The 115,343-nt window shown below is 39.2% G+C and carries 127 protein-coding genes and 1 riboswitch (2 of these 128 only partly in view); of the genes, 106 read left to right on the forward strand and 21 right to left on the reverse strand.

What is annotated here, in order from left to right:
* The 5 genes from MKX47_RS05760 to MKX47_RS05780 form a co-directional block, all read right to left on the reverse strand.
* Window positions 1-478, reverse strand: partial view of a response regulator transcription factor gene (locus tag MKX47_RS05760; protein WP_340772115.1) — the 5' portion only. Its footprint begins 152 nt before the window's first position; the window shows 478 of its 630 coding nt (coding positions 1-478); the start codon lies at window positions 476-478; its stop codon lies off the left edge, out of view.
* Entirely contained in the window at window positions 471-1,496 is a 1,026-nt protein-coding gene (locus MKX47_RS05765; protein ID WP_340772116.1) for a sensor histidine kinase, read from the reverse strand. The genes MKX47_RS05760 and MKX47_RS05765 overlap by 8 nt, the downstream gene beginning before the upstream one ends.
* Window positions 1,493-2,167, reverse strand: a complete 675-nt coding sequence (liaF, locus tag MKX47_RS05770) for a cell wall-active antibiotics response protein LiaF (protein ID WP_340772117.1) — start codon at window positions 2,165-2,167, stop codon at window positions 1,493-1,495. The genes MKX47_RS05765 and liaF overlap by 4 nt, the downstream gene beginning before the upstream one ends.
* A 110-nt stretch (window positions 2,168-2,277) precedes the next feature.
* A complete protein-coding gene (locus tag MKX47_RS05775) occupies window positions 2,278-2,904 on the reverse strand; it encodes a PspA/IM30 family protein (RefSeq protein WP_340772118.1) in 627 nt (208 codons plus the stop codon).
* A 17-nt stretch (window positions 2,905-2,921) separates the two neighbouring features.
* A complete protein-coding gene (locus tag MKX47_RS05780; RefSeq protein ID WP_340772119.1) occupies window positions 2,922-3,269 on the reverse strand; it encodes a lmo0954 family membrane protein in 348 nt (115 codons plus the stop codon).
* 215 nt (window positions 3,270-3,484) lie between these two features.
* Here MKX47_RS05780 and MKX47_RS05785 point away from each other — a divergent pair, with 215 nt between their 5' ends.
* Window positions 3,485-3,703 (forward strand): YneF family protein, encoded by a 219-nt coding sequence (locus MKX47_RS05785; protein WP_340772120.1) that lies wholly within the window; start codon window positions 3,485-3,487, stop codon window positions 3,701-3,703.
* Window positions 3,704-3,841: 138 nt separating this feature from the next.
* On the forward strand, window positions 3,842-4,315 hold the full coding sequence (locus MKX47_RS05790) for an S-ribosylhomocysteine lyase (RefSeq protein WP_340772122.1): 474 nt from the start codon (window positions 3,842-3,844) through the stop codon (window positions 4,313-4,315).
* Between the two features lie 46 nt (window positions 4,316-4,361).
* Here the strand turns inward: MKX47_RS05790 and MKX47_RS05795 are convergent, their stop codons facing one another.
* Window positions 4,362-5,315, reverse strand: coding sequence for an alpha/beta hydrolase (locus MKX47_RS05795; RefSeq protein ID WP_340772123.1), 954 nt, complete (start codon window positions 5,313-5,315; stop codon window positions 4,362-4,364).
* A gap of 173 nt (window positions 5,316-5,488) precedes the next feature.
* Between MKX47_RS05795 and MKX47_RS05800 the strand changes: the two genes are divergently transcribed.
* Together MKX47_RS05800 and MKX47_RS05805 are read left to right on the forward strand one after the other, a co-directional pair.
* Window positions 5,489-6,670: an acetyl-CoA C-acetyltransferase gene (locus MKX47_RS05800; RefSeq protein WP_340772125.1), complete on the forward strand. Its 1,182-nt coding sequence runs from the start codon at window positions 5,489-5,491 to the stop codon at window positions 6,668-6,670.
* 21 nt (window positions 6,671-6,691) lie between these two features.
* Window positions 6,692-6,946, forward strand: coding sequence for a YqkE family protein (locus MKX47_RS05805; protein WP_340772127.1), 255 nt, complete (start codon window positions 6,692-6,694; stop codon window positions 6,944-6,946).
* A 161-nt stretch (window positions 6,947-7,107) separates the two neighbouring features.
* Here the strand turns inward: MKX47_RS05805 and MKX47_RS05810 are convergent, their stop codons facing one another.
* Together MKX47_RS05810 and MKX47_RS05815 are read right to left on the reverse strand one after the other, a co-directional pair.
* Entirely contained in the window at window positions 7,108-7,584 is a 477-nt protein-coding gene (locus MKX47_RS05810; protein ID WP_340772128.1) for a VanZ family protein, read from the reverse strand.
* Complete coding sequence (locus MKX47_RS05815) at window positions 7,581-8,471, reverse strand: aldo/keto reductase (protein ID WP_340772130.1); 891 nt, start codon at window positions 8,469-8,471, stop codon at window positions 7,581-7,583. Before MKX47_RS05815 ends, MKX47_RS05810 begins: the two co-directional genes overlap by 4 nt.
* 87 nt (window positions 8,472-8,558) lie before the next feature.
* On the opposite strand from MKX47_RS05815, the gene MKX47_RS05820 reads away from it, so the two are divergent.
* From MKX47_RS05820 to fur, 3 genes are all read left to right on the forward strand, one after another.
* Window positions 8,559-9,098 carry an NUDIX hydrolase gene (locus MKX47_RS05820; RefSeq protein WP_340772131.1) on the forward strand — a complete coding sequence of 180 codons (540 nt, stop codon included), beginning with the start codon at window positions 8,559-8,561 and terminating at the stop codon, window positions 9,096-9,098.
* A gap of 59 nt (window positions 9,099-9,157) precedes the next feature.
* Window positions 9,158-9,667, forward strand: a complete 510-nt coding sequence (locus tag MKX47_RS05825) for a hypothetical protein (protein WP_340772132.1) — start codon at window positions 9,158-9,160, stop codon at window positions 9,665-9,667.
* A gap of 65 nt (window positions 9,668-9,732) precedes the next feature.
* Window positions 9,733-10,200 (forward strand): ferric iron uptake transcriptional regulator, encoded by a 468-nt coding sequence (gene fur, locus MKX47_RS05830; RefSeq protein WP_340772134.1) that lies wholly within the window; start codon window positions 9,733-9,735, stop codon window positions 10,198-10,200.
* Between the two features lie 66 nt (window positions 10,201-10,266).
* Here the strand turns inward: fur and MKX47_RS05835 are convergent, their stop codons facing one another.
* The 3 genes from MKX47_RS05835 to MKX47_RS05845 form a co-directional block, all read right to left on the reverse strand.
* Window positions 10,267-10,608, reverse strand: a complete 342-nt coding sequence (locus MKX47_RS05835) for a general stress protein (protein ID WP_340772135.1) — start codon at window positions 10,606-10,608, stop codon at window positions 10,267-10,269.
* Window positions 10,609-10,937: 329 nt separating this feature from the next.
* Window positions 10,938-12,254: a hemolysin family protein gene (locus MKX47_RS05840; RefSeq protein WP_340772136.1), complete on the reverse strand. Its 1,317-nt coding sequence runs from the start codon at window positions 12,252-12,254 to the stop codon at window positions 10,938-10,940.
* A 36-nt stretch (window positions 12,255-12,290) separates the two neighbouring features.
* Window positions 12,291-12,686, reverse strand: coding sequence for a MerR family transcriptional regulator (locus MKX47_RS05845; RefSeq protein WP_340777726.1), 396 nt, complete (start codon window positions 12,684-12,686; stop codon window positions 12,291-12,293).
* Between the two features lie 187 nt (window positions 12,687-12,873).
* On the opposite strand from MKX47_RS05845, the gene xerD reads away from it, so the two are divergent.
* From xerD to MKX47_RS05895, 10 genes are all read left to right on the forward strand, one after another.
* The gene (xerD, locus tag MKX47_RS05850; RefSeq protein ID WP_340772137.1) at window positions 12,874-13,776 is read left to right on the forward strand and encodes a site-specific tyrosine recombinase XerD; all 903 of its coding nucleotides are present in this window, start codon (window positions 12,874-12,876) and stop codon (window positions 13,774-13,776) included.
* A 106-nt stretch (window positions 13,777-13,882) separates the two neighbouring features.
* Window positions 13,883-15,061, forward strand: coding sequence for a phosphopentomutase (gene deoB, locus MKX47_RS05855; protein WP_340772138.1), 1,179 nt, complete (start codon window positions 13,883-13,885; stop codon window positions 15,059-15,061).
* 13 nt (window positions 15,062-15,074) lie between these two features.
* Window positions 15,075-16,379, forward strand: a complete 1,305-nt coding sequence (locus MKX47_RS05860; protein WP_340772140.1) for a pyrimidine-nucleoside phosphorylase — start codon at window positions 15,075-15,077, stop codon at window positions 16,377-16,379.
* 171 nt (window positions 16,380-16,550) lie between these two features.
* Entirely contained in the window at window positions 16,551-18,308 is a 1,758-nt protein-coding gene (locus tag MKX47_RS05865; protein ID WP_340772141.1) for a SulP family inorganic anion transporter, read from the forward strand.
* A 275-nt stretch (window positions 18,309-18,583) separates the two neighbouring features.
* Window positions 18,584-18,946, forward strand: coding sequence for an STAS domain-containing protein (locus MKX47_RS05870; RefSeq protein ID WP_340772142.1), 363 nt, complete (start codon window positions 18,584-18,586; stop codon window positions 18,944-18,946).
* A complete protein-coding gene (gene spoIIAB / locus MKX47_RS05875; protein ID WP_340772143.1) occupies window positions 18,931-19,371 on the forward strand; it encodes an anti-sigma F factor in 441 nt (146 codons plus the stop codon). Before MKX47_RS05870 ends, spoIIAB begins: the two co-directional genes overlap by 16 nt.
* A gap of 12 nt (window positions 19,372-19,383) precedes the next feature.
* A complete protein-coding gene (locus MKX47_RS05880; protein ID WP_340772144.1) occupies window positions 19,384-20,154 on the forward strand; it encodes a SigF/SigG family RNA polymerase sporulation sigma factor in 771 nt (256 codons plus the stop codon).
* Between the two features lie 4 nt (window positions 20,155-20,158).
* Window positions 20,159-21,601 (forward strand): spore germination protein, encoded by a 1,443-nt coding sequence (locus tag MKX47_RS05885; RefSeq protein ID WP_340772145.1) that lies wholly within the window; start codon window positions 20,159-20,161, stop codon window positions 21,599-21,601.
* 102 nt (window positions 21,602-21,703) lie between these two features.
* On the forward strand, window positions 21,704-23,023 hold the full coding sequence (gene lysA, locus MKX47_RS05890; protein ID WP_340772146.1) for a diaminopimelate decarboxylase: 1,320 nt from the start codon (window positions 21,704-21,706) through the stop codon (window positions 23,021-23,023).
* Between the two features lie 216 nt (window positions 23,024-23,239).
* Entirely contained in the window at window positions 23,240-23,602 is a 363-nt protein-coding gene (locus tag MKX47_RS05895) for a GNAT family N-acetyltransferase (RefSeq protein ID WP_340772148.1), read from the forward strand.
* Between the two features lie 64 nt (window positions 23,603-23,666).
* Here MKX47_RS05895 and MKX47_RS05900 read toward each other — a convergent pair whose 3' ends face one another.
* Window positions 23,667-24,182: a DUF309 domain-containing protein gene (locus MKX47_RS05900; protein WP_340772149.1), complete on the reverse strand. Its 516-nt coding sequence runs from the start codon at window positions 24,180-24,182 to the stop codon at window positions 23,667-23,669.
* A gap of 168 nt (window positions 24,183-24,350) precedes the next feature.
* On the opposite strand from MKX47_RS05900, the gene MKX47_RS05905 reads away from it, so the two are divergent.
* The 13 genes from MKX47_RS05905 (at window position 24,351) to brnQ (ending at window position 38,042) form a co-directional block, all read left to right on the forward strand.
* A complete protein-coding gene (locus tag MKX47_RS05905) occupies window positions 24,351-25,133 on the forward strand; it encodes a segregation/condensation protein A (protein WP_340772151.1) in 783 nt (260 codons plus the stop codon).
* Complete coding sequence (gene scpB / locus MKX47_RS05910) at window positions 25,102-25,689, forward strand: SMC-Scp complex subunit ScpB (protein ID WP_340772152.1); 588 nt, start codon at window positions 25,102-25,104, stop codon at window positions 25,687-25,689. Before MKX47_RS05905 ends, scpB begins: the two co-directional genes overlap by 32 nt.
* A 12-nt stretch (window positions 25,690-25,701) precedes the next feature.
* Complete coding sequence (locus MKX47_RS05915) at window positions 25,702-26,682, forward strand: D-alanyl-D-alanine carboxypeptidase family protein (protein ID WP_340772153.1); 981 nt, start codon at window positions 25,702-25,704, stop codon at window positions 26,680-26,682.
* A gap of 149 nt (window positions 26,683-26,831) precedes the next feature.
* Entirely contained in the window at window positions 26,832-27,575 is a 744-nt protein-coding gene (locus MKX47_RS05920) for a pseudouridine synthase (protein WP_340772154.1), read from the forward strand.
* 106 nt (window positions 27,576-27,681) lie between these two features.
* Window positions 27,682-28,215, forward strand: coding sequence for a thiol-disulfide oxidoreductase ResA (resA, locus tag MKX47_RS05925; RefSeq protein ID WP_340772155.1), 534 nt, complete (start codon window positions 27,682-27,684; stop codon window positions 28,213-28,215).
* Between the two features lie 13 nt (window positions 28,216-28,228).
* Window positions 28,229-29,887 (forward strand): cytochrome c biogenesis protein ResB, encoded by a 1,659-nt coding sequence (locus MKX47_RS05930; protein WP_340772156.1) that lies wholly within the window; start codon window positions 28,229-28,231, stop codon window positions 29,885-29,887.
* Window positions 29,884-31,068 carry a c-type cytochrome biogenesis protein CcsB gene (ccsB, locus tag MKX47_RS05935; protein ID WP_340772157.1) on the forward strand — a complete coding sequence of 395 codons (1,185 nt, stop codon included), beginning with the start codon at window positions 29,884-29,886 and terminating at the stop codon, window positions 31,066-31,068. Before MKX47_RS05930 ends, ccsB begins: the two co-directional genes overlap by 4 nt.
* Before the next feature lie 121 nt (window positions 31,069-31,189).
* Window positions 31,190-31,906 carry a response regulator transcription factor gene (locus tag MKX47_RS05940; RefSeq protein WP_340772158.1) on the forward strand — a complete coding sequence of 239 codons (717 nt, stop codon included), beginning with the start codon at window positions 31,190-31,192 and terminating at the stop codon, window positions 31,904-31,906.
* A complete protein-coding gene (locus MKX47_RS05945; protein ID WP_340772159.1) occupies window positions 31,899-33,674 on the forward strand; it encodes an ATP-binding protein in 1,776 nt (591 codons plus the stop codon). Before MKX47_RS05940 ends, MKX47_RS05945 begins: the two co-directional genes overlap by 8 nt.
* A gap of 175 nt (window positions 33,675-33,849) precedes the next feature.
* Complete coding sequence (gene sigX, locus MKX47_RS05950) at window positions 33,850-34,383, forward strand: RNA polymerase sigma factor SigX (RefSeq protein ID WP_340772160.1); 534 nt, start codon at window positions 33,850-33,852, stop codon at window positions 34,381-34,383.
* Complete coding sequence (locus tag MKX47_RS05955) at window positions 34,380-35,378, forward strand: hypothetical protein (RefSeq protein WP_340772161.1); 999 nt, start codon at window positions 34,380-34,382, stop codon at window positions 35,376-35,378. The genes sigX and MKX47_RS05955 overlap by 4 nt, the downstream gene beginning before the upstream one ends.
* A gap of 110 nt (window positions 35,379-35,488) precedes the next feature.
* A riboswitch (FMN riboswitch) is annotated at window positions 35,489-35,665 on the forward strand.
* A 243-nt stretch (window positions 35,666-35,908) separates the two neighbouring features.
* Window positions 35,909-36,484, forward strand: a complete 576-nt coding sequence (locus tag MKX47_RS05960; protein WP_340772163.1) for an ECF transporter S component — start codon at window positions 35,909-35,911, stop codon at window positions 36,482-36,484.
* A gap of 223 nt (window positions 36,485-36,707) precedes the next feature.
* Window positions 36,708-38,042, forward strand: a complete 1,335-nt coding sequence (brnQ, locus tag MKX47_RS05965) for a branched-chain amino acid transport system II carrier protein (RefSeq protein ID WP_340772164.1) — start codon at window positions 36,708-36,710, stop codon at window positions 38,040-38,042.
* 48 nt (window positions 38,043-38,090) lie between these two features.
* Here the strand turns inward: brnQ and MKX47_RS05970 are convergent, their stop codons facing one another.
* Entirely contained in the window at window positions 38,091-38,948 is an 858-nt protein-coding gene (locus MKX47_RS05970) for a YitT family protein (protein WP_340772166.1), read from the reverse strand.
* A 282-nt stretch (window positions 38,949-39,230) separates the two neighbouring features.
* Here MKX47_RS05970 and MKX47_RS05975 point away from each other — a divergent pair, with 282 nt between their 5' ends.
* From MKX47_RS05975 to glnA, 3 genes are all read left to right on the forward strand, one after another.
* Window positions 39,231-40,475, forward strand: a complete 1,245-nt coding sequence (locus MKX47_RS05975; RefSeq protein WP_340772167.1) for an MFS transporter — start codon at window positions 39,231-39,233, stop codon at window positions 40,473-40,475.
* A 209-nt stretch (window positions 40,476-40,684) separates the two neighbouring features.
* Window positions 40,685-41,101 (forward strand): MerR family transcriptional regulator, encoded by a 417-nt coding sequence (locus MKX47_RS05980; RefSeq protein WP_340772168.1) that lies wholly within the window; start codon window positions 40,685-40,687, stop codon window positions 41,099-41,101.
* A 78-nt stretch (window positions 41,102-41,179) separates the two neighbouring features.
* On the forward strand, window positions 41,180-42,538 hold the full coding sequence (gene glnA, locus MKX47_RS05985; RefSeq protein WP_340772169.1) for a type I glutamate--ammonia ligase: 1,359 nt from the start codon (window positions 41,180-41,182) through the stop codon (window positions 42,536-42,538).
* A gap of 37 nt (window positions 42,539-42,575) precedes the next feature.
* Here glnA and MKX47_RS05990 read toward each other — a convergent pair whose 3' ends face one another.
* From MKX47_RS05990 to MKX47_RS06000, 3 genes are read right to left on the reverse strand one after another with little or no spacing between them, the layout of a single operon-like run.
* Window positions 42,576-45,401: an ATP-binding protein gene (locus MKX47_RS05990; RefSeq protein ID WP_340772171.1), complete on the reverse strand. Its 2,826-nt coding sequence runs from the start codon at window positions 45,399-45,401 to the stop codon at window positions 42,576-42,578.
* Window positions 45,394-45,756 carry a response regulator transcription factor gene (locus tag MKX47_RS05995; protein WP_340772173.1) on the reverse strand — a complete coding sequence of 121 codons (363 nt, stop codon included), beginning with the start codon at window positions 45,754-45,756 and terminating at the stop codon, window positions 45,394-45,396. The genes MKX47_RS05990 and MKX47_RS05995 overlap by 8 nt, the downstream gene beginning before the upstream one ends.
* 21 nt (window positions 45,757-45,777) lie before the next feature.
* Window positions 45,778-47,406, reverse strand: coding sequence for a GGDEF domain-containing response regulator (locus MKX47_RS06000; RefSeq protein ID WP_340772174.1), 1,629 nt, complete (start codon window positions 47,404-47,406; stop codon window positions 45,778-45,780).
* A 277-nt stretch (window positions 47,407-47,683) separates the two neighbouring features.
* On the opposite strand from MKX47_RS06000, the gene MKX47_RS06005 reads away from it, so the two are divergent.
* The 25 genes from MKX47_RS06005 to MKX47_RS06125 all read left to right on the forward strand — a co-directional run bounded on the left by MKX47_RS06005 (window position 47,684) and on the right by MKX47_RS06125 (window position 69,243).
* Window positions 47,684-49,267 carry a sensor histidine kinase gene (locus tag MKX47_RS06005; RefSeq protein ID WP_340772175.1) on the forward strand — a complete coding sequence of 528 codons (1,584 nt, stop codon included), beginning with the start codon at window positions 47,684-47,686 and terminating at the stop codon, window positions 49,265-49,267.
* 4 nt (window positions 49,268-49,271) lie between these two features.
* Window positions 49,272-49,961: a response regulator gene (locus MKX47_RS06010; protein WP_340772176.1), complete on the forward strand. Its 690-nt coding sequence runs from the start codon at window positions 49,272-49,274 to the stop codon at window positions 49,959-49,961.
* A 156-nt stretch (window positions 49,962-50,117) separates the two neighbouring features.
* Window positions 50,118-51,140 carry a Bug family tripartite tricarboxylate transporter substrate binding protein gene (locus tag MKX47_RS06015; protein ID WP_340772177.1) on the forward strand — a complete coding sequence of 341 codons (1,023 nt, stop codon included), beginning with the start codon at window positions 50,118-50,120 and terminating at the stop codon, window positions 51,138-51,140.
* A 55-nt stretch (window positions 51,141-51,195) separates the two neighbouring features.
* Window positions 51,196-51,660 carry a tripartite tricarboxylate transporter TctB family protein gene (locus tag MKX47_RS06020; protein ID WP_340772178.1) on the forward strand — a complete coding sequence of 155 codons (465 nt, stop codon included), beginning with the start codon at window positions 51,196-51,198 and terminating at the stop codon, window positions 51,658-51,660.
* Between the two features lie 16 nt (window positions 51,661-51,676).
* Complete coding sequence (locus tag MKX47_RS06025) at window positions 51,677-53,203, forward strand: tripartite tricarboxylate transporter permease (protein WP_340772179.1); 1,527 nt, start codon at window positions 51,677-51,679, stop codon at window positions 53,201-53,203.
* Between the two features lie 77 nt (window positions 53,204-53,280).
* Window positions 53,281-54,255 carry a quinone oxidoreductase family protein gene (locus tag MKX47_RS06030; RefSeq protein WP_340772181.1) on the forward strand — a complete coding sequence of 325 codons (975 nt, stop codon included), beginning with the start codon at window positions 53,281-53,283 and terminating at the stop codon, window positions 54,253-54,255.
* A 134-nt stretch (window positions 54,256-54,389) separates the two neighbouring features.
* Window positions 54,390-55,511 carry an ABC transporter gene (locus MKX47_RS06035; RefSeq protein ID WP_340772182.1) on the forward strand — a complete coding sequence of 374 codons (1,122 nt, stop codon included), beginning with the start codon at window positions 54,390-54,392 and terminating at the stop codon, window positions 55,509-55,511.
* 12 nt (window positions 55,512-55,523) lie between these two features.
* A complete protein-coding gene (locus MKX47_RS06040) occupies window positions 55,524-56,735 on the forward strand; it encodes an ABC transporter permease (protein ID WP_340772183.1) in 1,212 nt (403 codons plus the stop codon).
* 11 nt (window positions 56,736-56,746) lie between these two features.
* Window positions 56,747-57,658: an ABC transporter ATP-binding protein gene (locus MKX47_RS06045; protein WP_340772184.1), complete on the forward strand. Its 912-nt coding sequence runs from the start codon at window positions 56,747-56,749 to the stop codon at window positions 57,656-57,658.
* A 163-nt stretch (window positions 57,659-57,821) separates the two neighbouring features.
* Window positions 57,822-59,513, forward strand: coding sequence for an FAD-dependent oxidoreductase (locus MKX47_RS06050; RefSeq protein ID WP_340772186.1), 1,692 nt, complete (start codon window positions 57,822-57,824; stop codon window positions 59,511-59,513).
* Window positions 59,514-59,620: 107 nt separating this feature from the next.
* Window positions 59,621-59,881 carry a metal-sensitive transcriptional regulator gene (locus MKX47_RS06055; RefSeq protein WP_340772188.1) on the forward strand — a complete coding sequence of 87 codons (261 nt, stop codon included), beginning with the start codon at window positions 59,621-59,623 and terminating at the stop codon, window positions 59,879-59,881.
* 49 nt (window positions 59,882-59,930) lie between these two features.
* On the forward strand, window positions 59,931-60,407 hold the full coding sequence (locus tag MKX47_RS06060; protein ID WP_340772189.1) for a DsrE/DsrF/DrsH-like family protein: 477 nt from the start codon (window positions 59,931-59,933) through the stop codon (window positions 60,405-60,407).
* A gap of 10 nt (window positions 60,408-60,417) precedes the next feature.
* Window positions 60,418-60,759 carry a rhodanese-like domain-containing protein gene (locus tag MKX47_RS06065; protein WP_340772190.1) on the forward strand — a complete coding sequence of 114 codons (342 nt, stop codon included), beginning with the start codon at window positions 60,418-60,420 and terminating at the stop codon, window positions 60,757-60,759.
* A 74-nt stretch (window positions 60,760-60,833) separates the two neighbouring features.
* Complete coding sequence (locus tag MKX47_RS06070; RefSeq protein WP_340772191.1) at window positions 60,834-61,130, forward strand: rhodanese-like domain-containing protein; 297 nt, start codon at window positions 60,834-60,836, stop codon at window positions 61,128-61,130.
* A gap of 21 nt (window positions 61,131-61,151) precedes the next feature.
* A complete protein-coding gene (locus MKX47_RS06075) occupies window positions 61,152-61,712 on the forward strand; it encodes a sulfurtransferase TusA family protein (protein WP_340772192.1) in 561 nt (186 codons plus the stop codon).
* Window position 61,713: 1 nt separating this feature from the next.
* On the forward strand, window positions 61,714-62,109 hold the full coding sequence (locus tag MKX47_RS06080; RefSeq protein ID WP_340772193.1) for a DsrE/DsrF/DrsH-like family protein: 396 nt from the start codon (window positions 61,714-61,716) through the stop codon (window positions 62,107-62,109).
* A 115-nt stretch (window positions 62,110-62,224) separates the two neighbouring features.
* Window positions 62,225-63,352, forward strand: a complete 1,128-nt coding sequence (locus tag MKX47_RS06085) for an MBL fold metallo-hydrolase (protein ID WP_340772194.1) — start codon at window positions 62,225-62,227, stop codon at window positions 63,350-63,352.
* 227 nt (window positions 63,353-63,579) lie between these two features.
* Window positions 63,580-63,807, forward strand: coding sequence for a sulfurtransferase TusA family protein (locus tag MKX47_RS06090; RefSeq protein ID WP_340772195.1), 228 nt, complete (start codon window positions 63,580-63,582; stop codon window positions 63,805-63,807).
* A 77-nt stretch (window positions 63,808-63,884) separates the two neighbouring features.
* A complete protein-coding gene (locus tag MKX47_RS06095; protein WP_340772197.1) occupies window positions 63,885-64,670 on the forward strand; it encodes a sulfite exporter TauE/SafE family protein in 786 nt (261 codons plus the stop codon).
* Between the two features lie 119 nt (window positions 64,671-64,789).
* Window positions 64,790-65,452, forward strand: a complete 663-nt coding sequence (locus MKX47_RS06100; protein ID WP_340772199.1) for a nitrous oxide reductase accessory protein NosL — start codon at window positions 64,790-64,792, stop codon at window positions 65,450-65,452.
* 3 nt (window positions 65,453-65,455) lie between these two features.
* Entirely contained in the window at window positions 65,456-66,784 is a 1,329-nt protein-coding gene (locus tag MKX47_RS06105; RefSeq protein WP_340772200.1) for a right-handed parallel beta-helix repeat-containing protein, read from the forward strand.
* Complete coding sequence (locus MKX47_RS06110; protein ID WP_340772201.1) at window positions 66,781-67,236, forward strand: nitrous oxide reductase accessory protein NosL; 456 nt, start codon at window positions 66,781-66,783, stop codon at window positions 67,234-67,236. Before MKX47_RS06105 ends, MKX47_RS06110 begins: the two co-directional genes overlap by 4 nt.
* An 11-nt stretch (window positions 67,237-67,247) precedes the next feature.
* A complete protein-coding gene (locus tag MKX47_RS06115) occupies window positions 67,248-68,048 on the forward strand; it encodes an ABC transporter permease (protein ID WP_340772202.1) in 801 nt (266 codons plus the stop codon).
* On the forward strand, window positions 68,045-68,731 hold the full coding sequence (locus tag MKX47_RS06120; protein WP_340772203.1) for an ABC transporter ATP-binding protein: 687 nt from the start codon (window positions 68,045-68,047) through the stop codon (window positions 68,729-68,731). Before MKX47_RS06115 ends, MKX47_RS06120 begins: the two co-directional genes overlap by 4 nt.
* Window positions 68,728-69,243, forward strand: coding sequence for a TlpA family protein disulfide reductase (locus MKX47_RS06125; RefSeq protein WP_340772204.1), 516 nt, complete (start codon window positions 68,728-68,730; stop codon window positions 69,241-69,243). Before MKX47_RS06120 ends, MKX47_RS06125 begins: the two co-directional genes overlap by 4 nt.
* A 53-nt stretch (window positions 69,244-69,296) precedes the next feature.
* On the opposite strand, the gene MKX47_RS06130 is transcribed toward MKX47_RS06125, so the two are convergent.
* On the reverse strand, window positions 69,297-69,809 hold the full coding sequence (locus MKX47_RS06130) for a CarD family transcriptional regulator (protein WP_340772205.1): 513 nt from the start codon (window positions 69,807-69,809) through the stop codon (window positions 69,297-69,299).
* Window positions 69,810-69,964: 155 nt separating this feature from the next.
* Here MKX47_RS06130 and MKX47_RS06135 point away from each other — a divergent pair, with 155 nt between their 5' ends.
* The gene (locus MKX47_RS06135; protein ID WP_340772206.1) at window positions 69,965-70,378 is read left to right on the forward strand and encodes a MarR family winged helix-turn-helix transcriptional regulator; all 414 of its coding nucleotides are present in this window, start codon (window positions 69,965-69,967) and stop codon (window positions 70,376-70,378) included.
* A gap of 45 nt (window positions 70,379-70,423) precedes the next feature.
* On the opposite strand, the gene MKX47_RS06140 is transcribed toward MKX47_RS06135, so the two are convergent.
* From MKX47_RS06140 to MKX47_RS06150, 3 genes are all read right to left on the reverse strand, one after another.
* Window positions 70,424-71,122 (reverse strand): glycerophosphodiester phosphodiesterase, encoded by a 699-nt coding sequence (locus tag MKX47_RS06140; RefSeq protein WP_340772207.1) that lies wholly within the window; start codon window positions 71,120-71,122, stop codon window positions 70,424-70,426.
* Window positions 71,123-71,215: 93 nt separating this feature from the next.
* Window positions 71,216-71,983 (reverse strand): enoyl-ACP reductase FabI, encoded by a 768-nt coding sequence (locus MKX47_RS06145; protein ID WP_340772208.1) that lies wholly within the window; start codon window positions 71,981-71,983, stop codon window positions 71,216-71,218.
* Window positions 71,984-72,187: 204 nt separating this feature from the next.
* Window positions 72,188-72,436 (reverse strand): ferredoxin, encoded by a 249-nt coding sequence (locus tag MKX47_RS06150; protein WP_340772209.1) that lies wholly within the window; start codon window positions 72,434-72,436, stop codon window positions 72,188-72,190.
* A 102-nt stretch (window positions 72,437-72,538) separates the two neighbouring features.
* Between MKX47_RS06150 and MKX47_RS06155 the strand changes: the two genes are divergently transcribed.
* The 41 genes from MKX47_RS06155 to MKX47_RS06355 all read left to right on the forward strand — a co-directional run bounded on the left by MKX47_RS06155 (window position 72,539) and on the right by MKX47_RS06355 (window position 108,950).
* The gene (locus tag MKX47_RS06155; protein WP_340772211.1) at window positions 72,539-73,576 is read left to right on the forward strand and encodes a helix-turn-helix domain-containing protein; all 1,038 of its coding nucleotides are present in this window, start codon (window positions 72,539-72,541) and stop codon (window positions 73,574-73,576) included.
* On the forward strand, window positions 73,573-75,012 hold the full coding sequence (locus MKX47_RS06160) for a RecQ family ATP-dependent DNA helicase (RefSeq protein WP_340772213.1): 1,440 nt from the start codon (window positions 73,573-73,575) through the stop codon (window positions 75,010-75,012). The genes MKX47_RS06155 and MKX47_RS06160 overlap by 4 nt, the downstream gene beginning before the upstream one ends.
* 85 nt (window positions 75,013-75,097) lie before the next feature.
* Complete coding sequence (locus tag MKX47_RS06165) at window positions 75,098-75,793, forward strand: LysM peptidoglycan-binding domain-containing protein (protein WP_340772215.1); 696 nt, start codon at window positions 75,098-75,100, stop codon at window positions 75,791-75,793.
* A gap of 89 nt (window positions 75,794-75,882) precedes the next feature.
* Window positions 75,883-76,650, forward strand: coding sequence for a metallophosphoesterase (locus MKX47_RS06170; RefSeq protein WP_340772216.1), 768 nt, complete (start codon window positions 75,883-75,885; stop codon window positions 76,648-76,650).
* A 42-nt stretch (window positions 76,651-76,692) separates the two neighbouring features.
* Window positions 76,693-77,658, forward strand: coding sequence for a YpdA family putative bacillithiol disulfide reductase (locus tag MKX47_RS06175; protein WP_340772217.1), 966 nt, complete (start codon window positions 76,693-76,695; stop codon window positions 77,656-77,658).
* Between the two features lie 12 nt (window positions 77,659-77,670).
* Window positions 77,671-78,636, forward strand: a complete 966-nt coding sequence (locus tag MKX47_RS06180; protein ID WP_340772219.1) for an asparaginase — start codon at window positions 77,671-77,673, stop codon at window positions 78,634-78,636.
* A gap of 139 nt (window positions 78,637-78,775) precedes the next feature.
* A complete protein-coding gene (gene prsW, locus MKX47_RS06185; protein ID WP_340772221.1) occupies window positions 78,776-79,444 on the forward strand; it encodes a glutamic-type intramembrane protease PrsW in 669 nt (222 codons plus the stop codon).
* Window positions 79,445-79,594: 150 nt separating this feature from the next.
* Window positions 79,595-80,371: a spore cortex-lytic enzyme gene (gene sleB / locus MKX47_RS06190; RefSeq protein ID WP_340772222.1), complete on the forward strand. Its 777-nt coding sequence runs from the start codon at window positions 79,595-79,597 to the stop codon at window positions 80,369-80,371.
* A 12-nt stretch (window positions 80,372-80,383) separates the two neighbouring features.
* A complete protein-coding gene (locus tag MKX47_RS06195; protein WP_340772224.1) occupies window positions 80,384-81,664 on the forward strand; it encodes a PepSY1/2 domain-containing protein in 1,281 nt (426 codons plus the stop codon).
* 90 nt (window positions 81,665-81,754) lie between these two features.
* The gene (locus MKX47_RS06200) at window positions 81,755-82,408 is read left to right on the forward strand and encodes a flagellar brake protein (protein ID WP_340772226.1); all 654 of its coding nucleotides are present in this window, start codon (window positions 81,755-81,757) and stop codon (window positions 82,406-82,408) included.
* A gap of 122 nt (window positions 82,409-82,530) precedes the next feature.
* Window positions 82,531-83,202, forward strand: a complete 672-nt coding sequence (cmk, locus tag MKX47_RS06205) for a (d)CMP kinase (RefSeq protein ID WP_340772228.1) — start codon at window positions 82,531-82,533, stop codon at window positions 83,200-83,202.
* Between the two features lie 119 nt (window positions 83,203-83,321).
* Window positions 83,322-84,461 carry a 30S ribosomal protein S1 gene (gene rpsA / locus MKX47_RS06210; protein WP_340772230.1) on the forward strand — a complete coding sequence of 380 codons (1,140 nt, stop codon included), beginning with the start codon at window positions 83,322-83,324 and terminating at the stop codon, window positions 84,459-84,461.
* A gap of 180 nt (window positions 84,462-84,641) precedes the next feature.
* Window positions 84,642-85,952, forward strand: coding sequence for a ribosome biogenesis GTPase Der (gene der, locus MKX47_RS06215; protein ID WP_340772232.1), 1,311 nt, complete (start codon window positions 84,642-84,644; stop codon window positions 85,950-85,952).
* Window positions 85,953-86,154: 202 nt separating this feature from the next.
* On the forward strand, window positions 86,155-87,168 hold the full coding sequence (locus MKX47_RS06220) for an NAD(P)H-dependent glycerol-3-phosphate dehydrogenase (RefSeq protein ID WP_340772234.1): 1,014 nt from the start codon (window positions 86,155-86,157) through the stop codon (window positions 87,166-87,168).
* A gap of 149 nt (window positions 87,169-87,317) precedes the next feature.
* The gene (locus tag MKX47_RS06225; RefSeq protein ID WP_340772235.1) at window positions 87,318-87,581 is read left to right on the forward strand and encodes a DUF2768 domain-containing protein; all 264 of its coding nucleotides are present in this window, start codon (window positions 87,318-87,320) and stop codon (window positions 87,579-87,581) included.
* A 16-nt stretch (window positions 87,582-87,597) separates the two neighbouring features.
* Window positions 87,598-88,317, forward strand: coding sequence for a hypothetical protein (locus MKX47_RS06230; protein WP_340772236.1), 720 nt, complete (start codon window positions 87,598-87,600; stop codon window positions 88,315-88,317).
* 115 nt (window positions 88,318-88,432) lie between these two features.
* Window positions 88,433-89,914, forward strand: a complete 1,482-nt coding sequence (gene spoIVA / locus MKX47_RS06235; RefSeq protein WP_340772237.1) for a stage IV sporulation protein A — start codon at window positions 88,433-88,435, stop codon at window positions 89,912-89,914.
* 199 nt (window positions 89,915-90,113) lie between these two features.
* A complete protein-coding gene (locus MKX47_RS06240; RefSeq protein ID WP_340772238.1) occupies window positions 90,114-90,386 on the forward strand; it encodes an HU family DNA-binding protein in 273 nt (90 codons plus the stop codon).
* Between the two features lie 291 nt (window positions 90,387-90,677).
* A complete protein-coding gene (folE, locus tag MKX47_RS06245) occupies window positions 90,678-91,247 on the forward strand; it encodes a GTP cyclohydrolase I FolE (protein WP_340772239.1) in 570 nt (189 codons plus the stop codon).
* Window positions 91,248-91,383: 136 nt separating this feature from the next.
* Complete coding sequence (gene mtrB, locus MKX47_RS06250) at window positions 91,384-91,599, forward strand: trp RNA-binding attenuation protein MtrB (protein WP_340772240.1); 216 nt, start codon at window positions 91,384-91,386, stop codon at window positions 91,597-91,599.
* Window positions 91,600-91,652: 53 nt separating this feature from the next.
* Window positions 91,653-92,396 carry a heptaprenyl diphosphate synthase component 1 gene (locus MKX47_RS06255; protein WP_340772241.1) on the forward strand — a complete coding sequence of 248 codons (744 nt, stop codon included), beginning with the start codon at window positions 91,653-91,655 and terminating at the stop codon, window positions 92,394-92,396.
* A gap of 24 nt (window positions 92,397-92,420) precedes the next feature.
* Window positions 92,421-93,122, forward strand: coding sequence for a demethylmenaquinone methyltransferase (locus tag MKX47_RS06260; RefSeq protein WP_340772242.1), 702 nt, complete (start codon window positions 92,421-92,423; stop codon window positions 93,120-93,122).
* Between the two features lie 22 nt (window positions 93,123-93,144).
* Window positions 93,145-94,119, forward strand: a complete 975-nt coding sequence (gene hepT, locus MKX47_RS06265) for a heptaprenyl diphosphate synthase component II (protein ID WP_340772244.1) — start codon at window positions 93,145-93,147, stop codon at window positions 94,117-94,119.
* Window positions 94,120-94,234: 115 nt separating this feature from the next.
* On the forward strand, window positions 94,235-94,654 hold the full coding sequence (gene ndk, locus MKX47_RS06270) for a nucleoside-diphosphate kinase (protein ID WP_340772246.1): 420 nt from the start codon (window positions 94,235-94,237) through the stop codon (window positions 94,652-94,654).
* A 167-nt stretch (window positions 94,655-94,821) separates the two neighbouring features.
* On the forward strand, window positions 94,822-95,022 hold the full coding sequence (locus MKX47_RS06275; protein WP_340772248.1) for a hypothetical protein: 201 nt from the start codon (window positions 94,822-94,824) through the stop codon (window positions 95,020-95,022).
* A gap of 39 nt (window positions 95,023-95,061) precedes the next feature.
* A complete protein-coding gene (locus MKX47_RS06280; RefSeq protein ID WP_340772250.1) occupies window positions 95,062-95,295 on the forward strand; it encodes a hypothetical protein in 234 nt (77 codons plus the stop codon).
* Between the two features lie 213 nt (window positions 95,296-95,508).
* A complete protein-coding gene (locus MKX47_RS06285) occupies window positions 95,509-96,279 on the forward strand; it encodes a CheR family methyltransferase (RefSeq protein WP_340772251.1) in 771 nt (256 codons plus the stop codon).
* A 273-nt stretch (window positions 96,280-96,552) separates the two neighbouring features.
* Window positions 96,553-97,734, forward strand: a complete 1,182-nt coding sequence (aroC, locus tag MKX47_RS06290) for a chorismate synthase (protein WP_340772253.1) — start codon at window positions 96,553-96,555, stop codon at window positions 97,732-97,734.
* A 1-nt stretch (window position 97,735) separates the two neighbouring features.
* Complete coding sequence (gene aroB / locus MKX47_RS06295; RefSeq protein ID WP_340772254.1) at window positions 97,736-98,827, forward strand: 3-dehydroquinate synthase; 1,092 nt, start codon at window positions 97,736-97,738, stop codon at window positions 98,825-98,827.
* Window positions 98,824-99,186, forward strand: coding sequence for a chorismate mutase (gene aroH, locus MKX47_RS06300; RefSeq protein ID WP_340772255.1), 363 nt, complete (start codon window positions 98,824-98,826; stop codon window positions 99,184-99,186). The genes aroB and aroH overlap by 4 nt, the downstream gene beginning before the upstream one ends.
* Before the next feature lie 24 nt (window positions 99,187-99,210).
* Window positions 99,211-100,311: a histidinol-phosphate transaminase gene (gene hisC / locus MKX47_RS06305; protein WP_340772257.1), complete on the forward strand. Its 1,101-nt coding sequence runs from the start codon at window positions 99,211-99,213 to the stop codon at window positions 100,309-100,311.
* The gene (locus MKX47_RS06310) at window positions 100,308-101,405 is read left to right on the forward strand and encodes a prephenate dehydrogenase (RefSeq protein WP_340772259.1); all 1,098 of its coding nucleotides are present in this window, start codon (window positions 100,308-100,310) and stop codon (window positions 101,403-101,405) included. The genes hisC and MKX47_RS06310 overlap by 4 nt, the downstream gene beginning before the upstream one ends.
* A gap of 57 nt (window positions 101,406-101,462) precedes the next feature.
* Window positions 101,463-102,749 (forward strand): 3-phosphoshikimate 1-carboxyvinyltransferase, encoded by a 1,287-nt coding sequence (gene aroA, locus MKX47_RS06315; RefSeq protein ID WP_340772260.1) that lies wholly within the window; start codon window positions 101,463-101,465, stop codon window positions 102,747-102,749.
* Between the two features lie 177 nt (window positions 102,750-102,926).
* Window positions 102,927-104,171: a tetratricopeptide repeat protein gene (locus tag MKX47_RS06320; protein ID WP_340772261.1), complete on the forward strand. Its 1,245-nt coding sequence runs from the start codon at window positions 102,927-102,929 to the stop codon at window positions 104,169-104,171.
* Window positions 104,172-104,186: 15 nt separating this feature from the next.
* On the forward strand, window positions 104,187-104,732 hold the full coding sequence (locus tag MKX47_RS06325) for a ReoY family proteolytic degradation factor (RefSeq protein WP_340772263.1): 546 nt from the start codon (window positions 104,187-104,189) through the stop codon (window positions 104,730-104,732).
* 77 nt (window positions 104,733-104,809) lie between these two features.
* Entirely contained in the window at window positions 104,810-105,256 is a 447-nt protein-coding gene (locus tag MKX47_RS06330) for a DUF2487 family protein (protein ID WP_340772264.1), read from the forward strand.
* 159 nt (window positions 105,257-105,415) lie between these two features.
* The gene (locus MKX47_RS06335) at window positions 105,416-105,919 is read left to right on the forward strand and encodes a QcrA and Rieske domain-containing protein (protein WP_340772266.1); all 504 of its coding nucleotides are present in this window, start codon (window positions 105,416-105,418) and stop codon (window positions 105,917-105,919) included.
* A gap of 22 nt (window positions 105,920-105,941) precedes the next feature.
* Window positions 105,942-106,616 (forward strand): menaquinol-cytochrome c reductase cytochrome b subunit, encoded by a 675-nt coding sequence (gene qcrB, locus MKX47_RS06340; RefSeq protein ID WP_340772268.1) that lies wholly within the window; start codon window positions 105,942-105,944, stop codon window positions 106,614-106,616.
* 40 nt (window positions 106,617-106,656) lie between these two features.
* A complete protein-coding gene (locus tag MKX47_RS06345; protein ID WP_340772269.1) occupies window positions 106,657-107,448 on the forward strand; it encodes a menaquinol-cytochrome c reductase cytochrome b/c subunit in 792 nt (263 codons plus the stop codon).
* A 170-nt stretch (window positions 107,449-107,618) separates the two neighbouring features.
* Window positions 107,619-108,218 carry a DUF1405 domain-containing protein gene (locus tag MKX47_RS06350; protein ID WP_445683606.1) on the forward strand — a complete coding sequence of 200 codons (600 nt, stop codon included), beginning with the start codon at window positions 107,619-107,621 and terminating at the stop codon, window positions 108,216-108,218.
* A 51-nt stretch (window positions 108,219-108,269) separates the two neighbouring features.
* Window positions 108,270-108,950 (forward strand): zinc metallopeptidase, encoded by a 681-nt coding sequence (locus tag MKX47_RS06355; protein ID WP_340772271.1) that lies wholly within the window; start codon window positions 108,270-108,272, stop codon window positions 108,948-108,950.
* A 40-nt stretch (window positions 108,951-108,990) separates the two neighbouring features.
* On the opposite strand, the gene MKX47_RS06360 is transcribed toward MKX47_RS06355, so the two are convergent.
* Complete coding sequence (locus tag MKX47_RS06360) at window positions 108,991-109,857, reverse strand: YitT family protein (RefSeq protein ID WP_340772272.1); 867 nt, start codon at window positions 109,855-109,857, stop codon at window positions 108,991-108,993.
* A 176-nt stretch (window positions 109,858-110,033) separates the two neighbouring features.
* Between MKX47_RS06360 and dapB the strand changes: the two genes are divergently transcribed.
* The 6 genes from dapB to panB all read left to right on the forward strand — a co-directional run.
* Window positions 110,034-110,834, forward strand: a complete 801-nt coding sequence (gene dapB / locus MKX47_RS06365; RefSeq protein ID WP_340772273.1) for a 4-hydroxy-tetrahydrodipicolinate reductase — start codon at window positions 110,034-110,036, stop codon at window positions 110,832-110,834.
* 16 nt (window positions 110,835-110,850) lie between these two features.
* A complete protein-coding gene (mgsA, locus tag MKX47_RS06370) occupies window positions 110,851-111,255 on the forward strand; it encodes a methylglyoxal synthase (protein ID WP_340772274.1) in 405 nt (134 codons plus the stop codon).
* Between the two features lie 50 nt (window positions 111,256-111,305).
* Entirely contained in the window at window positions 111,306-112,469 is a 1,164-nt protein-coding gene (gene bshA, locus MKX47_RS06375; protein WP_340772275.1) for an N-acetyl-alpha-D-glucosaminyl L-malate synthase BshA, read from the forward strand.
* Window positions 112,414-113,604 carry a CCA tRNA nucleotidyltransferase gene (locus MKX47_RS06380; RefSeq protein WP_340772276.1) on the forward strand — a complete coding sequence of 397 codons (1,191 nt, stop codon included), beginning with the start codon at window positions 112,414-112,416 and terminating at the stop codon, window positions 113,602-113,604. The genes bshA and MKX47_RS06380 overlap by 56 nt, the downstream gene beginning before the upstream one ends.
* Window positions 113,582-114,565, forward strand: a complete 984-nt coding sequence (locus tag MKX47_RS06385) for a biotin--[acetyl-CoA-carboxylase] ligase (protein WP_340772277.1) — start codon at window positions 113,582-113,584, stop codon at window positions 114,563-114,565. The genes MKX47_RS06380 and MKX47_RS06385 overlap by 23 nt, the downstream gene beginning before the upstream one ends.
* 375 nt (window positions 114,566-114,940) lie before the next feature.
* Window positions 114,941-115,343: the 5' portion of a 3-methyl-2-oxobutanoate hydroxymethyltransferase gene (gene panB, locus MKX47_RS06390; protein WP_340772278.1), read on the forward strand. It continues 437 nt past the right edge of the window; 403 of the gene's 840 nt are visible here — the first part of the coding sequence; it begins with the start codon at window positions 114,941-114,943; the stop codon falls past the right edge of the window.

A 115,343-nucleotide genomic window follows, 5' to 3' on the forward strand; every position in this document is an offset into this window, starting at 1 on the left:
CCATGCATTGTAGCACTTCCATTTCACGCTCTGTTAAATGGTCATGCAACGCTGGGGCTACTCCGCGCATCCGGGCCATCACTTTCGTCGTTGCTTCTGGCTCTAATACCGTTTCGCCGTTAATCGTTTTACGAATCGCCTCGGCAATTTGCTTAGCGTTGCTTGTTTTTAAAATATAGCTGACCGCGCCAGCTTCTAACGCAGGGTAGAGCTTATCATCATCGATAAAGCTTGTCACCATCATCACCTTTGCTTGCGGCCAGCTAGCGATAATTTCGGCCGTAGCCTGTGCCCCGTTTTTAATGGGCATCACATTGTCCATTAAGACAAGGTCAGGCTTTAATGCAAGCGTTTTTTCGATCGCCTCTTGACCATTCGCTGCCTCGCCAACGACTTCAATATCAGGCTGCGCAGAAAGGTAAGCTGCAACCCCTATGCGTACCATTTCGTGGTCATCAGCAATGACGACTTTAATCATCTAGTTGTTCCCCCTTCTTAAATGGGACTTTTACTTCAACAATTGTCCCTTCGTTTGGTACAGATACGATTTTATACGTACAGCCAATTTCGACTGCGCGCTCTGCGATATTACGTAAGCCGTAAGAGGAGGTTTTATCCCCATCTTTATCAAAGCCAAGACCATTATCTTGAATTCGTAAAATGGCTAACCCGTCACGCGCGATAAATAATAGTTCGACTTCACTTGCCTTTGCATGACGAAGTGTGTTCGATAAGGCTTCTTGAGCGATGCGGAAGAGATGGTCTTCCTCGACTTTCCCCAGTGTAATTTCTTCTATTTGATATTCTATATTAAAGTACACCTTTTCTTGGAGCTCGACAATTAAATCCTCTAATCCCTCTGCCAAGCTTTTATTGTGTAAGGCGACAGGGCGTAAATGTAACAGCAGGGCGCGCATTTCTAGCTGTGCTTGCTGTACGACTCTTTCGACTTGTGCCAACTGTTTTTGTGAATGCTCGTTTTCTTCCTGCTCTGTTAAGGCAGACAAAAGCATGGATGCTGCAAAAAGCTGCTGCGACACTGAATCATGCAATTCGCGTGCTAAACGCTGGCGCTCGGCAAGTAAGCGTTCCTGAACAATGGCATCGTTTGTTTCCACTTTTTCGCTAGATAGGCGCTGTAAGGAAGAACGCTGTGTTTCAATCAGTTCGTTTGTAACGAGCAGTGCCTTTTTCAGCGAGCTACTTGTATGCTTCATTTTTTTCGGGAAATCCGTTTCCGTTACCTTTTTGACAAGGCGAGTCGTTTGATTTTCCTTTAGCTTGACAGCAATGGTCATCCAAAGGGTAATGATGAAGCTAAAGCATGCCGCGACGATTACCATTAATGCTGCAAGTGGCATATCAAATTCACGATTATCGATTAAAAAGCGCCACGTTTCCTCGCGTGGCTGGCCATATAAGAATGCTAATATATTAAATGTAAAGGAACCAAAAAGAAATAATAGAATAACGAATCGTAATAAAAAGGTCATCATGCGCGTTGCACCTCCACATCGCCAATCCAAGTCGTCACATAAATGACCAGTACCCGTTTGGCATCCTGTGAACCATCTTCAATTTGAATTTGCTCATTTACACATTGCTTTGGCGTGTAGTTGAAGCATGTCGCTTGGCCATAAAGCGTGGAATAATTCAATTGAACGGTTACTTCATATGGTACTATGATACGAACTTTACCAAGTGACTGCTGGATAACGATGAGCGATTTTCCGGATGGTAAAATGGTTTCAGTTGCATCAATCGTGATATCGCCAATAAAACGCTGGATATGCAGGTCTTGCCACGAATAGCTTTCAGTAGGGGAGCTCGTCGAACCGATTAATTGATTTTGCTGTGTATCGAGCGTTAAATGATTTTTGATTTCGATGATATGCTCTTTTTTTGTTACATATTGATACAGTAAAAATAGAAGCGTCCCAATGATTAGTAAGCGCAGTGTCCAGATGTTAATGATGGCTAAAAATAAAAAGAAAAGTCCAGCCCATAGTAAGTATTGCTTTTTCTTTTTAAAGCTAAAATATAAAAAGGCTGCACCAATAATTAATAAAAAAACGGAACCATTATTGAATAATGTCAATTCGATTAACACGACAAGGGCAAAACAAATCATGATGATGGAAAGGTGATCGGTTGTAATCTTCTGCATGATGTCCCTCCTAAAACGTACAAAATGGAGAAAGCGCATTGAGGCTTTCTCCTTTAATATAGTAATTCTGAGTTTGGTTGAATCGCTGGTATACTTACTCTAGTATACCATTATTTTGCTTGCTCGATTAACTTTTGCTCTTTTTCTAATTGGGCTAAACGCGCTTCAAATGTTGTTACTTCATATTTATGCTCAATGCTTTGTGATAAGTCATCAATATAGTTGGATAGCTCATCGAATTGATCGACATTATTCGTTGTGAGTACCTTGTCCATTTGATAGTTAGCACGAACGACATTTTCTTTGCCCATTAGCTGTAGTTGACGCACTTTCATATCTTTAATTTTATGCTTCATTGTTTCAAATTTACGCTCAAGTGCGAAGTATTCATGATTAGCTGCATCAATGCTTGTTAATAATGCTTGCTTGCGTGTTGTATAGGCCGTCACTTCATCTTGTGCAAAGGCAATTAATTCCGCTTCATCTGTATTTTGTGCAAGCGTTAATTGGGCTTCGCGTTTTTCGAGCATCTCTACTGTTTGTGCAAGCTGACCTTCTAGCTCTTTTTTCAGTTGACCTTGACGTGCTAATAATTTACCTGTTTCTTCGGTTTGTTTTTCCGCTTCACGAATGTATTGGTTTAGCATTTTGATTGGATTTTTTTCGACCTTTTTATCGAATAATTCGTGTAAATCCGCTTGAATTGAGTATTTGAATTTTGTAAGTAAGTTTTTCATTGTGCTTTCGCTCCTTTTTATTTGTTTAAATTTGCCCATTCACGTTCGAAGTTTGTAAATGGGTCGTCTTCTTTTTTAGTGAAGATTTCTCTCTGTTCCTGCTTACGTGATTTGTAGATGTAGAATAAAATCCCGATAGCCACTAAGCCGATAAAGCCGGGGATATTGGATAAGGCACTGATTAACCCTGCAAGTGCGATCACTAAGCTCATCACTTTACCAAATGTACTTGTGCTTTCCGTGTAATAATGTAATCCAGCGGCAAGTAGTAAGCCTGATACGAGTAAACCAGCAACTGGTGCAAGTAAGACAAGTGCCACCATTGCAGCGACAAAGCCTGCTGAATATAAGAAAAATTTCTTCATGATGTATTCCTCCTTGTATTTGATGTCTTAATCGTACCGTCTCTGCGAAATTTTCATAACGACCTGTAATTGTATTTTCATCTAGGTCTAGAGGCTGAGGTGTCGTAAGCCTAAATTGTTCAATGAAATATATAGAAAGACCATTCTTTTTAGTGTATAATCCATCATGGAGAGTTTTTCTCGGTACATAGGTAACGGAGGAGGTTGGACAAGTTATGACATGGGCATGGATTTTAGGTATTATTGTGGCTTTAATCGCGGGTGTTGCAATCGGTTTCTACGCAGCTCGACAATATATGATGAAGTATTTAAAAGAGAACCCACCTATTAACGAACAAATGATTCGTGTAATGATGGCACAAATGGGACGCAAACCATCTGAAAAGCAAGTACGTCAAATGATGGCACAAATGAACAAGTTCCAAGATAAATAATGAAATAACAGCTACCCGTAGTGCTAATAAAGGCACTGCGGGTATTTTTTTTTGAAAGAAAAACAATCAGAATATTCTATTGATTCCGTCTGGAAACTAGTCTAAGCTAAAAGCAGTATAATTTTGGAGGTTTTAGTCATGACGACAGAAAAAACAAATGTGGAAAGCTTCGATTTAGACCATACGAAAGTTGTAGCACCGTATGTACGTCTTGCGGGTACAAAACAAGGCGCAAAAGGGGATGTTGTAACAAAATACGATATCCGCTTTAAGCAACCAAATAAAGAACATATGGAAATGCCAGCGCTTCACTCATTAGAGCACTTAATGGCTGACCGTATTCGCAATCATAGCGACGCAGTAGTAGACCTATCACCAATGGGCTGTCAAACAGGCTTTTATGTTTCGTTCATTAACTATGATGATTATGAAGGAATTTTGACAATTTTAGAAAAAACAGCACAAGATGTTTTAGCGGCAACTGCTGTACCTGCATGTAATGAAGTTCAATGCGGATGGGCAGCAAGCCATAGTTTAGAAGGTGCGCAGGCGTTAGCGCAGGAATTTTTAGACAAACGCGCGGAATGGCATATTGTTTTTAATGAAAACTAAAAAGCTGAACGTTACGGTTATAAAATCGTAGCGTTCAGCTTTTCTTTTATAATAAAGTCTGTGTATCGTTGCGGTAGGCAGGCACGAAGTCATGTAAAAACTTTGCCACTACTTGCTCATAATCACCAGGATTGTCATTAAAGGACTTTGCATGTGCCCCTTGATCAAATAATTTGAGTCTTTTCGGCTCCGACTTCGCTTCGTATAATTCCTCGGCCATTCGAGAAGGAATGAAATCATCCGGTGTGCTGTGGATAAATAGGACAGGCTTTTCGATATGTTCGACGGCATCGATTGGCATGACTTCTTTGACGGAGTAGCCATCCCGAATCCGCATGAAAAAGTCTGCAAAGGAAATGGAATATTTAGCATCAATCGGTACTGTATTTTCAAATATCTCTTTTAATAAAGCGGGGAAGTTTGAAAAGGCACAATCCGAAATATAAAAATCCGCATCGTCCGCAATTGTGCCCGCATATAACAATGTAGTCGCAGCGCCCATCGATTCGCCGTGAATGCCTATAATAGCATCGTGTCCCATTTCTTCGCGGACTTTATTAAAAACGGCCTGTAAATCAAATTTTTCGTAATGCCCGTAGCTAGTCGTTTTCCCTTCTGATTCGCCATGGCGACGATGGTCATACACGACTGCGTTAAAGCCAAGACGTTCGAACATACGGGCATAGCGCATCGAATTGATTTTATTTTCTGTAACACCATGACAAATGATGACGGTATTTTTTGTTTCTAGCGGTTTCAAAAAAATGCCTTTAATCATATAGCCATTTGGTGACTCGATGGCTAGTAATTCTTTTGGACATCCCTGATACCATGCCTCGTCAAAACGCTTGGATGAAATTTCACGCTCTAAAATGAAGGCATCATCCTTTTTCTTAATATACATAAGGCGATTTGTCATAAGGACACCTGTTACAGTTGTCGCAGCAGCGAGCAATGTTGTTACAATACTTCCGGATAAAAATAATGTGCGTTTTTTCATATGAAGTCACTCCCTTGATAATTTTATTATTCAATGAACACCGAACAGAAATCAACTGAAATGTACCAAATAGTATAAGCAAACTAAGGTGTTAAAAATGGAAGAAGTTTGATAAAATTTTAATGAGGCAACATTGTTTGCTATGGGATGGAGTAGGAAAGGGGAATGGATTTATGACACAAGAAGTAGTTATCGTAAGTGCAGTACGTACCGCAATTGGTGCATTTCAAGGAACATTAAAAGATATTGCCGCACCAACATTAGGTAGTATTGTCATTAAAGAAGCTTTACAACGAATTAATTTAGATGCAGCATTAGTAGATGAAGTCATTATGGGAAATGTACTAGCAGCAGGCACAGGTCAAAATCCAGCGCGACAGGCGAGTATGCAAGCAGGACTTCCATTTAACGTACCTGCCATGACGATTAATAAAGTATGTGGCTCGGGTTTAAAAGCAGTCCATTTAGCAACACAAGCTATTTTAGCAGGAGATGCAGAAATCATTGTTGCAGGTGGCTTTGAAAATATGAGCCAGGCACCCTATGTTATGCAAAATGCCCGAGAAGGCTTCCGAATGGGCGATCAAAAAATAATTGATACAATGATTAAAGATGGATTATGGTGCGCATTCAATGATTATCATATGGGCATTACTGCTGAAAATTTATGCGATCAATATCATATTACGCGCGAAGAACAAGATGCATTTGCAGCACGCTCACAGCAACGAGCAGCACAGGCAATTGCAGATGGCAAGTTTGCACAGGAAATCGTTCCCGTTGAAATACCACAGCGTAAAGGCGAGCCGATTGTATTTGCACAAGATGAGTACGTGAAAGCTGGCACAACAGCAGAAAAATTAAGTGGTTTACGTCCGGCCTTTAAAAAGGATGGTTCGGTAACGGCAGGGAACGCATCTGGCATTAATGACGGCGCGGCAGCAGTTGTTGTGATGTCAAAAGAGCGTGCAGCTGAGCTTGGCATCAAACCAATGGCAACAATTATTGCCAATGCAAGTGCAGGGGTTGATCCGGCGATTATGGGGATTGGTCCGGTTCAAGCTGTCAAAAAGGCGTTAGCAAAAGCAGATGTAACACTAGATAAAATGGATATAATTGAAGCGAATGAAGCATTTGCCGCACAATCAATTGCTGTGGATCGCGAATTAGTGTTCAATCATGATAAACTAAATATAAATGGCGGTGCGATTGCGTTAGGTCATCCAATTGGTGCAAGTGGTGCACGAATATTAGTGACACTTTTACACGAAATGCAAAAGCAAGATGCAAACTATGGTCTAGCAACACTTTGCATTGGTGGTGGACAAGGGGTAGCCACAATCGTACAGCGCTAACAAATGAAAAAGGTGAGTACAATGGCAAAAAAGAAACAACAACGTCAAACTTCAGAATTTGAGTTACCAAAGGAAAAAGCTGCAACATTAGCCGATCAATTAGGTGGCGATGTATTAGCAAAATTAAAAGCAGCAAAGCAGGAAATGGTTGCCGATGAGCAAGCTAAAGAAGAAGAGCGTATTGCAAAAGAAAAGTTCGAGAAAAAGCAACGCGAAAAAAATATGAGCTTTGAAGAATTATTAAACCAATACGGTGACCAAGGCTCGAAGTTTTAACTTGCTTCATTAGAGGTTCAACCCCCAGCTCAAGCAAGTTAAAGTCCTTAGTGGATGTCACAGATTTTTAGAGGAGTTTTTCGACAAAACTCAAAAAATCTGGACGCAATTATGCAGAGGTGTAATTGAGTGAAAAAAGGTAGTGCTGATTTTTTTCAGCACTACCTTTTTACATAATGATAACTAACAACAATGAGTTTTGCGATAACTAAGCATGTCAATGCACCACTCGCATCTATTATAACATCACCGACCATACCCATTCGTCCAGGAATCATGCTTTGGCGATATTCATCTAAACTTGCGATAACTACAACACTTAAGAAACTAAGTACAATAGGAAATCGCCATTTTAGTCGTTTGTAAAAGCTATATAAAATGAGCGCTAAAAGCCCGTAACCAAAGAAATGCGTCCCTTTACGAATCAAAAATTCAACAAATTTAAAATAACCTTTCGTTTCAACCGAAACAATGCCACCCCAATAATGAAACTGGAACTGACTAAGCCATTGTTCGAACGGTTTATCCTGTAAAACGTCTTGCAGGAGGGGAATCAGTGATTGCTGTTCGTAACGCATATTTGACATGATGACGACAACAATCATCCCCAATACTACGAAAAAAATCGATTTTTTCATCGGTGATCGGTATAGCGGTCCTGACGCGTAAACGAAGCTAATTGATGGATATTGTCGATTGCTTGAGCTTTTTCATAGGCTGCTAAATTTTGCTGTAATTGCTGCTTTGTACGTGCACCAATGACGGTGGAACTAACGGCACGATGTTGCAAGTTAAACGCAAGAGCTGCTGCATGGACATCGCCGTAAAGGGTTTCGATTTTTTCTAAAAGGGTTTTTGCCTGTGCTTCATCATAGCTCATAAATGATTTTAAGCGTTGGCGCCATTCGTTTGTTAGGAGTCCTTTTGCAACAGAGCCACGCGTCACGACAGAAGCCCCACTTTGTTCAATGGCTTCGAAAAACTCCGCTGCACGCTCATCAAGAATATTAAATTGCATCATATTGCTCACAGCCGCGCTATTTTGTAAAAACGGTACGAAAACGTTAGGGCGAATGGATGAAATTCCGTATTCACGAATGAGCCCCTCTTTTTTCAGCCCTTCAAATGTATCGATAATTTCGTCCCAATGATCATCCAGTGTACCACCATGTAGCTGATAGACGTCAATATAATCGGTTTGTAAGCGACGCAAGCTCTGACGCACAGCATTGTTTATATAGCTTGCAGACGTATCCCAGCCCCAGCCATCTTTTCCATCTTCCCAGCGATTCCCCACTTTTGTAGCTAAAATAATATTGCTTCGATGCGCTTTCAATGCTTCCCCGACAACCTTTTCATTCTCGCCACGGTCATATAAATCGGCGGTATCAAAATAAGTGATTCCCGCATCAATGGCTAAATCAATAACCTGCTTGGCTTCTTCAGCGATAGGAGGAAGCGACATACAGCCTAGACTGATTTCTGAAATATTGATTGTGCTCTTTCCTAAAGTACGATAGTTCATTGGAAGACCTCCATTGCTTCTTTATTTAGTATTTCATCTTCTAATGGTACAATGAAACCAAGTTGTAGAACAAGTGGAGGCGGAATGATGAAGAAATTTGAAGAGCGTACAATCCAAACTACCCCTATATTTGACGGGAAAGTGATTTCCTTAAAGGTAGATGATGTGACATTGCCAAACGGTGCTACATCCAAGCGAGAAATTATTAACCACCCAGGGGCAGTTGCAGTCATTGCCATTACGGATGATCATAAACTACTGCTCGTAGAACAATATCGAAAAGCAATAGAGCGTTCGATTATCGAAATTCCAGCAGGTAAGCTTGAAAAAGGCGAGGAACCAATTGTAACAGCTCGTCGTGAGTTGGAAGAAGAAACAGGCTATACAACGGATGATTTAACATTTGTCCAAGCCTTCGCTACATCTCCTGGTTTTGCAGACGAAGTAATTCATATTTATTTGGCAAAAAATTTGAAAAAGCTAGAGGTCGCTGCAGCACTTGATGAGGATGAATTTGTGGAGCTCATGGAAGTAACGCTTGAAGAGGCTGAGGCAATGGTCGCAGATGAACGCATTTATGACGCCAAAACGGCCTATGCCATTCTTTGGATGAAATTACATCAATAAAAAATAATGCATACCGTCTGTCCAACAGCATAAGTTGTATGGACAAGGGGGCGGTCTGTGTGCGAAATTATTTAACCATTCAATACACATCGATGATTGTCATATGTTTTATATGTGGTGTATTGTGTTATCAACTATTTGAAATGGCTCAAATCAAGCAAGTAATTACATTTTTTGATCAACGTTTATTATCATCAGAGAAGCCTACATTTTTTTGGAATGTAGTTCCTTTCCTGCTGAGCATTAGTATTGTACTATTTTTTTCAACACATCAATATTTAGCAAAAATAGCTCTCATTTTTATTGCGATAAAAATGACATTTTTAGGACTTAGCTCTGTTTATTTACTCGTACAGCATGATTCTGTCAAGCTGTACGCCTATTGGTGGTTCCCATTTCAGCTATTGTATGGAATTTTACTCATCATGCTTTATGAGGTAATGAAGCGCCAACAAGCAAGTAGGACTCTTAAACGGACAATCCCATTTAAAAGAGTGCTAATTTTATTAATTATTTTTGTTTTAATAGGGACTTTAGAAAATTTCACAATAACTTACTTATTTAAATAAATCATTGTCTTGTAATAAGATTTAGTCATTTGGTATAATGGAATGAGTTTAGGAGGGCGTCACATATGGAGAGCCGGATTGATCGAATTAAAAAGCAACTGCATAGTGCGAGCTATAAGCTGACGCCACAGCGAGAAGCAACGGTAGCGGTATTACTTGAGCATGAGGAAGACCATTTAAGTGCTGAGGATGTTTACTTATTAGTAAAGGAAAAAGCACCTGAAATTGGTTTAGCAACAGTATATCGTACGTTAGAGCTTCTAACAGAGCTGAAAGTTGTCGATAAAATTAACTTCGGTGACGGTGTATCTCGTTATGATTTACGTCAGGAAGGCGCAAAGCATTTCCACCACCATTTAGTTTGTATCGAATGTGGCGCAGTAGATGAAATTCAAGAAGATTTATTAGAAGATGTAGAAGCAATCGTGGAAAAACGCTGGAACTTTATCATTAAAGATCACCGCCTAACCTTCCATGGTATTTGTTGGCGTTGTCACGATAATAGTGACAACTCTGGAGACAACAATGACTAATCTCTAATCAACAAAAAAGAGCAGCGAATTCGCTGCTCTTTTTATATGAAAATACGAAGATTTTTATTACATTGGGTGGTGGGCGATAATTACTAATTTACCCGTATCTAACTCTTTTTTAGCTAGGTCCATTTCTGTACTTGTTAGGCCAAGATCTGCTAAATTGTTTTCAAAATCATCGGGAGTTGTTTGGAAGAAGTTTTTAATTGTTGCTAAGAAGCCGCTTTCTTTACCCGATATTTCAGCTGTTGCTCCAGCATCTACATTAAAGAAGTCCGCAATATCATCTGCGCGCTTATTACTATTCGCAAAAACGTGGATATGATCACGATGATAGCCCTCGGAAATAAATCCTTCAATAACGTTTTTTGCTTGAACACCATTTTCTACTGCTTTCATTGTTGCCATTTCTAAAACCACTCCTTTTTTTAGTAATACGTAATAACTGTTCCCAGAATAATCTAGTATTAAACATAGTAGATTCACCACCGAGTTCTGGAGTTGATTTTCCTAATCCGCTTTTCTTTAGCTTTAGTGGGCTACCTTATTCCGGCGTTAAAGCCACGTCCCCGGAAAAGCACCCCCCGTAGCGTAGCAGAATAATCCCAATATTATAATAGATTTCAATTCCAAAACTGTATTCGAAAATGATCATTATAAGAAGTGGATTAGAACAAAAAAGGATTTTCTGCATAAAAAAACGCATGAAGTGGATTCATGCGTTTGCTCTTACTCTATTAGGCTTCAATTACATCATGAAGCTTTTTAATTTCTAAATATTGAATTTGCAATCCATCGATTTCATGGATTTTAAATTCATAGTTTTCATAAATGAACGACTCATCTAAATGTAAGTCTGGCATATTCGTAAAGTACCAGCCACCAATTGTATCTACGTTTGGATCTTCAATTTCTAAGTATAGCAGCTTACAAATATCATCGACTAATACTTTGGAATAAACGAGGTAATGATCTTCGTCAATTTTTCGGATATCTGGAATTTCATCGTCATCAAACTCATCACGTATTTCACCGACAAGCTCCTCTAAAATATCTTCTACCGTAACCATACCACTTGTTCCGCCATATTCATCTAATAAAACCGAAATATGAATACGCTTTTTTTGCATAATTTGAAGTAAGTCTTGAATCGGCGTAGTTTCGATAATGCGTATCACGGGGTTTATAAAGTCCACCAGTTTAAAAGTTTTTGGGTTAATGCGATTATTCATGCCGAGTGTTAGGAAATCTTTAATATTCAAGAAACCTAAAATATTATCGCGGTCACCATCGTATACTGGATAGCGTGTATAGCGCTCTTCAGAAACTACTGTTAGCACCTCTTCAAAGGTAGCGGATTTGTCAAAGCCGATAATATCGGTACGTGGCACCATAATTTCGCGCGCAATTTTATCGTCAAATTCAAATACATTGTTTACATATTTTAGCTCGTTCTTATTAATTTCGCCTGATTTATAACTCTCAGAAAGAAGCAAACGTAATTCTTCCTCTGTATGTGATAATTCATGCTCGCCAGCTGGCTTCATACCGAATAATTTTAATAATAAACGTGCAGAGCCATTTAAGAGCCAAATTAATGGGAACATGAGCTTATAAAACAATTGAATTGGTTTTGCGAATGCTAGTGTAATCATTTCAGCCTTTTGGATGGCAATTGTTTTAGGCGCAAGTTCACCTACAACTACGTGGAAGAATGTCGCAAGGAAAAATGCCCCGCCTAATGTAAACCAGTGGATATAATCTGTTGAGATACCGATTGATTCAAACATTGGGTGCAATATAAACTCAAATGTAGATTCACCAACCATACCGATACCTAATGCAGTAACAGTAATACCTAACTGACAGGCAGATAAATATTCATCTAAATGGGTTGTAACATTTTTGGCAGCCAATGAGCCGGTTTTTCCTTCAGCAACAAGCTGATCAATACGAGATTGGCGCACTTTAACAATCGCAAACTCTGTTGCAACGAAAAAGGCAGTTAATGCGATTAATATCGCGAAAATGATTAAGTTAATGACTGTGGTCAAACAAGCGTCCTACTCACGAAGTAGAACGTTCACCTCCTAGTTATTTAAAATTAATAAAAGCGATTGCATGAGTGCAACACTTTCAGGCGATACTTTTTTACGCAGTTTTTTACGTTCTTTGTCGTCTAGATTTCCCATTAGCATCGTGACATCTTGTTCTAGCTTGCGCATTTGTAAACGGATATCTTGAATATCGATTTCTTCGTGCGTTTGTTCTGTAGGGGATAGCATGTTATGAATTTCATCTAAACATTTCCCAAGTTGCTTTTGTTTTTCAATCCAATGAATTCGTTCGATCATTGTTTTATCATAGTAGCGATAATTGGAGGCAGAACGTTCAACTGATAGCAAGCCTAAATTTGTATAATAATCAATTGTTCGTTTTGTTACTCCCGTAGCAGAGGCAAGCTCACCAATTTTTAATTTGTCGATCCCAAAATATCACTCCCATCTATCACGTTATACTTTTAAGGATAACGTAATTTAAAGAAAATGTAAATTAATCACGCTGTATGAAGAGGCTAGATTTTTATGACTGTGAATGATAGGGGCAAGCAATAACATGAAGCATTAGAAAATGGTAAAATGATGACTATAAGTATGAAGTGAGGCGAAATAGATGCAAGCATTAACAGATCCAATCGAAGACTATCTTCATTTTATAAAAGTAGAACGTCAATTATCAGACAATACATTGCAATCCTATAAAAGAGATTTACTAGCATATGCAAGGCATTTGTATCATGAGCAAAAAAAGTCAGATTTCAATCAAGTTATTCGAGAACATATTTTGCTGTATTTAGATAGTTTACGAGCGGTCGGCAAATCGAGCAAAACCGTTTCGAGACAAATTTCATCGATTCGTTCGTTTCATCAATTTTTATTACGTGAAAAAGTGTGTGACCAAGATCCGACGGTACATTTAGAAATGCCTAAAAAGGAACAGACTTTACCGAAAGTGCTTTCTATAGAAGATATAGATGCACTTATTTCAGCACCGTCCATTGAAAAGCCACAAGGAATTCGAGATATTGCGATTTTAGAGATGATGTACGGCTCTGGCATGCGCATAAGCGAGCTCATTGCATTAAATTTGGAGGATGTGCACATAACGATGGGCTTTGTGCGCGTATTTGGTAAAGGCGGAAAGGAACGAATTATTCCACTCGGGCGGGGTGCACTAACGGCATGTACCAATTATTTGAACGAGGCAAGACCGCAATTACTCGGCAATGCCCCGAAAAATGATGCGTTTTTCATTACACAAAGAGGGAAAGGATTTACGAGACAAGGGTGCTGGAAAATTATAAAAGAACATGCGCAAACGGCTGGAATCACGAAAGAAATTACACCGCATGTGCTACGTCATTCCTTTGCAACGCATTTAATCGAAAATGGGGCAGACCTACGTGCAGTGCAGGAATTATTGGGGCATTCTGATATTTCCACAACGCAAATTTATACACATGTTAGCAAAACAAGATTATCCGAAGTGTACAAACAATTCCATCCGAGAGCGTAAAGACAATCATTTTTTGAAAACCTTTTCAATAATCGGATGTCTGACCTTTATTTATTGGGACTTTTTATGTAAAATAGGAGTGAAGAAAGAGGAGTGAACAGTAAAAATGCAACCTTTTAAAAAAATACATGTAATCGTAATGGACTCAGTAGGAATTGGTGAAGCACCAGATGCGGATAAATTTGGTGATGTGGGTGCACATACATTAGGCCATATCGCAGAAAAAATGAACGGCTTAAATATGCCAACGCTCGAAAAAATGGGTTTATCGAATATTCATGCACTACAAGGCATCGCCAAAAGCGAAAATCCAACAGCCTTTTACGGCATGATGCAAGAAGCTTCTGTAGGGAAGGATACGATGACAGGACACTGGGAAATCATGGGCCTACACATTGACAAGCCCTTTAAAGTATATCCAGAAGGCTTCCCACAAGCACTCATTACAAAGCTTGAAGAAGCAACAGGTCGCAAAGTGCTTTGTAACTTACCTTATAGCGGGACAGCCGTAATTGAAGATTTTGGAAAAGAGCATATGGAAACCGGTGCTATAATCGTGTATACATCTGCTGACCCTGTATTACAAATTGCGGCACATGAAGACATTATTCCGCTAGAAGAACTATATAAGATTTGTGAAATTGCTCGTGAATTGACATTAGACCCTGAATTTTTAGTTGGTCGTGTCATTGCCCGTCCGTTCATTGGCGAACCGGGGAGCTTCACACGTACGTCTAATCGTCATGATTATGCATTAACACCATTTGGACGTACAACAATGGCTGAAATGAAAGATGCTGGTCTTGATGTCATTGCAATTGGAAAAATTTCTGATATTTTCAATGGGGACGGTGTAACCGAAGCCATTCGCACGAAAAATAACACAGATGGCATGGACAAAATGGTAGAGGCCGCGCGTCGTGATTTCCACGGAATGAGCTTTTTAAACTTAGTAGACTTTGATGCCAACTTTGGTCATCGTCGTGATCCGATTGGCTATGGGGAAGCATTAGAGGAATTTGACCGCCGCTTACCAGAAGTTTTGGAAGCATTAACGGAAGACGATTTATTAATGATTACAGCTGACCACGGCAATGACCCAACCTTCCCAGGCACAGATCATACGCGTGAATATGTTCCGTTACTTGTCTACTCACCACGCTTCAAGCAAGGAACAGAATTACCATTGCGTGAAACATTTGCAGATATCGCAGCAACAGTGGCGGAAAACTTTAATATTGCTACACCGGAATTTGGAAAGAGCTTCTTAAACGAATTGAAATAAGGGGGAAATCAACATGAGAATGGTTGATATTATAGAAAAAAAGCGTAATGGCGAAGAGCTTTCAACACAGGAAATCCGCTTTTTTGTGGAAGGCTATACAGATGGTTCCATTCCTGATTATCAAGTAAGTGCGTTATGTATGGCGATCTATTTCCAAGACATGACAGACCAAGAACGCGCAGATTTAACGATGGCAATGGTCGAATCAGGCGATCAAATCGACCTCTCTTCTATTGCTGGTGTCAAGGTAGACAAGCATTCAACGGGTGGCGTGGGCGATACGACGACATTACCCCTAGCAGCAATGGTAGCGGCAGTTGGTGTTCCTGTTGCCAAAATGAGTGGTCGTGGTTTAGGACATACAGGCGGTACAATCGATAAATTAGAGTCAATTGAAGGCTTCCATGTTGAATTAACGAGCGAGGAATTCTCAAAGCAAGTAAATGAAATCGGCATGGCGGTAATCGGTCAATCAGGGAACTTAACACCTGCGGACAAAAAGCTATATGCATTACGTGATGTAACGGGTACGGTTTCGAGTATTCCGTTAATCGCTAGTTCCATCATGTCGAAAAAAATTGCAGCTGGTGCAGATGCAATTGTACTTGATGTAAAAACAGGTGACGGTGCATTTATGAAAACGGTGGATGATTCCATCAAGCTCGCTCAGGCAATGGTGAAAATCGGCAATAGCGTTGGACGTAAAACGATGGCAATTATTTCAGATATGAGCCAACCATTAGGCTTTGCAATCGGAAATGCGTTGGAAATTCAAGAAGCCATTGACACATTAAAGGGCAATGGTCCAGCAGACTTAAAGGAGCTTTGCTACACATTAGGCTCTCAAATGGTTGTTGTTGGCGGGAAAGCGGAAACAATCGAACAGGCACGCAAAATGCTTGAAGAGGTTGTGGCAAATGGTGCGGCGTTAGAAGTGCTAAAAAAATTCATCGCAGCTCAAGGTGGCGATGCTTCAGTAGTAGATGATTCAACACGTTTACCACAGGCGAAATTCAAAATCGACGTACCGGCAAAACAAGCGGGCTATGTTGCAAAAATCGAAGCAGATGATATCGGTACGGCGGCTATGTTACTTGGCGCAGGTCGTGCAACGAAGGAATCAGAAATCGATTTAGCGGTTGGTTTAGTGCTACACAAAAAAGTAGGAGACAAAGTATCTCAGGGTGAGTCCATTATGACGATTCATGCCAACACTGAAAATGTAGAGGATGTATTAGAAAAAATCTATGCACACTTCCATATTTCTGCTGAAAAAGTAGAAGCGCCAAAATTAATTGAAGCGATTATTACGGAATAATAGTTAGCTAAAGCCTATTGCGAAGACAAATTTCGCAATAGGCTTTTTTTGCTCTTTAAATATTTTATATTTGTGGTAGAATATGCATAATAATACTGTTTTGTGTATATTGTTTTCTGTTTTACGAGTGTTTATCGTCATGCTTTCATCCTACTGTAAAGAAGGGGTCTTATGTACTTGAAATGGTCAGGGAGATTTGAGGGGTATTCATTTGCACATTTTAAGAAGGATTTAATTTCGGGGACGATTGTTGGGATTATCGCAGTTCCCCTAGCGATGTCGTTTGCTATTGCATCAGGGGTAAAGCCGGAGTATGGCATCTATACGGCGATAATTGCAGGTATTTTAATTTCATTATTAGGCGGCTCCAAATATCAAATCGGTGGGCCAACAGGTGCGTTTGTGCCGATTTTACTTGGGATTGTGCTCGTCTATGGCTATGAAAATTTATTGATTGCCGGCTTGATGTCGGGCATTATGCTCGTTTTGATGGGGGTGTTTAAGCTCGGAACGCTCATCAAGTATATTCCGCGACCTGTGACGGTGGGCTTTACAGCAGGAATTGCCGTCATTATTTTCACAGGGCAGGTGGGCAATTTTTTAGGCTTATCGAATATGGAGCAGCATGAAAAGTTTCATATGAATGTGCTAGAGATTGCGTCCAATATTGGAACATTTAATTATTATAGTGTGGTTGTAGCAGGAATTAGCCTTTCGCTGATTTTATTAACACCGCGCCTTTTACCGAAAATTCCAGGAGCACTCATTGGCATTGTCGTGTCCACCATGATTACGGTGCTGTTTTTACAAGGACAAGTAGCGACAATTGGCTCAACATATGGCGAAATTCCAAATACTTTGCCACAATTTCAACTTCCTGAAATTACGTTTGAACGGATGTATCTCTTAATTGGTCCGGCATTTGTCATTGCAATGCTTGGCGGGATCGAGTCCTTATTATCAGCGGTTGTAGCGGATGGGATGACAAATAGCAAACATCAGAGTAATCGTGAATTAATCGGGCAGGGGGTCGCGAATATCGTGACACCATTTTTCGGGGGAATTCCTGCAACAGGAGCGATTGCTAGAACCGCCACCAATATTAAATCAGGCGCCACTTCTCCTATATCAGGCATTATCCATGGCGTCTTTGTGCTGTTGACATTAGTGTTGCTCGCACCAATGGCAATTCATATACCGCTTGCGAGCTTAGCACCCGTGCTTATGATGGTAGCTTGGAATATGAGTGAACGTCATCACTTTTTACATATTGTAAAGCTTAAATCAGGAGATTCGCTTGTGCTGGTAATTACCTTTTTATTAACTGTATTTACAAGCTTAACGTTTGCAGTGCAAGTTGGGTTAATTTTAGCGGTTGTACTATTTGCAAAACGCATGAGTAATATACTGACGGTGAAAAAGGTGCTGCCGAATTTAGAAGAGCATGGTGGCAAGTTACAATCACAAATGGTGTCAGATACACATGATTGTCCGCAAATTAGTGTCTATACAATCGACGGCCCGCTATTCTTTGGCGCGGCACAAACATTTGAACAATCGATTTTAAAGACCATTCACTATCGACCGGCTGTATTTATTATGCGTCTAGGGAATATGCCTTATATTGATTCAACTGGCGAGGAATATTTCCGTAATATCGTTCAAAACTTCCAAAGTAATGGTGGGGCCGTGTTTGTTAGTGGGGCACAGCCAAGCTTACAAACGATGCTTGAGCGCAGTGGGTTGCTTGAATTGATTGGTGCGCAACATTTTTATTCATCAACAGGAGAGGCGATTACGGAGGCCATTTCGTACATTAATCAAACGAAGTGCTTTGGCTGTAAGCATTTTGCGTTTCGAGAATGTCAGCAGCTTGCAAATGGTGAGCAATTAGAACAATCCAAACAGCTTATTGAAACAATGATTTAATCAAACAACTGTCTAAAAGAGTAACTTCTCTTTTTGGACAGTTGTTTTTTTGTGGCTATAAATCGTGTAATCCGAATATGAATAGACATCTACTCCCGCTAATTTACACGAATTGTTTTTTTCTAGCTGAAGATGATTAAAACATAGAATTTTTTCCTATACTGCATCTAGCTGTCGTAAATCCACTACTTATAGCGAACGTGCACTTGTTTTGTCAACGTGATAGGAAAAAGATTCTCGTTGCCGAATTTCGAAGCTAGAAGGAGGCGGCATGTATGAATTTTAATGTAACGATGTACCCGAATCAGCTATTAATTGTGAAGCTGTATGGGGAGCTCGATCATCATGAAACTGAAAAAATACGCGGAGATATATCAAAAGCAATTTTACAAGGAGATGTGCGGCTACTTGTTTGGAATTTAGAGCATTTGCAGTTTATGGATAGCGCAGGAATTGGATTAGTACTTGGACGAATGCGTGAACTACGAGCGGTAGATGGACAAACAATGCTGCTTAATCCGTCACCCACGATGCAAAAAATCTTTCAATTTTCAGGATTATCAAAATTTATATGTTTTGCGACAGAAGAACAGGTCATTTTACGTAGCAAGGGGGATTTTCAATGGATAACGAAATGACACTTACATTTTTAGCGCGTAGTGAAAATGAAAGTTTGGCACGTATTGCCGTTACAAGCTTTATGGCGCAATTAGATCCGACCGTTGAAGAACTATCTGAATGCAAAACAATCGTATCTGAGGCAGTCTCTAATGCGATTATTCATGGCTATGCACATAATCCAAACGGCATTATTACGGTGCATGCCACACGCCATGGTGCAGAAATTAGTGTGGTAATTAAGGATGAGGGCTGCGGTATTGCCAATATAGATCAAGCCCGTGAACCACTATATACAACGAAACCCGAGCTGGAACGTTCAGGTATGGGCTTTACGATTATGGAAAGTTTTGCGGATTTTTTACAAATCGAATCTACGCTTGGTGAAGGAACAATCATCACTTTTACAAAGCAAATTTCTCCACTGCAAGCATATGTGACATAACGATTTAAGGGGGTGGAGAAAATCGAACAGTCATCTGAAACGTTACTAACACAAGCGCATATGCGTGAGCTTATTGCACAGTCTCAACAAGGTGATACCGAGGCAAGGAAACGGATGATTGAAGGCAATACAAGGCTTGTGTGGTCGATTGTACAGCGCTTTGCATCACGTGGGGTAGAACTAGAAGATTTATTTCAAATTGGCTGTATCGGGCTGATGAAATCTGTAGATAAATTTGATTTGTCCTATGAGGTGAAATTTTCAACCTATGCCGTGCCGATGATTATCGGGGAAATCCAACGTTTTTTACGAGACGACGGGATGGTGAAAGTGAGCCGTTCAATACGCGAGCTTAATTTTAAAATTCGCCATGCGACAGATGAATATTTAAAAACAAATGAAAAATCACCTTCTATTGCAGAGCTTGCTGCGATTTTACAAGTATCACCGGATGAAATTTTAATGGCGACAGATGCCATGCGTGACCCAGCGAGCCTACACGATCAGCTGTTTGAAAATGATGGGGATTCGATTACGCTGATGGATCAAATGCGTGATGATAAATCCCAGCTTGCCTTTGATTATATTACGCTCAAAGATCTATTGAAGCGTTTAGGAAAACGAGAACAGTCGATTATTTATTTCCGCTATTATTTAGATTTAACACAGACGGAAATTGCGGACAGGCTCGGTATTTCTCAAGTACAAGTATCTCGTTTAGAGAAAAAGATTTTAGCTCAATTAAAAACATGGCTAGAACAACCAATAACAAGTAAGCGGTGAAAAAATGAAGAATCAACTATTTACATCAAAAGAAATTGCAAAAGGATTCTTTGAGTCACGCTTTGACACGGATCACACTTTTGACGTATGTGTAAAAGAAATTACAATCAAAAATCTCCCAACACTCACCGTTTATATTAGCGGATTAGTAAACGGGGACACCTTGACCAAATTGCTAGCAAATTTGCAATGGGAGTATCCTGAGGAAATTGATGATGAAAACCTCTATTTCGATGAGCATTTTAATTATCATGGCAAAGAGCCAGTAACCTCCATCGATGATTTTTTACTCGGGGTTTTAAGTGGTCGAGTTGGCTTTATCACATTGAGTGGCTATGCATTTTTGGCAGAGTTTCGTGAATACCCAGGCAGGAGCCCAGAAGAGCCGGATAATGAAAAAGTAATCCGAGGGTCTCGCGATGGCTTTGCAGAAAACGTCATTCAAAATGTAGCACTTATTCGACGGCGTATTCGTAGTACAGAGCTACGCTATCAAATGCACCATGTGTCAACATACGGTCAAACCGATGTCGTCATTGCCTATATGGATGATTTGGTAAATGAGCAGCACTTACAATGGATTATCGAGCGACTTCAACAAATTAAGCATGATGGTCTAACAATGAGTGACAAATCATTGGAGGAGTGGCTATTTAAGCAAAAATTCCATCCACTCCCATTTGTCCGTTACACTGAAAGACCGGATATCGTTGCGGCTCACTTATTAGAAGGGCATATTGCGATTATTGTTGATACATCGCCTTCTGTTATGCTCATGCCAGTGACGATGTTCCATTTATTACAGCATGCCGAGGAATATCGTCAAGCACCACTAATTGGCTCGATGATGCGCTTATTACGTTTTGGTGCAGTGCTATTAAGTTTTGTGCTATTACCATTTTGGTATTTGCTCGTCACTAATGAGCAAATTATACCCGACCAACTAGCGTATATCGGCATTAGTGAAAAAAGTAATGTGCCGCTATTTTTGCAATTGATTATCGCAGACTTCGGGATTGAGTTTTTGCGGATTGCCGCCATTCACACCCCGACGCCATTATCGACCGCAATGGGCTTAATTGCCGGGATTATTATAGGGCAAATTGCTATTGATGTAGGCTTATTTTCAAGTGAAGTGGTGCTCTATACAGCCATTAGTGCAATATTTACCTTTGCCATTCCCAATTACGAATTAAGTATTTCGGTTAAGGTATTCCGATTATTGCTACTTTCGGCCACAGCACTATTTGGCATCAATGGATTTTTCATTGGGATTTTCGGGATATTTACGTATCTATGCGCATTAAAGCCGATGAAAGTGCCCTATTTATGGCCGCTTGTTCCATTCTTTCCAAAAGCATTTTTACGAGTATTTATTCGCTTTCCAATGTCAGACGACGCATTACGGCCGTATATCATTGGCGCTAAACAGCGAAAACGCGCATGAAGGCACATTGCATGACACTCTTTCCTATGTTAAAGTTCTCATATAATATTTTGTGACTTTTAAGAATATTAGGGCGACTAATCGTAGTTAGGAGAGAATGACATGCATTTTTATGGTACACAACAAATTAACGAACAAGGCCATTTAACAATTGGTGGCGTTGACTCTGTGGAGTTAGCAAAGCAATACGGAACACCTTTATTCGTTTATGATACAGCGTTAATTCGAAAACGTGCGCGCGGCTTTATCGATACATTTGAAAAATTAGGTGTAACGGCACAAGTTGCATATGCTTCTAAAGCATTTGCCTGTGTCGCAGCGTATCAATTAGCAGCACAAGAAAACTTATCGCTTGACGTTGTATCAGGTGGCGAATTATATACTGCTATAAAAGCAGGGTTTCCAGCAGAACGCATTCACTTCCACGGTAACAATAAATCGATTGCAGAACTTGAGCTGGCATTCGATACGAAAATTGGTTGTATCGTAGTAGATAACTTTTATGAAATCGCTGTTTTAAAAGAAATCGCACAAAGCAAAAATCAAAAAATGAACGTATTATTACGTGTAACACCTGGTGTTGAAGCACATACACATGATTTTATTACAACGGGTCAAGCTGATTCAAAATTTGGCTTTGATTTAAATAATGGTCAAGCAGATGAAGCATTCCAACAAGTAGTGAATGATGAGTTCATCCAACTACTAGGCTTACATTGCCATATCGGTTCGCAAATTTTTGAAACAGAAGGCTTTAGCTTAGCTGCAGGTAAGGTTATGCAAAAAATGGGTGCTTGGAAAGAGGCGTATGGCTTTGAAGCACCCGTATTAAACTTAGGTGGCGGCTTTGGTATTCGTTATACAGCAGAAGACAAGCCGCTTGAACCTCATGAGTATGTAGCGGATATGATTAAAACCGTACAAGCAGAAAGTGTAAAGCTAGGCTTAACAATGCCTGAAATTTGGATTGAGCCAGGTCGTTCTTTAGTTGGAGACGCTGGTACATCCCTTTATACAATTGGCTCTCAAAAAACAGTACCTGGCGTGCGCGAGTATATCGCGGTTGATGGTGGGATGAGTGACAATATTCGCCCAGCATTATACGATGCAAAATATGAGGCTGTTATTGCAAACAAAGCGAACAACGCAAAAACAAGTACATATACTGTAGCAGGGAAGCTTTGTGAATCTGGTGATAAATTAATCATCGATGCGGCCTTACAAAAGGCAGAAACAGGTGATATTTTAGCGATGTTCTGTACGGGGGCATACGGCTATTCAATGGCATCAAATTACAACCGTGTCCCACGTCCAGCAGTTGTGTTTGTAGAAAATGGGGAGCATCAATTAGCAATTCAACGTGAAAGTTATGAAGATTTAGTTGTAAATGATCTGCCGTTAACATTGAAAAAGGGTGAGTAATCGTTGAAACTGTCAAAGCAGGGAAAATGGGGATTAGGGCTATTAGCGGGCATTATCTTTTGGGCGCTACTCTTCATATATGTCATTAGTCCACTAGTAAATAAACTATCAAATTAGGAAAGTATCACTTACATTGTAACGTTGGAAAATTGTGTTATTGCAATTCTCATCATCTTTTGATAGGATTTGCAATGGTAGAATTGAGGGAATGTGAAAATGTTAGTTCGGTATAAAAAATCATTAGAAAAGATTGCAATGGGATTAATTTCATTAATGCCGCAAGAAAAAGATATCAAACGCTTAATGGAAACCATTCAACAATATGATCAAAATGAAAATTGGACGTTGTATTTGTGGAAAAAGGATGAGGAATATGTAGGAACAGTTGGCATTGTGGAAGAAAACGATGTCGCAACATTGCAACATATTACGGTAATTCCTTCTTATCGAGGCGAAGGTGTAGCGATGGAAATGCTGCAAGAGCTTAAGGACATGGGCTATAACAAAATTGTCGCCAATGATGAGACACATTCATTTGTTCAAAAGTGTATACCAATATTAAATAACGAAGCGGATTGATAACTTAGCTTCAGCATAAAAAGATGAAATGGTTGTTGCACCATTTCATCTTTTTTTGTGCTAATCAGGCGTTTTCCTTATTGACCTTTATTTTTTTATTCGCTTCACGCAGAGCAATAATATCCGAACGGTCACGTAGCATATGCTTATTCAGTAGAAAGTGGGAATCAAGTAAAGGTGTTGCTGCGATTTTTTCTTGCACGACCACTTGAAGCTTAGGATGGGTAATCGGAATTTTTAGTCGTGTGAAAGTTTCTTTCGCCTCGATTTTCTTTAGATGTCTCTGCATATCTACCAGCAATTGCTCAAGGTCGATATAGTCAAAATAACATGAATTTTTGTTGTGCTTAAAATTATGGAGCGCTTTTTGCATAATTCGTGCGGCACCATTGAAATTTTCGCGACGCCAATGATACATACCTGTAGCAAGCTGGACATAGCCTACAAGTGAGTGAAGTTTTTCACCAGGAGCGACCTCCTTCCAATATTCTTCTAATACTTCATGGCATTCAAAATAGTCCTCATTGCCGTTAAAATAAGCGCAATAATCGATAAATAGTGGGTGAAACAAAGGATGCATTGTAAACTCCTTTCGAATATACTTAATGATGGGTTCAAACAAATGATACCAATGCGTGTTGTAAGTTTTAGTATAACATGTACCCAATCATTATCATTTATGGTTTTACGATATTCACATGCTTAATGATGCAATTGCCCGGAATATTAAAAGATAGGTGACTTAAATATGTCTTATGAAGTAAAGCTAGAGGTATTTAGTGGACCGCTGGATTTATTGTTACATTTAATTAATCGCTTGGAAATTGATATTTATGATATCCCAATGGCCGAGCTGACGGAACAATATATTGACCATATCCATGCTATGCAAACGCTGGAGCTAAACGAAGCAAGCGAATACTTAGTCATGGCGGCCACATTACTTGCGATTAAAAGCCGCATGCTCATTCCGATAAACGAAGGCGAAATCGATGTGGAGGAATTTGAAGTAGATGAAGTCGATCCCCGTGAGGAATTAGTAGCACGCTTAATTGAATACAAAAAATACAAGGAAGCCGCTGTTCAATTACAAGAGCTTGAAAGCGAACGAGGGCAAGTATTTACAAAGGCTCCTGCTGATTTGTCGGAGTATATGCCGAAAGAACAACTGACATTATTCGATACAAATGTCAATGTGTATGATATGTTAAGCGCATTTCAAAAATTAATGCGTCGCAAGCAGTTGAAAAAACCACTATCAACAAGCATCGCGCGTCAAGAAATTTCAGTAAAGGAACAAATGCATACGGTCGTCAATATTTTAAAGCATTCCGGTGGGAAAATGATGTTTTCACAGTTATTCGAATCCGATGACAAACCGATGCTTGTCCTGACATTCCTAACATTGTTGGAGCTGATGAAGCGCCAAGTTGTCTTCGTGGTACAAGAAAAAAACTTTGATGACTTATCGCTATTGCTGAAGAAGGAGGAAATTGACGATGAATTCGAACAAGTTATTGAGCCGAATTGAGGCGTTATTATTCGTAGCTGGCGATGAAGGAATGACAGCAAAACAGCTTGCCCAATATATAGAAGTAGAAGTAATGGATATTGAGGCAGGGCTAAGTGAGCTACAATCACAGTATGAGGAGGAGGCTTCACGTGGCATCACATTAAAAGAGCTGGCGGGGATGTATCAATTAACAACAAAGCCCGATGTCGCCAATACATTGAAAAAATTAATTGAAAATCCAACGAACCAAGTATTAACGGCCGCTTCCTTAGAAGTACTTGCCATCATTGCGTACAAGCAGCCGATTACTCGTGCAGAGATAGAGGATATACGTGGGGTAAAAAGTGAGCGACCTATTGCAACCCTCGTCTCGCGTGCATTAGCTCAAGAGGTAGGACGAGCAGAAGGAACCGGCCGTGCTATTTTATATGGGACAACGAAGGAATTTCTAAATTATTTTGGCTTAAAAAATATTCAAGAGCTTCCACCCTTGCCAGAGGATGTGGATGCAGAAGAGGAACAACCGACGGATTTATTTTTATCGAAATTCCAGGAAACATTTAATCAAAATTAAAGGAGTGGCCCGTTGAAGAAATGGATTGTAAGTTTAGTTGTGATGCTGTTCTTTGGTTTTCATTCTATTCAAGTAAATGCTGCCTCAGCAAGCTATGTCGTGATTGATGCTGAAAATGGTCGTACATTGGTAGGACAAAATGAACACGAGCGCTTACCAATCGCGAGCTTAACAAAAATTTGGACGGCTTTAATTGTGCTAGAACAAAGTGAACTAACAGATTTAGTGTATGTCTCCAATCGTGCAGCTTTAGTAGAAGGTTCTTCCATTTATCTAGAACAAGGACAAACCTATACAATTGACTATTTAGTGCATGGTTTAATGATGCAATCAGGCAATGACGCAGCGACCGCATTGGCCGAGCATGTAGGGGGCTCTGTAGAAGGTTTTGTTCGTTTAATGAATGAAAAAGCACAAGCCTATCAATTGAACAACACTTATTTCACCAATCCAACGGGCTTACATGATGAAAAGCATTTATCATCTGCCTATGATACAGCGAAAATGCTACAAATCGCGATGCAAAATGAAAAATTTCAAAAAATCGCTTCAACAAAAGTTTTTTCACAAGGTATGACTTGGAAAAACAAGCATCGCTTACTGCATGAAGATGTAGGGGCTATCGCTGGAAAAACAGGTTATACAAAGGTAGCAAGTCGCACACTTGCTACTTTTTTTAAACGGGAACAAAAATCATTCGTAGTCGTTACATTGAATGAAGGAAATGATTGGTTTATTCATAAGGAATTGGCAAATTATATTGATGCGAATTTTTCGAATGAAGTAATTGTAAAAAGAGGAATATACAAAACAAATGGCCTAACTGTTGAAGTAAAAGAGCCAATCGAAATGCTGATGCGAAAAGGCGAAAAGTCGGAGCTACAGCATATCTTATATGTCTCTAGGCATCCGAAATCCACTCGGGCTGCGTGGCGCGTATTGGATGGTAAGCAAGTTGTCGCTTCCAAACTTGTACAAATTAAGTCTCGTTAAGCGGCACAGAGGATAGCAATGAACCTAGATAAAGCATATTCTCTTTTCTAATATAACGAAGTATGACATAATCAAAAACGTAAAAACTGTGAATGCGTACGCTGAGAAGCTTGCGTTATTTGCGAATTATCAATCAATGAGGTGAACTTATGGAACGATTACAGAAAGTGATTGCATACGCAGGTGTTGCATCACGACGTAAAGCAGAGCAATTAATCGTAGAAGGTAAAGTAAAGGTCAATGGAAAAGTGATTAAAGAACTTGGAACAAAAGTTTCTAATTCAGATGAAATTGAAGTTGAGGGCGTGAAATTAGAAAAAGAAGATAAAGTTTACTTCTTATTATATAAACCACGTGGCTATATCTCAGCTGTTACGGACGACAAAGGACGCAAAACCGTAACGGATATTTTTAAAAAGCACGTACATCAACGTATTTTCCCAGTAGGACGTTTAGACTATGATACAACAGGTTTACTATTATTAACGAATGATGGGGAATTTTCAAACTTAATGACCCATCCAAAATTCAAAATCGACAAAACGTATATCGCACGTGTAAAGGGCGTACCAACAAAGCAAGGTTTAATGAAGCTACAAGGTGGTATAAAGCTAGAAGATGGTAAAACAGCACCAGCGAAAGTAAGTATGACAAGTTTCGATGAAAAAGCAGGCAAAGCCATTTGTGAAATTACCATTCATGAAGGTCGTAACCGTCAAGTACGTCGTATGTTTGAAGCGATTGGTACACCTGTCGTGAAATTAAAACGTGAACGCTTTGCTTTCCTTGATTTAACAGGTCTTTCACCAGGTGAATACCGTCAGTTAACGAAGCACGAAGTTAAATTATTACGTGTATTAGCGGAAACAGGTAAAATTGATTCCAATAGATAGATAGTGGAAACGTTCATAAAGGATTCAAAATAAAGCAATTTCTATTTTGTAATTATTTGCTATAATAGGCAACAGAAGTTGTGAAAAGGAAGGAGGTTTTCCTGTTTTGGAACAAAAGAAAAAACGTTCGATTATGCGCGGTGTGATTCTTGTCATTTTAGCGATCGCCATTGGATATACTGTATACGCCGCCATAACGAAAGATAAAATAGAAATCATTGCTGCTGGTGCAGAGGCGCCAGATTTTGAAGTAATCGATTTAAATGGTGAAAAACATCGCCTTAAAGATTATAAAGGACAAGGTGTTTTGTTAAATTTCTGGGGTACATGGTGTGCGCCTTGTGAACGAGAATTCCCCGCAATGGAACGTCAATACGAACCCTTTAAAGAGCAGGGCGTTCAAATTATTGCTGTCAATTTTGCGCAATCCGAATTTGAAGTAGAAAAATATGTGACGAATATGGGCATGACTTTCCCCGTCGCAATCGATAAAACAAAAAGTGTATTCACAGCCTATAATATCGGGCCACTGCCAACTTCGATTTTTATTAAGCCAGATGGTACGATTGATCGTATAATAACAGGTGAAATGAGCGAGGTAGAAATCATTCAATATTTAGAATCGATAAAGCCAGAATAGGAGTTTTTACGCAATGAATAAAATACTTTGTGAATGCGGGCATGAAAATCTGGAAGGCACAAAGCTCTGTCAAAAATGTGGCTCCCCTCTAACAGAAGAGGAAAAGGGCAAAAAAATTGCAGACATGCGCTATGAAGGAACAGCCATCCGTTCAAAAACTTATAATAAGTCAGTAATTGATAAAATTTGGAATTTCTTTTCAAGCGTTAAAGTTGGGATTTCACTCATTATCATCAATTTAATAGCAGCATCGATTGGTACGATTTTGCCTCAAGAGTTTTACATAAGTGTAGCGACTGAGGAAGAAAAGAAGCAATATTATTCAGATGTTTATGGTTGGTTCGGTGAAGTTTACTATGCTTTAGGTTTATCGGATCTTTATTCATCCCTATGGTTCCAAATACTTGTATTAATGTTAGGTGTGTCCATCATTATTGCCAGTATCGACCGAGGTTTCCCGTTACATAAATCTTTAACAAATCAACGAGTAAAACGACATATTAATTTCATGAAGCGTCAGCGTATTGTAGCAAACGGTGCTGTTACTGAGCAGCAAGAGCAGACGTTAGAGTTAGTCGAACAAAAATTAAAAGCGTTAAAATACAATGTGCGTCGTGAAGATAAGGCTATCATGGCTGAAAAGGGGCGCTTTTCTCGTTATGGTGCTTATGTCAATCACGTTGGTTTAATCGTCTTTATCGTGGGCGTAATGTTGCATTTAGTCCCGGGCTTTTACGTCGATGAATCGATGTGGCTACGTGAAGGTGAAACACGTGCGATTCCAGGCATGGACGGTTATTTCTTAAAAAATGAAAAATTCATATTAGAAACCTATGATAATGATCCACAGGGAGAGCAGCTAAAGCAAGGGGTTAATACGATGGCGAAAAACTATCAAACAAATGTAACCTTGTATAAGCAGGCAGACGATGCCGTTCCAGGACAAGCGGATAATTTACAAGAAGTGAAAAGCTATGAAATCCGAGTGAACCATCCATTAAAGCATGAGGGATATGCAGTTTATCAAATGGATTATCGCTTAAATGAGTTAAAAACGATGATATTTGATTTGTCGAATAAAGCAACAGACGAATCACTTGGTCAAATTAGCATCGATTTAGCGAATCCACAAGATGAATATGATTTAGGCAATGGTGCGAAAGTTCGCTTAATGGGCTACTACCCTGACTTCTCAGGCTTTAAAGAGGGTGTACCACAAACAGCATCACAAACACCGAATAACCCAGCCTTCATCTTCAAAATGTATACGCCTGAAACGCCAGATGGAGAAACAAGCTTTGTAGCGATTCAGCAAACGCTTGAACCAGATGGAGAAAATATCTATAAAATGAAGTTTGCAAACGTAGAAATGCGTAATATGTCAGGTTTAATGGTTCGCTATGATAAAACGATCCCAATGCTATTTGTGGGGGGGATTATTTTCATGATTGGTGTAGCGATTGGCTCATATTGGAATCACCGCCGTATTTGGATTGAACAACTGGCAGATGGTACAGTGCGTTTAGCGGCCCACACGAATAAAAACTGGTTTGGTATGAAGAAGGATTTGGATGCGTTAACGAGCCATGCCCATTTACCACACTATGTGGATCAACAGGAACTAGAAAATAATGAAAATGCTGAAATAGAAAAGGATGGTAAAACCTTATGAGTTTAATCGATTTAAGCGGTAACTTGTTGTACGTTGCGTTTATCTGCTATTTAATCGGAACATTTTTCTTTGCGGGTGCGATTAAAGAAAAAAATGATACTGCAGCAAGTCGTGCAGACAAATTTGGTAAAATCGCAATTTTCGTAACAATCATTGGTTTTGTAGCGCAATTAGGTTACTTCATTACACGTTGGATCTATACAGGACATGCTCCTGTAAGTAATATGTTTGAATTTACGACGGCATTTGGGATGTTTATTGTGCTATCGTTTATCGTTCTTTACTTCATGTATAAAGTTTCCGTGCTAGGCGTAGTGGCACTTCCAATTGCGTTATTAATTATTGCCTATGCGGCGATGTTCCCAAGTGAGGTAAGTCCACTTGTACCGTCATTACAAAGTCATTGGTTAACGATTCACGTAATTACAGCCGCATTTGCTCAATCCATTTTTGCCATTAGTGCGGTTGCTGGTTTAGCTTATTTATTGAAAAATGTCGACATGACGAAAAAATCAAAAGAAAGCTTTTGGTTAGAGACAGTGATGTTCTGCTGTGTGCTTGTCATCGGCTTTATTGTTGCAACCATTACTTTTTCCGCGATGGATTACAAAGCGGAATTTGAATATGTTGATACATTAGATCAAGTAAGCAAATCAACTTATACAATGCCTCCCTTATTTGGGATGAATGAATATAAAGAGCTTTCAGAAAATAAAATGACGCCACTTATAGAATTACCAGCAGTAATTGATGCCCGTAAATTAACGACGGTTGTATGGTCTGTTCTTTTTGGTACAATCTTATACGGTTTCATCCGTTTAATTTTCCGCAAAAAAGTGGCAGTAATGCTGCAACCATTAGTAAAACGTGTGAACTCTACTTTATTAGATGAAATTGCTTATCGTGCGATTTTAATTGCTTTCCCAATCTTTACATTAGGAGCGCTGATTTTTGCGATGATTTGGGCACAAAAAGCATGGGGCCGTTTCTGGGGGTGGGACCCAAAAGAAGTATGGGCACTTATTACGTGGTTATTCTATGCAGCCTTCTTACACTTACGCCTTTCAAAAGGATGGGAAGGAAAGAAAACAGCTTGGTTAACAGTAATCGGATTTGTCATTATTATCTTTAACTTAGTTGTTGTAAACTTAGTCATCGCTGGTTTACATTCATACGCATAAAATTAACAAAATATCATATTTTTAGAAAAGTTCTTCCTTATTCGGTCGAGCTTTTCTTTTCAATTGCCATTCAAACAGGTACAATAGAAAGAGAAACAGAGTTTTGAAAGGGGTAACACCAGTGTCTGAAAATATATCTGTATTAATTGTTGATGATGAAGATCGTATTCGTCGCTTACTAAAAATGTATTTAGAACGTGAAGGCTATTTTGTTGAAGAGGCCGAAAATGGAGAACAGGCGCTTGAAATGGCTATGGAAAAAGATTATCACTGTATTCTTTTAGATATTATGATGCCTGAAAAAGATGGACTAGAAGTATGCGCGGAGTTACGTGAAAAGAAAACGACCCCAATCGTATTACTTACAGCAAAAGGTGAAGAAGCAAACCGTGTACAAGGGTTCGAGCTTGGCGCGGATGATTATATTGTAAAACCATTTAGTCCACGCGAGGTTGTGCTACGAGTAAAAGCCATTTTACGCCGCTCAGCTGTATTCTCACCAGTAAATAATGCATCGTCATCAAAGGATTTAGTCGTGTTTCCACATTTAACGATTGACCATGATGCGCACCGAGTGACAGCTGATGGCACAGAAGTTAACTTAACACCAAAAGAGTATGAGTTACTTTACTTCTTAGCAAAATCGCCAGACAAAGTATTCGACCGTGAGCAATTATTAAAAGAAGTTTGGCATTATGACTTCTTTGGTGACTTACGTACGGTCGATACGCATGTTAAGCGCTTACGTGAAAAATTAAATCGTGTTTCTGAAAATGCGGCGAAAATGATCGTAACGGTTTGGGGCGTCGGCTATAAGTTCGAGGTCGTGAATGATTAGAATAGCAACAAGTATCGTCGGGAAGCTATGGGGAACCATTTTGCTTCTCGTTTCGTTTGTCCTGTTTATTTTTACGATTTTTATGTTAGAGCTATTACAGCAATATAATAATGAACAATCCGAAATGTCCCTGCGTCAAACGGCGGCAGCCATCGTGAGCATTGTAGATCATAATGAATTAGACGAAAAGCAGTTTGCCATTATTTCTGAATTATTAACAGAAACAACGAATGTGCTCATAGCCAAAAATTCCGATGAAGTACTTTATTCTGTTCAGGAGGGCGTCAACAAAGAAGCCATTCAGGAGAAGATAATTTCAAGTAAGGCATTTGAGCAGGTATACGCTACCAATGAGCCGATTGTAAAAGAACTATCCCTGCCATCGAACACCCATGAAGATAAAAATAGCATGTACATCGTGCTTGGATTCCCCTTAAAGAGTGAGGCAGAAACACATGGCGCGGTTTTTATCTACAAAAATCCAGACGCACTGCACCAGTCAAGTAAGGAAACGACCAAAATTGTCTTTATCGCAGCGGCTATCGCCTTTGTACTAACAACAATTTTTGCTTTCTTCTTATCTTCTAAAATTACGTTACCGCTACGAAAAATGCGCGAACATGCCTTTGAGCTGGCGAAGGGGCGCTTTGATTCGAAATTAGATACAAAGCAAAATGACGAAATCGGTCAGTTGGCGGTCGCATTTAACCAGATGGGACGCCAATTGAAGCATCATTTAGAAGTAATCAATCAAGAAAAAGAGCAATTGTCGAGTGTCTTAACCTCAATGTCCGATGCGGTGATTACGTTTAACCGGGATAAGACGATTTTAGTAAGCAACCCACCTGCAGAGCGCATGCTACAAAAATGGTTTGTGACATCCGGTTTAGATAGCTCAAAACCGATTCCAGTTGAGTTTTATCGTATGCTTGACCATGTGTTAAGCTTTGAAGATCAGCTTGAAGAAGAGCTAGAAATTGGCAAATCCTATTACAGTATTTCCATTAGTCCACTCTACAGCGGAGAGTCGATTCGTGGAGCGGTTGCAGTCATTCGTGATAAAACGGAAGAAACAAAGCTCGAAAAGTTAAAATCTGATTTTATCGCCAATGTTTCACATGAATTGCGTACGCCTATCGCGATGCTACAGGGTTATTCGGAAGCGATTATAGATGGTGTTGTGGAATCTGATGAAGAACGGAATGACATGATTCGTGTCATTCACGATGAATCGCAGCGCATGAGCCGATTAGTAACAGATTTACTCGATTTAGCTCGTATGGAATCGGGATATATGACGCTTTATAAAGATGATGTACCACTTGTTTCGGTCATTGACCGGATGACCCATAAATTCGACCAGCGTGCGAAGGAACTACAGGTGGATTTGAAATTTAAAACGACAATTCCAAAAGAAACGATTATCCCGATAGACGAAGACCGTATCGAACAAGTACTAACTAATTTAATCGATAACGCCATTCGTCATACTTCACAAAATGGCTCGGTCACGGTGTCAATTTCAGAAGAGCAAGGCTTTGCGAAAATCGAAGTGAGCGATACGGGTCAAGGGATTCCACAAGATGATTTACCGTATGTATTTGAACGCTTCTATAAAGCGGATAAAGCCCGCACTCGTTCAAAAGGCGGTACAGGTCTTGGTTTAGCCATTACTAAAAATATCGTAGAAGCACATAAAGGAAAAATCGCCGTAACAAGCGTAGAACAACAAGGCACGACGTTTACATTCCATTTGCCGCTTAATTAAATACGTGGTAGTTGAATGAATGCTACTTTTTAAATTCACCATTTATAATTGAATGGTGAATTTAATTTTTTATCGTTCAATATCTATAAAACTTACCATAATTACGATAAACTTAATGCAGAATGTAACTTTTATAGTGTTGAAACGACAAATTAATGAAATGGAGGTGGGATGGGTGCAACAATCCATTTTCCATCGATTATACGCTTCGTATCATCAAGATGTTTTTAATTTTTTGTTTTATCTAGTGAAGAACCGCACAGCTGCTGAGGATCTCTCACATGAAGTTTATATAAGGGTGTTGAATGCCTATGATCGCTTTGAAGGGAAAAGCAGTGAGAAAACCTGGCTCTTTTCCATCGCAAAAAATGTTGCGATCGATTACTTTCGGAAAAAGCAAGTTCGGGACAAACATGCATTTACCGCTTTTGATTGGGAGACGGAGCAGCTCGTATCATCTAGCCCATCACCTGAACAGTCTGTTGAATTTAGTGAACAAATGAGACAGCTGCTAGAAGCGCTTGAGCAATGTACAGGCGATCAAAAAATGGTCGTGATTATGCGTTTTATACAAGAGTTGTCAATTCAGGAGACTGCTGAAATACTAGGCTGGACGCAAGGAAAAGTGAAAACCACACAGCATCGGGCTTTAAAGAATTTACGCTTACTAATGGAGCAGCAAGATGGAAAGGGGGCGAATTCATTATGAACAAAGAGCCGTGGAAAGAAGAAGATTTAGAAAACCTTTTCAAACAAGCACCAAAAGTAACCGATCATCGAACAAAAGATGAAGTATTACAGCGCTTAATCGATGAAGGGGTATTTAATGAACAACCGCCTCAACAGCAAAAATCAGCGAGAAGAGGGATTCGCTGGACGCCATTAATCGCCTCGATTGCCTCATTATTTATTTTAGTAGTAGTAGGCGCTCAATTTATCGGGCAGAACTCCATTTCAATGGATAATCGTGCACATGATGAAGTTAAAATAGAATCAAAAAGTGAAGCTATGGAAGCAGAAATGGCTAACGATGAATCAGCAGTGATGTCAACTCGAGCAGTGTTCGATGCAGCGGCACAGCAAACACTTGTGTACGAATCGCAATTAGAAGGGGTTACCCTATTTGAAGTAGGCTTATTGGATGGAGCAGAAAGTATACCCGTAAGCTTTTTAATTCCAAATGAGGTCGTCGTCAATAATACGGGTACAGAGCATCCAACGAAACAGCAATTATATGAAGCATTTGCATCACAAATAGATGAAACGGCTTTAGGCTTTAGCGGCTATCAACCATTACAAGATCAACAGGGCTCAAATAATTATGTTGCCTATCAAAAAGAAGATGGCTCCTCTTATTTAAGTCCGAATCTCCATATGAGCTATTCAACCGTTGAAGATGCATTGAGCAATATGACGATTGAAGTAAATGAAAGCTATCAAACGGTCATTTTACCAGAAGTGACATTTCATACAGATGTAAATGAAGATATCGTCACAATTACATTTGATCAGCCACTGGATTTAACGCAATTTGAGCCAACAGCTGCGATGCGGATGATTGAAGGCATGCTTTTAACAGCGGCAAGCTTTAATAAGCAAATTAAATTTGAGCAAATTGTGCAAGAGAATTGGAGTGGTTTTGACTTTAAAAGCCCTTTAGAAAAGCCGATTGCCGCCAATATTGTATTTCATAACTTTCAATAATTCAAATGAATTTACTCGGAATTGTAAGCAAAGGGCTTTACAATTCCGTTTTTTATTTTATAATAGAAATTGTAGTAAAGTTATTTATACTTTACGAAAATTTCATATTGATTCATCTTCGGGGCAGGGTGTAATTCCCGACCGGCGGTAATAAAAGTGTCAACCTCTGACCATTCACTTGGAGGACGTTGCGTCAAAGCTTTTTCAGCCCGCGAGCCACATTTTTGTGTGCAGGATTTGGTGTGATTCCAAAGCCGACAGTAGAGTCTGGATGGGAGAAGATGAAGGTACGGTCGTCATTTTATGAAAATGTCGCGTATTTGTAGTACCAATGTATCCGCTTATATAAATGGGTGCTATTCTTTTTGTGTACGCAAAAAGAATGATAGACTACAAACATGCGAATAGACTCTTATTTAAGTGTGCCTATTTCTCCCTTATGCTTATTTTGCATAAGGGTTTTTTCATGAGATGGTGTGGATCGTCCTTTCTTCTTGCGAGACTGAATCAGCAAAGAGGAGAGAGTGCAAATGCAAAAAAGAAGTTTAAAGTTACGCTCGTTCGTAACAATTGCGATGCTTAGTGGGGTATCATTCGTATTGATGCTATTAAATTTCCCACTACCATGGTTCCCAGTGTTTTTACAAATCGATTTCAGTGATGTGCCAGCATTAATTGCGGCGATTACAATGGGACCGGTAGCTGGTATTATCGTCGAGCTTGTAAAAAATGTGCTTGATTGGATTTATACTGGTACGCCAGAGGGAATTCCAGTAGGTCATATGGCCAACTTTGCGACAGGTGTATTATTCATTTTACCAGCGTACTTTATCTATAAAAAATTCCCTTCAGTGAAAGGGTTAATGTCAGGCCTAGTTGTTTCGACTGTCGTCATGTCACTAGGTATGGCGGTATTAAATTATGTCGCGTTTTTACCACTTTACACGTATTTACTAGGCTTTGAATATAATATGTATGAAACGATTGTTTTAGGGATTTTGCCATTTAACATTGTCAAAGGGATCATTATGTTAGTTGTGGTCACAATGCTTTATCGGACAATGCGCGCATGGATTGAAAATCAACGTAAACAATATTCACTTTAATAAACAGATGAAAAGCTATAGACATACAGGAACCTACTGTATGCTATAGCTTTTTTGTTATTCCTTTGATAATAGGTGGATAGCATTGTAGTAAGAGCGGTTAATAATAACAAATTGCTATTGAATTCAATGCGATAGCCTGTTATTATTAGGACTATTGTTGAAAGAATCGATATATTCACATTATTAGACAACATAGAAAAACATCATAGGAGCGAATGAAATGGAGAAAAAAATACCATTTTCAACATACGCAGTGATTGGTACGATGCTGTTCGGTATGTTTTTTGGGGCAGGAAATTTAATTTTCCCTATTCAAATGGGGCAGCTAGCCGGGACGAACTATTGGCTAGCATTAACAGGGTTTTTAGTAACGGCAATCGGCTTACCGTTTTTAGGGATATTGGCGATTGGTCTATCGGGAAGTAATGGCCTACGTGATTTAGCGGGCAAAGTTCATCCGTTATTTGGGGTAGTTTTTGCATTAGCGCTTTACTTAACAATTGGTCCGTTCTTTGCGATTCCACGTACAGCGACAGTGCCATTCGTTGTAGGGTTTGAACCGTTTATTGATCCGTCACAAATGAAAATTTGGCTAGCGGTCTTTAGCTTTGTGTTCTTTGCTATCGTGTTTTATTTTTCATTGAATCCAGCGAAAGTGATGGATGTGATTGGGAAATATTTAACTCCGGCGTTTTTGCTATTTTTATTTATTTTAATTAGCATTAGTCTATTTTCGCCGATGGGGAGCTTTGTAGAGCCGGCGGGTAGCTATATTAACGAAGCGTTTATGACGGGCTTTAAAGAAGGCTATAATACAATGGATGCCCTTGCGTCACTGGCATTCGGGATTATCGTCATTAATGCGATTAAACGCGCAGGCATCACGGATAAAAAAGAGATTGCCAAAGCAACGTGGAAATCAGGTATTTTTGCCATGGCCTTAATGATGCTGATTTATGGGTTGATTGCTTATATGGGTGCCTCTAGTGTGACGGTGATTGGTACGTTTGATAATGGTGGACAAATTTTCGCAGCAGTAGCGGATCATTATTTTGGTTCGTATGGGGCGATTTTATTAGCGATTATTATCGTGCTTGCCTGTTTGAAGACGAGTATAGGGTTAATTACAGCTTGTAGTGAATTTTTCCATGAGGTGTTTCCGAAAATTAGTTATAAAACGTTTGTCATTGTTCTTTGCGTGGTGTCGTTTACAATTGCTAACTTTGGCTTAACGAATATTATTACGTATGCGATTCCAGTATTAATGTTCTTATATCCGCTTGCAATTGTGCTTATTATATTAGCGTTAGTAGGACCGCTATTTCAATATAAGCAGCAGGTATTTGCGGTGGCGATGTTATTTACTTTCTTTATTAGTTTAATTGATGGCTACAATGCATTAGTGGCAAGTGTGCCGGCTTTTGAAGTAGGCTTCTTAACGAGTTTAGCGGAGATTTATGCCGATTTGTTGCCGTTTTATTCGATTGGATTAGGATGGATTGTTCCTGCTATTGTGGGCGCGGTCATTGGTTATTTGATAACATTATTTAAATAAAAACAAGCGTGAACGGATGGATACGTTCGCGCTTGTTTTTTTGAGGGATTAATGTACATCCCGTTTTTGGAAGTTCCCGCCTTTAACTTCGATTACCTCATAAACGGTTACAAATGCTGATGGGTCAATTTCGCGGATAATTGTTTTCATTTTACTTTCTTCCATACGGTTGATAATGCATGTAATTTCTTTGAATTCCTGGTTCGAATAAGCACCTTGAACGGTATTAATCGTTGCGCTACGACCAAGGCGATCGCGAATCGTTTCGACCATATTGACCGGTTCGGTAGTAATAATTTTAAATGATTTCGAACCGCTTAAACCTTCTTCTACAATTAGGATGACTTTAGATGCGATGTAATAAGCGATAGCCGATAATAATGCGCCTTTGAAGCCGAATACGGTAGCGACAATAATGAAGACAAAGAAGTTTAAAAATAAGATTAAATCACTTGTACCGAATGGTAACTTACGAGAAAGTAAGACGGCAAGCATATCAATCCCATCTAATGCCCCGCCATTACGTAAAGCAATCCCCATACCGAAGCCGATAATAATACCACCTGCAACCGTTACAAGAAGCGCATCTCCTTTAATGATTGTAGGAACATGGTGCATTAATGACGTACCGATTGCTAAGGAAATAATCCCGATAACGGAATTAATGGCAAAACTTTTACCAATTTGCTTATACCCCAAATAAATAAATGGAATATTGAGTACAGCAATTAGTATCCCGAGTGAAAGCGGTGTTAGTTGTGATATTACGATACTAATTCCTGTAACCCCACCATCAGATACATTATTTGGGATTAAAACAGCCTCTAAACCATAAGCGGCGATTAATCCGCCTAGGATAATGAAAAATTTTTGTGTAAGTGATTTCGATATTTGATGTTTTTTCATAAATCTCCTCCTGACCAACTCCTGCTAATAATTATACATGAATACCGAGGTGATTTCTTTCTGTTGCTCTGAATGACGGGAATTTATGCTCAAAAAAGAAAACGGATAAGAATTATTTGATATTACACCTATTTTTGGTAAATGAACTAGAATGAAAGAATCGATTATTTCAAAATTTCTCTGGTAAAAAATGTTTTATGAACAATAAAATATAGTATTGTAAGATGGTGCATTGATAAAATAAAGTAAGGGAATAGTGCGAGAAGAGAAGAGGTATTTAACATGACAGAAGAAAATGCGGTACACAATTTAACTTGGAAACGTGACATTACATTATTTTTAAGTAGCCAAACCATTTCGCTATTTGGCTCATCGCTCGTACAATATGCAATGATGTGGTATATCACGCTATCAACACAATCCGGTATGATGATGACAATTTATATTATTTGTGGCTTTATCCCGACATTTATACTGTCGCCAGTAGCGGGTGTATGGGCAGATCGCTATAGTCGTAAAAAATTGATTGTTTATGCGGATGGAATGATTGCTGTATCGACATTGATTTTGGCTATCTTATTTTTGATGGGCTATGACTCGATTTGGTTATTATTCGTTATGGCGGTGATTAGGGCACTTGGTACGGGAATTCAAACACCTGCTGTCAGTGCGATATTACCTCAAATTGTGCCAGAAGAGCACTTAATGCGTGTGAATGGTATCAATGGCACGATTCAGGCAATCATTATGTTTGTTTCGCCAATGGTTAGTGCAGCGCTGTTGACTCTAACGACAATGCAAGTAATCTTTTTTATTGACGTAATTACTGCTGCAATTGCGATTGTTGTGATTGTTACATTGTTAAAAATTCCGTTGCATAAAAAGGCAGCGAGTAATGAACCAATTGGTTACTTACAAGATTTTAAATTGGGGATTGACTATATTCGCAAGCATCCATTTTTAAAAAGCTTTTTTGTATTCTTTGCACTGTTGTTTGTCATGATGGCGCCCGCTGCATTTTTAACGCCACTACAAGTGACGCGAACATTTGGGGATGATATTTGGCGTTTAACGGCGATTGAGATTGCCTTTTCAGTCGGGATGATGATTGGTGGTGGGATTATTGCTGCTTGGGGTGGCTTTAAGAACCGCATTTACACAATGATGTTTGCTGGAGTTATCATGAGTATTTGTACCATTCTACTAGGTGTGTTACCAATTTTTACATTGTACTTAGTAGCAATGGGGATTTTCGGTTTATCGATGCCAATTTTCAACACACCAACGATGACGATCATACAGGAAAAAGTGGATTCGGATTATTTGGGTCGTGTATTTGGTGTATTTGGGATGATTTCGACGTCGATGATGCCGCTTGGGATGTTAGTGTTCGGGCCTTTAGCGGATATTGTTTCTGTTGAGCAGCTTCTTATTGGGACTGGTGTAGCGATGTTAATTGTCACTGTCTGTATCAAGTTAAGCAAGGCATTAATTGAAGCGGGAAAACCAACGATGAAAACAGAATAATCAATGGAAAGCCATTTACTACGTGTAATCATATAGTAAATGGCTTTTTTTGTTTAGAAATCTCACGTGAATCAGCTGAATATTTCTGAAAAACATTCGAAAACTGAGATGAAATCCATCTAAAAACAATATGTTAGTTTTTATAACATTAAATTGACAAATTATCTTACGTTGCTTTAAAGTAATAATCAAGAAAGGGAGGCGAGCTGATGAGTCGAGAGTTTCGAAGAGCAATGCCGTTATTGCCAATAAGCATGGTCATGCAATTAACCGAATTAACGGCTAGACAAATTCGCTACTACGAAGAACACGAGCTAATCATCCCTGCCAGATCAGAAGGGAACAGGAGGATGTTTTCTTTAGATGATATCGATGCGTTACTAGAAATTAGAGAATTACTAGAACAAGGCATTAATATGGCGGGCATTAAAAAGGTGTTTGCGATGCGAAATAATACTTATGTTAGAAATTCTGACGTTATTGGAATGTCGGATGCAGAATTACGCTCCATATTACGCGAGGAAATGCAGCAGGCGCAGGCAGCTAAAAAAACTTCGCTACGACAAGGTGACTTATCGCGTTTCTTCCAATCTAACTTGATTCAGCGGGGTTCAAATCCTGGCTGAATCAAAGGAACTCAGGCTAAGAACGCCTAAGGTAATGGATAAATGAGCAATAACCATTAAAAAGGAGAGTGTTGAAGTATGACAAATATAGTGGTAAATGGAACAAGTAAGTTATCAAAAGAGGACATCCAAAAAATCGTTGTGGATAAAAACGTGAAGTTTATTCGTCTACAATTTACAGATATTTTAGGTACAATTAAAAATGTTGAAATTCCAGTAAGCCAATTAGAAAAAGCGTTAGATAATAAAATGATGTTCGATGGTTCATCAATCGAAGGCTTTGTACGTATTGAAGAATCTGACATGTACTTACGCCCAGACTTGGATAGTTTCATGATTTTCCCTTGGACAGCTGAAAAAGGGAAGGTAGCACGCTTAATTTGTGATATCGCTCGTCCTGATGGTACGCCATTTGAAGGGGATCCTCGTTCAAACTTAAAACGGATGTTAAAGGAAATGGAAGCACTTGGTTTCACAGGCTTCAACTTAGGGCCAGAGCCAGAGTTTTTCTTATTCAAATTAGATGAAAAGGGCGAGCCGACTTTAGAATTAAATGATGATGGCGGTTACTTCGATTTAGCACCAACAGATTTAGGAGAAAACTGCCGTCGCGATATCGTATTAGAGCTTGAAGAAATGGGCTTTGAAATTGAGGCGTCTCACCATGAGGTAGCTCCTGGTCAGCACGAAATTGATTTTAAATATGCAAACGCAGTAGAAGCATGTGATAACATCCAAACGTTTAAATTAGTTGTTAAAACGATTGCACGTAAACACGGCTTACATGCCACATTCATGCCAAAACCATTATTCGGTGTGAACGGTTCGGGCATGCACTTTAACTTATCATTATTCCAAGGCGACAAAAACGCATTTTGGGATGAAGGGGCAGACTTACAATTATCAAAAACAGCGAAACATTTCATGGCGGGTGTATTAAAGCACGTACAAGGTTTCACGGCTGTTACAAATCCAATTGTCAACTCTTATAAGCGCTTAGTACCAGGCTATGAAGCACCATGTTATGTGGCATGGTCAGCACAAAACCGTTCACCATTAATTCGTATTCCGGCTTCACGTGGATTATCAACTCGTATCGAATTACGTTCAGTTGACCCATCGGCAAATCCCTACTTAGCGATGGCTGTCATTTTAGCAGCGGGTTTAGATGGCGTGAAAAACGAAATCGAGCCACCAGCACCAATTGATCGCAACATCTATGTGATGAATGCCGAGGAGCGCGCGATAAATGGGATTGATAGCTTACCAGGTTCTTTAGATGTAGCATTAGCCACATTAGCAAAAGACCAAGTAATCATTGATGCGTTAGGTGATCATATTTATGCAAACTTCAAGGAAGCGAAAGAAGTAGAGTTCGATATGTTCCGCACAACCGTTACACAGTGGGAACGTGACCAATATATGAAGATGTATTAATGAAAAAGCGTTGGAGTGATTGGCTCCAACGCTTTTTTTACCGTATTTCATTTCCTTGATGCAATAGGGCTACTAATGCTTTTGAAAGTTCTTCAGGAGGATAGGGTTTTGTGAAATATTTTTCCACTTTATATTTTTCTACATTTTCCCGTGATTCATCTAATGCAGAAGAAATGATAATTGGAATATTTTTCGTTTCCTCGCGCTCTTTTAGCTGCGCGATTAAGTCCCAACCCGTAATATCGTCTCCAAGCATTAAATCGATGATGATGCCAACAAGAGGTGTTTGAAGGGCTTCTTCAAATGCTCTTTTCGGATTATCATGATAGATGACAGTGAAGCCTTTACTTTTAAGCTCTTCTGATAAAAGTAATGCCAAGCTCAAGTCGTCCTCAATAATCATGACATTTAAACCGGTTTGAATTTCGATTTCATTTTCTTCAAAGCTTGTATTGAAGGGCTTGATTTGATTGAGTGGTAGATTGAAGATAACAGTTGTCCCATTGCCTTCTTCCGATTCTAACCAAATGTCCCCGCCGTGCTTTTTAATAATTTCTCTACTAATGGAAAGCCCTAGTCCTGTACCACCAATTTTTCGTCTAGATGTATTGTCAATTCGCTTAAATTTCTGGAATAGCTTTGGAATTTCATCTTCTGGAATCCCGATGCCCTGATCTTTAATACGAACTTGTAGCATCTGATTAATATTTTCAAGTGTAATCGTTACATCGCCACCTGCAGGGGAGAATTTGATGGCATTCCCAATTAGGTTAATGAATAATTGAACGAGTCGCTCTTGATCGCCGACAACATTCACATGTTTGGCTTTGTCGATTAAATGGACATGATGCTTTTGCTCGTGACGGAAACGGTTAACTATGTCAATCGCCATTTCGTCCATCGATAATGGTTGCATCGTATACTGCTGTCTACCGGATTCCATTCTTTGTAAGTCTAAGAAATCATTAATTAAATTTGTTAAACGAACCGCCTCTTTATGAATGGTTTCGATATATTTTTTTTGGCGTTCAGGTTTTAGCTCTTTTGCTAATAATAGCTCTGTAAAGCCAAGAACACTTGATAATGGCGTACGCAGCTCATGGCTGACAGTGCTGACGAGCTCAGATTTCATTTGATCGATTTCGTATTCTCTTGTAATATCACGGTGAACAAACATCGTGCCCATCTTTTCATCGCTTTTGTAAACACTTGTTGCATATACCTCGACGAATACCGGCGTATTTTGTGAAATGGAATATCGGAACGTCCGTGTATCCGAAAAGTCCTCCACAATGGCTTCTGTGAAAAACTGTGCCAACTCATCAGGCTGATCGCAAATCGATTGGAAATGCTTCAATGATACGTGTTCGGAATCATTATTTTCATGTAAAGGGTTATGTGGAGCGATGATTTTCGATAATGCCTTATTATTTAATACCACCTCGCCAGAAACAGAAACGAGTTGAATGCCCTCGTTTACAGTATCGATAATATTTTGGTTGAGCTGTCTAGAGCGCTCCACCTCTTCATACATATGAATCCGTTCAAAAGCAATGGATACACGATTCATTAAGCCGTTTAATTCCATAATTTCTTGCTTTGTAAATGGATAGCCCTCGCGCGTGGCCATTAATACCGCTACAAGACGCCCCTCTGAATTTAAAATAGAGGAGTAAAGGTCATAGCAATAATAGTGTTCTTGTGCGATTTCTTGAATATTCATCGGGATTTCACGTGTAATGACAAAGGATTTTTCTTCCTCTAAGCGAACTTGCTTATCCTTATTTAGATTGTTAACTAACTGCTCGGTTGTTTGCTCAGACAATCCTTTGGAAACATAGACATGACCTTCGATAAAATGCAAAATACTCGTATCAAATTTATAAATATCTGTTAAATAATCATGTAAATTTTTTAGGAGCTGTTGTTTATCTAGTGTAAAAGTTAAAACATGATTTAACTCGTTATACAATTGTAATTGATCGAGTGAACGCTGTAGTTGCTCTTGATTTCCTTGCAGTTCATCTTGCTGGGCAACGAGCTCTTCATTTTGTGTTGTGAGCACTTCTTCTTTTTCTTGAATGGACAGCGTCATTTTATAAAATGAGTTGGCCAATATGCCTAATTCGTCTTCCTTCGTTACGAGATTGTCAAGATTAACAAAACGGCCGGAAGCTAATTCATTGGTAGCATTTGTTAATTGTTCGATTGGTTGAATGACATTGGACAGCACGCGGCGCATAATAATGGCAACCAAAAAGACAATGAGTGCCCCTAATAAAATTGCAATAATCGAAAATTGCTGTGCCTTCTCTACTGTTTTTGAGAATAGCTCGTTTAAGTGGACTTCAGTTTTATTATCATAGGTTTTGGTAAAGGCAATAATCTGATTGACAAGCTCATTTGCACCACCACTTGATAGTTTACGTAATGCTTCGTAATCGTTTGCCTCAACATAGCTTAATGCTTTTGGCAAAATAACAGTTTGATAATTTTCATTAAATGTCACTAATTCCTCGTATAATTTTGTTTCCTCATCTGTAAGAGAGAGTTTTGAAAATTGCTGTAAATAATCTTCGAACTCTTCTATATTTTCATACAATAGCTTCAGTTCGTTTGGGTCCTGAAATGCATAATACCCTCGGGCTCTAAACATGATACCGTTGTATGTATCGGCTAAACCATCGACAACTTCGGCTTTTCCACTGACAGCTTCAATTTCGGCTTTTAAACTATCGTTAGTTGCTTTTACATAGAATATAAAAATAATCATAATCGTTGAGAAAATGATGATTAACGATAGAAGCATTTTCAAAAATTGATTGCGAATATTTTTTTCGAGCAATGGAAAAGAATTAGGCATCTAATATATCCTCCACTAAGCTCATTAATTCAATCGGACTAAAGGGCTTAGAGACGAAATAGTTTGCTCCTTTATCTAATGCGATTTGACGATCCGACTCCTGCGCCTTAGCAGTAAGCATTAAAATCGGTGTGCTATCCTTCACCTCTGATGGAATGCGCTCAATGACCTCAAGCCCTGTCAAATTCGGCATCATATAATCTAAGATAACAAGATCATAGGGCTGTTGATTGATTTTAGTAAGGGCATCTAGTCCGTCCTCGGCCTCGTCAATTTCATAGCCTAAATCCTCTAATGTATCACAAATGAGCATTCTTAAAATTTCTTCATCATCTGCTACTAATATTTTTTTCATAAATATACCTCTTTCTGCGGTTTATAAAAACATTCGGTTGATTAAATTGTGAATGCGATTCGAAACATCGGTAATATTGAAAGGCTTCACGATATAGTCATTCGCCCCAAGCTTTAATGCCTCAACAACATGTTCATTACCTTTTCTTCCCGTTAGCATCGAGACAATCACTTCATTCGATGTATGGGATTCTCTAATTTTTTTCAGCACTTCAAGGCCGTCCATCTTCGGCATCATGCCATCAAGTAAAATAATGTATTTCGAATTGGCGTTATACCAATTTGAATTTAAGAAGCTAAGCCCATTGCTAAATTCCAGCACTTCAATTTCGAAGCGTTCATCGATTGTCCAATTTTTGAAGAAGTTGGCCACCATGTTTCGAATAATGAATACATCATCAATGACAATAATTTTGATATTTACTTTCTTTGTGACTACATCAGCAATGCTATCAAAGATGACCGAGCGATTTCTGCCTGATTGTTTAGCGTCATAAAGTGCTTGATCGGCCTTTTCTAGCATCTTTTTAGGGTGAGAATGCGTTGGGCTCACCTCGATTAAGCCTGCAGATAAAGTTACGTTGAATGGAACGCCATTCGCCATGAATTCCTTTTTGAACATTGCCTTACGAATCTTTTCGATTTGGGTATGGGCATCCTGTACGGAAGATTGAGGTAACAGCATTACAAACTCCTCACCCCCATAGCGACAGAAGATATCTTGATCGCGCTTTAATTCCATCACTAACGCTGCGAAGCCTTTTAGCACGTCATCACCGACTAAATGACCGTATGTATCATTTACTTTTTTAAAATAATCTAAATCGAAAATGGCAACTGAAAAGGGCGTGTGGTTGCGCTTGTATTGTTGAATTAAATGGTCGAACTGCGACTCCAAAAATTTGCGATTATACACTTGCGTTAATTCATCGATAATAATCGAATGCTCTAATTCCTTTTTAAAGGCTAAGCGGTTTGTTACGTAAGATAGTAAAATTTCTTCATCAATCGGTTTCGGAATGAAGTCTAATGCCCCCATTTTATAAGCGCGCACGTGATTTTCTTTACAATCATTGGCGCTAATAATTGTAACAAACATACGATCCTTTTTGACCTTTTTCAACGTTTCTAAAATAGAAAACCCATTGCCATCTGGTAGCATAATGTCTAAAAAGACGATGGCTGGCTTTAGTTCGTAAATGAGCTCCAACCCACGTTTTTCATTATAAGCGATAATCACTGTATAGCCCTGCTTTTCTAGCACCTTTTTAATATACGATATAAAAATAATATCGTCATCAATGACTAAAATTAGCTCCTGATTAAGCATGCTGTTTGGAAGGGGCGGTTGTCCTTCTTCAAGTGTTTGCACCAAATTGGTTTGGTAAAAACGCACGCCTTCAATGATGGAAGATAGGTACGCTGTCCATTCCTCTTGGTTCCATTGCTTGTCACTTGCTTCATCTAAAGCTTTTAATTTTTCGCTTGCTGTATGTGAAAGTTCGTCCAAACCAATCGTGCCAGCCGTTCCTTTTAAACTATGAAGAAAACTATAGATTTCCCTTTCCGTAATAAACGCTTGTGCATGCCAGGCTTTAAATTTTTCAAGCATTTGCCTATAGATTAATTGCTGATATTTTGTCGTGTCCATTTACTTTCGCTCCATTAACTATTTTCTTATTTACATAGTATATCCTTATGGACAAGAAAACTAGATGCAATGAACGATATCTTGGTAATATATTGGGACTAATAGAATTTTTGGCGCTGTTCCTAGAAGCTAGTGAGGATTAGCTGGAGCTACGGCAATAACTTCTTGCTTTATATGAAATCGCGTATTTTCTTCATGGAAATACGGAATAGTGTAATAAAAATCGGGATTTTGTGTTATTTTTAATGAAAAGAATAACTAAAAGGAAGCTATTGGTATGAGAAGAAGCTCATGGAATTTTCGTTTTTTTAAATACAATATGATTTTGGCAATCATTATTATTTTTGTCGTGCTCATTTCAGCGTATTATGTGCTTGGAAAAATTGTTGAAAAGGAGATCGGGGAGCGCGCTGTAAATGTAGCAGAGGTCACTGCGCTTCATCCAGATGTCATAGAAGGGTTGAAAAAGGATGCGACATCACCTGAAATTCAAAAAATCGCCAAACAGATTCAAAAAAGCGCAGAGGCCGAGTATGTTGTAATTGGCGATGAAAATGAAATTCGCTATGCACACCCTGTAAAAGCGCGCATTGGCCAACGAATGGTCGGTGATGATAATGACAGGGCATTGATTGATGGGCAATCGTATATGTCAATTGCAGAGGGGACATTAGGAGAAGCGCTTCGAGGGAAGGCCCCTGTTTTCGATGAACAACGCAATATTATTGGTGTCGTGTCCGTTGGTTATTTATATAAAGATGTATTTTCAATGAATATTGGTTATACGAAGAATTTATTGCTTGTACTGGCGATTGCTATCATCTTGTCGATTCTATTATCAAGCTACTTAGCCAATAAATTAAAAAAACAGCTTCTTAATTATGAGCCACAGGAAATTGTCAAAATTTTATCAGAGCGAAATGTCATTTTGGAAACGATTCGTGAAGCAATTATCATGGTAAATCGTAATGGAATCATTACATTGAGTAATCAAGCAGCGAATGATATTTTAAATAGTCATAATTCGGTTATTGGCGAAAATATAAAAGAGGTATTACCTAATACGAAATTATTGCGTGTCATGGAAACAGGGAAGGAACAGCTAAATCGGGTCATGACGATTAATGGAACAAAAACATTAGTTAACCGCATACCTCTAGTGGATAATGGTAAGGTTACGGGCGTAGTAGCAAGCTTTAGACCATTTGAAGAAATTGACTTAGTGGCCAATGAGCTATCTCAGGTGAAGCAATTCATAGAATCATTACGCTCGCAAACCCATGAATACAATAACTTTTTGTATACAATATCGGGGTTAATTCAATTGAAGGAATATGAGGAGGCCCTGTTTCTAATTCATTCAGAGCGTCTGGGAAACCATGCATTAATAGCCTTTATTAATGAGCATATTAAAGATATGTTTATAAATGGTTTAATAATAGGCTTTTATAATCGAGCGAAAGAGTTGAAGGTTACACTTATGCTAGATGAAGATAGTAGTTGTGGTAAACTTGGTCACTTGATGGAAAAGCATATGTTTATCTCCATCTTGGGTAATTTGATGACCAATGCTTTTGAAGCAGTGGAGCATTTGGAGGAAGAAGAACGCATTGTTCGCATTTATATTTATGAAAGTGAAAGAGAAGTAGTTTGTGAAATCGAGGATTCAGGGGAAGGGATTCGAGAAGAGCAAATAGAAGAAATTTTTAAATTAAAGAGCTCTACAAAAGACAAAGATTCGAGGGGCTATGGATTGCATATTGTGCAAGAACATTTAAAAGCTTTAAATGGCACCATTGCAATTGAAAAGGGTGATTTGGGCGGAGCATTATTTATTGTTTCGATTCCAAAAGAGGGGTGATTAGTTGGAAAAGCAAATTGAAGTGTTAATTATTGAAGATGATATTCGAATCGCTCAAATCCATGATAAATTTCTCAATCAAATAGAAGGCTTTAAAACAATTGGGATGGCGCATACGATTGAAGAGGCCAAAATGTGGATTGAAACATTGAAGCCTGATTTGGTCTTGTTAGATATTTATTTTCCAGATGGCTTAGGGCTATCCATTATCGACATGATTGTTGAGCAAAAACTACAGACGGATATTATTTTAATAACGGCTGCTGTCGAGATTGAAATCGTCAAAAAAGCTTATACAAGTGGTGTGACAGATTTTTTATTGAAGCCGATTACTTTGCAGAAGTTTACGTATTGTTTAGAAAAGTATAAAGAGAAGCATCAAATATTATCGTCCAATGAGTATGTTCAAGAAGAGCAGATCCAAAAACTTTGGGATCATTATTCCGTACCGACGATTGAACAAGATAAAAGTCCAAAGGGAATTGATGCCATCACGAAAAATAAAATTATTGATTTTATCCTCACAATTGATGGGGGTATTACAGCAGAAAGCTTAGGGGCTGAGTTGGGGATAAGTCGTACAACGGCAAGACGCTACTTGGAGCATTTAATGGAAGAAAAAATTATTTTTGTCGAACATATTTATGGCTCGGTTGGACGACCGGAACGCCGATATTTTAGCACACGCAGCTGATTCATTCAGCTGCTTTTTTTTCGTGAACATTATGAACAAAATGAATTTTATGCAATTAAAAGTTTATATTTCGCTTTTATATAAAATTATTAGATTATCGTTTTTAATAAAGATAGCGCTTACAAAGGGTGCAAACTAATTAAGGGGGATTTCTAAATGTCATTCAAAAAGAAATTAGTAGCATTGTTATCTGCTACGACGCTGAGTATCGCGTTAGCAGCTTGTAGTGATAGCAGTGATGGGGGAAGCAAATCTGCAAGTGATTATCCAAAGAACAATATTACGATTGTAGCGCCTTCTGGAGCGGGTGGTGGCTGGGATTTAACGGCTCGCGCAATTGGTAAAACAATGAATGAAACAGGCTTAATTGATAAATCAATCACAATCGAAAATCAACCTGGTGGTGGCGGTGCGGTGTTCATGGCATCCTACGCAACAAAGGAAGCAAAGAACGATCATATGTTAATGGTGAAATCACCACCAATTTTAATCAACAATTTAAAGGCAGAGGGAAATAGCCCTTATGGTTATAAAGATACAACACCACTTGCACAACTAACAAAAGACTATGGTGCGATTGTTGTCAGAAAAGATTCACCGTATCAAACGATTACTGATTTACTAGATGCAATTAAAGCAGATCCGACAGCATTAACATTAGCAGGCGGTTCAGCACCTGGCTCGATGGACCATTTAATTACCATTTTACCGGCATATGAATATGGCATTGACCCAAAATCAGTTAAATATGTATCTTATGACGGTGGTGGAGAAGCGATGGCTGCGTTATTAGGTAGCAATGCAGATGCAATCGGCACGGATATTTCAACCGTTACTTCATATGTAAAAAGCGGAGATGTACGTGTATTAGCGGTAACATCACCAGAAAAATTAGCAATCGAAGGATTAGAAGAAATCCCAACTTTATATGATGAAGGGATTGAAACAGAATTTACGATTTGGCGCGGTATTTTCGGGCCAAAAGATATGTCTGAGGATGCAAAGGCCTACTGGATTGAAAAATTAACGGCTTTAAATGAAAAAGAAGAATGGAAAGCAGAATTAACACGTAATGGTTGGGAACAAGAATTCCGTGTAGGCGATGACTTTACAAAATTCTTAGAAGAACAAGAAGCATCGATTGTTGAAATTTTAACAGCATTAGGGATGCAAAAGTAATCAAGCAATGCGAGCAATTGAAGCTGCTCGCATTTCCTTTTAGGGAGGTAGGGGCATGAATTTAAAATTCGATCAAATTGCGAGTGTTGTCTTTTTAGTAATTGGCCTTTTAGTCGTTGTAGAATCTCAAAAGATTTCTAGTAGTGCATATGGCTCTACAATCGGGCCAAGTACATTTCCAATGGGGTTAGGCATATTATTGATTGGTTTAAGTGTGCTGTTATTCATTGAAACGATTCAAAATAAGAAAACTTATAAAATCGTGGAGGAACATGAGGATATTAAATCGCCGAATTATAAGCGTTTTATCATCATTTTTTTAGCCGCATTAGGTTATGTATTGCTGCTTGATGTATTAGGTTATTTAATTACGACATTTGTGTTCTTAGTAATCGGATTCCAAACACTAGAGCGCGGCAAAATACTGACATCGGTTATTATAGCAGCAGCATTTTCGGCTGTAATTTACTTTGGATTCGTTAACGTCTTAGGCGGCTCATTACCAGGATTACCATTCTAGAGAGGGGGGATACACGATGGATACATTAGGATATTTATTTGACGGTTTTGCGATTGCATTTCAATGGTACAACATTCTTTTTGCATTATTAGGCGTAATTATTGGAACAGCCGTAGGGGTTTTGCCTGGAATTGGACCGATGTCAGGGGTGGCGCTGCTAATTCCGGTAACTGCTACGTTAACGTCTGGACTTCCATTAGAAGTAGCTGCTACTAGCTCGATCATCTTACTAGCAGGTGTTTACTATGGGGCAATGTATGGTGGATCTACAACATCTATTTTATTGAATACGCCTGGAGAGTCCTCTTCTGTTGTAACGACATTAGATGGGTACCAAATGGCCAAACAAGGACGTGCAGGTTCGGCTTTATCGATTGCAGCGATTGGCTCCTTCGTGGCAGGGATTGTATCGTTAATTGGATTGGTGCTACTGGCACGACCTCTTTCAAAAATAGCAATTAACTTTGGTCCAGCAGAATATTTCTCGTTAATGTTATTAGGTTTGGCGGCAGTAAGTGGCCTGGCGGGAAAATCCATTAATAAGGCGTTAATTATGACGGTTATTGGCTTATTGTTAGGGACGATTGGTATTGATGTTGTATCGGGTATTGCCCGTTTTACATATGACCAACCCGTACTATTTAGTGGGATTGAATTTTTAACAATTGCTGTTGGTTTATTTGCACTTGGCGAAGTATTTAAAACAATTTTTGAAAAAGACGGTGCCGATGAGCCTGTTGCCAAAATTAACCGAGTTTTACCAACAAAGCAAGATTTAAAAGAAAGCGCTGCACCAATTGGTCGTGGTTCAATTTTAGGCTTCTTCCTTGGCGTATTACCAGGGGCGGGTGCGACATTAGCTTCTTTCTTTGCCTATATTGCGGAAAAAAAGATTAGTAAAAATCCAGAATCATTCGGTAAGGGTAATATTGCAGGGGTAGCCTCACCGGAGTCAGCAAATAATGCCGCTTCAGGTGGTGCTATGATTCCATTATTAACGCTAGGTATTCCAGGCTCAGGGACAACCGCTATTTTAATGGGTGCATTCATTATGTACAATATCCAGCCGGGCCCGCTCTTATTTGCAGAACATCCAGATGTAGCTTGGGGCTTAATCGCGAGTATGTTTATCGGAAACTTAATGCTCTTAATACTAAATATGCCAATGGTAAAAATCTTTGCTAAAATTATTGAAACTCCGAAAAAGTATCTATTACCAATCATCATTGCAATCTCAATCTTTGGGGTTTATGCCGTACAATATACAACGTTTGATTTACTATTATTATTAGCTTGTGGTGTGTTAGGATATTATTTTGCGAAAAACGATTTCCCTGTAGCGCCATTAGTATTAGCGCTTGTATTAGGCCCGATGCTTGAAAATAATATGCGCCGAGCATTAACGATTTCTAATGGGGATTATAGTATTTTCGTTGCAAAGCCATTATCACTGGTGTTTTTAGTGGTAGCTATTCTATGGATTATTATTCCAATTATTTTAAAGTTACGTGGTAAAAATGTTATTATAAATGAAGAAGGGTAAGTGAAGGAGAGTCGTCAAATGGCGGCTTTTTTTTCGTATAAGAAAGACATTTCGGATAAAGAAAGGTTGAGTTGGCTATGAAAATCGTTCAGCAATATGAACTAGGTAGTGCAGAGGTATTGCAAGTTGAGGAAGTAGCAATACCAACAATTGGGGAGCAGGAAGTGTTAATAAAAGGCTACTATTCAAGTATCAATTTTGCAGATATTAAGACGCGGACAGGAGCGAAGGGCAAGCCGGTATTTCCATTTACAATCGGGCTAGATTTAGTAGGAGAAGTTGTGGAAAGTACTAGCGTCAATTTTAAAGTTGGTCAGAAAGTAATGGCTTTTCCGAAAAATGGCTCTTATCGTCAATATGCAGTTGCGTCAGAGCAGCTCACTTTTTTACTTCCAGATGACATTGATTTAAAGCAAGTAGCTGCAATGCCAACTGTCATGATTTTAAGTTATATGTTGCTGACGCAAATTGCACAGGTGAAGGAAACGGATACGATTGTTGTTCATAGTGCGAGTGGTGGCGTTGGCTCAAGCTTGATTCAGCTAGCAAAAATAGTGGGCGTAAAACAAATCATCGGTACAGTGGGTTCGGTACAAAAGGCAAATTTTGTCGAGGCATTGGGCGCGGATGCTGTTTATACATATGCTGATTTTGTGGAGGGAGTAAAGGAACAGACAAATGGCAAGGGAGCAAATGTCATTTTTGATTCGGTAGCGGGGGAAGTAACGTCACGAAGTATGAACTGCTTGGCAAATTACGGAACACTTGTCCAGTTCGGCAATAGTAGCGGAAAGCCTGGAACATTTTCAACGAATGATGTCCACAATAGCTGCCGCAATGTCAAAGGCTTTAGTTTAGGGACGACGAGAAAAGAAGACCCTTCACGATTAAAGCCTGTTGTAAAAGTAATCCTGTCCTATATTGAAAAGGGGATGCTGCACGTGCCAATCGAACGCGTTTTTGCATTAAAGGACATTCAACAAGCCCATCGATTAATGGAAAGTCGTAAGCATCAAGGGAAAATCTTGATTCAGTTGAATGATGATATCTAAGCAAATTGAATGCACTCTCAATTACGTGAGGTTTATTATTAAATTACGGCATAGCTTACATAAATTTGAAAGGTACAAAAAGTTCAGTTATTCTATAAGTGGAACTAATTTACAAAAATCGAATAGAAAGGGGGATGAGCGTGTTTCAAGCATTAAAAGTAGGTTTATTAATTGAGCGTACGAACCGTAAAAATCTAGTGGCTTTGCTAGCGGTAGTGGTCATTGTATTTGGCTGTATGTTTTTCATTAAAGCACAGTCCGTTGGGGATCAACTAAATGATCGAAAGGGCGATTATTATCACGCGCGCGCAATCCTGTCTAAGTTTCAGGTACAGGACGCTTCGATCGATGGTGATGGAAGCGATTTGTTTAAAAACTTAACACAACAGCAAAGCGCCATTGCTTTACAAATTGCTTCTTTAACGATGGAAAATTACCCACTCTATTATGAAGCATCTCTAAGAATCGCAAAACTACGTCAACAAGCTTTTGGTATGGAGGGCTATGAAAAGGTAGCAGAATTACTGCCATCTCAATTGCAAAATGACATGAACTATTTATATTTTAAAACGATGCATCAATCCAATAAGGACACTGTGAGCAATTTATCTCATTACATACCGTTTTTATTGTTTTTCTTTAGCTTAGTAGGTGTAGGTTGGTACATATTTATGAGCTTTTATACAAGCTCGATTTTATTGGATGACTTTGAACATTCGAGTATTATTAGAGGCTATCCAGTGCGATTTGATCATTATATACTTTCAAAATGTATCATTGCCTTTTTATATGTGCTTGCATTTATTGCCCTCATTTTTATTAGTGCGATACCGCTCTTATTTAACGGATTAGGTGATCCAGCTGAGCCGGTGAAAGTTTATTTAGGTGAAGCAGCGCTCATTTCAAGTGTTGGCTATATTGCGCGTTGTATTGGCTATATGGTCGTTATTTCATTATTTGTCATGCTATTATCCATTATTTTGAATGTACTGTTAAAAAATATGTATTTAACGTTATTCGTTCACTTTATCCTGTACTTTTTACCGGTTATTTTCCCATCGTTCATTAGCGTTTTCCCGTTTAATCCTTTTAATTTCATGAACTTCAATGAAATACTTAACGGCATGCCGCTAGATCTTGCAAAGCCTGTTGATATTACGATGAATGCAGGGCTACTCATTATGTTAATTTGTATAATTGCCATGCTATTTGTCATTAAAACATTTTTCTCAACAGGAAAAATGAAACGGGCATAGGGGGGAAATGTTATGTGGGGATATTTAAAATTCGAATTCAAGCAATTTTTTACGAATAAGAAAAACTTGGCTATCTATTTTTTATTAGCGTTCGCAGCGATTTTTTATGCGATTAAAATAGCACCTGCCTATGATCCGATTGAAAAAGTGGATCGTGAGGAAATCGAAGCACGTTATTTAACGAGGCAGGAATTTATTGATGGCATGGAGGGGCGAGATCTTCGAGATGTTCATCCTATGACGGTGGAAGCTTTTTATATGTTTAGTGATGTCAATCCATTAGACAAGAAAAGGCTTGAAACCCTTGATGCAGGTGATTTGAAAAACTACGCACAGGTTACGAGCGACTGGTACTTTCTCACAAATTATATGACGTATTATAATGAGCATATTTCATACAACGCACGTTATTATGTGAAAGACCGAGAAATGGCAGATGCGAAGGGCTTTTATAATTCGTTAGAGCAATATGTACGTTATGGGGCATATGCTGATGCGGATTATGAGCTGTCGATTAATCAATTTGAACAGCGTACAGCACTGCAAACTGTTGAGCGCTTATTAATCGGTCCGCTGCCCGTGATACTCATCATTTGTACGTTGCTATTGGCAATCGATATTGTAACGAAAGATCGACTGCATCCGTCTGTTTTAAAGGGCTTTCCGATAGCCGATTGGAAGAGGCTTCTTGTAAAAATGTTCGTTGCCTTTATTGGGAGTATCGCACTCTTCATTCCGTTATTCATTGGATTTATTATCATCGGCATGCAAGCCGGCTTTGGTCATTTTCAGTTACCCTCACCGGTATTTACAACGACCGTTCAATGGCAGCAAAATGGTAGCTTTGATATGATGACGCTCGGTACGTTTTTTGCTCAATCAGTGTCACTACTATTGCTATGGTTCATCGTTGTCATCGGAGTTGTCTTATTATGTAGCGTATTATTCCGTCAAGAAATGGTGAATTTAGCAATTGGTCTTCTTTTAATTTTTGGAGAAAAATTCTATTTAAGTCGTGGTGTCGGTTATTTTTGGGATATCGAACACTACCCAACCTCTTATATACAAATAGGGAAAATCGTTTCGAAATACCAAAACTTTTACTTAGCAAGCGACCCGTTAAATTACCTCTTAGGAATCCAATTATTAGCGATCGTAGCTGGAATTGTACTCATTTTAACATTAGTCATTTCTTTAAATAAACGATTCAAGCTCATAAAATAGGAGGAAAACAGATGATTACGATTCAAAATATATCCGTGCATTTTACCGACAAAAAAGTACTTGATGATATTTCGATTACGTTTGAACAAGGAGAGCTCATCGGACTTGTAGCGCCAAATGGTACGGGTAAATCAACATTAATGAATGTCTTAATGAACTATTTGCAGCCGACAAAGGGAAAAGTACTTTTTGACAATAATTTAAGCTATTCTAGTAAATCAAATGAAGTGAAAATCCATCAATTCGTGTCGATGATGCCAGATCAAAGTGATTTATATAACCATTTAAGTGGGCGCGAGCATTTAAAAATGTATGCGATGATGTGGGAATCAGATATAAAGCTCATCGATGAAACGATTGCCGCTCTCAATATGGGGCATTATGTGAATAAAAAAACAGGCACCTACTCGCTTGGCATGCGTCAGCGTCTCTGCTTTGCGATGCAAATCGTTGCAAACACTAAAATTATGATGATGGACGAAGTAATGAATGGACTGGATCCAAATAATGTGGAAATTATTTCGAAAATTTTAATGCAGAAAAAAGCAGAGGGCAAATTGATTATTATTGCCTCACATTTGCTCGATAATTTAGAGAAGTATGCAGATCGCATTTTCTTATTTAATGAAGGAAAGCTTATCGATGCCAACGAGATTGTCGAAGGTTTTAGTAAAGCAACAATAAAAACCATTCGTGTAAAAAATATGGATGAGCAAGTAAAGAAAAGGATGAAAATGCAATACCCATCCATTGAGCAGCAAACGCTTGTTAGTGAAATGACATTATTACATTTACCAAGCTCAGAGCCACACTTATTAAGTGATTTAACGACCTTTTTAGTTGAGCATCAAGTGATGGACTTTGCGTTTGGCAAAGTAACGCTAAATGATTTATACGCACTGTATTATCATGAAGTTGTATAAATAATAGGAAGAGATACCTTTAGAGCAAACGCATTTCTCATGTTTAGTTCCTAAAGGTATTTTTTTCTTTTTTAATGGTTGACAATATACCTGTGGGGGTATATTATAAAACTTGTAAATAGTAAAAAATAAAAAAGTGGTCATGTCAGAGAGGGGTATTTAAATGAAGAAAATTGTAATCGTTGGTGGCGTTGCAGGTGGTGCATCTGCAGCAGCACGAATTCGTCGTTTAGATGAAGAAGCACAAATTGTAATGTTTGAAAAAGGTCCCCATGTATCGTTTTCAAACTGTTCTTTACCATTTTACTTAAGCGGTGTTGTAGCAGATTCAAAAAAATTAGTCATGATGAACCCAAACTCATTTGAAGCAAAATATAATATTGATGCACGTGTAAATAGTGAAGTCGTTGCGATTAACCGTGAGCAAAAACTAGTAACTGTTAAAAATGGTGTAACTGGCGAAAGCTATGAAGAAGCATATGATGTATTAATTTTATCACCAGGTGCAAGTCCGATTGTACCGAAGCTTGAAGGTGTGGACCTACCGCATGTATTTACAGTACGTAATGTAGTGGATATTGAAAAGCTACATAATGCGATTGTTGAAAAAGATGCAAAAAGTATTGCGGTAATCGGTGGTGGCTTTATCGGTGTAGAAGTGGCAGAAAATTTACGTCTAGCTGGTCGTAATGTGTCATTAGTCGAATTCGCACCACAAATTTTAACACCATTTGATGAAGACATGGTGCAAATTTTGCATAAGGAAATGACGGATCATGGTGTTGATTTAGTCGTTGGAGATGGCTTAGCAGCGATCAATGAACAGGCGATTACGTTAAATTCAGGGAAAGTCATTGAAGCAGATATCGTTGTATTAGCGATTGGTGTACGTCCTGAAACGTCTTTAGCAGTCAATGCAAATCTTGAAATTGGTGAAACAGGTGCGATTGCCGTTAACCAAAATTATCAAACGAACGATCCGAATATTTATGCGGTAGGTGATGCGATTGAAGTGTACCACCGCCTAATGAACAAAAAAACACGCCTTGCATTAGCAGGTCCAGCACAAAAACAAGCACGCGCCATTGCGGACCATATTTATGGTATACCAAATCAGAACCGTGGTGTCATTGGTTCATCAAGTATTCAAGTGTTTGATCTAGCGGCTGCTTCAACAGGCTTAAACGAGCGTACGGCGAAGCAATTAGGGATTCCGACAGATGCCGTATATGTCATTGCACCGGATAAAGTGGGCTTAATGCCATCAAGTAATCCATTGCATTTTAAATTAATTTATGAAATGCCTACGGGTCGTATTTTAGGTGCACAAGCAATTGGTAAAGGAAATGCGGACAAACGAATTGATGTCATCGCTACATTGATTTCGATGAATGGTACGGTAGAGGACTTAAAGGATTTAGAATTAACGTATTCACCTATGTTCTCAACAGCTAAGGACGTTGCGAATATGGCAGCTCTAGTCGCATCGAACCTTATGGCGGGTCGCTTCAAGCAAGTACGTGTTGACGAAGTACGCGGCTTAGTCGAATCTGGCGCGGTAATTATTGACGTGCGCGAGCCAAATGAATTTGCAAATGGTGCATTAAAAGGTGCAATCAATATTCCATTAGGCGAAATCCGTACACGCATGAACGAAATTCCTAAAGATGTACCGGTATACGTACATTGCCGTTCGTCTCAGCGTAGCTATAATGCTGTAATGGCATTAGAAAACAGTGGTTATGACAATGTGTATAATATTTCGGGTTCTTATTTAGGGATTAACTTATATGAGTATTTCAATGACCAACAACAAGGTCGCGAGCCAATTGTGACGGAGTATAATTTTAAATAGAATTTTGGCGGGAGAAATTAATTTTTCTCCCACAAAATTTTTTAGTTGACATATACCTCTAGGGGTATTAATATAAGAGTAAGCAAAACGAAAAAAGAGGTGAGCTTATGCAATACGATGCAAAGGTAACAGCACGTATGAAACGAATTGAAGGTCAGCTTCGTGGCGTACTTCGCATGATGGAAGAAGAAAAGGATTGCAAAGAAGTCATCACACAGCTCAGCGCAATTCGTTCTGCAGTCGACCGAACAATCGGAGTAATTGTTTCAGACAATTTAGTGGAATGTTTATCTAAAGAAGATGAAAAAGAATTAGATAAAAACGAATTGGTCAAACAAGCAGTAGAATTATTAGTAAAAAGTCGATAAGGCTTTTTATTTTTCAAAAATAATATACCTATAGGGGTAAGGAGATAGTATGGAAAAGAAAAGAACAACCATCGTTTTATTTAGTGGAGATTATGACAAGGCAATGGCAGCATATATTATTGCCAATGGTGCAGCAGCGTACGATCATGAGGTAACAATCTTCCATACGTTCTGGGGTATTAACGCATTACGAAAACAAGAGCCTGTTCAAGTGAAAAAAGGTTTCCTAGAAAAAATGTTTGCCAAAATGATGCCACAAGGTGCTGAAAAGCTAGGTCTTTCAAAAATGCAAATGCTTGGTATGGGGCCAAAAATGATCAAGCATGTCGTTAATAAGCACAACGCACTAACATTAACGCAACTGATTGATATGGCACAGGAGCAAGATATTAAACTTGTTACTTGTACGATGACAATGGATTTACTAGGACTTCAAGAAGAAGAGTTACTTGACGGGATTCAATATGCAGGAGTCGCAGCTTATTTAGCAGACGCTGAAGAAGGAACGGTCAACTTATTCATATAAGAGGTGCGAAATGGAAACAATTATTATCATTGCAGTTATTGTGGCGTTTTTCGCTTGGCGTATGAAGCCAGCGAAAGGTATTCAAACGATAACGACAGCAAAAGCAAAAGAAATTATTAATGATAAAGATAAAGTGTTTATCGATGTTCGAACACCAGCAGAATATAAGGCACGCAATGTCAAACAGTTTAAAAATATGCCACTTGGTACAGATTATTCGAAGCTACCTAAGGATAAAGAAATTGTTGTCATTTGTCAGAGCGGCATGCGTTCAATGCAAGCGTGCAAGCAATTAAAAAAATTAGGCTATGAAAAAGTAACGAATATTCGTGGCGGTATGAGTGCATATTAATTTATCATTCGGTCGCGTCTGTTATAAGCGCAATGAATGTTCATAAACGAATGATTCCTTAGGAGGAACAAAAAGTGAAAACAATTTTACCAGAAGAAGTGCAAGCAAAATTACAAGCAGGCGAAGCGTTAAATTTAATCGACGTTCGCGAAGTGGATGAAGTAGCTGCGGGTCATATTCCGGGCATTACAAATATTCCACTTGGCTTATTAGAATTTAAAATGAATGAGCTCGATAAAAAGAAAGCATATATTATGGTTTGCCGATCAGGTGGTCGCAGTGGCCAAGCAACAGCATTTTTAGAGTCACAAGGCTATGATGTAACAAATATGACTGGCGGTATGCTGGATTGGACTGGCGACGTCGAGTAATAAAAAAGACGGAGGTTTCACATGATTAAAGCAGACGTAAAATTAGACGCAAAAGGCTTAGCATGTCCAATGCCAATCGTGAAAACGAAAAAAGCGATTCAAGGCTTAGAGGACGGGCAAGTTTTAGAAGTAGTAGCAACAGACAAAGGCTCAAAAGCAGATTTAGCGGCTTGGGCGAAAACAGTTGGTCACCAATATATCGGGACAACTGAAGAGGGCGATGTACTATACCACTACATCCGCAAATGTAATCCAGAGGTAAGCGATGCTGTCGAGAAAACATTTGAACAAACAGCAACAAACGAAGAAGCAGTCGCAGCTAACGGCTTAATTTTAGACGTACGTGAAGCAGCAGAATACGCATTCGGTCATATTCCAGGCGCAAAATCGATTCCAATGGGTGAATTGGCAGAGCGTATTGGTGAGTTAAACAAAGATGAAGCAATTTATGTCATTTGCCGTACAGGCACACGCTCCGATTTAGCGGCTCAGCAATTAGCACAAGCAGGATTTACAAAAGTATATAACGTCTTACCAGGTATGACTGGCTATGAAGGCGAATTAGAGAAAGAGGTACAATAATATGTCAAACAAAGTAGCAATTATCGCATCAAACGGTGGTCTTTTCGACGCGTATAAAGTATTCAATATCGCAACAGCAGCAGCGGCTTCAGATAAAGAAGTAGAAATTTTCTTCACATTTGAAGGCTTAAACTTAATTCATAAAGAAGGCATGCACGCTTTAGCAATGCCAGCAGGAAAAGAACATTTCGCAGAAGGCTTTAAAAACGCACAAGTTCCAGCGATTCCACAATTAGTGGAAATGGCACAAGAATTAGGCGTGAAATTCATCGCTTGCCAAATGACGATGGACGTAATGGGCTTAACAAAAGAAAACTTTGTGGATGGCATCGACGTAGGTGGGGCTGTAACATTCTTAGAATTCGCAAAAGACGCAGCACCAACACTTACATTCTAATAACGGGCATTTGCTCTTCAACTATTCCACAATTTGATTGAATCGGTACTAGGTAGCTCTGTCTACCTAGACCAAAAAAATTTACACTAAATTATACCTATGGGGGTACTAAAAAATGACAGTAACAGCATGGACAGCGGCACAAGTAGCACGCAAAGTAATCGACAATAAAGAATTATTCATTTTAGATGTTCGTAATGCAGATGCATTTGAAGATTGGAAAATCGACGGTCATAAGTTCGAGTATTTAAATATTCCATACTTCGAGTTACTTGATGGCGTAGAAGAAATTTTACCACAAATTCCAACAGACAAAGAAGTACTTGTCGTATGTGCAAAAGAAGGCTCATCGATCATGGTAGCGGAAATGTTATCTGAAGCAGGTCGTGAAGTTGGCTACTTACAAGGTGGTATGAAATCTTGGTCAATGTACCTAGAGCCCATTAAAGTAGGCGACCTTGCAAACGGCGGCGAGCTCTACCAATTCGTACGCTTAGGGAAAGGCTGTCTTTCTTACATGGCAATTTCTGAAGGCGAAGCAGCAATCATCGACGCAGTACGCTTCACAGAAGTCTTCACGAAGTTCGCTGAAGAAAAAGGCGTAAAAATTAAGCATGTCTTTGACACACACTTACACGCAGACCATATTTCTGGTGGTCGTCAGATTGCAGCTGCAACAGGGGCAACATACTACTTACCACCAAAAGATGCAGAAGAAGTAGTATTCGACTATGCACCACTTGAAGATGGTTTAACAGTACAGCTTGGTTCATCTAAGATTGAAGTAGGCGCACTTTATTCACCAGGTCACACAATCGGTTCCACTTCATTCGTGATCGATGGCAAGTATTTATTAACAGGTGACATTTTATTCATCGATTCAATCGGTCGTCCAGATTTAGCTGGCTTAGCAGAGGATTGGGTAGGCGATTTACGCGAAACATTATATTCTCGCTACCGTACGTTAGCAGAAGATTTAATCGTATTACCGGCACACTTCATGATCATTGAAGAATTAAATGAAGACGGAACTGTAGCCAAACGTTTAGGTGATTTATTCGCTGAAAACCACGGCTTAAATGTGGAAGATGAGGAAGTATTCCGTTCAATGGTAACAGACAACTTACCGCCACAACCAAACGCATACCAAGAAATCCGTCACGTAAACATGGGTAAAATTACTCCAGATAACGATGAGCAAACGGAGATGGAGATTGGCCCAAATCGTTGCGCAGTGCGCTAACGATTCGGCCCAACTAAGAGGAACAAAAGCAAAGAACGCCACATCGTGTGGCAATGCTTTTGTGACATGCATCGTGCATGCCTCAAACCGTTGCGCAATACGCTAATTAAGTAAAATTGAAATGCTACACATACGCTTGCCTCACGCTCAAGAGGCAAGCAACCGTCTTGTACGGAAAATTAGAAAATCGCTTACAAAATAAAACGTTAAGAATAGAGGAAATGAACATGAATATTACACAAACTTTAGATGCAAAAGGGATCGCATGCCCAATGCCAATCGTACGTACAAAAAAGGCAATTGATACAATTAACACAGGTGAAGTATTAGAAGTTTTAGTAACAGACAAAGGCGCTTTAAATGACTTCCCAGCATGGTCAAAAGCAAGCGGTCACACGATTTTAGAAACAAAAGAAGTAGATGGCGTACACTACTTCTACATTCAAAAAGCATAACAGTGTTTAGGGCGAGTAGAGCATTGTTCTACTCGCTTTAATATTCTAAAAGAAGAAAAAGAAAGAAGGAAAAAGCAATGGAAATCGATTTATCCATCACATATATTACCGTCATTTTCGCCATTGGTTTTATTGGTTCATTTATATCAGGGATGCTCGGGGTCGGGGGCTCGATTATTAAATACCCGATGTTACTGTATATTCCACCGCTATTTGGTTTAGTGGCTTTTAGTGCACACGAAGTATCCGGTATTAGTGCTGTGCAAGTATTTTTCGCATCAATTGCCGGAGTTTGGGCATACCGTAAAAGCGGTTTATTAAACAAAGATTTAATTATTTACATGGGGACATCGATATTAATTGGTAGCTTTATTGGTAGTTACGGATCTGGATTTTTATCAGAGGATGCAGTGAATGTCGTCTACGGGATACTCGCAGCCATTGCAGCCGTGATGATGTTTATTCCACGTAAAACGGTTGAAGATGCAAATGTGATTACCTTTAATAAAGTATTAGCAAGTTCATTAGCATTAATCGTCGGGATTGGATCTGGTATTGTCGGAGCAGCAGGAGGCTTTTTACTTGTACCGATTATGTTAACAGTCTTAAAAGTCCCAACACGCGTGACGATTGCAACGAGTTTAGCCATTACCTTTATTTCGTCCATTGGTGGTAGTATCGGGAAGTTAGTGACAGGTCAAGTGGAATACTGGCCAGCCTTCTTAATGATTATTGCGAGCGTCATCGCGGCTCCACTTGGCGCTAAAGCTGGACAAAAAATGAACATCAAAATTTTACAAGCTTTACTTGCTATTCTGATTGGTGCAACGGCTATTAAAATTTGGGTTGATATCCTGCTATAATAAATTGTGAAGTAATTTTCACTTTATTGATATGAATTTGCCACGTGAACTTCAAATTAATTTCACAAATCATTGATAGTATTAACTTGGAGAAGATAAGAAAAACTGGAGGCAAAATAATGAAAAAAATGATCTTAGTTGTACCATTAATTTTAGGTTTATATGCATGTGGGGATGCAGCAGAAGAAAATCCACCAGAAAAAGAAAATGTAACGCAACAAGCTGAGACAGAAGAAAATGAAGTCGTAGCAGGTGCAGAAAAGACAGAGTGGGAAATTGATGAACGCTTACAAGAACCTACAGAGGATACGACATGCTATATGTGTAATATGAAGGTGTATATGCGTGATCATGAACAAGGTGTATTCTCGGCACAAGCGATTCGTGAAGATGGGGAGCTTGTTTTCTATGACGACATTGGCTGCTTATTAAACGATGAATATGTTAATAATGTATCGAATGAGAAATTTGTCCGTGATTATAAAACGTTAAACTGGTTTGATGTGGAAGAGGCTCATGTTGTGAAAACCGACTTAAAATCACCGATGAACTGGGGCTATATTTTCTTTAAAAATGAAGAACAAGCAAATGACTATATTGCGCAAAATGATGGTGCTGCATTAACGGAGCTACAACAGGTGCGTGAAGAGGCAATTGAGCGATTCAAGAAAAAGCAAGAGGCAAATAAAGATGGCGGCCATATGGAAATGGAAGGTCACGGACAGGATGACGGTCATAATCACGACGATGAAGGTCATTCAATGGACGATTCAAAAGAGTAGCCTATGTGGAAAAACATCGTAATTTCAATCGTGCTTTTAGTAAGCTTGACTAGTGGCGCATCATTAGGGGTCGCAGCGACTCATGATCATCACGCACCAGTAGAATTTAAGAAGCCCATTATTAACACAGGCGAAAAAAGTACCTTACAGAAATTAATTGATGCCACAAAACCAGGTGACACGCTTCTTTTAGAGGGGCGTGTTTATCGTGGTTCGGTATCCATTACAAAACCTATTAAAATTCAGGGCGTAGAAGGGACAGAAATTCATTCTTTATCAAATGCGCTCACAATCACGGATAGTGAAAATATTACGTTAGAAAACCTTGTATTTAATGTAGAGGAAAATGCGATTGTTGCAAACAATATAACGAATCTTACTTTGAGTAATATACAGTTTCTGAATTCAAATGCAGGGCTACTAATTACGGATAGTCAACAGATTAAGCTGCACAACCTGACAATTGAGGGTCGAGAAGGGCATTTTAAAACGAAAAATCATGGTGTCGCTATTTATAATTCACAGGACGTTACCGCAACGCAAAGTACGATATCGAATGTATTAGATGGCTTTTATTTTGAGCGTGTTAAGGGCATTGAGCTGCACGAAAATACGATTACAAATAGTCGCTATGCAACGCATTTTATGTATAGTGACAATATGAATATAACAGGTAATGAGCTTACTCATAATATGACGGGCTTTATGATTATGATTGCGAAAAACTTAATGCTGTCAGACAATCGCATTGCAAAAAATAACACATTAAATAGCTTAGGTGTATATTTTTATGATGTTGAAAATGTAGTATTTCAAAAGAACAAACTAAGTGAAAATACCATTTCGATGGATATACAAAATACAAAAAAAGTAATTGCCCAACATAATGAATTCCAAACGAACGGAACGGTGTTGCAGGTTAAACATTCACCAGATTTTGCTGTGACGGACAATCAATTTTATGGCAATATTTTAACGGTTCGTTCGGACAAAGAGCGATTGCAGCTTGCAAATAATTTTTATGATGATTATAGCGGACATGATTATGACGGGGATGGTATTGGAGATACACCTTACATCGCGACCAATTCGTTTGGGCAATGGATGGTGAAAAAGCCGGTGTACCAATATTTTATCGAATCACCGGGTGTTGTTGTGCTCAATATGATGGACACCGAAGTAACGGGGGACCATCAGCTCGTTGTGACAGACGAAACGCCACATAGTCAGAAGCAGCCATATAAATGGAAATGGGATATTGATATGATCCAGCTCATGATGAGTACCATTGTATTAGCTGGAATGCTTGTAATAAGGAGAAAATTGATATGAAACTTCACCAAATATTAATTGTAGCAGTGAGTATTATTTTTTTAGCAGCATGTAGCGAACAAACGTATGAACCACGTGAGGTAAACCAAGAAACAGATGTGTGCCAAATTTGCAATATGAGTATTACCCATGTTGATTATGCGGCACAAACCGTATTGAAAAATGGCGACCAAATCGTATTTGATGATTTAGGCTGCTTAATAGACTATATTTTACAAAATGGTGAGGACGATATTGGAGCGAGCTATATTCGTGCAGAAAATTCGTCGGAATGGCTAAATATCAAGGAAGCTGTGTATGTATACTCAAAGGATTATTGGACACCAATGAATTATGGCGTGCTTGCGTTTAGTGCACAGACTGAAGCTGAAAACTATATGAATGAGGAGCCCGGCAAGCTATTGCAATATGAGGATTTATTGACGCTAAACTGGGGTGTACATGAACACTGATGAATGCCCAAATGATTGTACTTGAATGTAAACAGCTTTTACGTAGCCGCTGGATTCAAATTGTTACGCTTCTTTTTGCGATTGTATTTAGCGCCATTTTAATGATTCAACATTTAGCGCTGCCAAGCACGACTAGCTTCACACGCCAGACAGCATCTTTACTTAATATTTTATTATTTTTATTGCCGTTATTTATGCTAACCATTGGTAGTATGAATATTGCAAGTGATAAAGAGACGGGATGGCTTGGGCTATTATCGACGTATCCATTATCAATGGGTCGTTTTGTACTGACGAAGTATATTGCACTTTGCCTCGTATTTACGGGCATTAGTGTATTTGTTTTTGCGGTTGCACTGTTTGCGGGGAGCTTTTTTGGTGGACTAAAGTTACCGTGGTTTGCGGTGATCATTACGATGCTTATTATATTGATTTTCAATGCAATCAGTGTACTGCTTGGGGCAATCGCCAAAACGCGTTTACACGCACTCGCGATTGGGCTTGGTGTATGGTCGGTTGTTAGTTTATTAATTTCGTATATGATGATGGCAATTGGTACCGTGTCGTCTGAGGCATTATTAAAACAGCTTGTCATCGTAATGATTCACCTCAATCCGTTAGAATGGATTCGCTATGGCTACTTTGTATTTTCAGAGCAAACGGCTGTACTTGGGCCAGCCTTTTACGGAATGTCGATGTTTTATTCTTCACCACCAGGCTTTGTTATTTTCGGTGTCGTTTCATTATTGTGGGTTGCATTGTCATTAATGATGGCCACATTATTATTGAAGGTGAGAGGAAAACGACTATGACGATTGAATTACAGCATGTAACAAAGGTATTTAAAGGTGAGCGTGGGATATTTGATGTCAGCTTTTCATTGAAGCCAGGTCATATTACGGCACTTGTCGGCTCAAATGGTGCGGGAAAAAGTACCATTATTAACTTATTAACGAATTTACTGCAGCCAGACGAAGGAACGATTACGCGTGCTGTTCATGATGTCCGCTATATGCCTGATGATATTAGTTTTCCGGATACATTGACCGCACAAGAAATCATTAAGTTTTTAGCGGGTTTAAAAAATGTACCTGCTCAAAAACAAGCAGAGCTCTTACAGCAAGTTGGGCTAGACGATGCAAAAACAATGAAGGTGGGACAATTTTCAAAGGGAATGCGACAGCGCTTAAATTTAGCGCAAAGCTTAATGGGAGATAGCCCACTATTTATATTAGATGAGCCAACAAATGGGCTTGATCCCTATTGGATTGCGCAATTAAAGGCAATGCTCCAACAGCAGCGCGAAAATAATCAAATCGTATTATTTTCAACACATTTACTGAGCTTAGCTGAGGAAATTGCCGATGAGGTTGTATTAATCCATCATGGCAAAATTTTAGCAACAGGACCGATAGACATATTATTAGCCCACTATTCATGCCAATCGCTTGAGCAGCTTTGGCTCCAGCTGACAAAGCAAGGTGATCAGCATTGAAGAAATGGGCAATAGGGTTCGGAATTGTATTCGTATTAGGATTTGTCGCATTTGAGTTAGTTTCAACGTTTCAGCAAGCGCAAAAGCGTGAAGTCATTCGTACGGTGCAGGCAACAGATTTTACGCTGCCTACATTAGATGACCAAAAGCAAACATTGGCCCAAACCCGTGGGAAGGTTGTTATTTTGAATTTTTGGGCATCCTGGTGTGAGCCGTGTAAGTCAGAAATGCCACATTTTCAAACCTATTATGTACAGCATAGCGAAGACCTTGAAATTTTGGCAATTAACTATACGAAAAAAGACCAAGTGGCTCAGGTGAAAAGCTTTGTGGAGCAATACAAACTAACATTTCCGATATTGTTAGATGAAACAGGGGAAACGAGCATTATGTATGGGGCCTTTACCTTACCGACGACGATTATTCTTGATCGTGAAGGTAATATTGTTCACGAAATATTAGGTCCGTTAGATGAAGCCCTATTAGAAGAATATGTAGAGCCCCTCTATTAAAAACAAGCGCCACTTCAACCATTCGAAGTAGCGCTTGTTTTACGTATATATGTTTAAGCATGTGTAGTGATAGTGGCTTGGATTTTTTCTTGAATTTGTTTTTCCAATTGAGCTTTTGTTTGATTTAATGCAAGCTCTAAAGTATCGAACATCATCATGGAAATTTGCTGTAGCATTTGTGTATCTTGAGATGTTAGCTTCTTTTCTTGTTGTTGTAATTCTTGCTCTTTACGAAGCAATGTATTCATCAGCTGTGCAATTTCTACATGATTATTCTTGCTTAAAATATCAGCATGATGGCGTTGGCGATTCGTATTGCGTTCGTCCCAATCACTTGCTTCATTGGAGAATATGTCGAGTATTTTACTAGCTTCATCATAGCTAAGTAATTTTTCAAGCTGACAGTTATCGCTTTCTACCGGATGATATAATGTGACGCCTGGTCGCAATTTTGACTGTAAAACATAATACTGCATCGGTGTCCCGGTGAAGTTTTGTTCTACAATGCTATCGATTCGGCAAATACCGTGTGATTTATAAAAAGTAAGATCACCAATTTTGTACATGTTTTTAGCCCTCCAATGTTTTGTTAATTCTATTATAAATGAAAAAGAGTTTTGCGTCAACTAAGTTGACTTTTGGTGTAATACATTTGAAAAAATAAAAAGGGTTTAGTATGATGCTTGAGAAGTTAATGAACGGATGGTAAGGAGTGCATGTGATGAATGATTTAATCGAATTATTATATAGACAACATAAGCAGCTACGTCATGTGGCCGATACAATGTGGAACAGCCATTATGATTTACATTTAACGAGTTCGGAATGGTATGTTTTGAAGAGTATTTCGGATGGCAAAATGACTGTGCCAGAGCTTGTTGTACAGCTTGATATTACAAAGCAGGGGGTACACAAGTTTTTACAAGCACTGCAGGATAAGGGGCTTATTCAAACAGAGCTTGTAAAAGGAGCAAAGCTACAAAAAGTCGCTTCATTAACGGATAAAGGTCAAGAGGTAATGCAAAAAAGCTTGGCACTAGATTACGAAATTTCAGAAAGAGTACGTGCCTCAATTGGTCAAGAGCAATACGAGCAGCTTATTTCGATATTAGGACAGCCTTTAATTTCTAAATAATGTGATTCCTTCTGCTTGAATAGATTGTAATGAAAGAAAAAGCATTTAAAGTGTTCCTTTATCAGAGAAAATAGTATCAATATGGAGCTGTTCCATTTGCTCGGCGATTTCTTTTTTATTAACGGTGTATGCTCGCACAACGATGCCTTGCTGAATCGCCCGCTGAATGATCGAGCGCATACCGTAATAATACGGTATATGGATGGCGTCACAGTCGAAGTTTCGTACATAGTCATCTAGATTTGTAATGAGTGAAGCAAATAATAGGGCACAGTGAATCTGTGGCTGTATTTGCTGAAAACGGGCAATCGTTTCGTGATTAAACGATGAGATTATGATTCGTTCCTTTTGTTGAAATGCTTCAAGAGCATTGGCAATAAGCAGTTCAATGCCGGGGTATTCGAAAACATCGGACTTAATTTCAATGTTAATTTGGTGTTTTGTATCTTTGAAAATAGCAAGTACCTCTGATAAGGTGCAAATTTTTTGACCAGCAAACTTTACGTCAAACCATGAACCAAAATCATAGGTTTTTAACTGCGCTAATGTTAGGTCTTTTACAAAGCCAGTACCATTAGATGTACGGTCAATCGATTCGTCGTGAATTACGACTAACTGCTGATCCGATGTTAAGTGGACGTCAAATTCTACTCCCCAGCAATCAAGTTTTGCGGCTTGTTGAAAAGCAATCGCTGTATTTTCTGGAAAGCTAGCACTAAGTCCACGATGCGCTAATATTTTCATCGATAAAATATAAGCCTCCTCAAACTGTATTTTTCAATATTTTAGCAATATAAGAAGCGAATTCACAAGGGAGGATGTGAATTCGCTAAATAACTACCCCATAATATGATAGCCGCTATCGATGTAAATTGTTTCGCCTGTCACACCGCGCGATAGATGACTTAACATCACCATCGTCATATCAGCAACTTCTTCTTGATTGGTATTGCGCTTTAGTGGCGCATTTTCTTCGATTTTTTTCAAAATGTCATTGAAGCTAGGGACACCTTTTGCAGCCAATGTTCGAATTGCACCAGCTGAAATCGCATTGACACGAATATTTTCTGCGCCAACATCTGCAGCTAAATAACGCATTGACGCCTCCAGTGCAGCCTTCGCAACCCCCATTACATTGTAGCCAGGTAATACACGTTCCGCGCCTAAATAAGACATCGTCACGATGGAACCACCCTCTGTCATAAATGGCTTGGCAGCTTTTGTGACGGCAATTAGTGAATAGGCACTTGTATCTTGAGCAAAGGCATATCCATCGCGCGTTGTTTCTACGAAGCGATTGTGTAAGTCCTCCGCGTGAGCAAAGGCAACCGAGTGTACAATACCGTGAATGACACCAAATTTTTCTCCGATTTCTGTGAAAGCTTTGGCAATACTGTCATTATTATTAACATCACATTCAACAATCGTTGCTTCTCGATCCGCTAAAAGCTTTTCGATTTTGCCCTTTGAGCGTTCCTTTCGATAAGTGAAAATAACATTTGCTCCTACATCAAAAAGTCGTTTTGCTATGCCCCAAGCGATACTACGCTCATTGGCAACGCCCATCACGACAATATTTTTTCCTTCTAATTGTAGTAAATCCATAACGACACCCCTGTATATTAGTTATTATTAGTACCAGCTACTAACAATAACTATAACATTATGCGTGTTTTGTGTAAATCATTTTCTAGCTCAAAAGGAAAAATGTCCATCTTAGCTTGTATGCTCGGATATTTGCGAGTGTCCAAAAATCGCCATAAAAAAACAATCTCTTAATTAAAAAATTAAGAGATCGTTTGTACTGTATTATTCAAATTTTAATGCATCGCCGTCGAACGACTCATCTGCAACCTTGATGGAATCTGTAGGGCAGCCTTCAAATGCATCTTGCATGTCTTCTAGTAGATCCTCTGGAACTTCAGCAGTACCCATGTTATCATCTAAAATAACGATTGCAATCCCTTCATCATCATAATCATAAATGTCTGGTGCAGCAGCGCCACAAGCGCCACAAGCGATACATGTATCTTTATCTACGATTGTATATTTTGGCATTATTACCTCTCCTTTGTCCGTTCGCTTCCATAAAGCTCTTTATTATTCTAAATGTGTTCTTCATACATTTCAACCTAATACTACGAAAATGAGGGATTTGATTTGCTAATTCAACAGATTCTTTTAAAAATCTTACATACATTTCAACAAGAACGTACAGTTTCCGCTGCTTTTCATCTATTAAAGGGCAAACGTTCTGGACAAACCATTCAAGATGTTGGTCTCTACAAATTGTATCAGTTTTTTGGCATATTACCAAAATTATCACGTCAAAAATTTGAGCAGCAAATTGATTTATTATTTGCCAAAAATTATATTGATATCGATGAAAACGGTTATTACACTTTGTCTGAAACAGGTAGAGAACTTGCAACAGAGTCATTAAAGGTAACATTTGATGGCTGGCATTATCGTGGAAATGAGCATCTATTTTTTGGACGACTTTCCCTTGTTGTTCAGAGCTTGTCACATCAAGCTAATGGCCAAAAAGCATTTATTCCGATTGAGCGAAATGAGCAAATTCAAGGGTGGGTGCGTCAATTTTTAATGGCCAATCATTTTTTACAACGGACATTACAGCAACCTTTCTATGATGAAATGAATCGATCTTTAACTAAATTACCCGTGGAAGATCGTATAAAGGAGCTACTAATCTATCGGTTGACGGGCTACAACGAACCAGGCTTTACTTGGCAGCAGCTTGCATTTGGTTACCATATGCAGGAAATGGATGCCCAACTCTATTATATTAGTGGATTGCATGCGTGGTTAAATGAAATCGAGCAACAAGTGAATTATCCACTCCTTGCACAAATAGCAAGTGGAATTCGTGTGGAGGCCTTGTTAACGATGTCCGCTCATGAAACGGCTCAGCTCTTTAAAAAAGGGCATTCTATTGAAGCAATTAGTCAAATACGTCGCTTGAAAACCAATACGATTGAGGATCATCTTGTCGAAATGGCAATGAATGAACCGAACTTTTCTATCGATGAATTCGTTACGATAGAGGACCAGCAGCAAATCTTATTGATAGTGGAAGATTATGGAACGAAGCGTTTAAAAACGTTAAAGGAACTATTACCGCATGTTAGTTATTTTCAATTGCGTTTAACATTGGCGAAAGGAGTGACAACAACTTGAAATTAGAGGCTACTTTACATCAGCTTTTTGGATATGAAACCTTTCGACCAGGGCAACGAGAAATTATTGAGGCACTTGTTGAAGGACAGGATGTGCTAGCCATTTTACCGACGGGCATGGGGAAATCGCTGTGCTATCAGCTACCAGGCTATTTGTTTTCGAAACCTGTGCTGATTATTTCACCACTTTTATCATTAATGCAAGATCAAGTGGACCAGCTCAAGCAGCGCGGAGAAAAGCGAGTGGTAGCGCTGAATTCGTTTTTGTCACCGGAGCAAAAACAATATGCCTTGCATTTTTTACATGAGTATCGCTTTATTTTTGTATCACCTGAGATGCTGCTTCAGCCACAGGTGAAAGCGCGGATTGAGCAAATGGAATTATCCTTAATGGTCGCAGATGAGGCGCATTGTATTTCGCAATGGGGCTTTGATTTTCGTCCTGATTATTTGCGCATCGGTGAGGTGTTCGCGCAAACGAATCGTCCACCGATTTTAGCATTGTCTGCAACGGCGACAGATACCGTTATGGAAGATATACAGCGTTATCTAAATATGCGTGGGCCATTATGCTATATGCATTCGGTCAATCGTGAAAATATATACTTGATGAAAAAGGGATTTACGAATAAGGAGCAAAAAATCGAGTGGATTGTAGACCATGTTTCGAACACAGCGGGACCAGGGATTATCTATACACAATCTCGTGCCAAAAGTGAGGCTATCAGCTTACAGTTACTTGAAAAAAATATTGCGGCAGCAGCGTACCATGCCGGGAAGGATGCACAGGATCGTCAATTTATTCAACAGCAATTTTTAACAGATAAGCTAGAGTGGATTGTCGCGACTAATGCGTTTGGAATGGGTGTGCATAAAGACAATGTTCGACAAATTATTCATGAAACGATGCCAGCTACTTTATCAAACTATATGCAGGAAATTGGTCGTGCTGGTCGAGATGGGCTGGACGCAGTTGCGTTTTTACTATATGCAGAGGGGGATGAGAAGTTTGCGAAATTTATTGCAACGGAGGATTTACCAAAGGAAGTACATATCGACCGATTCATGCAAGTCATCGCAAATGGGGAGCAGCCTAATGCACTACTGACACGCGGAGAGTTAACGGAGGTGTCGTTTCGTGTTTTAAATTACTGGCTACAGCAGGAGTCACCGGAACAAGTAAAAAAGCGTATGCAGGAGATGCAATTGAAAAAGTTTGCGGAAGTGAATCTTGTTTTAAAGCTAATCGAACAGACAGATTGTATGCGTGAGCAAGTGGTGCGCTATTTTGGACAGCAATTAGCGCAAAAGCAACAAAACTGTTGTAGCAATTGTGGGCTTGATATTACCCCATTTATGAAGCCTCGCGCGGAGCAACAGCAAACACAAATGACTACTTGGCAACAACGTTTACAGCAAATCTTGCTACGAAACTAGTAATCTTAGCACGAACCGTTTACTTTTTTGTAGAAATTCGTCATAATATATGTAAATGTTTTAGTAGTTGGAGGGTTGATAGACCATGACAAAAGAAGATTATCGTGAGAAGGTTGAGGAGCATCGTCAAGAGATTGATTTACATAACGAGCCGGATGCGAAATTGTCACGAGCTAGCCGACATCAAAAAAAAGGTAAGAAGAAACAATCGAATCCAATTATGACACTATTAGTTGTTGTTTTAATTTTTATTCCATTGAGCATTTTAGGATATGTATGGTTTGTTTATGAGCCAAGTGCTTCAAAACCAGAAGAGGTAGATGCGAATGAAAAAAATGATGATGTTGTCGTAGAATTTGTAAAACCAGATCAGGATTCAACAAAGGGCGCTGCTGATGACAAAGATGAAGAAGAAAAAGTGGATGATGTTAAAGATAAATCCACAGATGCTGATAAAAATGCAGATTTAGAAAAAGAGCGCTTAGCCGCTGAAGCAGCAAAAAAAGCTGAAGAGAAAGAAGCAGAGGAAGCGAAAAAAGCAGAAGAGGCTCAAAAAGTTGCGGCACAAAAAGCGAAAGAGCTAGAAGAAAAGAAAAAAGCTGAAGAAGCAGCAAAAGCACAGCAAAAAACTCATACTGTTCAATCTACGGATAATTTATATCGTATCGCCATAAAATACTATGGAGACGGTAGCCCAGCAAATATCGAAAAAATTAAAGCGGCCAATAATTTATCATCGGACAGTATTTCAACAGGTCAGGTATTAGTAATTATTCCGTAATGTTTACATTCTTTATAGCTGTATAGCAAGATGGCAAAAGACGAATCGTGACTAACGCTCGTCTTTTTCTTTTGATTGGAGGTTGGTATATGGGTGTGATTACCATCATTGCGCTCGCCTGCATAGTGCTCGCTTTGCATATGTGGAAGCAAGCCAATGAAAATAACGTTCGAGTACATGAGGTAACATCTGTAGGAACTGGAGAGCCTGTGCAGCTCTTTTTTATTTCAGATACACATGCTCGCAAAATTAATGACAAGATGCTGCGCAAGATCAAAGGGCAAGTGGATGCTGTAATCATCGGTGGTGATTTTGTCGATCATCGCACTACGGAGCATACCGTGTTGGCAAATATTCAACGTTTAAAAAAGCTAGGACCTCTTTATTTTATTTGGGGCAATAATGATATTGAATTTGAAGAGTCAAGATTACGCGCATTATTTTTGAAACATAATGTTACCGTGCTGGAAAATGAGGCAGTGAAAATTGGAAAAGAGCAAAGTTTTTCGCTATGCGGAGTGACCTTTAGCCCTAATTTGCAACAGGTGAAAGCGGCATTTCATTCGTGTGATTTAAACAAAACAGCTTTTGTTGCGCATAACCCGGAGCTGTTTTCAAAAGTACACAAACATTTCAAACCACTGCTGAGCATCGGTGGTCATTTACATGGTGGGCAAATTCGTATTTTTGGCTGGGGTCTACAGCCACATGGTTATTTTAAGCAAAAGGGTCGTTCTTTTGAGTTAGTAAGCAATGGCTATGGCACAACATTACTCCCTATTCGATTAGGGGCGAAACCAGAGTGTCATGTCATTAAAATAAGATTTGAGCAAAATCAAACGAATGTCGAAAATTAGCAGTATAATAGACGTATGCAACAATTTTAAGGAGATGTTAGTATGCAAAAAGTAGAGGCAATCATAGTAGGTGGAGGCCCTTGTGGTTTATCTGCTGCGATTGAACTACAAAAGATAGGTTTAACACCAATCGTTATTGAAAAAGGGAATGTTGTCAATGCGATTTATAATTACCCAACACACCAAACATTTTTTAGTACAAGTGAAAAGCTAGCCATTGGCGATGTGCCGTTTATTATCGAGCAGCGAAAGCCAAAACGTAACCAAGCGCTTGTCTATTATCGTGAAGTGGTAAAAGCAAAAAAAATTCAAATCAATCGTTTTGAAATGGTGAAGCAAGTTGAAAAACAAGGGGAAATTTTTACGGTGATGACGGATAAAGAAACCTATGAAACACCTTTCGTCATCATTGCAACGGGCTATTATGATCACCCAAATTATTTAAACATTGCTGGGGAAAACTTACCGAAAGTGCATCATTATTTCAAAGAAGCACATGAATTTTTTGATTTAAATGTATTAGTAGTAGGTGGTAAAAACTCGGCGATTGATGCAGCATTAGAGCTAAATAAGGCTGGTGCACATGTAACAGTTGTTTACCGCGGAGAAGACTATTCACCAAGTATTAAGCCGTGGGTATTACCGGAATTTTTAGGGCTTGTACGTGATGGCGAAATTACCATGCATTTTAATACAAATGTAAAGGAAATACAGGAGCAGCAAGTTGTCCTTGAAATCAATGGTGTGGAGCAAACGTTAGCTAATGATATCGTCTTTGCTATGACAGGCTATCACCCTGACCACAGCTTTATTCGTGCGATGGGTGTAGAAATTGATGAAGAGACGGGAAGACCAACGTTTGATGTAGAAACGATGGAAACGAATGTGGAAAATTTATTTATTGCTGGGGTAATTGCAGCTGGAAATAATGCCAATGAAATTTTCATTGAAAATGGTCGCTTCCATGGTGGCCAGATTGCTCAAAAAATTGCACAGCAAATGAAATAAGAGGTGGATGCTTTGAAGAAAAAAGTGGCATTAATTACGACAGGTGGGACGATTGCCAGTACTCGAAATGATAAAAACAAGCTAGAGTCAGGAAAGCTTGATGGCAATGCGATTTTAGCAATGTGTCAGCTAGAAGATGAAATTGATATCGAGTTAATCGATTTGTTTCAAATTCCATCAATGCATATGACCTTTGACCATTTAAATCATTTAAACGCAACAATTCAAAAATTATTTCTAGATCAAACATTGAATGGTATTGTGGTCACGCATGGTACAGATAGTTTAGAAGAAACCGCGTATTTTTTAGAGCTAACGATTGATGATGCGCGTCCGATTATTGTGACAGGCTCGCAAAAATCACCTGGTGATATTGGGACGGATGTTTATTCGAACTTGCGTGACTCCTTATTAGTCGCTTCTAGTGATGAGGCAAAGCATATCGGGACATGTGTTGTTTTTAATGAGAAAATTATTCATGCTAAATATGTGAAAAAGGTCCATTCTTCAAGTATTAACGGTTTTGGCGCAATTGGCTATGGGATGCTAGGCTTTATTGACAATGATGAAGTGGTCATCTATCAAAAGCCGACGTATAAAGAGGTATATCCCGTTCAAGCAAACTATCCAAAAGTAGAAATTGTCCTAGCCTATTTAGGGGCGAGCTCTATTGTATTAGATGCCCTTTATCACGCGGATGTTGAAGGGATTATCCTCGTTGGGGCAGGGCGCGGGCAAGTAACACCAGATATGACCAATGCGATTGAAAAGCTTTGTCAAAAGGGAATAAAAGTGGTGCTTACTACGTCAACGGAGGAAGGACGCGTATTCCCAACATATGATTACTACAGCAGTGCTAATAATTTGAAAGATAAGGGTGTATTCATGGGCGGCGATTTCGACCCGAAAAAGGCACGCTTAAAATTATTGTTAATGCTAGCAAATGGCAACACAAATTTTGACTCATTCATGCACTAATGAAAAAAACTCGGCATACAGTTTAACGTAGCCGAGTTTTTTTACATGGATACTTGATAAATTATGACCACACTTCACTGTACTGAACTAAATAGTGTTATAATTGGAATAGTTGATTTTGAAGAAAGGGGCCGGCAACATGTTCATACTTTTATCTGCAGCGATTGCGCCGGGTCTGGCCCTATTAAGTTATTTTTATTTACGAAACCAAATGGAGACGGAACCGAGGCGTGCTTTGCTGCATGCGTTTATCTATGGCGCAATTATTACATTCCCGGTATTGTTCATTCAATTTGTTTTAGAAGAAGAGCAAGCGTTTAGTAATCCATTTTTTATTCATGTCATTTTTACGAGTACTTTAGAGGAATTGGTGAAATGGCTTATCATTTTTGCGGTCATTTTGCGCCATGTCGAATTTGATGATCCCTATGATGGTATATTGTTTGGGGCAGCCATTTCTCTTGGATTTGCTACGGTGGAAAACGTCATTTATTTATTATCGTTTGGGTTAGACCAGGCCTTTATGCGAGCCTTGTTACCCGTATCGAGCCATGCGTTATTTGGTGTGGTGATGGGGTATTACTACGGCAAGGGCAAATTTTCGAGCGATGAAATTCAAAAGAAATATATAGGTCTTGCCTTGCTTGCACCATTAGGTTTACATATTATGTATAATTCGATTTTAATGCTAGAAGATAATTTTATTTATGCGATGCTGCCGTTCATGTTGTTTTTATGGTGGTTTGCATTACGTAAAGTAAAATTGGCGCATGAGCATTTAATCGAGCATTTGTCCAAAAGAGTTTAACCGAAAAGAAATGAAGAGACTATGTGAAGTGAATTTTTCGCATAGTCTCTTTTACATTTAAAAAATGCTTTTTACTTCATGTGAATTGTGTTTTCACGTATGTATAATCTATAAATATTATTCCATCCTAAGTAAAAAGGAGTGGAAGATGTGAAAAAAATTGCGTTATTAGGCATACTTTTCGTTGTAATCTGTGCACCAACGAGTTCTGCATTTACCAGTCAAGAAATACAGCGCGGTGCATTTGGGGATGATGTCATTGAATTGCAGGCAAGATTGCAATATATCGGCTTTTACCATGGTCAACTGGATGGTAAGTTTGGCTATGGTACGTATTGGGCATTGCGTAATTTCCAGGAGCGGTACGGTTTGCCGATTGATGGCATTGCAGGAAAGGCAACAAAGGATAAGCTTGTAAATAATTCAGATTATGATGAGGCCTATGTAAAAAAGCAAATTAATGCTGGGAACCGCTTTACGTATTATGGTGGCATCCCTCTTGATCAGCAAGTTAAGGATGGCGGTGGTTCAAATTCAAATTCAACCTCATCCATGCAGCTACCACCTGGCTATACGGAGCAAGATTTGCAAATATTAGCGAACGCAGTATATGGCGAGGCACGTGGTGAGCCATATGAGGGACAAGTTGCGGTAGCTGCCGTTATTTTAAATCGCTTAGAGTCGCCCGAATTTCCAGATACGATTTCTGAAATTATTTTTCAACCGTTAGCATTTACAGCGGTCGCCGATGGACAGATATGGCTCACACCTAATGAACGGGCTAAACAAGCGGTATTGGATGCGATTAATGGCTGGGATCCATCGGAAAATGCGCTGTATTATTTCAATCCAAAAACCGCGACGAGTAAATGGATTTGGACTAGACAACAAATAAAACAAATAGGCGAGCACATCTTTTGTGTGTAGCTAGGTGATCATATGAAAAATTTAACGTACTTATTAGGGTTATTTGTCATTATTCTAGCCTTCGTAGCAGTGGATTTTTACAATCAAAATAAACAGTTAGAGCGCGCCGTATATGCGACACAATCGCGTGATTTTTCGGCAGCTACGGAAAAGTTATCGCATCTTCATACGGCTGTTGAGCAATCACTATTGTTTCAAGATGAAAAAGCATTAGCGACTGAGCTTGACTCTATTTGGCGAATGAGCAGTGATCTTCGAAAATCAGTTGCGAACTTGCCCTTACAACCCGATGTTCAAAACGAATGGATGCGTTATTTAGGGAAAATAGGAGATAGTGCTAAGCAAGCGTCAAATCAAGGCAATTATGAGGAATGGCAACAAAAAATGACGAATGTGGCGACGAATTTGCATGCATTTGCAGAGGAATGGAATATTGCGACTGTTGCCTTTTATAATAATGATGGTGATTTACAACAATGGACGAAAAACCAAAGCCTCGCGCTAGCGGACTCGCCATTTGTTAATGTTTCTAAGCAGCTAAAGTCCTATAATGAAACGGATTTTCCGCTTACCGCGAGTGAATCGGATTATGAAAAAAAGCGAGACCTCAAACATTTGAAGGATCAAAATATTACAAAGGATCAAGCCATCGAAGTATTTAAAAAATATTTCCCACATATTGATGATGCGATTGTTACCATTTCGAAAAGCAAGGACGATGCACCTTATCCGTTCTATCATATCCAATTTGTACGTGGCTCACGGATTGGCTATGCAGATATTACAGAAAAGGGTGGGCATTTATTATCCTTTTTAATGGAACGCCCTGTTATGAAAAATCCAAAATCACATGAGGAAATTATTGATGCCGCGAAAAAATTCATGAAGCATGTTGGCTATGAAGATGTCACGTTAAGTGAGTCTCGTGAAAATCATGAAGCCTGGCATTTTGTCTTTACACGTACGCTAGAAGATGGTTCGCTTGTCTATCCAGATAGTATTCAAGTAAAGGTTGCCAAAGATACAGGTGAAATATTCGGTGTCAATGCAATGGAATATATTCAGGAGGAAAAGATTCCATCTCAAGGAGAAGTACCAATTCAATGGGATGCCTTCTTTGCGGATAATGTTATCGTTGAAGAAACGAAGAAGATTTATACAGCCAATGCAACTTTGGATCTTCGCAAAGGCTATGAAGTCATTGCACGCTTGAAAAATGCGCAAAATGACACCTATCGAATGGTCATCGATACCGAAACCCATGAAGTCATCAAAATAGAAAAAGTCCATTAAGAAAGTTGAGAAAACCACTTACAATCTATGGCGAAAATCCTAATCCCATGAGATAATAGTATTCATTATGGAATGGGCAGGGAGAGGCAAATGGAACTGAAAATTGGTACTCAACTTACATTAGAACCAACATACACAGAGCGTAATGAAAAATTTCGTTGTCGCGTTGTGGAAACAAAAGACAATATTATTTATATTGATTATCCAATTAATGTTGAAACAAAAAAAACAGCTTTCTTAATTGACGGCGCACAATTTCGGGCTATTTTTAATACGGAATCAAAAGAAAGTTATACGTTTAATACGGAAGTTTTAGGGCGCAAGGCGGGCAATGTGCATATGATTATGCTAGCGTGCCCTCCAAAAGAGGATTTTCTTAAAATTCAACGCCGTGAATATGTCCGTGTGGAGACACCGGTTGATATCGCGCTTCTATTTGATGGGCATAAGTATCAATTAGTAGCGGAAGATATTAGTGCTGGTGGTGTAGCAGTTCATATTAAAACACCTGTTGAATTTAAAGATGGTGATGAAGTTCAGGTATTGGTCGTGCTGCCATTTACAAATGGAGAAATTCGCTATGTTGAAACGGAGGCAGTCATTGTTCGAATTTTTGAACGTGACGGAGTACAAATAGCATCTATCCGTTTTACCGATACCGATGAAGTAGATCAGCAGCATATTGTGCGTTTCTGTTTTGAACGCCAAGTATTAATTCGTAAAAAAGAGTTAAACGAACTGTAAATTAGTTAAAAGCGCACTTTGAAATCATTTTTCAAAGTGCGTTTTTTTACGAATTCGAACGTAAAAAGCGAATATCTATTTCCTGTTATGTTACAATATCAACTGAAAGTAGGGATTAATTTATGGCAAAAAAAATTCAAATTGCAATTGATGGTCCAGCAGGGGCAGGGAAAAGCACAATCGCAAAAATCGTAGCGGAAGCACTTCAATTTACCTATATTGACACAGGTGCAATGTATCGCGCGGTAACGTATAAAGCATTGAACGAAAACATACAATTACATGACGCTAAGGCAATCGAAACAATGCTCAAACATACTACGATTGCATTACAGCCTTCAGAGCAAGGACAATTAGTTTTTGTAGATGGAAAAGATGTATCACAGGAGATTCGCTCAAATGAGGTGACGGCTAATGTTTCGGAAGTGGCAGCACATGCGAATATCCGTGAAATTTTAGTTGCGATGCAGCAAAAATTAGCAGCGAATGGCGGTGTTGTCATGGATGGTCGAGATATTGCAACACATGTATTAAAAGAGGCAGAGCTTAAAATTTTCATGTCAGCTACTGTGGAAGAACGTGCACGTCGTCGCTATCTAGACAATGAGCGTCGTGGAATTGAGTCGACCATTGAGTCATTACAGCAGGAAATCGCATTGCGCGATAAGCTAGATAGCGAACGGGAGGCTTCTCCGTTAATCCAAGCTGAAGATGCGTTATTTTTAGATACAACGCATTTAACGATCGATGAAGCCGCACAAGAAATTTTAAAGTTAGCACAAGCGAAAATGTAAAAATTTTCGTGTAAAACAAATGTAGAAGCATGAAATTTCTGAAAATAAAGGGATATTTTTTGTTTTTGTAGAACTTTTCGAATAAAATAAAAAGTGGAATATGCGAAGGAGGGTTACATATGTCTGAGGAAATGAATTTAGGGTCAAACCAGCAGTTTCAAGAAGGAGATATTGTAAAAGGTGTTGCTGAGCAGGTAGATGAAAAATCTGTAACAGTTTCAATTGAGGGAGCACCTTTCGATGGGATTATACCAATTAGCGAACTTTCAAGCTTACACATTGAAAAGGCTTCTGATTTAATTTCAGTTGGCGATCAGCTGGAATTAATGATTACAAAAGTGGAAGAAGAAAATTTTGTGTTATCAAAGCGTAAGGTCGACGCAATTCAAGCGTGGGATCAGCTAGAAGTGAAGTTTCAATCTGGTGAAGTTTTCGATGCAGAAGTAAAAGATGTTGTAAAAGGCGGGCTTGTTGTAGATTTAGGCGTGCGCGGCTTCGTTCCAGCTTCACTTGTTGAAGATTATTTTGTTGAAAACTTTGATGATTACAAAGGAAAGACATTAAGCTTTAAAATTACAGAATTAGATAAAGAGAAAGGTCGTTTAATTTTATCGCATCGTGCGGTTGTAGAGGCTCAAAAGGCTTCAAAAAAACAGCAAGTCATTGATACGATTAAAGAAGGCGACATTTTAGAAGGTACTGTTCAACGCCTGGCGAACTTTGGTGCGTTTATCGATTTAGGTGGTGTGGATGGCTTAGTCCATATTTCGCAAGTGGCACATGAGCATGTCGATAATGTAGCTGCTGTACTTTCAGAAGGGCAAGCGGTAAAAGTAAAGGTACTATCAGTGGACCCTGCTAATGAGCGTATTTCGCTGTCGATTAAAGACACATTACCAGGGCCATGGACAGATATCGAATATAAGGCTGCAAAGGGCTCAGTAATTTCAGGGACGGTGAAGCGCTTAGTGACATTTGGTGCATTTGTAGAAGTATTCCCAGGTGTGGAAGGTCTTGTACACATTTCGCAAATAGCGCATAAGCATATTAATACACCGCATGAAGCTTTAAAAGAGGGCCAAGAGGTTGAAGTAAAAGTGCTGGAAGTGAACGAAGCAGAGAAACGCTTAGCATTAAGCATTAAAGCGCTGCAAGATGCATCAGAAAGCGAAGAGGACTTCGACTACGAGCTACCAGAAGAAAACACAGGCTTCTCGTTTAGCGATGTCATTGGCGATCAATTAAAGGGTTTTAAATAAAGAATAAAAGAAACAAATAACGATACAACCTTTCTCATGTTTTGAGGGAGGTTGTATTTTTTATGGACAACAACATTTTGCTGCAAAACAGAATACATTTCGAATAGTATGAAAAAATGATATAATAGATGAATTCGTGTATAATACGTAAAGACAAGAGTTTGGAAGGATGAAGTACAGATGACAAAACCAGTAATCGCCATCGTAGGACGTCCGAACGTAGGGAAGTCGACAATTTTTAACCGAATCGTTGGCGAGCGTGTATCCATCGTGGAAGATATTCCAGGTGTAACACGTGACCGTATTTATAGTTCGGCTGATTGGCTAGCACATGAATTCAACATTATTGATACAGGCGGAATTGAAATTGGGGACGAGCCGTTTTTAGAGCAAATTCGTCAACAAGCAGAAATCGCGATTGAAGAAGCAGACGTTATTATTTTCATGACAAATGGTCGCGAAGGCGTAACCGCTGCAGATGAGCAAGTAGCAAAAATTTTATATAAAACAAAAAAACCGATTGTCTTAGGAGTCAATAAAATCGATAACCCAGATATGCGTCATATGATTTATGATTTCTATTCATTAGGTTTTGGTGAGCCTTGGCCGATTTCAGGTTCACACGGCTTAGGTTTAGGGGATTTATTGGACGAATGTGCGAAACACTTCCCACAGCCAGATGAAGAACAATATGGGGATGATACGATTAAATTTTCATTAATTGGTCGACCGAATGTTGGGAAATCTTCATTAGTAAATGCCTTTTTAGGTCAAGAGCGCGTTATTGTAAGTGATATTCAAGGGACAACTCGTGACGCGATTGACTCACCGTATTCATTTGAAGGACAGGATTATGTCATCATTGATACTGCGGGTATGCGTAAAAAAGGAAAAGTATACGAATCGACTGAAAAGTATTCTGTTTTACGCGCATTACGTGCGATCGAACGCTCAGACGTTGTGTTAGTTGTTCTGAATGCCGATGAAGGGATTCAAGAACAAGACAAAAAAATCGCTGGTTACGCGCATGAAGCAGGTAAAGCAGTCATTATCGTAGTGAATAAATGGGATGCAATCGAAAAAGATGAGAAAACGATGAATTTCTATACAGAACAAATTCGGGAGCATTTCTTATTCTTAGATTACGCACCAATTGTATTCGTATCCGCGAAAACAAAACAGCGTGTACGCAATATTTTACCAATCATTAAACGTGTGAGTGAAAACCACGCAATGCGTATTCAATCATCCATCTTAAATGAAGTGATTGAGGACTCCGTTGCACGTAACCCTGCGCCAACAGACAAAGGCAAGCGTTTACGTATTTACTATGCAACACAAGTGGCGATTAAACCACCAACATTTGTTGTCTTCGTAAATGAACCAGAAATGATGCACTTCTCTTATGAACGCTTCTTAGAAAATCGAATCCGTGAAACTTTCGACTTCGAAGGAACACCAATTCGTTTAATTACACGTGCACGCGACTAGCTTTTTTCTTTTTTCAGCCTTCATCTTAAATTAGAGAAGGATGAAAACTAAGTGTAAGTCCAAAAATTTGGACAAGAGTTCGTTGAGGCAAAATGAAAGAATAGCGCTAGTTTATGCAAATGAACTAGCGTATTTGTTTTACAGAATTTGACTTAAAGGAAACGGTGGAACTAAAACTTTGAGTGAAATTGGGGGTTTTATAATGGAAAATGTAGTAGTTTTAGGGGCAGGCTCTTGGGGAACTGCATTGGCAATTGTGTTAGCCGAAAATGGTCATAATACGTTGATTTGGTCGCATCGTGAGGAGCAGGCAAACGAAATTAATACAATGCATACAAATAAAAAATATTTGCCCAATACCGTATTGCCAGAATCATTGCGGGCTACAAGCGATTTACAGGTGGCGGCTCAACATGGCTCGACAATTGTCATGGCTGTACCTACTAAGGGGATTCGTGAAGTTTGTGTGAATATTTCGCGCTATTTGGAGCAATCAGCGCTATTTGTACATGTATCAAAAGGTATCGAACCTGATACACTTATGCGCATTTCAGAATTAATGGAACAAAGCTTAGCGGCACATGCTGTCAGTGATATTGTCGTATTATCAGGGCCATCTCATGCAGAAGAGGTTGTATTGCAGCATCCAACGACGGTAACCGCGGCATGCACTAATTTAGCTGCTGCCGAAAAAGTACAGGATTTGTTTATGAACCATTATTTCCGTGTCTATACCAATGATGATGTTGTTGGCGTGGAGATTGGTGGCGCACTAAAAAATGTCATTGCATTAGCTGCAGGTATGACAGACGGCTTGAACTTTGGTGACAATGCAAAGGCGGCATTAATTACACGTGGCTTGGCGGAAATTACTCGTCTTGGCGTCAAAATGGGCGGGAATCCGTTTACATTTGCAGGGCTGACAGGTATGGGGGACTTAATCGTTACTTGTACAAGCGTGCACTCACGTAACTGGCGTGCAGGCAATATGCTCGGAAAAGGCATGAAGCTTGACCAAGTGCTTGAAGAAATGGGCATGGTGGTCGAAGGGGTACGCACGACAAAAGCCGCGCATCAATTAGCGTTGAAATATGAGGTGTCAATGCCGATTACCTCTGCGCTGTATGATGTATTATTTAATGATATGGAGCCAAAAGTACTGGTTGCTTCGTTAATGCATCGTACGAAAAAAAGAGAAATTGATGAAATGAGCTAATGAAAAATAGCTTGTAAGTAAAGTTCGAAATTTTAATAATTTGTCACAAATCAGGAGGTAACAATCGGTGCCTCCTGTATTTTTTTGCCTAAAAAGGCTATAATTATTTGCGGGATAGACATGAATTTAATAGAAAGGCGGTTTTAATATTGCAACACCTTATGCAATTCAACCCATCGACATTGATCTTCGCCTCTGCGCGCGGTCCGTTAGCTAGCATGCATGCACTGGATGTTATGTGGGTTTCGTTTTATTCAATTGGCTTATTGCTTGTTTCGTTATTAATCATCTCGGCCGTTCGTAAATGGGTACATAATGCTTTTTTATCTTTTCTTTTGAAATTAGTGGCGTATGTTCTATTTTTCATCGGAACATTATTAATGGTGCTCGTCATATTAACATGGCCAAACTAATGAAAGAGGGATACATATGAAAAAGTTTATGAAGTGGTTTGCTGTTTTATCGTTTGTCTTTGTCATGTTAGCGGGTTGTGGCTCAGCGACGAATTTTGATCAATCGAGCTTACGTCCAGATGTTGATATGTTAGCTGGCGTACAACGCGCGGTGGAAGAGTATCAAAAAGATACGGGTGTACTGCCTATTAAGACAAAAGATGAAGATACGGATATTTTCATAAAATATTTAATTGATTTTGAAAAACTTGTGCCGAAGTATATTGGTTCTCCTCCTGCCAATTCCTATGAGAAGGGCGGTATTTTCCAATATATGATTTGGGATGCGGAAAATAATCCAACGGTGAAATTAGTCGATTTACGTACACCAGAGCGTATACGTGAGATTAATATTCGTTTTAATGCATCTCAGTATCCACAGTTTAAAGATAAAGTACAAGAACATGTGTACACAATCAACTTTAAAAATATTGGCTATAAGGAAGACATAACAGTAAATAGTCCTTATTCCAATAATCAACTGCCCTTCATTGTAACTGCTGAAGGGGATATCTATGTAGACTATTCAATGGATTTATATAATTATATGAAAGATCAAAATATTACTGCACAACCGGGTGATGACATTCGTGAGCTATTAGTAGATAATTTCCCAGTAGTGCCTGCCTATTCATTACCATATACAGTGGATGAAAATAATGAACCCGTTATTGTCTATGATCCACTCAAAAAATAATTTTTTAAAATCTCGCGCTGTACGTGCGGGATTTTTTTCATAGGATGGTTATTTAATTCATATGGTGTTAGTGAGCATTTTTGCAGTTTTTGATTTCGCTTAAAGAGGAGGCAATGTGATTAGCGAACAAATTTTTCAACAGTTGGCACAGCGTACAAACGGTGATTTGTATATTGGGGTAGTGGGACCTGTTCGAGTAGGAAAATCGACATTTGTGAAAAAGGTAATGGAAAATGTTATTTTACCGAATATTGATAATGCGGAAGACCGAATGCGCGCAATGGATGAATTACCTCAAAGTTCGCCAGGACCTGTTATAATGACGTCCGAGCCGAAATTTGTCCCTGCACAGGGGACGACGGTTTCATTTGGTCAAAGTGGCATCCCGATGCGTGTACGACTTGTAGATTGTGTAGGCTATGTAATTGACGGTGCAAAAGGTTATGAAGATGAGTCTGGCCCTAAATATGTCCAAACACCATGGCATAATGAGGCGATTGCATTTCAAGAGGCGGCCAAAATTGGCACCGATAAAGTCATTCGAGATCATGCGAATATCGGTATTGTTATTACGGCGGACGGCACAGTCAATGGCATGAGTCGTGGGGCTGCTCAAAAGGCAGAGCAAGAAATTATCGAGCAGCTAACTGATATTGGCAAGCCGTTTGTTATTGTTTTAAATAGTACAACGCCAAATAGTATGGAAGCACAAACGATCCGTAAGCAACTAGCAGAGACTTATGAAGTGCCGGTCATTGCGACATCGATTACGAATATGCAACTAGAGGATATTATGTATGTCCTGCAAGAAGCCTTATTTGAATTTCCAGTTAATGAAATTCGAGTGGAAAAGCCAGATTGGTTAGATGTACTAGGGCATGATCACGAACTGAATGAAACACTTTCCTTTGCAAGCACGCAGCTGCAAGATGATTTTATGAAGATTCGTGACGTGGAAGAAGCGAGTGCGATTTTACAGCAAATTGATTTTGTTGAAAATTGCACAGTAGAATCAATTGACCCAGGTTTAGGGGTTGCGACGCTGCGTGTAACGCTCTACAACGATATTTATAAGGAAGTATGTAAAAAATGGCTTGAAAAACCAGTAGATTCAAAAAAGGATTGGCTCTTATTTATTAAAGAAGCATCTGAGGCAAAAAGTGCGCAGCAACGTTTTCGTAATGCTATTGAAGAGGCTAAAGGTAGTGGCTACGGTGTGACATTACCGATGATGGACGAATTTGAACCGAGTGAGCCAGAATTGATTTCTCAAAATAATTTTTATGGGGTGCGCATGAAAGCTGTTGCGCCATCTTATCACATTATTCGAATTGATATGGAGGCGGAGTTTGCACCATTAATTGGCTCAGAATTCCATAGCCAGCATTTGCTGAAGGATCTGCAGCATGCCTATTCCTATGACCGCAATGCACTTTGGCAAACGCAATTATTTGGAACGCCATTACATGAGGTACTGACAGAAAGCATTCGCTATAAGATGAAGGGCGTGCCAGAACATGCAAAAGATCGTATGCGTTTAATGTTGGAACGAATGATTAATGAAGGTGAACGTGGCTTGATTACGTTTATCATCTAATAATGAGGGAATGAAAAGAATAGTAATACCTGTGCAGGATAGCTCACTTTCTAGGTGATTTGTCCTGTAATTTCTGTTTTTTTGTAAAAAAAGTTAAATTATCAGTGAAACATGGATGAATTCAGTTGCGTAGCGGTTTTCAGTGTGTTACTCTTTTTACAGGATTTGATTCATGACCCTTTGAGAGGAGGTGAATGGTGTGAATAAAACAGAATTAGTAAACTCTGTTGCTGAAGCGGCAGGTCTTTCTAAAAAAGACGCTTCTAAAGCAGTTGAATCTGTATTTGATGCAATTCAAGATGCTCTTGCAAAGGGTGACAAAGTACAATTAATCGGTTTTGGTAACTTCGAAGTACGTGAACGTGCGGCTCGTAAAGGTCGTAACCCACAAACAGGTAAAGAAATCGAAATCGCTGCTTCAAAAGTACCTGCTTTCAAGCCAGGTAAAGCACTTAAAGACGCTGTAAAATAATTTTAGCTCTTGAGTTACATAGAGTAGTCTTCAGTTTAGCTGAGGACTACTCTTTTTTATTACAGAAATACCTGGAGATTGCTGTTAATTAGTCGCTCGATTTTACACGAAAAGCTTTTTTCTGCAAGAACTATAATAAAAATAGAAGAACTGTTTTGAACTTAAGCGCCAGATGTGCTACGATTCAAGGGTATGTTTTAAGTTAACTAGTAAATAATCACGAAAAAGAAATGTCAATTTTCGTATTCAATAATACATAATACGTTTTGGTTTGTAGGAGGAACTTTTTTCATGGCAAATGTCGATTTAAAGAAGATTGAAGAAGCGGTAAAAATGATTTTAGAAGCAGTTGGTGAAGATGTTGATCGTGAAGGGTTACTTGATACGCCAAAACGAGTTTCAAAAATGTATGCAGAGATGTTCAGTGGTTTGAACGAAGACCCGAGAGAGTTTTTTAGCACGGTATTTCATGAAGACCACGAAGAGTTTGTATTAGTAAAAGATATCGCCTTTCATTCAATGTGCGAGCATCATTTAGTCCCGTTTTACGGAAAAGCCCATGTGGCCTATATTCCTAAAGATGGCAAAGTGGCGGGCTTAAGTAAGCTTGGTCGCTGCGTAGAGTCTGTTGCGCGCCGCCCTCAATTGCAGGAACGTATTACGTCTACTGTAGCGGATACGATCATGGAGATGCTTGATCCTAAAGGGGTATATGTTGTCGTAGAAGCAGAGCATATGTGCATGACGATGCGTGGATTAAAAAAGCCAGGTGCCAAAACAGTAACAGCGGTTGCGCGCGGTGTCTATGAAACGGACGATGTAAAACGCAATGAAGTGATGACGTTTATTCAAATGAAATAAATATATATGGTATGATTAGAAAAACACATTTCGTACAAAATAGTGCAAAATGAAGTCAATTCTTAAGTGGATTCATGGAAAGTTAATATTTTTCTATCCACAAAAAGAGAATTTAACATGTGGGGAGAACGAAATAATGGCACAACCAGATTATATTATTATCGAAGCTGAAGAAGATGGCGTACATGTAATTGGTTTAACTCGTGGCACGGATACTAAGTTTCACCATTCTGAAAAATTAGACGCAGGTGAAGTGATGATTGCGCAATTTACTGAGCATACGTCAGCAATGAAAATCCGCGGAAAAGCAACTATTCATTCAGCACATGGTGTCGTACAAAGTAAAAAATAATCAAATACATGCGAGTATTTGAAGCTTGAAAACAGTGAAATGGAGTAATTTCTATGAGTGCAACATCTATTACACAAGCCATCCATACGTTACAATCAAATATTTTACAGCATGTTCATCATAGAGCTTTACTACAAAATGTTGGACAGCCTACATTGCAACAAGAGCAGCTATTTTTCATCCAATTGCCCTTTCTAGACACAGCGCCAATGAATGATGAACAAATGAAAAGTGCAGTTGCTGTAGGTGTTGTACATGCATCGCTTTTAGAGCATGAAAACGTAAAAGAAACAGAAAGCACAAGCAAGCAGCAGCAGCTAACCGTCCTTTCTGGGGATTATTATAGTGGACGCTATTATCAAATTTTAGCGCATACCGGCAATATCGCCTTAATTCAAAAACTATCGCAAGGAATTGTGGAGCGATGTGAGCACCAAGTCCGTATTTATGAACAAGCGCACACATTGGAGGACTGGATTGAAAGTCTAACGGTGATTGAAAGCAAATTGATTGAGCAATTTTATAAAGTGTTCAACTTTACAGATTATATTGAGCTTATGAAACAATCGTTAACAATTATTCGATTGCAAAAAGAGTTGAGGGCATTGCAACAAGGGCAGTCTGGCTTTTTGTATAAAGCTTTTTTGCTAGAAGAACAAGCGTTTTCACGCGATGAGATAATCGAGGTAATTCAACAGCTCTTGCAACAGCGCAAGGAACAGCTGCAAGAGCTGCTAAATAGAACAAAAATGGATGAAGAGCTTAAGCAAGCAATCGTGCAACTATGTGCGATTTAGAGAGACAAGGAAGGTTTTGAAAAAATGGCGAAATCGAAAGAACAGCGTGTTCATGAAGTGTTTGAAAATATTTCAGACAGCTACGATAAAATGAATTCCGTTATTAGTTTCCAAATGCATATTGGCTGGCGCGATGATACGATGAAGCGTATGGACGTCAAAAAAGGGTCTACATGCCTAGATGTATGCTGTGGCACTGCAGACTGGACCATTGCCCTAGCAAAAGCAGTTGGTGAAGAAGGGACAGTAAAAGGTCTCGATTTCAGTGAAAACATGCTAAAGGTCGGTAAAGATAAAACAGCCAACATGAAAAATGTAGAGCTTATTCATGGTAATGCAATGGAATTACCGTTTGAGGATAATACATTCGACTATGTGACAATCGGCTTTGGTTTAAGAAATGTTCCAGATTATCTACAAGTATTACGCGAAATGAATCGTGTCGTAAAACCAGGTGGTATGGTTGTCTGTTTAGAGACATCTCAATCAGAAATTCCAGGGTATCGTCAATTATTCCGCTTTTACTTTAAATACATTATGCCGATTTTCGGAAAACTATTTGCTAAAAGCTACAATGAGTATTCTTGGTTACAAGAATCCGCAAATGATTTCCCAGGTATGAAAAAGCTGGCACAAATGTTTAAAGATGCGGGCTTACAAAATGTAACATACAAACCATATAGCGGTGGGGCAGCTGCGATGCATATGGGCTTTAAAAAGAAATAATAGTGGGAGTAGGTTTTGACGCGTGGAAAAGATGAAACTAAAAATGCTATATGCGGATATTAAATCAGATATAGAAATCATCGAAAACGAATTAGAACAAGCGTTGAATTCATCTTCACACATATTGAATGATGCCTCTATTTATTTACTACAAGGCGGCGGGAAGCGCATTCGCCCTGTATTTGTGTTACTAAGTGCAAAATTTGGCGACTATAATATTGAGCGAATGAAAAATATTGCCGTACCATTAGAATTGATTCATATGGGGTCATTAGTACATGATGATGTCATTGATGATTCTGATATGCGTCGCGGGCGTGAAACGGTGAAATCCCAGTACAACAACCGTGTGGCGATGTATACAGGTAATTTTATTTTTGGGAAAGCATTGCAATACGTGACAGATATTGAAAACCCACGTGTGCACCAAATTTTAGCAGAAACAATGGTAGAGTTAGTAAATGGAGAGGTCATTCAAATCGAGGATAAGTTTCGTTTAGATCAACATTTGAAAGATTATTTCCGCCGTATTAAGCGTAAAACAGCGTTATTAATAGAATCTAGTTGCGAGCTTGGGGCAGTCGTAAGTGGGGCAGATGAAGAAACCATTCGTCACTTAAAGCGCTATGGCTATTTCGTAGGCATGAGCTTCCAAATTGTTGATGATATTTTGGATTTTACGGCAACCGATAAGCAGCTAGGAAAGCCTGCCGGAAGCGATTTGCTACAGGGCAATATAACATTACCGATTTTATTGATGAAGGATGATCCGCAGCTGGCACAGTATTTAGAAAAGGTAGCCGCACAAGGATTAACTGAACAAGAACGCCAAGAAATGCTGGCACTTGTTCGAAAATCGGATGCCATCAAAGAGGCAACGAAAATTAGCAATCTATATTTACAAAAAGCATTAAAAGAAGTAGAGGCATTACCAAATCACCCGATGAAGAAAAAATTACGTGATATCGCACTATACATGGGCAAAAGAAAATCATAAAATAATTGAGCAAATTCTCGTATTACTTGAATATTTGTTGCAGATTGCGTGCGATTTTGGTAATATTTATCGGTAGGTGTAAAATCCTTTACTCAAATTTAAGGAGTGTTTAATAATGGCAATCGAAAAAACTTTTTTAATGGTTAAACCTGATGGCGTTGAACGTCAAGTAGTTGGAGATATCGTAGACCGCTTTGAGCGTCGTGGCTTCGAATTACGTGGAGCAAAATTAATGGTAGCTTCTCGTGAATTAGCAGAAGCACATTATGCTGAACATGCTGAGCGTCCATTCTTCGGTGAGTTAGTAGACTTCATCACTTCTGGTCCAGTATTCGGTATGGTTTGGGAAGGCGAAAACGTAATCCAATTAGCTCGTATCATGATGGGTGCAACTAAACCTGAAGATTCAGCTCCAGGTACAATCCGCGGTGACTACGCTGTAACTTTATCTCACAACGTAATCCACGGTTCTGACTCTTTAGCTTCTGCTGAGCGTGAAATCGGTTTATGGTTCCCAGAAGGCTTAGCTGAATAATTGAATCGATTCAAAAGCTATCACTTTATGTGGTAGCTTTTTTTGATGCAATCTACTAGAAATCTTGAAAAATAATCATCTAAATAGTGTATTAATGCTATAATATATTTAAATAATGAAACATATTGAGTGTAATCACCGTAAAAGTATAAAAGGGGTGAATAGCAATGTTTTGGGTAATGATCATGGTAATTGCCGTAGTAGGGATTTTGACGGATACGTATACGAAAAACAAAAAAATCGAACTGAAACGCTTTGATAAAGAAATCGAATTAGAAAAATTGCGACTCAAAAATTATGATAAAGAAACAGAAAAAATGAAATTAGAATTAGAGCATGCAAAACAACATCGAATTGAAATGAAATAAAATAATATACAAGCGATTAGAAGAATGGGGCGAGAGGGAATGTTTGAAATCATTATAATCATCTCCATTGTTTGTGGAACGGGCGTGGCTATTGCATTAACAGCGATTTTAACGGACCACAAAAAGGAACGACTAAAGCTTCAAATCGAAATGTTGGAAAAGGAAGCACAGTTAGAGCAAATTCGTTTGGAGAGCTACCAACTCGAAACCGAAAAAATGCGTATGGAGCTAGAACATTCCAAGCAACTTCTACTCGAAACGCGTAAGGACTAAATCATTTTAAACCTATGCTATCATGCATCTAAAATTCTTAAAGCACTTAAAAGAGCCTGTAACAATTTTGTGATATTAGTCAAAAGTTTGACTGGATTCATCTCCTACTTCTAGAAGAAGTGGATGAATCCAGTTAAATAGACAATTCCTATTTCAGAATTTGGATTAATCGGCTATAATAGGCTTACGAAACATGAGGGGAAAGATGATACAATGTCAGATTACGAACAATTTATAGATGGCATTAAGCGTAAAACGGGTATCGATTTAGCGCTTTACAAGGAAGCGCAAATGAAACGCCGATTAACTTCGCTTTATGAAAAAAAAGGCTTTAAAAACTTTGTTGAATTTTTAAACGCACTAGATAAAGATCGTGATTTAATGAATGAGTTTTTAGACCGCATGACCATTAACGTATCTGAGTTTTATCGTAATGGGAAGCGTTGGGAAGTGTTACAAAATAAAATTTTCCCACTGCTATTACAAACAAATAAACGACCTAAAATCTGGAGTGCTGCTTGTTCGACAGGTGAAGAGCCGTACAGCTTAGCGATGGTGTTATCATATCATTTACCACTATCACAAGTAGGTATATTAGCAACAGATTTAGACGAAAATGTCATTCAAAAGGCAAAGCTAGGTCTTTATCCAGAACGTTCTTTGGCAGAGGTTCCAAAGGATGTACAAGCTAAGTACTTTGATAAAGAAGGCCAATTTTATAAAGTGAAAGATGAAATTAAACGTACGGTTACGTTTAAAAAGCATAATTTATTAAAAGATAATTACGAATCCAATTTGGATTTAATCGTTTGCCGTAATGTCATGATTTACTTTACAGAGGAAGCGAAAGATCAAATTTATGAAAACTTCAGTAAAGCGCTACGTCCAGGTGGGATTTTATTTGTAGGATCAACCGAGCAAATTTTCAACCCAGCGCGTTATGGCTTTGAAGTAGAGGATACATTCTTTTATCGAAAAAAATAATGTTAACTATTTTTGTATGTCGTGAAAGCAGAACGTCAAATGAATTTTGAGGCTCGACAGAATGCGCTTTTCGTACAATCACGAAGGGCGCATTTTTGTTTTCAGTCAATAATAATTCAATGATTTGCTTTTCCATGCAATATTTTTTAGGTAAAACGTTCAGAATATTCTAAAATAGCAAAAGGATTGAACGAAAGGCTACTGCTATTTGAAATGAAATGTGTTATAGTGAAAAATACATACTTTAGCGAGTTGAAGGGAGAAAGTGTTTTTATGCGTTATTTAACAGCAGGTGAGTCACATGGACCACAATTAACGACAATTATTGAGGGGTTGCCGTCGCTTTTACCGGTTACAGCAGAGAAAATTAATTATGATTTAAAACGCCGTCAGGGAGGACATGGCCGTGGTCGACGTATGCAAATTGAAACAGATACAGTTGAAATCGTGTCAGGTGTTCGCCACGGGAAAACGTTGGGTTCGCCAGTCGCTTTAGTGGTAACAAACGACGACTGGAAGCACTGGACGAAAATTATGGGCGCTGAGGAGCTACCTGAAGACATCGACCCAAACGAAATTAAGAGACAAATTTCACGTCCGCGTCCAGGACATGCCGATTTAGTAGGGGGCATGAAGTATGGTCACCGCGATTTACGTAATGTGCTAGAACGTTCAAGCGCGCGTGAAACAACAGTACGTGTAGCCGTGGGTTCGGTTGCTAAAGCCTTATTAAATGAGTTAGGCATCTCCATCGTTGCCCATGTAACCGAAATCGTTGGTATTAAAGCAGATGCAGCCTTATTAGAAGGCAAATCAGCAGATGAAATTCGTGACATTGTAGAAGAGGATCCGTGCTACTGTGTAGACCCAGATGCTTCTGCAAAAATGGTAGAAGCAATTGACGATGCGAAAAAAGCAGGCGATTCAATTGGTGGGGTTGTTGAGGTGATCGTAGAGGGCTTACCAGCTGGAATTGGCTCATACGTGCATTATGACCGTAAATTAGATGCTAAGCTTGCCGCAGCGATGTTAAGCATTAATGCCTTCAAAGGTGTGGAATTTGGTATTGGCTTTGAAATGGCACGCAAAAAAGGATCGGAAGTGCATGATGAAATTTTATGGGATGAAGAAAATGGCTATACACGTGCAACTAATCGCTTAGGTGGCTTAGAGGGCGGTATGACAACAGGTATGCCAATCGTTGTACGTGGGGTGATGAAACCAATTCCAACATTGTATAAACCACTACAAAGTGTCGATATCGAAACAAAAGAGCCCTTTAAGGCAAGTGTAGAGCGTTCAGACAGCTGTGCGGTTCCAGCAGCATCGATTGTTGCAGAGCATGTTATTGCCTGGGAAATCGCGAATGCGATCATGGAACAGTTCCATAGCGACCAATTACCACAATTAAAGGCGCAATTAGATGCAATGCGTGCGTACACGAAGGAGTATTAATATGAAAATTCCAGTTCGTGCTGCATCCCATTCTTATGCTGTTACGATTGGGAAAGGCATATTAAATGAAGCGATCATGTCTTTGCAAGAGGTGTTTGCAAAGGCAGATAAAATCATTGTATTAACAGACGAAAACGTATGGGCAGCGCAGCAAAGCTATTTTGAAGCAAATTTCCCACATGCGTTTCAAGTAAAGGTAATGCCTGCGGGTGAGGCTTGTAAAACCTTTGATAATTACAATGCGGTACAAACGTTTTTACTAGAGCAAAAATGTACGCGTAAATCACTCGTTATTGCCCTTGGTGGTGGTGCGGTTGGTGATTTAGCGGGCTTTGTTGCTGCAACGTATATGCGCGGAATTCCGTTCATTCAAGTACCGACAACTATTTTAGCGCATGATTCGGCGGTTGGTGGCAAAACAGCAATCAACCACGCGCTTGGAAAAAATATGATTGGTGCATTCTATCAGCCAGAAGCGGTTGTTTATGATACGAACTTTTTACAAACATTGAGTGAAAAAGAAGTGCGCTCAGGTATGGCAGAGGTCATTAAGCACGCCTTAATTTCAGATTCACAATGGGTTGAAGAACTGCTGGAAGGCGAGCATGTCACCGAGCTTCCTGAAGAGCTATTAGCAAATTATTTAGCGCATGGTGTGCAAGTGAAAGCCAGCATTGTTGAGCAAGATGAAACCGAGCAATCTGTGCGAAAATTTTTAAATTTAGGTCATACGTATGGTCATGCGATTGAAGCGGCAGCTGGCTATGGTCGAGTGGCGCATGGTGAAGCGGTGATGATTGGCCTAGTTTACTGCTTATTATTAAGTGAGCGCTATGGCAAAATCAATCATGCGTTTACAAAGCGCTTCTTACATTTTGCTGAGGAAAATGGCTATCCATTTGCAGCGGTGCATGACTTTAAATTTGAGCAGTTAACCGAATACTTAATGAAAGACAAAAAAGCGGATTACGGACAATTACAATTCGTATTATTAGAGACAATTGGCAAGCCGTTTGTTCAGAAGGTAGAACTTGCGGAGTGCAAAGAAATAGATGAAGAACTTAGACAGTTACTAGCGGAGGTGCAAGCATGATTCGAGGAGTACGCGGTGCGATTACCATACCAGAAGACAAGGCAGAATACGTATGGAACGAGACAGCAAGACTTGTCCAAGAGGTCGCACAAAGAAATAAAATCGAACCTGAAGATATTGCATCGGTAACGATTTCGACGACCCCGGACATTCATTCAGCTTTCCCAGCAAAATCTGTACGCACGATGGAAGGCTGGCAGTATGTACCGATTATGTGCATGCATGAAATGGATGTACCAGGAGCGCTTCCATTATGCATTCGAGTATTATTACATGTAAATACTGAAACAGCGCAAAAAGACATCCATCATGTCTATTTAGAAGAGGCTGTGAAACTACGACCAGATTTAGTGAAATAGGGTCAGTTAGAGGAGACGTTGACAATGAAGTGGAAACAACAATTATTCGGTATGCAAGCCTATAAACCAGGCAAGCCGATTGATGAAGTAAAAAAAGAATTCGGGCTAGAAGAAGTCATTAAACTAGCATCAAATGAAAACCCATTCGGCAGTTCCCCAAAAGTAAAAGCCTTTTTACAAAGCGATGAATCGAATCATGCCATTTATCCCGATGGTTATGCGCAAAATTTACGAACAGATTTAGCACACTTCTATGGAGTTGCTGAAAATGAATTGATTTTAGGAAATGGTTCGGACGATTTAATCGCCATTATTACACGTGCGCTACTATACCCAGGTGTTAATACCGTCATGGCAGACCTTTCATTCTCTCAATATTGGCATAATGCAGATATAGAAGGGGCAGAAGTACGTAAAGTGCCAATGAAAGATGGCGTGCATGATTTAGATGCCATGCTTGAAGCAATTGATGATCAAACGTCAGTGGTATGGGTATGTAATCCAAATAACCCTACTGGAACGCTTGTAACAGATGAAGCATTAAGTGCCTTTTTAGCAAAGGTGCCAAACGATGTCTTGGTTGTGCTAGATGAGGCGTACATTGAATATGTGAACGATCCGTCTTATCAAGATACACTTCATTATTTCCGCGACTATAACAACTTAATTTTATTGCGTACATTCTCAAAAGCATATGGCCTAGCTTCATTCCGTGTTGGTTATGGGATTGCACAAGCAGAAGTGATTGCAAAGCTTGACCCAGTGCGTGCACCGTTTAACAATACTATTTTAAGCCAAAAGGTCGCACAAATTGCGTTAGCAGACCAAGACTATATCGCAAGCTGTCGTGAGCAAAATGAAAGTGGAAAAAAACAATACGTGGCGTTTTGCGAAAAGCATGGTTTAAATTACTTCCCATCTCAAACGAACTTTGTCATGTTTGAAATCAAAGCAGATAGCGAAGTGGTGTTCCAAGAATTGATGAAGCGCGGCTTTATTATTCGTAGTGGTGCGGCACTTGGTCTGGATGGCTATATCCGTGTCACAATCGGAACAGAAGCACAAAATGCGAAGTTTTTACAACAGCTTGAAGAAGTATTAACGGAACAAGGAGTATTTGCATGACACGTAATGTTTTCGTAATCGGACTTGGGCTAATTGGAGGATCTGTTGCATTAGCTCTACAAAAAGCGCCGCATACGAAAGTGTTTGGCTACGACTTTCACGAACAGACAAGACAATTAGCTAGCACATTACAGGTGGTACATGAAGTTGTAGAAGATCCAGCTGAATTTGCCAAAGAGGCCGATGTCATTATTTTTGGAACGCCGGTAAATAGTACACTCGATTTTATGGAACAATTAAAAACATGGGAATTAAAAAAGGGTGTTATTATTACCGACACAGGTAGTACGAAGGCGCAAATTATGGAAAAGGCACTTGAATTACGTGACTTGGGCATAACATTTATTGGTGGTCACCCAATGGCAGGCTCCCACAAAAGCGGGATTAGCGCAGCAAAGCCTTACTTGCTTGAAAATGCTTATTATATGTTAACACCAAATGAAGGTGAAGAAATCGAAAAACTTGCAGCACTCGATAGCTTGCTGAAATTTACATTAGGGAAAATGGTTGTTGTAGATGCAAAAGCACATGATCATATGACCGCTGTAGTCAGCCATTTTCCGCATATTATTGCGGCATCACTTGTGCATCAGTTAAATTTTGAAAAGAAAACGTATCCGATGACGTCTTCGCTAGCGGCAGGAGGGTTCCGTGATATTACGCGTATTGCTTCATCCAATCCGGCATTATGGCGTGATATTACATTACAAAACCGTAAAGAGCTTGTCGGTCAGTTGGATACGTGGTTGAACGAAATGGGTCGTGTCCGTGATCTTTTAGATGCAGGTGACGCAGAAGCAGTTGAATCCTACTTTAGTGAAGCGCGTAATGTGCGTGATAGCTTGCCTGTTGCGAATGGTGCATTGTATATGCCGTATGATTTATACGTGGATATTCCGGACTATCCTGGTGTTATTTCAGAGGTAACAGGCTATTTAGCAGAGGATAATATTAGCATTACCAATATTCGCATTGTCGAAACCCGTGTGGACGTCTTCGGGATTTTAGTTATTAGCTTCCAAACGAATGATGACCGAGAACGGGCGGCGAAGTGTATTGAACACAAAGCAAAATTTGAAACGTATATTTCATAAGTAAAGTAAACATCTCGCTTTTATAAGGCGAGATGTATTTTTCTAGGGGGAATCGCTATGAGTTCAAAGATTTTACAATATAATCAACCATCGTTAGTAGGTGACATTACCGTTCCAGGGGATAAATCGGTTTCACATCGTTCGGTGATGTTCGGTTCCATTGCAAAAGGGAAAACGACAGTTAGTGGCTTTTTATTAGGAGAAGATTGCTTAAGCACGATTGAATGCTTTAAAAAGCTTGGTGTTAAGATTGAAGTAGATGGTACGAATGTGTCGATTGATAGCCCAGGGATGGACCATTGGGAAGAACCTAAGGAAGTGCTATACACAGGAAACTCAGGTACGACAACGCGTTTAATGCTTGGCATTTTATCGGGGGCAAAGCTACATACCGTCATGACAGGAGATGCTTCGATTGGTAAACGTCCGATGCGTCGTGTTGCCGATCCGTTGCGTTTAATGGGTGCGCAAATTGCTGGTCGTAAAAATGGACAATTTACACCGCTTGCCATTCAAGGTGGGGAGCTTCAAGGGATTGATTATAAGATGCCAGTAGCGAGCGCTCAAGTGAAGTCTGCTATTTTGCTTGCTGGACTTCGAGCAAAGGGGACAACGATTGTTCGAGAAAGTGAAGTATCACGAGATCACACAGAGCGTATGCTTCGCCAATTTGGAGCAGAAATTGATGTTACTGATGGCGTCGTTACGTTTAAGGGTGGTCAATCGCTGACAGGTACGCATGTCAATGTACCAGGCGATATTTCATCTGCTGCATTTTTCTTAGTAGCAGGTGCCATTACGAAAGGAAGCCGTATTGTACTTGAAAATGTCGGTGTGAACGAAACACGTGATGGCATACTTGAGGTACTGCAAAATATGGGTGCACAGATGGATATCGCCATTAATGATGAAAACGCTGCTGAACCAACAGCGACGATTACGGTCGAAACATCAGAACTAACGGGAACAGCGATTGAAGGAGCGATCATTCCACGCCTAATCGACGAAATTCCGATTATCGCATTGCTGGCAACACAGGCAAACGGAAAAACTGTTATTAAAGATGCAGAAGAACTAAAGGTAAAAGAAACAAATCGTATTGATGCTGTTGTCAATGAGCTGAAAAAGCTAGGAGCGAATATTGAGGCAACAGCGGATGGGATGATTATCGAAGGGCCGACACCACTTACAGGCGGCTCGTTAACAACGTATGGAGATCATCGTATTGGTATGATGGGTGCAGTCGCTGCATTAATTACGCAAGGTCAAGTAGAGTTAGATGATGCCGATTGTATCGCTGTCAGTTATCCAACATTCTTTGAACATATCGAAAAATTAATTTAAGCAACAGGCGTCCGTGCAAAGTAGCATGGACGTATTTTTTTGCTTCAGACTTCAGGAAATTTGAATGATAAAAATAAATTCACATAAAAATAATCATGCAAAAAGGCGGTTTTTCTTGAGATACCCGACTTTGTCATGTAGCATGATATTGAGACAAAAGGAAAAGGTGAACGATGTATGGAACAATTATTACAGGCGATTCAAGAGGGCGATATTCAGTTAGTAAATCAACTCCTAGAATCATTTTTAGTAGATGCAGAACCAGCTGCACAGTACGAAGTGGCAGAAGCACTCTTGCACTACGGATTTTTAAATGAGGCAGACCGTGTATTTGAACACTTACAATTTTTATTTCCAGAGGAAGCGCAAATTGCCATTGATCGTGCAGGAGTTTTAATCGAATTAGGCGAAGAAGATGAGGCACTCGATTTATTAATGGCCGTATCAGAGGAAGCGCCAGAATATCCACAGGCATTATTAGTATTAGCTGATTATTATCAAATGCAGGGGCTATTTGAAGTCGCGGAGCAACGAATTAATGAAGCATTACAATTATTACCGAACGAGCCATTGCTACAATTTGCAAAAGCTGAGCTACTATTTGAAACAGGTCGTTTTTCTGAAGCAGCCCGCATTTATGAAGAGCTGTATGAAATGGACAAAAAATTTGCAGGTACGATTTTAGCGCAACGTTTGGCAGAAGTATACCGTGCAGGTGCAGCATATGAATCAGCATTGGATTTTTATATGGAAGCGCTAGAGGAGGAAGTCACAGCTGATTTATTATTTGGGTCAGGATATGCAGCCTTCCAAACAGAAAAATTTGATTTAGCCATTAAACAGCTTGAAGATTTAAAGGAACTGGATCCTGATTATTTTTCAGCCTATTTATTATTGGCAGAAAGCTATGCCATGCAAGAGGACAACAAACGCGCATTGAAAGTCATTCAAGAAGGCTTAAAGCGAGATGAATATGACAAATCACTCTATTTATTTGCAGGTAAGATGGCGTTAAAAAACAGTATGCCAACAGAAGCGATTGGCTATTTAACAGAGGCAATCGCGTTAGACCCAGAATATATGGAAGCCATTATGGTACTTATGTCTGTGTATAGCCAACAAGAAAACTATGAAGAAATTATTTCACTATATGAACAGCTTCAGCAATATGATTTCGAATGGGTGTCAATATATCCATTTGTTGCAAATGCATTTAATGAAGAAGAACTGTTCGATAAAGCATACGAAATTTACAAAGAGGCATATAATGAGTTTAACGAGGATGTTGAATTTTTAGAAAAATACTGCCTATTCCTAGTAGAAGATGGAAAACGTGAGGAAGCGAAGCAAATTGCTGAGCGTTTAGTACAGCTCCAGCCTTCTGAGCAGCAATGGATTGACCTATTAGAGCGCTTTGAGTAAAGGGAGGATCACATGTTGGCTTATTCCGTACCACTCAATGAAAAAAGAATTTTCATTCGATGGTTTTTAAAAAATTTTCAATTAAAACGACGCGAAGGTGTATGGATTCTAAATTATTTATTAAGTAATGAAGAATTGCTTGAACATGTGCATTTTGTGGATGAAGCCCATTATTGTCCACGTGCGATTGTGATGTCAACAGTCGATACAACGAGCATTCCATTCCGTTTTTATAAAGATAATATTATGACTTCAGATGCAGAAAAGGCTTTCCATGATTTACGCCTGAATACAACTGATGATATTTTTTTTCAATTAAATTTTCCAAGCATCCCGCCAGATCCACTTTATTTGGCGGTGCTTGAAGAAAATCCGTATGCACCGGATGTTTTCATTCATGAAAAGGATCGAGTGGCAGCTCAACAATTATTGGAAAATAGTGTTTTAGCGTTTCAAGAAAATTTATTGTTAAAGCAAATTGATCAGGCGCTCGACACAGGTGATAAGGAGCGCTTCTTTGAACTCTCTAATTTATTACAAGCTTTGAAATATTCAAAGTAAATTTTATTTGCAATTAGTGGTAAAGAATATCTTTTTAAGAATGGTAGTTTAAAAGTGCAATTAGGGGGAAATAAATAATGATTTATAAAGTAAGTGATGTTGAACAATTTCAAACTCAAAAACAATTTATCGACACAGCAATTGTCCCATTAGTACAATTAGATTTTTCCGAAATTGGTATGAAACAAACAAGTTCTGCTTCTGAATACTTAATGTCTTTGACAACATTCATCGAACAGCAGCTGCATGGTCGCCTTATGTTATTACCGCCTTTTTCGTATACAAAATTGACAAAATCTTCGGAAACGGCAATTTCTATCGAAAAAGAATTAAAAGAGGCAGGATTTAAATCGGTTTTATTTGTGACATGTGATCATGAGTGGTCAGATTTAAAAGAACAGCTTAATATCTTATGGTTACCAGCAATCCCTTTAGAATCAATGGATAAGACAGTGAAGCAACGCATTTTAGAGGATCAATTAAAACAAGTACTACCAGTATTAACATCCGTATGGGCACAGTAGACGTCATTCCTTCATTAAATGTTCACAAACTACACAAATGGAAATGAATGCTATATTGACCAACTTATTCAGTTGATATATCATAGATATGTCCTAGTTATTTACTATTTTTAAAAGTATGTCCGTTGGACTGACCTTTTAGTAAGAGGGGGGAAAAGAATGAGTAATAATCGTGTTACAAGACGTCAATTTTTAACATACTCAATTACAGGAGTAGGCGGATTCATGGCTGCTGGTATGTTAATGCCAATGGTGCGCTTTGCGGTTGACCCACTTCTTCAAACGAAAGAAGAAGGTGATTTTGTACAAACTGCACAAAAAGTTGCGGAAATTACAGATGCGCCAGTTAAAGTTGACTTCTCGTATGAGCAAACGGATGGTTGGTACAAATCAGAAGTTGCAGATGCAGCTTGGGTTTACAAGGAAGGCGACCAAATCATTGCATTATCACCTGTATGTAAACACTTAGGGTGTACGGTAAACTGGGCTGGTGACTCAGCTCACCCAGATCAGTTCTTCTGTGCATGTCACGCAGGACGTTATGAAAAAACGGGTGTAAACGTTAAAGGTACACCACCACTTGGACCACTTGATCAATATGAAGTCGATGAAAAAGATGGTTTCTTATTACTTGGGAAAAAAATCGCAAACACACACAGTTAATTAAGTTAGGGGGTACGACACAGTGCTAAATAAAATTTATGATTGGGTCGATGAACGTTTAGATATTACTCCTATTTGGCGTGATATTGCCGACCATGAAGTGCCAGAGCACGTTAACCCTGCCCATCACTTTTCAGCATTTGTATACTGTTTTGGTGGATTAACATTCTTCATTACAGTAATCCAAATTCTATCAGGTATGTTCTTAACAATGTATTATGTACCAGACGTAGAAAATGCTTGGAAATCAGTTTATTACTTACAAAACGAAGTAGCGTTCGGTGAAATCGTTCGTGGTATGCACCACTGGGGAGCTTCACTCGTAATCGTAATGATGTTCTTACATACGCTTCGTGTATTCTTCACAGGTTCATATAAGAAACCTCGTGAATTAAACTGGTTAGTTGGTGTAGGTATCTTTGCAGTTATGTTAGGTTTAGGTTTCACAGGTTACTTATTACCTTGGGACATGAAGGCATTATTCGCAACAAAAGTAGGTATTGAAATTGCCGCATCTGTTCCATTTATTGGTGAAGCAATTAAAATTTTATTAGCTGGAGATGCCACAATTCTTGGTGCACAAACGTTAACACGTTTCTTCGCAATCCATGTATTCTTCTTACCAGCAGTGTTATTCGCTTTATTGGCAGTTCACTTTATTATGATCCGCCGACAAGGTATTTCAGGTCCTCTATGATCTGAAGCAATTTGTATGAATTTCTAAAGGAGGGGACACTATGCAACGCGGAAAAGGTATGAAATTCGTAGGCGATTCACGTATTAAAGCAAATAATCGTATGCCGAACGTGCCAAAAGATTATTCCGAGTATCCTGGGAAAACAGAAGCTTTCTGGCCAGATTTCTTATTAAAAGAATGGATGGTTGGTGCCGTTTTCTTAATTGGTTATTTACTATTAACTGTCGCTCACCCTTCACCACTTGAAGGCCCGGCAGATCCAACAAACTCATCTTATATTCCGTTACCAGACTGGTACTTCTTATCAATGTACCAATTATTAAAATATTCATATGCTTCTGGTCCATATAACGTAATCGGAGCAATGATTATTCCTGGTATCGCATTTGGTGCATTAGCATTAGCACCATTCTTAGATACAACACCGGAACGTCGTCCATCAAAACGTCCGTTACCAACAGCATTTATGTTATTAGCTGTAGCTGCACTTATTTATACGACTTGGGAATCTGTACAAGCTACTAACTGGGAAGCTGTTAAAGCACAAGGTGAAATTACAGATAAACATTTAGGCTTATTGCCAGATGTTGAAGTAGATGAAACATCAGAAGGTTATGAAATTTTCCAAGCACAAGCATCATGTATCGGATGTCACGGTGGCGATTTAGCCGGTGTATCTGGTCCAATGCTATTAGGAAATGAATTAACTGCTGAAGAAGTATCTGATGTAATTACAAATGGCCGTGGCGGGATGCCAGCTGGTACATTTACAGGCACTGAAGAAGAGCTACAAGTTTTATCTGAGTTCATCGCAGGCTTAAAAGAACAATAGTAGTTTCAGAAAAAGAGGGTCCATTGCGGCTCTCTTTTTTTTCAATCTATCAAAAATCGTGAACATTTGCGTAACAGTGCTTTCGGTATATAATAAAAGACGTAACATGCAATCAAAAGTTGCACAAAATACATAATGACGAAAAAATGACGGAAATCGAAGGTGAAATTATGAAAGCATATGTTATGCAGGCATGGTATTTAATTAATCATCGTGCTTTTTTAACGCTGTTGTTAGTTGTTAACGCGCTTGGTACGATTTATGGCTATTATTGGTACAAAGGGCAACTTGCGGTGACGGAACCGATTTATTATCTTTTTGTGCCTGATTCACCGACAGCGAGTTTATTTTTCTGTTTTGCAGTGCTCGGTTGGTTATTAGGAAAGCATTTTAAATTAATGGAAGTGTTGGCTCTTGTAACACTTATTAAGTATGGATTATGGGCAGTTGTTATGAACTTATTAACATTTGCTGAAACAGGAGAATTAGGGGCAACAGGCTGGATGTTAGTGGCGTCACATTTTTTAATGGCCGTACAAGCTGTTATGTATTTGCCGAACTATCGTTTTACAAAGTGGCACGTACTAGTTGCGGCGATTTGGACATTGCATAATGATGTGATCGATTATTTATTTGGACAAATGCCATTTTATCGCGTGATTAATGACTATCCAAGTCAAATTGGCTACTTTACATTTTGGCTATCAATTGCTTGTATTATGCTTGCATTTGCAGAAAGTTACAAGCGTGAATATTTGCATCGGCAGTAGAAAGCCTTTAAAATTAAAGGAGATTGTAAGATAGAGAAGGGAAGTTAAAAAATGGGAATGTATATTGTATACTTTATCATCATTATGCTGTTACCGATATACGCACAAATGAAAGTCAAAAGCACGTATAAAAAGTTTGCGCAAGTACCTGCAGAAAAAGGGATGACAGGTGCACAAGTAGCACGTTACATTTTAGACCAACATGGTTTGACAGATGTACGTGTTGTACCGACACAAGGTTATTTAGCGGATCACTATAATCCAGCAACGAAAACAGTAGCTTTATCAGAGGATAATTACTATAATTCTTCCATTGCAGGAACAGCCGTAGCAGCGCACGAAGTAGGTCACGCAATTCAACATGCAGAAGCTTACTCATTCTTAACATTACGTGCAAAATTAGTGCCAGTGGCAAATATTTCATCGAATATGTCTTGGATTTTTGTCATGATTGGTATTTTTGCATCATCTTCAGGGTTCCTTTTACTAGGTATCGTTTTACTTCTTGCGGGTGTATTATTCCAAGTTGTTACATTACCAGTAGAGTTTGATGCGTCGAAGCGTGCAATGAATGAAGTTGTTGCATTAGGTATCATTAACAACAATGAAGAACGATCAGCGAAAAAAGTATTAAATGCAGCGGCAATGACTTATGTGGCAGCAGCATCTGTTGCGATCATGGAGTTATTACGTTTAGTGTTAATTTACACAGGGATGAATAACGAAGATTAAAAAAAAAGGAGCTAGGCATTTATTTGCCTAGCTCCTTTTGTTAGTGAATCGGTTGTTTTTTGTCGTCTAATGTAAAGCCTTCACCAGCGACATCACGCACGTCCATAATCGTGACAAAAGCGTGTGGGTCAATGCTGTGAATGATATTTTTCAGACGAACTATTTCATTACGTGCAACAACGCAATATAAGACATCTCGGTGTTCTTTTGTAAAATGACCATGACCATCGAATACGGTCACACCGCGCTCCATTTTTTCCGAAATTAATGTAGCGATATCGCCCGACTTTGCCGAAATAATAAATGCACCCTTTGCCGAATAGGCACCTTCTTGAACAAAATCGATTACCCTGCCACCAACATAGACAGCGACTAATGTGTACATCATCGAGCGTGCATCTAAGAATGTTGCCCATGATAAAATAATGACGATAAAATCAAAGCCAAACATTGTTTTCCCCATACTCCAGCCTAAATATTTATTCGCTAATCGCGCTAAAATATCCACGCCACCAGTTGTCCCACCGAAACGGAACACAATGCCTAAGCCAATTCCGACAAATACCCCTGCAAATAAGGATACGAGAAATAAATCATCCTGCAAATTCATATTGAACTCATAATGCTGGAAAATTTTTAAGAATACTGATACACCAATGGTACCGATAATCGTATAAATAAATGTTCGTTTCCCTAATAAACGCCAGCCTAAAATGAACATCGGTATATTTAATAGCAAATTCATTAATGCTGGGTCCAAATTTAGTGTAAAATATAAAATAAGTGTAATACCACTAAAGCCGCCTTCGCCAAGTTGGTTTTGCATATTGAAATGGACAAAACCAAAACTGAAAAGGGCCGTTCCAAAGAGGATCCCGATGATATTTTGTATTTTAATGCCTTGCATTGTCATCCTCCTATGCGAATGAATGAAATTTTGTAATTAAAGTAGAAAAAAGCTACATTTGTTATTATGTTTGATTTTTGTACTTTTGACAACAAACATTGCATAATAATCATGTAAATTATTACGTATTTCGGTGTCGTATTAACTAACTGTATTAGAAAAAGGAGTTTTTTGTAATGTCGATGATTAAAGTAGCAATTGCCGGTGCACGTGGCAAAATGGGAACAGAAGCGGTACATACCGTTATGAAGCATCAAGAGATGGAATTAGTAGCTGTATTAGATTATAAGGAAGTCGGCGCAACATTGGCTGATTTAGAGCTTTTCCCAGCGTCTTATGAAGTACCTGTATATACTGATTTTGCACAGCTAGTAGCTGAAACCAAGCCGGATGTGATCGTTGATTTAACGAATCCGCATTGTGTGTATGAACGCACGAAGCAGGCTCTTTTACATAATGTTCGTCCAGTTGTTGGTACAACAGGTTTTACAGATGAACAATTACAAGAATTAACGGATTTAGCGAAAGGCAAGAAAATAGGCTGCATCATTGCGCCAAATTTTGCGATTGGTGCGATTTTAATGATGAAATTTGCGAAGGAAGCATCTAAATACTTCCCAGATGTTGAAATTATTGAAATGCATCATGATCAAAAGCTGGATGCACCATCAGGAACAGGTATTAAAACAGCGCAGATGATTAGTGAGGTGCGCAACGCCAAGCAGCAAGGTCATCCAGATGAAAAAGAAACGCATGAGGGCGCGCGCGGTGCAGATTACGAAGGTATGCGCATTCATTCAGTACGTCTTCCTGGTTTAGTAGCGCATCAACAAGTATTATTTGGTGGAGCGGGCGAATTATTAACGATTCGTCATGATTCGTTAAATCGTGGAAGCTTTATGGGTGGTATCGCGTTTTGCGTACAAGAAGTGATGAAGCGTGAATCGTTAATTTATGGACTAGAGAATATTATTTAGAAACGAGATGATCTTTATGAAGATTGCATTAATCGCACATGATCGGAAAAAGGACAATTTAATTCAATTTGCCATTGCTTACCAAGCAATCTTAGCGGAGCATGATTTATATGCAACAGGTACTACAGGGACAATGATTGAGGCTGAAACAGGTCTACCGATTACGAAATTTCGATCGGGTCCACTTGGGGGAGATCAGCAAATTGGCGCCATGATTGCCAATAATGATATGGATATGGTGTTTTTCTTCCGTGACCCATTAACAGCGCAGCCGCATGAGCCCGATGTCATGGCGTTAGTGCGTTTATGTGATTTATATCATATTCCGTTAGCAACAAATATGGGCACAGCTGAAATTTTATTAAAAGGTTTACAAGAAGGCTTTGTTGATTGGCGCACCTTAGAAGAACGTAGACAATAAAGAAGCAAGTGTTAGAAAGGATACGTACCTTTGAAGGGATGGGAAGACGAATGAAAAAATTAAAAATTGGTATTACATGTTACCCTACAGTTGGGGGCTCTGGTGTCATTGCAACAGAGCTAGGCAAAATGTTAGCAGAACGTGGGCATGAAATTCATTTCATCACATCGAGCGTACCATTTCGGTTAAATAAAATTTATCCAAACGTCTTTTTCCACGAAGTTGAAGTAAATAATTATTCAGTATTTCAATATCCGCCATATGATATTGCACTTGCAAGTAAAATGGCAGACGTGATTAAAGAAGAACAGTTAGATATTTTACATGTGCACTATGCCATTCCACATGCGGTGTGTGCCGTTTTAGCACGTGATATGAGTGGGCAAGATTTTGGGATTGTGACGACGCTCCACGGTACAGATATTTCAGTGCTTGGCGAGGACTCAACATTAGCTCAGGCGATTAAATATGGAATTAATCAATCAGACGCGGTGACGGCTGTTTCAGAATCGTTAAAGCAACAGACCTATGATTTAATCGATACAAAGGCTCCGATTGATACGATTTATAATTTTGTTGATGAGCAAGTCTTTAAGCCAGTGAATCCAGGGAATTTAAAGCAGCAGTTTGGTATTGCAGAGGATGAAAAGGTTATCATCCACATTTCAAACTTCCGTAAAATTAAAAATTTACCTGATATCGTTGAATCGTTTATGAAAATTCGTGCACAAATGCCAGCGAAATTATTACTTGTAGGAGATGGTCCTGAAAAACATCGCGTCATGGAGCAAGTAAAGGCTTCCGACTATAAAAAAGATGTACTGTTTTTAGGGAAGCAAGAAAATATTACCGAGCTTTTTGCTATCAGTGATTTGAAGCTGCTATTATCTGAAAAAGAATCTTTTGGACTTGTATTACTAGAAGCAATGGCTTGCGGTGTGCCAGGAATTGGTACGGCAATTGGTGGTATACCTGAAGTTATTGAGCACGGTGTCAATGGTTATATCGTAGAGCTAGGAGATACACAAGCAGTAGCAGAGTACGCCGTGCAGCTATTACAGGATGAACAGCAGCATGCGGCATTCCGTCAAGCGGCATTGCAAGCGGTAACCGAGCATTTCCATCAGCACAAAATTATTAAGCAATACGAAGATTTATATGAAAGAGTGGTCACAAAGAAAAATGATTCCAAAGCAATGGCAAAACGCAATTGACGTCATTAACCACATTGAGCAAGCCGGTTTTGAAGCATTTATTGTAGGTGGCGCTGTACGAGATTATTATCTAAAGAAAGAAAATAATGATGTCGATATTACGACGAGCGCGTTACCAGAGGAAATACAGGCGATTTTTCCACATACAATTGATGTCGGTATTGCGCATGGCACGGTGCTTGTCCTGCATCAAGAGGAGCCCATAGAGGTGACGACATATCGTACAGAATCTACGTATACGGACCATCGTAGACCGGATGCCGTGCATTTTGTCCGTGATTTAGCGGAGGATTTGAAGCGTCGCGATTTTACGATGAATGCAATGGCACTTAGCCGAACGGGTGAATTTATTGACCTTTATGATGGTCGCAAGCATATTGACGAGCGATTAATTTGTGCGGTTGGCAATGCAGAGGAGCGCTTTACAGAGGATGCCTTACGCATGCTGCGGGCTGTGCGTTTTGCTGCGCAGTTAAATTTTAAGATTGAGGAACAAACCTTTGCAGCGATTCAAAAGCAGGCGGCATCGATTACGCTGATTGCGATGGAGCGTATTCAAGTGGAGCTATCGAAGATTTTTATGTCACCATTTCCAGCACAAGGCATTCAGTATATGCAGGAATCGCAGCTTGCCAAGTATTTAGCGGGTGATTTTGACGAAGCAGCTTGGCAGTTGTTTCAGTCGGATAATCGTCAGGTCGGCTGGGCGTATTTTTGTTTAGTGAATCAAGACGTCACGCTGTTAACGCATTATCGCTGTTCAAATAAGGATAAGCAATTTGTAAAGCAAGTACTTGCAGCCTATGAATGTCTTGTAAAAGGAATCGAAAAACGGCAGCTCCTATATTTTGAAGGCGAGATTTTGCGCACGGCCTATCAGTTTACCCTGTGGCAAAAGCAACCGATCAATATCACGTGGGAGCAGCTACAGCAGCAAAAATTAGCTTTGCCAATCCAATCTGCCAAACAGCTAGCCATTACTGGACAGGATTTGATGGCCTGGTCACATAAAAAACGCGGGCCATGGATTAAAGACATGTTGGATGCTGCATTACAAGCGGTAGTCAATGGGGATGTAGTAAATGACAAACAACAGATAAAGGAATGGTTTCATGCAACTAACGATGAAGGATGAAATATTGCAACGATTTTTACAGGCAAACGGTGAGCCAATCTCAGGTCAGCAACTAGCTGATGATTTTCAAGTGTCACGTACAGCCATTTGGAAGCATATGCAAAGTTTGCAGCAAGAAGGCTATACATTTGAAACAATTAAAAAGCGTGGCTATCAGTTAGTGGCAGTGCCAGATAAAGTTGATTTCGGTCAGCTTAAGCAGTTTCTTACAACAGAGCGCTATGGTCAGCGGGTGCATTATTTTGATAGTGTTGACTCCACGCAAATTGTTGCACATGATTTAGTACGTCAAGGCGCGCCAGATGGAACACTTGTCATTACAGAGCACCAAACGGCTGGTCGTGGTCGCATGATGCGAGAATGGGATTCGTCACAGGGGAAAGGGATTTGGATGACGATTATTATTCGACCGGAAATCGCGCCACATCAAGCCCCGCAATTTACACTTGTAACAGCGGTTGCCGTAGTGGATGCGATGAAGGCTCTGTATAAAAGTATTACCCCGCAAATTAAATGGCCGAATGATGTTTTAGTGAATGGGAAAAAAACAACGGGGATTTTAACGGAAATGATTGCCGAAGAAAATTGTATCCAAGCACTATTAATCGGAATAGGAATTAATGTCAATCACCAGCTGGAGGATTTCCCAGAAGAATTGCATGACAAAGCAACTTCCTTAGCGATCGAAGGGAAGGAAACGATTGAGCGCGTTCATTTAGTAGCTAAGGTGCTCGAATATTTAGAGCGATATAGTGACGAATATATCAAAAATGGCTTCCCACTAATTAAAAAACTATGGGAGCAATCCTCTTGTACAATTGGTAGCCAAGTACGTGCGACCACTTTACGTGAAGTCGTTGAAGGCGAAGCAATTGCGATTTCGGATACAGGTGTTCTGGAGATTCGCCAGGCAAATGGAGTTGTAAAAGGGGTGTATTCAGCAGATATCGAACTAATCTAAACCGTGTTGATAAATGCTTTCTTTACTGTACGCTGCGGTGTAATTAATTTTTCTGTACGTTTTCTTCTGAAATTGTTATAGTAGCTCTAGGACAGTATCTAGCTAGCTGGAACTGTACCTAGCCAACTTTTTATTACACTACTATAAAAAATCTGCCTTGATCCATAGTGACAGGGACGGAAGAAAACGTGCGTTCAATTACAGGCTACGCAGGTAGCTGCTATTTTAGGAAAACATAGCTATGTTGCAATGATTGCAGCATTTGTTTTTGACGCATAAAAAACCTATTTGTTTCAATTACGCAATAGGGCTCTTCTGTCTACTTTTAGATAGGAGAGCTTTTTTGTTTTCTTCCTCAAAACAAAGGAGGACAAAATGAAAACGACAGCTCAGTTTATAACAATGAAGCAGCAACAAGAAAAAATCGTCATGGTGACTGCCTATGATTATCCGGGCGCAACTTTTTCAGAAGCTGCGGGCGTAGATATGATTTTGGTGGGGGATTCTTTAGGGATGGTTGTCCTTGGGTATGAGTCGACGATGCGCGTAACGGTGGAGGACATGATTCATCATAGTAAAGCGGTTCGACGTGGTGCACCCAATACGTTTGTCGTAGTGGATATGCCTTTTGGTTCGTATCATGGTGATGTCAATGACACATTGAAAACGGCGGTGCGCATGATGCAAGAAACGAACGCCAACGCGCTAAAAGTAGAAGGTGCAGGAGACGTGGTGCCCGTCATTAAAAAGCTGACAGATGCAGGCATTCCGGTCGTGG

Origin of the sequence: Solibacillus sp. FSL R7-0668, assembly GCF_038006205.1 — a bacterium.
GTDB lineage: Bacteria > Bacillota > Bacilli > Bacillales_A > Planococcaceae > Solibacillus.

What these genes read in the sequence shown, in the direction of transcription:
- MKX47_RS06200 (WP_340772226.1), top strand. Translation starts at nt 81,755, where the DNA reads ATGGAACTGAAAATTGGTACTCAACTTACATTAGAACCAACATACACA.
- MKX47_RS05970 (WP_340772166.1), bottom strand. Translation starts at nt 38,948, where the DNA reads ATGAAAAAACATCAAATATCGAAATCACTTACACAAAAATTTTTCATT.
- MKX47_RS05785 (WP_340772120.1), top strand. Translation starts at nt 3,485, where the DNA reads ATGACATGGGCATGGATTTTAGGTATTATTGTGGCTTTAATCGCGGGT.
- MKX47_RS06110 (WP_340772201.1), top strand. Translation starts at nt 66,781, where the DNA reads ATGAAACTTCACCAAATATTAATTGTAGCAGTGAGTATTATTTTTTTA.
- MKX47_RS06105 (WP_340772200.1), top strand. Translation starts at nt 65,456, where the DNA reads ATGTGGAAAAACATCGTAATTTCAATCGTGCTTTTAGTAAGCTTGACT.
- MKX47_RS05870 (WP_340772142.1), top strand. Translation starts at nt 18,584, where the DNA reads ATGAATTTTAATGTAACGATGTACCCGAATCAGCTATTAATTGTGAAG.
- MKX47_RS06195 (WP_340772224.1), top strand. Translation starts at nt 80,384, where the DNA reads ATGAAAAATTTAACGTACTTATTAGGGTTATTTGTCATTATTCTAGCC.
- MKX47_RS06220 (WP_340772234.1), top strand. Translation starts at nt 86,155, where the DNA reads ATGGAAAATGTAGTAGTTTTAGGGGCAGGCTCTTGGGGAACTGCATTG.
- MKX47_RS05780 (WP_340772119.1), bottom strand. Translation starts at nt 3,269, where the DNA reads ATGAAGAAATTTTTCTTATATTCAGCAGGCTTTGTCGCTGCAATGGTG.
- MKX47_RS05835 (WP_340772135.1), bottom strand. Translation starts at nt 10,608, where the DNA reads ATGGCAACAATGAAAGCAGTAGAAAATGGTGTTCAAGCAAAAAACGTT.
- MKX47_RS06285 (WP_340772251.1), top strand. Translation starts at nt 95,509, where the DNA reads ATGTCAGATTACGAACAATTTATAGATGGCATTAAGCGTAAAACGGGT.
- MKX47_RS06040 (WP_340772183.1), top strand. Translation starts at nt 55,524, where the DNA reads ATGTGGGGATATTTAAAATTCGAATTCAAGCAATTTTTTACGAATAAG.
- aroC (WP_340772253.1), top strand. Translation starts at nt 96,553, where the DNA reads ATGCGTTATTTAACAGCAGGTGAGTCACATGGACCACAATTAACGACA.
- MKX47_RS06165 (WP_340772215.1), top strand. Translation starts at nt 75,098, where the DNA reads ATGACAAAAGAAGATTATCGTGAGAAGGTTGAGGAGCATCGTCAAGAG.
- MKX47_RS06355 (WP_340772271.1), top strand. Translation starts at nt 108,270, where the DNA reads ATGGGAATGTATATTGTATACTTTATCATCATTATGCTGTTACCGATA.
- MKX47_RS06140 (WP_340772207.1), bottom strand. Translation starts at nt 71,122, where the DNA reads ATGAAAATATTAGCGCATCGTGGACTTAGTGCTAGCTTTCCAGAAAAT.
- MKX47_RS06330 (WP_340772264.1), top strand. Translation starts at nt 104,810, where the DNA reads ATGATTTATAAAGTAAGTGATGTTGAACAATTTCAAACTCAAAAACAA.
- aroA (WP_340772260.1), top strand. Translation starts at nt 101,463, where the DNA reads ATGAGTTCAAAGATTTTACAATATAATCAACCATCGTTAGTAGGTGAC.
- MKX47_RS06310 (WP_340772259.1), top strand. Translation starts at nt 100,308, where the DNA reads ATGACACGTAATGTTTTCGTAATCGGACTTGGGCTAATTGGAGGATCT.
- liaF (WP_340772117.1), bottom strand. Translation starts at nt 2,167, where the DNA reads ATGCAGAAGATTACAACCGATCACCTTTCCATCATCATGATTTGTTTT.
- MKX47_RS06275 (WP_340772248.1), top strand. Translation starts at nt 94,822, where the DNA reads ATGTTTTGGGTAATGATCATGGTAATTGCCGTAGTAGGGATTTTGACG.
- MKX47_RS06385 (WP_340772277.1), top strand. Translation starts at nt 113,582, where the DNA reads ATGCAACTAACGATGAAGGATGAAATATTGCAACGATTTTTACAGGCA.
- MKX47_RS06065 (WP_340772190.1), top strand. Translation starts at nt 60,418, where the DNA reads ATGGAAACAATTATTATCATTGCAGTTATTGTGGCGTTTTTCGCTTGG.
- MKX47_RS06000 (WP_340772174.1), bottom strand. Translation starts at nt 47,406, where the DNA reads ATGGACACGACAAAATATCAGCAATTAATCTATAGGCAAATGCTTGAA.
- scpB (WP_340772152.1), top strand. Translation starts at nt 25,102, where the DNA reads ATGAATTCGAACAAGTTATTGAGCCGAATTGAGGCGTTATTATTCGTA.
- MKX47_RS06120 (WP_340772203.1), top strand. Translation starts at nt 68,045, where the DNA reads ATGACGATTGAATTACAGCATGTAACAAAGGTATTTAAAGGTGAGCGT.
- MKX47_RS06060 (WP_340772189.1), top strand. Translation starts at nt 59,931, where the DNA reads ATGGAAAAGAAAAGAACAACCATCGTTTTATTTAGTGGAGATTATGAC.
- MKX47_RS06260 (WP_340772242.1), top strand. Translation starts at nt 92,421, where the DNA reads ATGGCGAAATCGAAAGAACAGCGTGTTCATGAAGTGTTTGAAAATATT.
- MKX47_RS05975 (WP_340772167.1), top strand. Translation starts at nt 39,231, where the DNA reads ATGACAGAAGAAAATGCGGTACACAATTTAACTTGGAAACGTGACATT.
- dapB (WP_340772273.1), top strand. Translation starts at nt 110,034, where the DNA reads ATGTCGATGATTAAAGTAGCAATTGCCGGTGCACGTGGCAAAATGGGA.
- MKX47_RS06100 (WP_340772199.1), top strand. Translation starts at nt 64,790, where the DNA reads ATGAAAAAAATGATCTTAGTTGTACCATTAATTTTAGGTTTATATGCA.
- MKX47_RS06020 (WP_340772178.1), top strand. Translation starts at nt 51,196, where the DNA reads ATGAATTTAAAATTCGATCAAATTGCGAGTGTTGTCTTTTTAGTAATT.
- MKX47_RS06115 (WP_340772202.1), top strand. Translation starts at nt 67,248, where the DNA reads ATGATTGTACTTGAATGTAAACAGCTTTTACGTAGCCGCTGGATTCAA.
- ndk (WP_340772246.1), top strand. Translation starts at nt 94,235, where the DNA reads ATGGCAATCGAAAAAACTTTTTTAATGGTTAAACCTGATGGCGTTGAA.
- MKX47_RS06085 (WP_340772194.1), top strand. Translation starts at nt 62,225, where the DNA reads ATGACAGTAACAGCATGGACAGCGGCACAAGTAGCACGCAAAGTAATC.
- MKX47_RS05955 (WP_340772161.1), top strand. Translation starts at nt 34,380, where the DNA reads ATGAACAAAGAGCCGTGGAAAGAAGAAGATTTAGAAAACCTTTTCAAA.
- rpsA (WP_340772230.1), top strand. Translation starts at nt 83,322, where the DNA reads ATGTCTGAGGAAATGAATTTAGGGTCAAACCAGCAGTTTCAAGAAGGA.
- MKX47_RS06320 (WP_340772261.1), top strand. Translation starts at nt 102,927, where the DNA reads ATGGAACAATTATTACAGGCGATTCAAGAGGGCGATATTCAGTTAGTA.
- MKX47_RS05885 (WP_340772145.1), top strand. Translation starts at nt 20,159, where the DNA reads ATGAAGAATCAACTATTTACATCAAAAGAAATTGCAAAAGGATTCTTT.
- MKX47_RS05895 (WP_340772148.1), top strand. Translation starts at nt 23,240, where the DNA reads ATGTTAGTTCGGTATAAAAAATCATTAGAAAAGATTGCAATGGGATTA.
- bshA (WP_340772275.1), top strand. Translation starts at nt 111,306, where the DNA reads ATGAAAAAATTAAAAATTGGTATTACATGTTACCCTACAGTTGGGGGC.
- MKX47_RS06280 (WP_340772250.1), top strand. Translation starts at nt 95,062, where the DNA reads ATGTTTGAAATCATTATAATCATCTCCATTGTTTGTGGAACGGGCGTG.
- MKX47_RS06255 (WP_340772241.1), top strand. Translation starts at nt 91,653, where the DNA reads ATGAGTGCAACATCTATTACACAAGCCATCCATACGTTACAATCAAAT.
- MKX47_RS06230 (WP_340772236.1), top strand. Translation starts at nt 87,598, where the DNA reads ATGAAAAAGTTTATGAAGTGGTTTGCTGTTTTATCGTTTGTCTTTGTC.
- MKX47_RS06080 (WP_340772193.1), top strand. Translation starts at nt 61,714, where the DNA reads ATGTCAAACAAAGTAGCAATTATCGCATCAAACGGTGGTCTTTTCGAC.
- MKX47_RS05795 (WP_340772123.1), bottom strand. Translation starts at nt 5,315, where the DNA reads ATGAAAAAACGCACATTATTTTTATCCGGAAGTATTGTAACAACATTG.
- MKX47_RS05815 (WP_340772130.1), bottom strand. Translation starts at nt 8,471, where the DNA reads ATGAACTATCGTACTTTAGGAAAGAGCACAATCAATATTTCAGAAATC.
- MKX47_RS06030 (WP_340772181.1), top strand. Translation starts at nt 53,281, where the DNA reads ATGAAAATCGTTCAGCAATATGAACTAGGTAGTGCAGAGGTATTGCAA.
- MKX47_RS05920 (WP_340772154.1), top strand. Translation starts at nt 26,832, where the DNA reads ATGGAACGATTACAGAAAGTGATTGCATACGCAGGTGTTGCATCACGA.
- folE (WP_340772239.1), top strand. Translation starts at nt 90,678, where the DNA reads ATGGCAAATGTCGATTTAAAGAAGATTGAAGAAGCGGTAAAAATGATT.
- MKX47_RS06130 (WP_340772205.1), bottom strand. Translation starts at nt 69,809, where the DNA reads ATGTACAAAATTGGTGATCTTACTTTTTATAAATCACACGGTATTTGC.
- fur (WP_340772134.1), top strand. Translation starts at nt 9,733, where the DNA reads ATGGAGAGCCGGATTGATCGAATTAAAAAGCAACTGCATAGTGCGAGC.
- deoB (WP_340772138.1), top strand. Translation starts at nt 13,883, where the DNA reads ATGCAACCTTTTAAAAAAATACATGTAATCGTAATGGACTCAGTAGGA.
- glnA (WP_340772169.1), top strand. Translation starts at nt 41,180, where the DNA reads ATGACAAATATAGTGGTAAATGGAACAAGTAAGTTATCAAAAGAGGAC.
- MKX47_RS06075 (WP_340772192.1), top strand. Translation starts at nt 61,152, where the DNA reads ATGATTAAAGCAGACGTAAAATTAGACGCAAAAGGCTTAGCATGTCCA.
- MKX47_RS06090 (WP_340772195.1), top strand. Translation starts at nt 63,580, where the DNA reads ATGAATATTACACAAACTTTAGATGCAAAAGGGATCGCATGCCCAATG.
- MKX47_RS06175 (WP_340772217.1), top strand. Translation starts at nt 76,693, where the DNA reads ATGCAAAAAGTAGAGGCAATCATAGTAGGTGGAGGCCCTTGTGGTTTA.
- xerD (WP_340772137.1), top strand. Translation starts at nt 12,874, where the DNA reads ATGCAAGCATTAACAGATCCAATCGAAGACTATCTTCATTTTATAAAA.
- MKX47_RS06345 (WP_340772269.1), top strand. Translation starts at nt 106,657, where the DNA reads ATGCAACGCGGAAAAGGTATGAAATTCGTAGGCGATTCACGTATTAAA.
- MKX47_RS05865 (WP_340772141.1), top strand. Translation starts at nt 16,551, where the DNA reads ATGTACTTGAAATGGTCAGGGAGATTTGAGGGGTATTCATTTGCACAT.
- MKX47_RS06380 (WP_340772276.1), top strand. Translation starts at nt 112,414, where the DNA reads ATGAAAGAGTGGTCACAAAGAAAAATGATTCCAAAGCAATGGCAAAAC.
- MKX47_RS06095 (WP_340772197.1), top strand. Translation starts at nt 63,885, where the DNA reads ATGGAAATCGATTTATCCATCACATATATTACCGTCATTTTCGCCATT.
- MKX47_RS06170 (WP_340772216.1), top strand. Translation starts at nt 75,883, where the DNA reads ATGGGTGTGATTACCATCATTGCGCTCGCCTGCATAGTGCTCGCTTTG.
- MKX47_RS06145 (WP_340772208.1), bottom strand. Translation starts at nt 71,983, where the DNA reads ATGGATTTACTACAATTAGAAGGAAAAAATATTGTCGTGATGGGCGTT.
- MKX47_RS06045 (WP_340772184.1), top strand. Translation starts at nt 56,747, where the DNA reads ATGATTACGATTCAAAATATATCCGTGCATTTTACCGACAAAAAAGTA.
- lysA (WP_340772146.1), top strand. Translation starts at nt 21,704, where the DNA reads ATGCATTTTTATGGTACACAACAAATTAACGAACAAGGCCATTTAACA.
- cmk (WP_340772228.1), top strand. Translation starts at nt 82,531, where the DNA reads ATGGCAAAAAAAATTCAAATTGCAATTGATGGTCCAGCAGGGGCAGGG.
- der (WP_340772232.1), top strand. Translation starts at nt 84,642, where the DNA reads ATGACAAAACCAGTAATCGCCATCGTAGGACGTCCGAACGTAGGGAAG.
- MKX47_RS05930 (WP_340772156.1), top strand. Translation starts at nt 28,229, where the DNA reads ATGAATAAAATACTTTGTGAATGCGGGCATGAAAATCTGGAAGGCACA.
- MKX47_RS05980 (WP_340772168.1), top strand. Translation starts at nt 40,685, where the DNA reads ATGAGTCGAGAGTTTCGAAGAGCAATGCCGTTATTGCCAATAAGCATG.
- MKX47_RS06025 (WP_340772179.1), top strand. Translation starts at nt 51,677, where the DNA reads ATGGATACATTAGGATATTTATTTGACGGTTTTGCGATTGCATTTCAA.
- mgsA (WP_340772274.1), top strand. Translation starts at nt 110,851, where the DNA reads ATGAAGATTGCATTAATCGCACATGATCGGAAAAAGGACAATTTAATT.
- brnQ (WP_340772164.1), top strand. Translation starts at nt 36,708, where the DNA reads ATGGAGAAAAAAATACCATTTTCAACATACGCAGTGATTGGTACGATG.
- spoIIAB (WP_340772143.1), top strand. Translation starts at nt 18,931, where the DNA reads ATGGATAACGAAATGACACTTACATTTTTAGCGCGTAGTGAAAATGAA.
- MKX47_RS06015 (WP_340772177.1), top strand. Translation starts at nt 50,118, where the DNA reads ATGTCATTCAAAAAGAAATTAGTAGCATTGTTATCTGCTACGACGCTG.
- MKX47_RS05810 (WP_340772128.1), bottom strand. Translation starts at nt 7,584, where the DNA reads ATGAAAAAATCGATTTTTTTCGTAGTATTGGGGATGATTGTTGTCGTC.
- aroH (WP_340772255.1), top strand. Translation starts at nt 98,824, where the DNA reads ATGATTCGAGGAGTACGCGGTGCGATTACCATACCAGAAGACAAGGCA.
- prsW (WP_340772221.1), top strand. Translation starts at nt 78,776, where the DNA reads ATGTTCATACTTTTATCTGCAGCGATTGCGCCGGGTCTGGCCCTATTA.
- MKX47_RS05800 (WP_340772125.1), top strand. Translation starts at nt 5,489, where the DNA reads ATGACACAAGAAGTAGTTATCGTAAGTGCAGTACGTACCGCAATTGGT.
- MKX47_RS05900 (WP_340772149.1), bottom strand. Translation starts at nt 24,182, where the DNA reads ATGCATCCTTTGTTTCACCCACTATTTATCGATTATTGCGCTTATTTT.
- MKX47_RS06050 (WP_340772186.1), top strand. Translation starts at nt 57,822, where the DNA reads ATGAAGAAAATTGTAATCGTTGGTGGCGTTGCAGGTGGTGCATCTGCA.
- MKX47_RS06335 (WP_340772266.1), top strand. Translation starts at nt 105,416, where the DNA reads ATGAGTAATAATCGTGTTACAAGACGTCAATTTTTAACATACTCAATT.
- MKX47_RS06150 (WP_340772209.1), bottom strand. Translation starts at nt 72,436, where the DNA reads ATGCCAAAATATACAATCGTAGATAAAGATACATGTATCGCTTGTGGC.
- MKX47_RS05765 (WP_340772116.1), bottom strand. Translation starts at nt 1,496, where the DNA reads ATGATGACCTTTTTATTACGATTCGTTATTCTATTATTTCTTTTTGGT.
- hisC (WP_340772257.1), top strand. Translation starts at nt 99,211, where the DNA reads ATGAAGTGGAAACAACAATTATTCGGTATGCAAGCCTATAAACCAGGC.
- MKX47_RS05820 (WP_340772131.1), top strand. Translation starts at nt 8,559, where the DNA reads ATGAAGAAATTTGAAGAGCGTACAATCCAAACTACCCCTATATTTGAC.
- MKX47_RS06135 (WP_340772206.1), top strand. Translation starts at nt 69,965, where the DNA reads ATGAATGATTTAATCGAATTATTATATAGACAACATAAGCAGCTACGT.
- MKX47_RS06005 (WP_340772175.1), top strand. Translation starts at nt 47,684, where the DNA reads ATGAGAAGAAGCTCATGGAATTTTCGTTTTTTTAAATACAATATGATT.
- aroB (WP_340772254.1), top strand. Translation starts at nt 97,736, where the DNA reads ATGAAAATTCCAGTTCGTGCTGCATCCCATTCTTATGCTGTTACGATT.
- MKX47_RS05905 (WP_340772151.1), top strand. Translation starts at nt 24,351, where the DNA reads ATGTCTTATGAAGTAAAGCTAGAGGTATTTAGTGGACCGCTGGATTTA.
- MKX47_RS06360 (WP_340772272.1), bottom strand. Translation starts at nt 109,857, where the DNA reads ATGCAAGGCATTAAAATACAAAATATCATCGGGATCCTCTTTGGAACG.
- MKX47_RS05990 (WP_340772171.1), bottom strand. Translation starts at nt 45,401, where the DNA reads ATGCCTAATTCTTTTCCATTGCTCGAAAAAAATATTCGCAATCAATTT.
- MKX47_RS05960 (WP_340772163.1), top strand. Translation starts at nt 35,909, where the DNA reads ATGCAAAAAAGAAGTTTAAAGTTACGCTCGTTCGTAACAATTGCGATG.
- MKX47_RS05945 (WP_340772159.1), top strand. Translation starts at nt 31,899, where the DNA reads ATGATTAGAATAGCAACAAGTATCGTCGGGAAGCTATGGGGAACCATT.
- MKX47_RS05995 (WP_340772173.1), bottom strand. Translation starts at nt 45,756, where the DNA reads ATGAAAAAAATATTAGTAGCAGATGATGAAGAAATTTTAAGAATGCTC.
- MKX47_RS05775 (WP_340772118.1), bottom strand. Translation starts at nt 2,904, where the DNA reads ATGAAAAACTTACTTACAAAATTCAAATACTCAATTCAAGCGGATTTA.
- MKX47_RS05790 (WP_340772122.1), top strand. Translation starts at nt 3,842, where the DNA reads ATGACGACAGAAAAAACAAATGTGGAAAGCTTCGATTTAGACCATACG.
- MKX47_RS05860 (WP_340772140.1), top strand. Translation starts at nt 15,075, where the DNA reads ATGAGAATGGTTGATATTATAGAAAAAAAGCGTAATGGCGAAGAGCTT.
- MKX47_RS06350 (WP_445683606.1), top strand. Translation starts at nt 107,619, where the DNA reads ATGAAAGCATATGTTATGCAGGCATGGTATTTAATTAATCATCGTGCT.
- MKX47_RS06035 (WP_340772182.1), top strand. Translation starts at nt 54,390, where the DNA reads ATGAGCGTGTTTCAAGCATTAAAAGTAGGTTTATTAATTGAGCGTACG.
- mtrB (WP_340772240.1), top strand. Translation starts at nt 91,384, where the DNA reads ATGGCACAACCAGATTATATTATTATCGAAGCTGAAGAAGATGGCGTA.
- MKX47_RS06055 (WP_340772188.1), top strand. Translation starts at nt 59,621, where the DNA reads ATGCAATACGATGCAAAGGTAACAGCACGTATGAAACGAATTGAAGGT.
- ccsB (WP_340772157.1), top strand. Translation starts at nt 29,884, where the DNA reads ATGAGTTTAATCGATTTAAGCGGTAACTTGTTGTACGTTGCGTTTATC.
- MKX47_RS05805 (WP_340772127.1), top strand. Translation starts at nt 6,692, where the DNA reads ATGGCAAAAAAGAAACAACAACGTCAAACTTCAGAATTTGAGTTACCA.